At 47.0% G+C, this 115343-nt stretch carries 41 protein-coding genes (1 of these 41 running past the window's edge); 36 read left to right on the plus strand and 5 right to left on the minus strand.

The features are described 5' to 3' along the window. The 17 genes from FHS57_RS26305 to FHS57_RS26385 form a co-directional block, all read left to right on the plus strand. Positions 1 to 5325 (plus strand): Ig-like domain-containing protein (locus tag FHS57_RS26305; protein ID WP_183978946.1); only part of this gene is annotated, 5325 nt, incomplete at its 5' end. A gap of 363 nt (positions 5326 to 5688) precedes the next feature. Continuing rightward, on the plus strand, positions 5689 to 7368 hold the full coding sequence (locus FHS57_RS26310; protein WP_183978948.1) for a tetratricopeptide repeat protein: 1680 nt from the start codon (positions 5689 to 5691) through the stop codon (positions 7366 to 7368). Positions 7369 to 7558: 190 nt separating this feature from the next. Beyond that, on the plus strand, positions 7559 to 9298 hold the full coding sequence (locus FHS57_RS26315) for a tetratricopeptide repeat protein (protein ID WP_183978950.1): 1740 nt from the start codon (positions 7559 to 7561) through the stop codon (positions 9296 to 9298). Between the two features lie 231 nt (positions 9299 to 9529). After that, on the plus strand, positions 9530 to 16657 hold the full coding sequence (locus FHS57_RS26320) for a T9SS type A sorting domain-containing protein (RefSeq protein ID WP_183978952.1): 7128 nt from the start codon (positions 9530 to 9532) through the stop codon (positions 16655 to 16657). 715 nt (positions 16658 to 17372) lie between these two features. Further along, positions 17373 to 22151, plus strand: coding sequence for a T9SS type A sorting domain-containing protein (locus tag FHS57_RS26325; protein ID WP_183978954.1), 4779 nt, complete (start codon positions 17373 to 17375; stop codon positions 22149 to 22151). A 206-nt stretch (positions 22152 to 22357) separates the two neighbouring features. After that, complete coding sequence (locus tag FHS57_RS26330) at positions 22358 to 31090, plus strand: T9SS type A sorting domain-containing protein (RefSeq protein ID WP_183978956.1); 8733 nt, start codon at positions 22358 to 22360, stop codon at positions 31088 to 31090. Between the two features lie 98 nt (positions 31091 to 31188). Beyond that, positions 31189 to 35265, plus strand: coding sequence for a hybrid sensor histidine kinase/response regulator transcription factor (locus tag FHS57_RS26335; RefSeq protein ID WP_183978958.1), 4077 nt, complete (start codon positions 31189 to 31191; stop codon positions 35263 to 35265). Positions 35266 to 35693: 428 nt separating this feature from the next. Continuing rightward, positions 35694 to 36581 carry a hypothetical protein gene (locus FHS57_RS26340; protein WP_183978961.1) on the plus strand — a complete coding sequence of 296 codons (888 nt, stop codon included), beginning with the start codon at positions 35694 to 35696 and terminating at the stop codon, positions 36579 to 36581. A 39-nt stretch (positions 36582 to 36620) separates the two neighbouring features. Continuing rightward, entirely contained in the window at positions 36621 to 37124 is a 504-nt protein-coding gene (locus FHS57_RS26345; RefSeq protein ID WP_183978963.1) for a hypothetical protein, read from the plus strand. A gap of 165 nt (positions 37125 to 37289) precedes the next feature. Then, the gene (locus FHS57_RS26350; RefSeq protein WP_183978964.1) at positions 37290 to 53477 is read left to right on the plus strand and encodes a choice-of-anchor Q domain-containing protein; all 16188 of its coding nucleotides are present in this window, start codon (positions 37290 to 37292) and stop codon (positions 53475 to 53477) included. Positions 53478 to 53740: 263 nt separating this feature from the next. Next, a complete protein-coding gene (locus FHS57_RS26355; protein ID WP_183978965.1) occupies positions 53741 to 60037 on the plus strand; it encodes a choice-of-anchor Q domain-containing protein in 6297 nt (2098 codons plus the stop codon). Between the two features lie 115 nt (positions 60038 to 60152). Further along, complete coding sequence (locus FHS57_RS26360; RefSeq protein ID WP_183978966.1) at positions 60153 to 62912, plus strand: ATP-binding protein; 2760 nt, start codon at positions 60153 to 60155, stop codon at positions 62910 to 62912. Between the two features lie 149 nt (positions 62913 to 63061). Beyond that, complete coding sequence (locus FHS57_RS26365; RefSeq protein WP_183978967.1) at positions 63062 to 67144, plus strand: T9SS type A sorting domain-containing protein; 4083 nt, start codon at positions 63062 to 63064, stop codon at positions 67142 to 67144. A 307-nt stretch (positions 67145 to 67451) separates the two neighbouring features. Beyond that, complete coding sequence (locus FHS57_RS26370; protein WP_229601460.1) at positions 67452 to 73775, plus strand: M36 family metallopeptidase; 6324 nt, start codon at positions 67452 to 67454, stop codon at positions 73773 to 73775. 172 nt (positions 73776 to 73947) lie between these two features. After that, the gene (locus FHS57_RS26375) at positions 73948 to 75573 is read left to right on the plus strand and encodes a sensor histidine kinase (RefSeq protein WP_183978969.1); all 1626 of its coding nucleotides are present in this window, start codon (positions 73948 to 73950) and stop codon (positions 75571 to 75573) included. Then, complete coding sequence (locus FHS57_RS26380; RefSeq protein WP_183978970.1) at positions 75570 to 76316, plus strand: LytR/AlgR family response regulator transcription factor; 747 nt, start codon at positions 75570 to 75572, stop codon at positions 76314 to 76316. Before FHS57_RS26375 ends, FHS57_RS26380 begins: the two co-directional genes overlap by 4 nt. Positions 76317 to 76367: 51 nt before the next feature. Beyond that, the gene (locus tag FHS57_RS26385) at positions 76368 to 77783 is read left to right on the plus strand and encodes a DUF4932 domain-containing protein (RefSeq protein WP_183978972.1); all 1416 of its coding nucleotides are present in this window, start codon (positions 76368 to 76370) and stop codon (positions 77781 to 77783) included. A 12-nt stretch (positions 77784 to 77795) separates the two neighbouring features. Here FHS57_RS26385 and FHS57_RS26390 read toward each other — a convergent pair whose 3' ends face one another. Further along, complete coding sequence (locus FHS57_RS26390; RefSeq protein ID WP_183978974.1) at positions 77796 to 79313, minus strand: glycoside hydrolase family 30 protein; 1518 nt, start codon at positions 79311 to 79313, stop codon at positions 77796 to 77798. 98 nt (positions 79314 to 79411) lie between these two features. Next, positions 79412 to 79984, minus strand: coding sequence for a hypothetical protein (locus tag FHS57_RS26395; protein ID WP_183978976.1), 573 nt, complete (start codon positions 79982 to 79984; stop codon positions 79412 to 79414). 195 nt (positions 79985 to 80179) lie between these two features. On the opposite strand from FHS57_RS26395, the gene FHS57_RS26400 reads away from it, so the two are divergent. Then, the gene (locus tag FHS57_RS26400) at positions 80180 to 81913 is read left to right on the plus strand and encodes a PQQ-dependent sugar dehydrogenase (RefSeq protein ID WP_183978978.1); all 1734 of its coding nucleotides are present in this window, start codon (positions 80180 to 80182) and stop codon (positions 81911 to 81913) included. 67 nt (positions 81914 to 81980) lie between these two features. Here the strand turns inward: FHS57_RS26400 and FHS57_RS26405 are convergent, their stop codons facing one another. Next, positions 81981 to 82967 carry a metallophosphoesterase family protein gene (locus tag FHS57_RS26405; RefSeq protein ID WP_183978980.1) on the minus strand — a complete coding sequence of 329 codons (987 nt, stop codon included), beginning with the start codon at positions 82965 to 82967 and terminating at the stop codon, positions 81981 to 81983. 187 nt (positions 82968 to 83154) lie between these two features. Between FHS57_RS26405 and FHS57_RS26410 the strand changes: the two genes are divergently transcribed. Continuing rightward, a complete protein-coding gene (locus FHS57_RS26410; RefSeq protein ID WP_221225737.1) occupies positions 83155 to 83841 on the plus strand; it encodes an NUDIX hydrolase in 687 nt (228 codons plus the stop codon). A gap of 106 nt (positions 83842 to 83947) precedes the next feature. On the opposite strand, the gene FHS57_RS26415 is transcribed toward FHS57_RS26410, so the two are convergent. Beyond that, entirely contained in the window at positions 83948 to 84997 is a 1050-nt protein-coding gene (locus tag FHS57_RS26415; RefSeq protein ID WP_183978982.1) for a glycoside hydrolase family 43 protein, read from the minus strand. Between the two features lie 86 nt (positions 84998 to 85083). Beyond that, positions 85084 to 86550, minus strand: coding sequence for an MFS transporter (locus FHS57_RS26420; protein ID WP_183978984.1), 1467 nt, complete (start codon positions 86548 to 86550; stop codon positions 85084 to 85086). Between the two features lie 201 nt (positions 86551 to 86751). On the opposite strand from FHS57_RS26420, the gene FHS57_RS26425 reads away from it, so the two are divergent. From FHS57_RS26425 to FHS57_RS26505, 17 genes are all read left to right on the plus strand, one after another. Beyond that, complete coding sequence (locus FHS57_RS26425; RefSeq protein WP_183978987.1) at positions 86752 to 87336, plus strand: RNA polymerase sigma factor; 585 nt, start codon at positions 86752 to 86754, stop codon at positions 87334 to 87336. Positions 87337 to 87411: 75 nt separating this feature from the next. Next, positions 87412 to 88482: a FecR family protein gene (locus FHS57_RS26430; protein WP_183978989.1), complete on the plus strand. Its 1071-nt coding sequence runs from the start codon at positions 87412 to 87414 to the stop codon at positions 88480 to 88482. A 245-nt stretch (positions 88483 to 88727) separates the two neighbouring features. After that, on the plus strand, positions 88728 to 92159 hold the full coding sequence (locus FHS57_RS26435) for a TonB-dependent receptor (protein ID WP_229601461.1): 3432 nt from the start codon (positions 88728 to 88730) through the stop codon (positions 92157 to 92159). 6 nt (positions 92160 to 92165) lie between these two features. Beyond that, entirely contained in the window at positions 92166 to 93977 is a 1812-nt protein-coding gene (locus FHS57_RS26440; RefSeq protein ID WP_183978993.1) for a RagB/SusD family nutrient uptake outer membrane protein, read from the plus strand. A gap of 255 nt (positions 93978 to 94232) precedes the next feature. Next, positions 94233 to 96704, plus strand: a complete 2472-nt coding sequence (locus FHS57_RS26445) for a glycoside hydrolase family 95 protein (RefSeq protein WP_183978995.1) — start codon at positions 94233 to 94235, stop codon at positions 96702 to 96704. A gap of 30 nt (positions 96705 to 96734) precedes the next feature. Beyond that, positions 96735 to 98408, plus strand: a complete 1674-nt coding sequence (locus FHS57_RS26450) for a glycoside hydrolase family 43 protein (RefSeq protein WP_221225738.1) — start codon at positions 96735 to 96737, stop codon at positions 98406 to 98408. A 194-nt stretch (positions 98409 to 98602) separates the two neighbouring features. Further along, the gene (locus tag FHS57_RS26455; protein ID WP_183979038.1) at positions 98603 to 100822 is read left to right on the plus strand and encodes a glycoside hydrolase family 127 protein; all 2220 of its coding nucleotides are present in this window, start codon (positions 98603 to 98605) and stop codon (positions 100820 to 100822) included. Positions 100823 to 100855: 33 nt separating this feature from the next. Then, positions 100856 to 101395: a VOC family protein gene (locus tag FHS57_RS26460; protein WP_183978997.1), complete on the plus strand. Its 540-nt coding sequence runs from the start codon at positions 100856 to 100858 to the stop codon at positions 101393 to 101395. A gap of 21 nt (positions 101396 to 101416) precedes the next feature. Then, positions 101417 to 102991 (plus strand): glycoside hydrolase family 43 protein, encoded by a 1575-nt coding sequence (locus FHS57_RS26465; protein ID WP_183978999.1) that lies wholly within the window; start codon positions 101417 to 101419, stop codon positions 102989 to 102991. A 187-nt stretch (positions 102992 to 103178) separates the two neighbouring features. Continuing rightward, on the plus strand, positions 103179 to 105119 hold the full coding sequence (locus FHS57_RS26470) for a glycoside hydrolase family 97 protein (RefSeq protein ID WP_183979001.1): 1941 nt from the start codon (positions 103179 to 103181) through the stop codon (positions 105117 to 105119). Between the two features lie 26 nt (positions 105120 to 105145). Next, positions 105146 to 107515, plus strand: coding sequence for a carboxylesterase family protein (locus tag FHS57_RS31870; protein ID WP_183979003.1), 2370 nt, complete (start codon positions 105146 to 105148; stop codon positions 107513 to 107515). Between the two features lie 142 nt (positions 107516 to 107657). Continuing rightward, the gene (locus FHS57_RS26480; RefSeq protein ID WP_183979040.1) at positions 107658 to 109622 is read left to right on the plus strand and encodes an alpha-L-fucosidase; all 1965 of its coding nucleotides are present in this window, start codon (positions 107658 to 107660) and stop codon (positions 109620 to 109622) included. A gap of 19 nt (positions 109623 to 109641) precedes the next feature. Next, a complete protein-coding gene (locus tag FHS57_RS26485) occupies positions 109642 to 110760 on the plus strand; it encodes an esterase (protein WP_183979005.1) in 1119 nt (372 codons plus the stop codon). Between the two features lie 34 nt (positions 110761 to 110794). Continuing rightward, positions 110795 to 111958 (plus strand): esterase, encoded by a 1164-nt coding sequence (locus FHS57_RS26490; RefSeq protein ID WP_183979007.1) that lies wholly within the window; start codon positions 110795 to 110797, stop codon positions 111956 to 111958. Between the two features lie 13 nt (positions 111959 to 111971). Further along, on the plus strand, positions 111972 to 113051 hold the full coding sequence (locus FHS57_RS26495) for an esterase (RefSeq protein WP_183979009.1): 1080 nt from the start codon (positions 111972 to 111974) through the stop codon (positions 113049 to 113051). 17 nt (positions 113052 to 113068) lie between these two features. After that, entirely contained in the window at positions 113069 to 114172 is a 1104-nt protein-coding gene (locus FHS57_RS26500; protein WP_183979011.1) for an alpha/beta hydrolase-fold protein, read from the plus strand. 13 nt (positions 114173 to 114185) lie between these two features. After that, positions 114186 to 115343 carry the 5' portion of a glucuronyl esterase domain-containing protein gene (locus FHS57_RS26505; protein ID WP_183979013.1) on the plus strand. It continues 234 nt past the right edge of the window, so the window shows 1158 of its 1392 coding nt (coding positions 1-1158); the start codon lies at positions 114186 to 114188; its stop codon lies beyond the right edge, outside the window.

Genomic DNA, 115343 nt, shown 5'->3' on the forward strand with positions numbered 1-115343 from the left:
ACGAACAGTGTAACGGTCAATGCCAAACCAACAGTCAGCACACCATCAACAAGTGTGTGTGTTGGAAGTACCATCACGTTGAGTCCAACAAGCGGCGGTACATGGACAAGCAGCGACGATAGCAAAGCGACGATAACGAATGCAGGCGTAGTAACGGGTGTAGCTGCGGGTAGTGTGACGTTTACGTTCACGGAAACAGCGACAGGGTGCAGTGCGACAACGAACAGTGTAACGGTCAATGCCAAACCAACAGTCAGCACACCATCAACAAGTGTGTGCCTTGGAAGTACCATCACGTTGAGTCCAACAAGCGGCGGTACATGGACAAGCAGCGACGACAGCAAAGCGACGGTAACGAATGCGGGTGTAGTAACGGGAGTTTCCGCGGGCAGTGTGACGTTTACGTTCACGGAAACAGCGACAGGTTGCAGTGCGACAACGAGCAGCGTGACGGTCAATGCCAAACCAACAGTCAGCACACCATCAACAAGTGTGTGCATTGGAAGTACCATCACGTTGAGTCCAACAAGCGGCGGTACATGGACAAGCAGCGACGATAGCAAAGCGACGGTGACGAATGCGGGTGTAGTAACGGGAGTGTCCGCGGGTAGTGTAACGTTTACGTTCACGGAAACGGCGACAGGGTGCAGTTCGACAACGAGCAGCGTGACGGTGAAGGCATTGCCAACGGTCAGTGCGTCATCGACAAGTGTGTGCGTCGGTAGCACCATTACTTTAAGTCCAACGAGCGGTGGTACATGGACAAGCAGCAACAATAGTAAAGCGACGGTGACGAATGCGGGTGTAGTAACGGGAGTCTCTGCGGGCAGTGTGACATTTATGTTCACGGAAACGGCGACAGGGTGCAGTTCGACAACGAGCAGCGTGACGGTGAAGCCCTTGCCAACGGTCAGTGCGTCATCGACAAGTGTGTGCGTTGGAAGCACCATTACTTTAAGTCCAACAAGCGGCGGTACATGGACAAGTAGTAATGATAGCAAAGCAACGGTAACAAATGCGGGTGTAGTAACGGGTGTAGCTGCGGGTAGTGTGACGTTTACGTTCACGGAAACGGTGACGGGTTGCAGTGCGACGACGAACAGTCTAACGGTCAATGCCAAACCAACAGTCAGCACACCATCAACAAGTGTGTGCATTGGAAGTACCATCACATTGAGTCCAACGAGCGGCGGTACATGGACAAGCAGCGATGATAGCAAAGCGACGGTGACGAATGCAGGTGTAGTAACGGGAGTGTCCGCGGGTAGTGTGACGTTTACATTTACCGAAACCGCCACGGGTTGCAGTTCGACAACGAGCAGCGTAACGGTGAAGCCCTTGCCAACGGTCAGTGCGTCATCGACAAGTGTGTGCGTCGGTAGCACCATTACTTTAAGCCCAACGAGCGGTGGTACATGGACAAGCAGCGACGATAGCAAAGCGACGGTAACGAATGCGGGTGTAGTAACGGGAGTCTCGGCGGGCAGTGTGACGTTTACGTTCACGGAAACAGCGACAGGGTGCAGTGCGACGACGAATAGTGTAACGGTCAATGCCAAACCAACAGTCAGTGCGCCATCAACAAGTGTGTGCATTGGAAGTACCATCACTTTGAGTCCAACGAGCGGCGGTACATGGACAAGCAGCGATGATAGCAAAGCGACGGTAACGAATGCGGGTGTAGCAACGGGAGTGTCCGCGGGTAGTGTAACGTTTACGTTCACGGAAACAGCGACAGGGTGCAGTGCGACAACGAGCAGCGTAACGGTCAATGCCAAACCAACAGTCAGCACACCATCAACAAGTGTGTGCCTTGGAAGTACCATCACGTTGAGTCCAACGAGCGGCGGTACATGGACAAGCAGCGATGATAGCAAAGCGACGGTAACGAATGCGGGTGTCGTAACGGGTGTAGCTGCGGGTAGTGTAACGTTTACATTTACCGAAACCGCCACGGGTTGCAGTGCGACGACGAACAGTGTAACGGTCAATGCCAAACCAACAGTCAGCACACCATCAACAAGTGTGTGTGTTGGAAGTACCATCACGTTGAGTCCAACGAGCGGCGGTACATGGACAAGCAGCGATGATAGCAAAGCGACGGTGACGAATGCGGGTGTAGTAACGGGAGTCTCTGCGGGTAGTGTGACGTTTACATTTACCGAAACCGCCACGGGTTGCAGTGCGACGACGAACAGTGTAACGGTCAATGCCAAACCAACAGTCAGCACACCATCAACAAGTGTGTGTGTTGGAAGTACCATCACGTTGAGTCCAACGAGCGGCGGTACATGGACAAGCAGCGACGATAGCAAAGCGACGGTAACGAATGCGGGTGTAGTAACAGGAGTTTCTGCGGGTAGTGTGACGTTTACGTTCACGGAAACGGCGACAGGGTGCAGTTCGACAACGAGCAGTGTGACGGTGAAGGTATTGCCAACGGTCAGTGCGTCATCGACAAGTGTGTGCGTCGGTAGCACCATTACTTTAAGCCCAGCAAGCGGCGGGACATGGACAAGCAGCGATGATAGCAAAGCGATGGTAACGAATGCAGGCGTAGTAACGGGTGTAGCTGCGGGTAGTGTGACGTTTACGTTCACTGAAACGGCGACAGGGTGCAGTTCGACAACGAGCAGCGTGACGGTGAAGACACCTGTGGTTCCAACGTTTAATCAACTAGGGCCGTACTGCCCAATGGCTGCACCAGGGCTTCTTCCGTTAACCTCATTAAATGGAATAACGGGAACGTGGAATAGCGCAATTAGTACAGCGGCTGTCGGTACAACTACTTATACATTTACTCCTACAGTGGGGCAATGTGCTACGACAGCATCTATGATGGTTCAAGTAAGCTCTTCAGTAACTCCGACATTTACACAAATAGGCCCTTATTGTCAAGGAGTTACTCCTGTAGTTTTACCTACGACATCAGAAAATGGAATAACGGGAACGTGGAATGCTGCCATAAGTACGGCAAATGTAGGATTGACCAGCTATACGTTTACGCCAGCTGTTGCTCAATGTGCAGTCCCAACCACGATGAATGTCTTAGTCAATTCGCTTCCTACTGCTATGCTAACTGGTACAACAACCAGTTGCTCGAATGCCACTCCCGTTGAACTTCGATTTGTGGGAGCTAATGGAAGCTCGCCATACACGTTTGTTTACAAGATTAACAATGAAAACCAACAAAATATAGTGTCGTCTGGAAGTGTTGCTACGATTCAACATCCAACGGTAAATGCTGGTAGTTACGAATATACGCTGGTTAGTGTGATGGATGCCAATGGATGTAGCCAAGTTCAAAACGCAGTGCTGACAGTCATTGTACAGGGAAAACCAACCGTGACCCTCAATCTTAACGGTACTGTACTCAAAGAAGGAGATAAGTTAGAACTTTGTGACACGGATGCCAATCCAGTTAATGGTTTACAGTTTAATGTTTCGGGTTCGTGTGTAACAGGAGCACCCGTTTGGCGGGTTCAAGTTGGAAATGGTGCCTGGAGCAGTTGGTTAACCAATCCGCCAATTTCCCAATCGTCCAATAACCAGATTCACCGATACCAAGCTGCTTGCGATGCCAATTGTAATTCTACTTTTACCAATCCAATTGAGGTAATAGTAAATTACCGTGCTTCGGTTCCTCAAAATGTGTCATTGTTGGCTGATGGAGTAACGGTAAACCCAGGCGAGACCAAGGAGGTTTGTAATGCAGAAGGAAACACTTTGACGTTCAACGCGACTTGTGCATCGGGAGAAGTGCTACTTTACTCAGTAGATGGCGGTGATTACAGCAGTGTCGTTCCAACGCAATTGGTGGACGGTCAGTACCACAATTACCGCGTACGTTGCCGTAAATCTGACGGAACTACCTCGTGTGTAGAATCAGAATCAGGAGTGATGCGTTTGCGGATAACGATTGTACCAGCTCCTCCTGTAGCCAGCCTGAATGTTACCAGTGGTTGTGGTAGCCCCGTGGCATGGGTTGGCACGGCCAACTGCGGAGGGACTACTTCTATTTGGTACAATGCGACTACAAACATAGCCTTGTCTAATTTGCCCACAACAACGCCTGAAGCAACGACGTCGTATTATGTACGTTGTCAAGCTGACGGGGGATGTTTGAGTGAAAAGAGCAACGTTGTGACTTACACAGTTATAGCTGTAAGTACTGCTCCAATCGTTACAACAAGCGCGGAACTAGTGTGTACGGGAACGGAAGTGACTGTTTCGACAAATTGTCCAGCAGGAGCTACACCACTTTGGAATACGGGAGTGGTAACACCTTCGTTTAAAGTCTCATTTGCCAACGTAACCCGTCAGACTTACACCGTTCGTTGTATTTACGAAAATAGTTGCCAAACAGCTGTAAGTTTACCAAAATCGGTAGCTTGGAAAGCATTTGAATTGACATTTATCAACATTGGCCAAAGCAAATCAGTGGTAAAAACCAACGACCGCGCGGCGTGGGCAAGCCAGTTTGTTACAGCTGACGGTGGCCCTGAATTGGAACAAAGTACGCAGCAAAACCCGACGTTATATTACGTAGAAAATGCCAACAAAGTAGCCCCTCGTTATTGGACGATTAACGTGGATGCGTGCGCGCTGGGGACAAATGGCTCGTTAACGTTTGATATGTTGGCCACCCCCGAGACGGGTGTCATTCGTTCGTTCAATACGCACGAAAATAACGCCCCCTACTTTATGTACGCCAACCGTGAGGGCTGGACGGAATTGTACGCCCAAAATCATCCTGCTTACGGCTTCTATCAAGATAATGGCGCGGGTGGAAACGTCTATGACGAAGGCTTACCAAAGGGGCTTTACAAACTAAGCGTACGTTACTGGGACCAGAAGGGTTGGGGAAGCATTTATCCTTCGACGCGGAAGCCGCAAGGCAACGTGCTGGCGTATCAAGAATACTGGTTCCGAATCCAGTCGAAAGATGGGGTAGGTGTGGGCGCAGCGAGAACAGCGGAGAGTTGGGGGCAGGAAGGGGCAAGTGGCAACAAGCAAAGGGCAACAAGCAAAGGGCAAGGGTCGGATAACGGACAACAGCTAACCGATAACGGCGCCTTCGCCACGGTTCTCCCCAATCCCGTCACTAACGTCCTTCGCTTGAAAGTGCATGAGAGCAAGGGGCAAGTAGTCCAAACTTCGTTGATGGATGCTTCTGGTCGGGAGGTAGTACACCGTCAATTTATGCCAGAGACGAATACCCATCAAGAAGAGTTTGGCGTTAGCGAATTGCCGACGGGGATGTACTTCTTGAAAGTATCGACGGCTGAAAACCAAGCAACTTTAAAAGTTGTAAAGATACACTAAGGGTACTTGGCATTATTGCTAAATCTGAGCAGGGGGTAGGGGAGCGTTAAAAATCTCCATTATCCCCTGTTTTGTTATTTTAAGTAGGAGTGCAAAAGTTTTAGGGTATTTGTTTTGATATAATTCGTCGATTTTGAACGGATAACTTGTGTTTTAGCACTTATGAGGTAAAAGGGAGGTTTTGGGATAATTAGTATTCGGTTATGGCTTTGATTATCAGGAAGAAATAGGAGAGAAATAAGGGGTTGATGAGAAAAGCTCCTTGATAAATAGAAGAACTATTCCAAGGTAAATGTTATTTTTGGAATATAATTTATTTTGATACGTGTGACTGACTCAAAACTAAATCAAAAATTGTTGAGGATGTCCCGACTTGTGGTTGTAATAAGTTGGGTAATCATGTCGAGTACGCTGCAACTGAACGCACAGCAGGCTTTTTCAGTGAAACAGAAGCGAGTACGTTTTTTGATTGATTTATCGTACCAATTTGTCGGCAACGATTTGTCAAAACGCTACCAATCGCAGTTGGACAGCGTGCAAAAAGTTGCCGCCAACGAAAGTGATGAGCGCTCGCTGGCCTATCTTGAGGTTATTCAATTACGGATGAAAAAAGAAGAAGCAACCCAAGAAAAAGAAATAAAGAGGTATGCCGCGCAATTGGAGAAAATCACAAAAATAACTCCCTATGACGATTTAAAGGCATATTATTTCTTTTGGAGAGGTTCGGAAGCATTCGATAATAAAGACTATACGACGGGGTTGCCACTGCTGTTCAAAGCTCGAAAATTGTTGGAAGAAACCTACTATGGCAAGTACCCTCCAAGCATTTATTATTACATTGGCTTTTTTTCTATGTATTACTTTTTTGAGGACTATAAAATGGCCGCTCTACAGTGCCAAATTGCGCTCAAAGAACCCCCTAATGCGGTGTTTTCGCCTATGGGGATATACAATAACTTGGGGCTTTGTTACCTTAAAATGAAGCAATATGACGAAGCAGAAAAGGCATTTAAGCAGGGTATTGACGCAGCAAAAGTACAGAAACATTATAACTTTGAAGTATTGCTAAGAGGCAATTTGGGGAATTTACTTCGACTGCAAGGCAAGTACAAAGAAGCGCTTCCGTATTTATACGAAGAGGCGAGGGTCAACGAAAAGGCCATCCCTGAGAATGCGGTTATCAGCCGATTTTATATCGCTAATGCGCTAATCATGCTCGACTCACTTGAGAAAGCTAGGACATTTTTGAGGCCGCCTACGATGCCAATGCCAATTTGGACTTATCCAACGTATGATTTGATTCACTATGAGACTACGGCTTTGTATTATACCAAAATGGGCAATTTTAGCCTAGCCAGCCGTTTTAAAGATTCCTTATTGACGTTGAAAGACTCGTTAAAAATTAAGCTAGATTACAAAAAAGTGGTGGTGTTGGAAAGTAGCTTGCAAGCCGAAAAATACATCAATGAGCGCAGGACTTTGCAATCGGATGTGAAAAATGAACGTATAGTTAGAAACGTGATTATTGGTTTCCTATTCCTGTTGTTTTTGGGAATTGTTTATTGGCTCAATGAGCGAGGAAAGCAAGAAAAACGCCTTCAAATGGAAAAGCGCCAGCGGGCGGAAGAAATGTTGCGTCATGCGAATCAGCAATTAGAACAGTACTTGGTGTATATCAAAGAAAAAAATGTGTTGATTGAGCAAATTTCTGCCCAAATGAAGGAAGAAGAGGAACCGAAACTGGAGCCAGATGTGGCTGAAACGACCTTGAATAATCTTCAGAAAAGTATCTTACTGACGGAGAAAGATTGGACTGAATTTAAGTCGCTATTTGAGCAAGTTTTTCCGTATTTTTTTGAAAATTTAAGCAAAAAATATCCCGATTTAACAGCGGCTGAAGTGCGACTCACCGCGCTCGAAAAACTCAATTTAACGGATAGGGTGAAAGGAAATATGTTGGGGATTTCGGCAGATTCTGTCAAAAAGACCCGGTATCGCCTACGAAAAAAATATCCTACATTGATTGAAAACACCCCTTTATAGAAAAGCTTTACTGATTAAAGTGGGGGTATATTTTACTTTTGAAAACCAAGAATAGGGGATTGAAATTGCTGGTTTTGTTTGTAACATCTTGTTTGTGAGTAAATTGTAAATTGTCCACCCCTTTTGTCCACCCTTTAAAATAGCATATTTGACAAAGAGGTTTTTGATTTGTACTGAATCAAAAACGTCTATGTTGAACTCGCTTAAATGGTATTTATTTCCCTCTAAAGCCCTGAGTCTATTACTATGGATTGGAATAGTAGGTACTTCATTTCCTGCACGGGGGAAGAAACACATACCGTTGTATGTGAGGGAGATTGTCAATCAGCCCGTTGAAAATCGTCTTAATTATTTTTTCAATATGTATTATGATTGGCAAAAAGTACAGGAAGATTTTAAACGAATGGATAGCCTAAGTAAAATTGCAAGGGAGCTAGGTGATAAGCAATTATTAGCGTATTCTGAAACAGCAAGACATACTTTTACCTACTTATTAACTTCCGACTCAACAAAAAAAGAACGAGTTTTTGAAAGGGGAGAAAACTATGTACTATCTTCTAGTAATAAAGAACTAAGAGCGATGTATTACTATACAATTGGAATGTACTTTTTTTATTCAAATGAAACAAAAAAAAGCATTCAATTTATATACAGAGCTAAACAGATTTTAGAAGATATGAATTATTATTCGTTTCGACATGCAAGTTTTTACTATGAAGGTTTTTTTTCATTCTATTATTACTATCAAGATTATAACAAAGCCATGAGATATTGTCAATTGGCACTAAAGAGCCCGTACAAAACTTTATATCTTCCTGCTGATTATCACGATAATATGGGGTTGTGTTACCTCAAAATGAACCAATACGATAAAGCGGAGACTGAATTTAAAAAATCTATTGAACTGGCTAAGAAAACCAACGATACTGTGCTGGAAAGTGTTGCTATTGGAAATTTAGGAATTAACTACTGGTTTAAAAAGAAATATGCAGAAGCACTTCCTTTGCTTAAACTTGACGTAGAGATGACTAAAGAGTCAATTCCTTTGAATTCAGCACAATCCCGATTGTACGTCGCTTGCTGCTTGATAAAGCTTGATTCGCTTGAAGAAGCAAAAAAATACTTACCAACGTATAGAACCAAAGACGAATATTGGAGGAAGGGGTATAATCGGCTGGTTTATATGACATTAAGCCTATATTACGACAAAATAAAAAAATATGAACTTGCTTCAAGTTACAAAGATTCACTTTTAGCTGTGAATGATTCAATAAAAATAGAAAAGGATATTACTAAGATAAAAGCATTTGAAAGCCAACTGGAAGCTGAGAGATTTTTAAATGAAAAAAAAGAGATAGAGGTGAATTCTAATTATGAAAGACGTTTGAGAAATGTTATTATTATTGGGTTGATTTTGTGTTTTATATTGATTATTTTATGGTTTAATGACCATCGAATTCAAGATAAAAAGATTGCAGAGGTTGAAAATAATAAAATTCAAAGAAAACTTAAACAAGCGAATGAGTTGTTGGACAAATATGTAAACAATTTAAGAGAAAAAAATGAATTAATTGAAAAGATATATACGCAGATAAAGAAAGACGTAGTGCTTGATGTCGAGATAAACGAGGCTGAAATAACGTTAAAGTCACTTCAACAAAGTATGTTACTTACTGATAACGATTGGGTTTCTTTCAAGTCAGTTTTTGAGCAAGCATTTCCTGGCTTTTTTGACGAGTTAAAGAAAGAGTACCCTGAGTTGACAGCAGCTGAAATTCGACTCACTGCGCTGGAAAAACTTAATTTGACGGATAAAGTGAAAGGGAATATGTTGGGCATTTCCGCCGATTCGGTGAAGAAATCACGCTATCGAATTCGTAAAAAATACCCCACTTTAATCAAAGATATCTCCACTGCTTCGGCTGTCTAAACGTATTATTTGTGAAAGACGTATAGGCAAATGCGTAATTTTAATGCCCCTGCTTAGTATTTTGAGGAGGCTATTATAGAAGCTAATATAAAAAGAGGGCCTTTTTAGCGTACTGATAGTCAGTAGATTACAAGTTGTCCACCCCCATTGTCCACCCCCTAAAATAGCTTTTTTGAGGGCAGTATGTCTATTTTGTATAAGTACTTAACACATATACGTCCATCGAATTTTATGAAAACTTTTACTTTCCGTTTTTTGGTGCCCTTCCTATGCTTCATGCCCATGCTATTGCGTAGTCAAAGAGTGATGGTGACTTGGAATGCCAGTGTCAGCCGTGATTGGAATGTAGCGGCAAACTGGACGCCGAGTGGTGTTCCAACTGCGGACAAAGATGTGGTTATTGGTTATACGTCAGAAGTAAACTCTCCCATCATTAAGGTGGGAACAGCAGCGGTAGCCAATAGTGTGCAAGTGGAACTTGGGGCTCGATTAACAATTGAAAGTGGAGCAAGCCTTGCCATTGATGGAGGTAGGCCTTCTCCGTCTCCTTCCGCTTCATTTGTAAATTTAGGTATAGTCGAAAATAGCGGAGTTATTCGAATAGACCCATCGAGCAGTAGTGTTTCGTATGGTATCTATACACAAGACGCTGATGCCTTTCCTGGGAAATTTACCAATAAGTCAGGGGGTGAAATTTACATTGATGGAACTACCAGTGCGGGCTTTGATGCCTACGGTGCGCTGTTTGTCAATGAAGGTAAGGTATTTATTGGAAGCAATAAAACAGTGGGGACGTACGGTTTATTAAATACAAATGCAGTTGAGAATAAAAATGGGGGAGAAATTTATCTTTATAAGTTTTCAACTACTGGGCTTAACACAGATAGCTTTTCGAATTTTACCAATGCTGGAAAAATAGTTATTGATGCTGATAATTTAACTAACTCAACTGGGATTGATAATGATGGTAGTATGACAAACCAGTCAGGTGGAGAAATTTATATTGATGGAGTCGCTAGGTTTGCTTTTTCTCACAAGAAAGGTACTTTTACCAATGCTGGAAAGCTAGTTATAGGTGCCAATGACTTAACGGGTATCCGTGCTTTCTCAAATAGTGCTGATGCTGTTGTGAATAATACAGGGGGAGAAATTTATATTGATCGATTTACTAGTGGGGGCATTGGGTTGGAAAATTTTGGGAGTTTTACCAATGCTGGGAAGGTTGTGGTCGGGTCCAATAGTAGCACATCGGGCGGAATTGGCATAAGTAATCAAAGTAGTTTCCTCAATCAGTCAGGGGGGACAATTGCTATTGACCGAACTTTGAATAGTGGATTATCAAACGGCAAGGGTACGTTTACAAACGAGGGGAGCATAACAATTGGAGCCAATGCGTTAGTTGGATTCTATGCTATCTTAAACAGTGCGACGTTTAATGACAACGCAGGGGGGAAGATTTTTCTTGATCAAAGTAGTAGGGCTGGGTTAATGAATGGCTCTTCTGGTAATTTTACTAATGAGGGTAACCTAGTGATTGGAGCCAATGGTAATGTAGGAGTAGATGGTGTACAAAATGACGCAACTTTCGCTAATAAACCGTGCGGGGAATTGAGGGTAATGAGGGGTAAATTAGGAAATCTAGCTAATAAAACATTGACCAATACTGGATTGGTGTATGTGGTAAATGAACTAGATAATCAAGGAACATTTACTAACAACGGAGTGCTTCGTTATGGAACACTTTCGGGGTCAGTGACCAACACCTCCGCTTCGTCAGTCATTGTGAACAGCTACCCCACCACGCCCATTTTTAGCTTCGGAGGTTCTTACAATGGCTCTATCAACATTTATTCGGATGAAGCGGCGACTCAATCGGCTGGTACCTTTAGTTTACCCAATAATTTTACTCCCTTGACGTCGTTTCCGACGGGCACACGAACGCTTTATGCCAAAATTACCAACGGAGGGTGTAACTTTGTTGTACCTTTTAACTACTTAGTTTGTAACATTACACTTGTAGCAGGAAGTATCACAAATCCTACTACGTGCGGCGGAAATCAAGGAAGTATTGCTTTCACTACGACTAATTTGCCAAATGGCACTAATTATGCACTGAGTTTCACAACGACCTCGACAACCACAAGTCCCAAAAGTGTGAATGTCGCAGGAAACAATTTTACGTTGAGCGGACTTACAGCAGGTACCTACAGTAATTTTATGCTTACGGCACTGGGCTGTACTATTCCTCTTACTACCTCAAAGGAATTGACGGATCCTCCGTTGCCAACCGTAACGATCGTCGGTAACAACAGTCCCATTTGTTCAGGCAAGGACGCTATTTTCACAGTCAAAGGAACCAGCGGTGCTACGCTGACCTATATAATTACAGGACTTGAGGAGGACCAAACCCTACTTTTGAATGGAAACAATCAACAGCTGACACTTCCTAATGCTGTTGCCGATGTTAACTTAATCCCCATCGGTATAGCGAAAGATAACTGTACTGTGTTTATCGTAGATAATAGTACGGTGACAGTGAACCCTTTACCAACGGCCACGATTTCGGGCGGGACGGCGGTTTGTAAAAATGCTAGTTCACCCAAAATCACCTTTACAGGAGCGGTGGGGACAGCGCCATACACACTCACGTACAAAATCAACAACGGTTCTGAGCAGTCGATAACGACCACAAACGGTAGCAGCGTCAGCCTAGATGTACCGACGAATGAATCGGGCACATTTGAGTACATTTTGTTAAGTGTCAAAGATGGTTCATCGACGGCGTGTAGTCAAACGCAAAGTGGCAGTGCGACAGTGACGGTAAATGCGTTGCCGACAGCAACGATATCGGGAATGACGACGGTATGCCGAAATAGTACTTCACCCAAAATCACTTTTACGGGGGACAAAGGAACAGCGCCTTATACATTTACCTACAAATTGAACACGGGTTCCGAACAAACCGTAACGACGCAGAATGGAAGTAGCGTAAGCCTAGACGTACCGACTGATGCAGTAGGCGAGTTTGTTTATACGTTGATAAGTGTTAAAGATGCAACGACGACGGCGTGTAGCCAAACCCAAAGCGGCAGTGCGACGGTGACGGTAAATCCATTGCCGACTGTGACGATAACTGGCACAACGGCGTTATGCCAAAATAGTCAGTCGCCTAACGTTACATTTACGGGTTCAAATGCGACGGCACCTTACACGTTTACTTACAAAATCAACGACGGCACTCCCCAAACGGTGAAAACAACGAGTGGCAACAGTGTGACGGTGTCAGTCCCGACGGGTACGGCGGGCGAGTTTGTGTATAGTTTAGTGAGTGTATTGGAAAGTTCATCGACGGCGTGTAGTCAAACCCAAAGTGGCAGCGCGACAGTGACGGTAAATGCGTTGCCGACAGCAACGATATCGGGAATGACGACGGTATGCCGAAATAGTACTTCGCCCAAAATCACTTTTACGGGGGACAAAGGAGCAGCGCCTTACACATTTACCTACAAATTGAACACGGGTGCCGAACAAACCGTAACGACGCAGAATGGAAGTAGCGTAAGCCTAGACGTACCGACTGATGCAGTAGGCGAGTTTGTTTATACGTTGATAAGTGTTAAAGATGCAACGACGACGGCGTGTAGCCAAACCCAAAGCGGCAGTGCTACGGTAACGGTAAATCCATTGCCGACGGCGACGATAACTGGCACAACGGCGCTATGCCAAAATAGTCAGTCGCCTAACGTTACATTTACGGGTTCAAATGCGACGGCACCTTACACGTTTACTTACAAAATCAACGACGGCACTCCCCAAACGGTGAAAACAACGAGTGGGAACAGTGTGACGGTGTCAGTCCCGACGGGTACGGCGGGCGAGTTTGTGTATAGTTTAGTGAGTGTATTGGAAAGTTCATCGACGGCGTGTAGCCAAACGCAAAGTGGTAGTGCGACAGTGACGGTAAATGCGTTGCCGACAGCCACCATTTCGGGCACGACGACGGTATGCCAAAACGTACAGTCGCCAAGCGTTACATTTACGGGCTCAAATGCGACGGCTCCTTACACGTTTACCTACAAAATCAACGATGGATCCCCCCAAACGGTAAAAACAACGAGTGGCAACAGTGTGACGGTGTCAGTCCCTACGGGTACGGCGGGTGTGTTTGTATATAGTTTGGTCAATGTATCGGAAAGTTCATCGACAACTTGTAACCAAACCCAAAGCGGCAGTGCGACGGTAACGGTGAATCCGTTGCCAACTGCCACAATAACTGGCACAACGGCGCTATGCCAAAATAGTCAGTCGCCTAACGTTACATTTACGGGTTCAAATGCGACGGCACCTTATACGTTTACTTACAAAATCAACGACGGTACTCCCCAAACGGTGAAAACAACGAGTGGCAACAGTGCGACGGTATCAGTCCCGACGAGTACGGCGGGCGAGTTCGTGTATAGTTTAGTGAGCGTATCGGAAAGTTCATCGACGGCGTGTAGCCAAACCCAAAGTGGCAGCGCAACAGTGACGGTGAATCCGTTACCGACAGCGACGATTTCGGGCACGACGACGGTATGCCAAAACGTACAGTCGCCAAGCGTTACATTTACGGGCTCAAATGCGACGGCTCCTTACACGTTTACCTACAAAATCAACGATGGATCTCCCCAAACGGTGAAAACAACGAGTGGCAACAGTGTGACGGTGTCAGTCCCGACGGGTACGGCGGGTGTGTTTGTATATAGTTTGGTTAATGTATCGGAAAGTTCATCGACAACTTGTAACCAAACTCAAAGCGGCAGTGCGACGGTAACGGTCAATCCGTTGCCAACTGCCACAATAACTGGCACAACGGCGCTATGCCAAAATAGTCAGTCGCCTAACGTTACATTTACGGGTTCAAATGCGACGGCACCTTATACGTTTACTTACAAAATCAACGATGGCACTCCGCAAACGGTGAAAACAACGAGTGGCAACAGTGCGACGGTGTCAGTCTCGACGGGCACGGCGGGCGAGTTTGTGTATAGTTTAGTGAGTGTATCGGAAAGTTCATCGACAACTTGTAGTCAAATCCAAAGTGGCAGCGCAACAGTGACGGTGAATCCGTTACCGACAGCCACCATTTCGGGAACGACGACGGTGTGTCAAAATGGAGCATCGCCCTCCGTGACTTTCACGGGTGCAAATGCAACGGCTCCTTACACGTTTACCTATAAAATCAATGATGGCGCAGCCCAAACGGTGAAAACCGTTAGCGGAAATAGTGTAGCAGTAGCTATTCCAACCGATGTGTTTGGAGTGTTTAAGTATAGTTTAGTAAGTGTGTCGGAAAGCTCATCAACGAGTTGTAGCCAAGCCCAAGGTGGTAGTGTGGAAATAAAAATACAAAGCAAACCAACAATTACGTTAGCAACGCTCCAACAAACCTTGAACGAAGGCAACAGCCAGACGCTCTGCGATATAGATGCGAATCCAGTGAATAACCTACAGTTTACGGTTACAACGGGGTGCGTCGTAGGCGCTCCCGTCTGGCGAGTGCAAGTGGGAAATGGAGCATGGAGCGACTGGTCAACCAATCCACCAGTTTCTCAACCTTCCAATAACCAACTTCACCGCTACCAAGCGGCCTGCGATGCCAGTTGCCCTAGTACGTACACGAGTGCGATTGAAGTAAAGATTAATTACCGTGCCTCAACGCCCCAGCAAGTGTCTTTGATAGCGGATGGAATTACGGTAATTGAAGGCGAAAGCAAAGATATATGTAATGTGGAAGGCAATGCCTTGACGTTTAGTGCGACTTGTGCGTCGGGTGAGGTTGTGATTTACTCAGTGGACGGAGGAGATTACAGCAGCATTGTTCCTTTGCAATTAGTGGATGGTCAATTCCACAATTACCGCGTCCGCTGCCGTAAATCAGATGGTACGCTTTCGTGCATCGAAACGGAGTCAGGAGTAATGAGAATTCGAATAAACAGTGTTGGCCAGGCTCCCGTGGCAAGTTTAAACGTGACAAATGGGTGTGGAACGCCCGTGGCGTTTAGCGGTACGGCCAGTTGCGGTAGTTTGGCGATAGTCTGGTACAATGCGTCAACTAACGCGGCGCTACTTGCCTTTCCAAGTCAAACGCCCAACGAAACGACCTCGTATTACGCTCGTTGCCAAGCGGGTGGTGGTTGTTTGAGTGAAAAAAGCAATACAGTGACTTATACCGTGATACCCGTGAATGTAACGCCTGTGGTGAGTGTAAGTGCCGAAGTAGTTTGTACGGGCGTGGAAGTGACGGTCTCAACGACCTGTCCTGCGGGTGCTAAAGCAGTTTGGAATACGGGGGTGGAAGGGCCTAGTTTTACGATTGGTTACTCAAACGTAACTCGTCAGCGTTTCACGGCTTTTTGCAAGTATGAAAACGGTTGCCAGAGCGGAATAAGTGCGGCAAAAGAAGTGAGTTGGAAAGCCTTTGAATTAACGCTGATTAACATTGGCGAAAGCAAATCAGCCATAAAGTCTAACGACCGCGCGGCGTGGAGTAGCCAATTTATCACCCGAGACGGTGGCCCTGAATTGGAGCAAAGCACGCAGCAAAATCCGACCTTGTATTACGTAGAAAATGCCAACAAACTAGCTCCACGTTACTGGACAATCAACGTGGATGCTTGCGCCTTGGGGACGAATGGCTCGTTGACCTTCGACATGTTGGCGACGCCCGAAATGGGCGTACTTCGCTCATTTAATACCCACGAAAACAACGCACCCTACTTTATGTATGCCAACCGTGACGGCTGGACGGAATTGTACGCGCAAAACCATCCAGCCTACGGTTTTTACCAAGACAACGGAGTGGGGGGAAACGTATATGATTCTGGGTTACCGAAAGGTTTGTACAAATTGGGTATTCGTTATTGGGATATGAAAGGCTGGGGCAGTATCTATCCATCGACGCGGAAACCTCAGGGCAACGTGTTGGCCTATCAAGAATACTGGTTTAGAATCCAGTCGAAAGACGGAGTAGGAGTAGGTGCGGCGCGTGCAGCTGAGAGTGGGGAGCAAGTGGCAAAGGGCGAAGGGCAAGTTGTTTCGGATAACGGACAACTGATAACCGATAATAGCGCCATCGCTACCGTTCTGCCTAACCCAGTTTCAAATGTACTTCGCTTGAAACTGCAAGAGAGCAAAGGGCTAGTAGTGCAAACTTCGTTGACTGATGCCTCAGGACGGGCAATTTTACATCGTCAATTTGTGCCCGAAACCAACACGCACCAAGAGGATTTTGGGGTAAGTGAGCTGCCGAAGGGAATGTATTTCTTGCAGGTAAAATCAGAACGTACCCAAAGCACTTTAAAGATTATTAAGCTTTAAACAAGATTAGCTTCAGACAATTTTAGAGGTATTTATTCACGAAAAGGCACCGATAGAGATTTCGGTGCCTTTTCGTGTTATTGGGTTTTAGAAGGCTGAGGCACTCGTTCTTTTCAATACTGGTTAGATATTTAGTGTACGGTTAGATGGGTTTGGTGTACAAAAAAAGGTAGTTCATGGATTGTAACTTTTTCTTCTTGCATATCTGTTGTTAATAGACATATATTTGTTGGATATATTGCTTTAAAATGGTATATATTTTTTTCTTAAAAAATTGTTTTATTCTCATTTTTTAACTATGTCCAAATTTTACTTGCGTGTATTTTGGTATCTGGTATTTTGCTGCTTATTAGGCATGGCACAAGCTCAGACTACAACTCAACAATCATCCAATTCCTCGGCTAGAGCGGCTGCGACTTGTACGTTTACTCCCAAGAATATTACAGTAACCTCTGTAAAGTGTATTTCGGCAGGAGCATATGTTCCAAATGGACAAACAAATGGAACGTATACTTGGGTTAGTACGCCAATACCCTCTAAAGCGATTTATTGGAATAACACAGAGGCAAGATGGGAAATATCGTATTATGGCCTTCCTGTCGCATTCAATACAACTGGATCAATAACAAATCTCCCATGTTCAAACTGGCAAACAGAGGGGACTGAAGATGAAAACTGTGGTAGCATTTCTTTATCGGGCGGTTGTGGCTCATTAGTGGCTCAGACGGTTGCGCCAGCCGCAAGTATTGCTGCTAATCCTGGTACAACGATTAATGCAGGGACAAGCGTTACGTTTACAGCTACCCCTACCAATGGCGGTACAACTCCCTCCTACCAGTGGAAGAAGAATAATACAAATGTAGGAACCAATAGTGCGACCTACTCAGACGCTACTTTGGCAAACGGAGATAAAATTAAGGTGGTGATCACCAGTAGCGATGGCTGTGCCTCACCTTCGACAGCCACTAGTAATGAGCTTACGATGACGGTAAATGCGGTTCCAGCGGCTTTGTGTATTACAACGGAGTGTACGGGGGTAAGTGGAAATTATACCAAAGGAAGTGATTATAATGGTCGTCCTACCTATACTAGAGGCGGTTACTCCATTTTTCAAGCAGACCAAAGCTGGTTTTTAGTTTCTGGTGAAGTGGGCAATCGTACCGATATTGTGTACGAAGCACTTTCTACAGCTCAAGTACCCCCTACTGTGGGTTGGGGAAGCAATATTTGTGAAGACATTGACATTACAATCGACTTGGCGGCTTGCCCATGCGTGAATCCAACGGCGTTTACCGTATCAGGCGGTGGAAGTTATTGCGCTGGTGGAACGGGTAACTTTACGGTTTCTTTGAGTAATTCAGAAACGGGAATTAATTATCAATTGAAAAATGGTAGTAACAACGTTGGCCCTTCCAAAGCAGGAACGGGTGCTGGGCTTGCGTTTGAAAATGTCTCTGATGCAGGAACTTACACTGTGGTGGCTACCCGTGTAGTGGGTGGTTGTTCTGTTACCATGACAGGAAGTGCGACAGTGTCAGTTATTAGCCTTCCAAGTTCGTTTAACGTCACAGGCGGCGGTCCATATTGTGCAGGAAGTGCAGGTTCTGAAGTGGGGTTAGCGAGTTCACAAACGGGCGTAAATTATCAACTCAAGAAAGGCGGAAACAATGTAGGAAGTGCGGTAGAAGGAACGGGCAATGTTATTTCTTTTGGTAACCAAACAGAAGCAGGTACCTATACTGTAGTAGCGACCACAGCAACAGGAGGTTGTACTTCGACCATGGGAGGCAATGCAGTTGTGAGTGTGATAACCTTGCCGACAACTTTTACAGTTACAGGTGGTGGCAGCTTCTGTTCGGGCGGAACAGGTGTAGTAGTTGGCCTGAGTGGTTCGGAGTCTGGCGTAAGTTACCAACTAAAGAAAGGCGGAACAAATGTAGGAAGTGTCGTACCAGGTACAGGCAGTGCGCTTTCGTTTGGTTTGCAGATAGCCTCTGGAACTTACACAGTGGAAGCCTCGAAAGCAGGGGCAAGCCCAGCGCGCATTGGTGTGGGAGCAGGGGCTCCACCAACAGCTACCACGTGTACGCAAGCGATGACAGGGAGTGTGGCCGTAACGGTGATTAGTTTACCGACGGCGTACAACGTGACAGGCGGTGGTCCTTACTGTGCAGGAAATGGAGGTTCGGTAGTAGGTTTGGCGAGTTCGCAAACGGGGGTAAACTATCAATTGAAGAAAGATGGTAGCAATGTAGGCAGTGTCGTTGCAGGGACAGGTAGTGCGTTACCGTTTGGGAATCAAACGGGAGCAGGCATCTATACGGTAGAAGCCACCACAGCTACGGGCGGTTGTGTTGCCAGTATGAGCGGTAACGTGGCGGTGAGTGTAGTGACTCTACCCGTGACCTTTACTGTGACAGGTGGGGGCAGCTACTGTTCGGGTGGAACAGGGGTATTGGTTGGCTTGAGTGGTTCGGAATCTGGCGTAAGTTACCAATTGAAGAAAGGCGGTAATAATGTCGGCAGTTTGGTAGCAGGTACAGGTAGTTCGCTTTCGTTTGGGGTGCAGACGGGAGGAGGCACTTACACGGTGGAAGCCTCGAAGGTAGGCGGTAGTCCGACGCCAGTGCGTATAGGAGGTGCTGCCGCGCCTACGCCAAGTACGACCACGTGTACGCAAGCGATGACAGGGAGTGTGGACGTAACAGTGATTAGTTTACCAACGGCTTACAGCGTGATAGGTGGCGGTCCAATTTGCCCAGGCGACGCAGGGGTGCCTATCAGTTTGACTGGTTCACAGACAGGGGTCAATTACCAATTGAAGAAAGATGGTAGCAATGTAGGCAGTGTTGTAGCAGGGACGGGTAGCGCGATTTCGTTTGGGAATCAAACGGTAGCAGGAGTTTATACAGTCGGAGCTACTACTGCAACGGGTGGTTGCGAATCGATGATGATTAGCAATCAGATGGTTATTGTAAAATCAGCCCCCGCAGCTTTCAGCGTAACAGGGGGAGGTAATTTCTGTCAAGGTGGAGTGGGAGTATTAGTAGGTTTGAGCGGTTCAGAATCGGGGGTTACCTACCAATTAAAGAAAGACAATGAAGTCATTGGAAGTGCTGTAACAGGAACAGGAAGCACCATTTCGTTCGGTAGTCAAGTAAGTACGGGTACATATACGGTAATAGCGACAAAAACGGCCACTTCTTGTACGAGCAATATGACGAGTAGCGCAGTGGTAGCCTATTATACGTTGCCTTTGGCGACCCTAAGTGGCACGACGACCGCTTGTAAGGGCGGGGCATCATCGATACTAACGTTTACAGGAAGTAACGGGACATCCCCTTACACGTTCAGTTATCAGTTGAACGGAGGAACAGTACAAACCGTGACGACAACAGGCGGCAGCTCGACAGCGACGGTGAGTCAATCGAGTAGCGCAGAAGGCGTATATAATTATACGTTGGTAAGTGTGAGCGATGCGAACTGTTCACAAACTCAGAGTGGCAGTGCGGTGGTTAGGGTTCAGACTAAACCAGTAATCACGTTAACAACGCTCCAACAAACCTTGAATGAAGGCAACAGCCAGACGTTCTGCGATACGGATGCGAATCCAGTGAATGGATTGCAGTTTGCTGTTACGGGGTCGTGTGTAGTAGGAAATCCCGTTTGGCGAGTGCAAGTGGGAAGTGGGGCATGGAGCGATTGGTCAGCGACAGCACCAGTTACCCAATCCTCGAATAACCAACCTCATCGCTACCAAGCTGCGTGCGATGCGAGTTGTGCAGTAACTTATACGAGCCCGATTGAAGTGACCATCAACTACCGCGCATCTGTTCCACAAAATGTATCGTTGTTAGTCGATGGCGTGGTGGTGAATGCTGGTGAAACGAAGGATATATGTAACGTGGAAGGAAATGCGATTACGTTTAATGCTAGTTGCGGTGTGGGAGAGGTATTGGTTTATTCGGTTGATGGTGGGGATTACACGAGTGTGGTTCCGACGCAGATGGTGGATGGTCAGTACCACAATTACCGCGTACGTTGTCGCAAATCGGACAATGTACATTCTTGTATAGAAACGGAGTCGAATGTGCTTCGTTTTCGCTTAACGAGTATGTCGATGGTGCCAATGGCGAGTTTAAATGTGACTAGCGGATGTGGTTTGGCAACAAGTTTTATAGGTACATCAAATTGCGGTTCAATGAGTACAATTTGGTACAATGCGGTAACAAACGAAGCATTAGCAGGTTTACCAAGCCAAACACCGAGTGAAACGACCTCCTATTATGTTCGTTGTCAGGCGATTGGTGGTTGCATGAGTGAAAAGAGTAATGTGGTGACTTACACGGTGGCTTCGGTGAGCGAGGTGCCAGTAGTAGTAGTAAGTGCCGACGTGGTATGTACGGGAGTAGAAGTGACGGTATCGACGAGTTGTCCTGCGGGGTCGAGTGCTTTGTGGAACACTGGAGTTACGGAGAATAGCTTCAAGGTATCGTTTGCGAATGTGACCAAGCAGAGTTATTCGGTACGTTGTGTGTATGCGAATGGTTGTCAGAGTAGTGTAAGTGTTACAAAGGAAGTAATGTGGAAGGCGTTTGAGTTGACGCTCATTAACATTGGAGAGTCAAAGTCGGGCATAAAGACGAATAGCCGTAGCGCTTGGGCCAATCAATTTGTGACGCCAGACGGTGGTCCAAGTTTAGATCAAAGTACGCAAGAGAATCCGACGATGTATTTTTCAGAGAATTTGAACAAGACGGCTCCCCGTTATTGGACAATTCACGTGGATGCGTGTTCATTGGGCGAGAGTGGCTCATTGACGTATGATTTATTAGCCGTTCCCGAAACAGGCATTGTACGTTCGTACAACACCCACGAGAACAGTGCGCCGTATTTTATGTATGCCAACCGTTCAGGCTGGACGGAGTTGTACGCGCAAAATCATCCGCTATATGGTTTTTATGAATCGAACGGGGCAGGTGGAAACGTCTATGACGAAGGATTTCCGAAGGGCTTGTATAAGTTAGGGATACGTTATTGGGATATGAAAGGCTGGGGCAGTATCTATCCATCGACGCGTAAACCCCAAGGCAATGTCTTGGCTTACCAAGAATACTGGTTTAGAATCCAGTCGAAAGACGGAATTGGTGTGGGAGCTGCGAGGACGGAGAGAGGGGAGCAAGTGGCAAAGGGCGAAGGGCAAGTTGTTTCGGATAACGGACAACTGATAACCGATAACAGCGCCTTCGCCACCGTTCTGCCTAACCCAGTTACAAATGTACTTCGTTTGAAAGTGCAAGAGAGCAAAGGGCTAGTAGTGCAAACTACATTAACTGATGCTTCAGGACGGGCAATTCTACATCGCCAATTTGTGCCCGAAACCAACACACACCAAGAGGAGTTTGGGGTGAGTGAGCTGCCGAAGGGAATGTATTTCTTGCAGGTAAGTACGGCTAAACACCAAGCTACCCTGAAAGTAGTGAAGGTGGAGTAAGTAATGAGTAAAAAAAAGTAAAGGCTATCCCTAATCTTAGGGATAGCCTTTGTCGTGAATAATTATTAGTTGTTTAAAATGAAAAATAGTCTTTTTTGATTTTTTCGGTAGTATGTCTTATCCTTTAATTATTATATTAATTCAAGCATTCTAATTTTTTATTTTATCATTCCACTTATTTTTTAACCACTTATTCTCAACTTTTTATGAAGTATTTCTCTTTCAGCCAACCTTTTCATGCACTGAGTGCCTTTTTTAGGCGACTTACCTTGTCGTTATGGAAACACGCTATTCCCGTTCCGTTTCTTGTATGCTTATTGGTTATTGGGCTATTCAAAACTCAGGCGCAAGCACCCATTATTACAACTCAGCAGGGCTACCCGAATGGACAGTCGGTAAACGGTATTGCTTATGGTAATGGAACTTACATCGCAGGAGTGAATTCTACGACACTCTTTGGTAGTTTGTACACATCTACTGATGGGACTAATTGGAGTAAAATTGTAAGTCCAAGTATTCCAACCGACATGTATTTTTCTGGAGGTGGAGCCTATGGCAATGGTGTATTTGTATTTGCGGGTAATGCTGGTAAAATCATTACATCTTCGGATAATGGTGCCTCTTGGACCTCACAAACTAGCGGCACAACAATGGACTTTATCGATATTCAGTTTTTGAACGGGGCATTCTATGTCGTGGGGTTGCAAACCACTGGAACCGTTAATGTCCAGAACAACGTGGTTCTTTCTTCCCCCGATGGTGTTACTTGGACAAAGGTACTGGAAGTACTCAACAGCAACCAAAATTTCAACAGTATTGCGTATGGTAGCGGGGCATATGTGTTGGCGTATGGAATTGCTGGTACAGGTGGAATGTCCATCTATCGCTCTACCACGGGGGCTTCGGGGTCGTGGACTTCGCAGTCTATCAATCCGTCTGAATCTGGTACTAACGGGGTAGATTTTGTCAAAGACCGTTTTTTTATTTTTGGGGTAGGGAGTACAGTATTTACTTCCACAAATGGCTCTTCATGGACTAATATCACCTCCAACACAATCAATCTTCCCAACGGCAGTACCTCAACCTTTGCAGGGGGGGCCACTCAGTTCACACAGGCCGTAAGTGATGGCACGACATACTACCTTATCGGCACACATCAGTATTATAATAGTAACGGTACGGTACCTGCGCCTTCACCCAGTGGCGTAGTACTTACTTCAACCAATGCGACTACGTTCACCTTGCAATCTAAGAGTGTCAGTGCCACCGTTAATGAGGCTGTATACCTAAATGATAAATTTTTCATGTGTACTGGTACAGGGCCCCTTTATTCTGCAGATGGGATAAATTATGTGTATTCCAGTGGGGGCTTTTATGGCGTAGCTGGCAATGGTACGGGATATGCCCTGGTGGGGCAGGGGAGTAGCAGCGAGGGTGTTGTCTTCAGCTCCACCAACTTCTCGTCTTTTTCTCAAACAGCAGCGTTTCAAAATACTGTCAGAACTTTGCTTACCGCTGTTATTCATGATGGCAGCAAATATGTAGCCGTTGGACAAGGCGGTACGGTTGCTACCTCTGTAAACGGTACCACATGGACGGTGGGGAGTACAGGCTACACCGATGGTACGGATAACCTAAACAGTATTGCCTATGGTAACGGAGCCTATGTAGCGGTTGGTAACCAGGGAAGTATCTTACGGTCTACCAATGGCACCAATTGGTCTCAAATTTCCAAAGATGCCAGCACAGGCAGTAACTACTATTCTGTTCGCTACCTCAACGGGATGTTTATTGCGGTTGGAGGTTCTACAGCAACAACAGGAACAGCGCGTGTAGCCTACTCCACAGACGGTAGTTCATGGACCAACTCTAGCCCCAGCATCAGCATTACTGGCCATTTTCACGACATTGCGTACAATGGTACGAGTTATCTGCTTATCGGGCGGCTCAACTCCGCTGCGGCAACGTCTAGGATGTTTTTCTCCACTACTACCAGTGATATTACCAATTCAACTTTTTACATGGGCAATGTGACCACTATTGATGGTTACAGCAATAGTGCAAATCCGCTTGGGAATTCGGGTTTTGGCGCGCTCGTCTATACCAACGGAAAATTTGTGGCGGTGCAAAACCAAAGTGTTACGCCATTTAGTGCCTATGTTCTGGTCTCAAGCGACAGTGGCCTTTCGTGGACAGCCTATGATGCAGGTACTACAGGTCGTCTGCGCGGTGCTTTTGCAGAAAATAATAAAGTGCGTATTGTTGGCTTTAGTGACGTGAAAGTTACCGTCGAATTTGCTAGTACCCCTTCCAACCCCGCTGTCAATCTCTCAGTCAGTTCTAACACTGGCACAGAGGCAGACGCGACCTCAATCACCGTCACGGCCACGGCCTCTGCGGCGGTGTCGGGCGCACAAACTGTGACCCTCACCGTATCGGGTACCAATATCACTACGGGCGATTATACCCTCAACAATACAACCACCAACAACGTTACCATTACCATCCCCGATGGCGGTACAGCGGGTACGGCCACCTTCAAAGTAGTAAATGATGACGTAGAAGAATCTACCGAAACCGCAGTATTGACACTTAGTAGTCCATCCTCAGGAATTACATTAGGAAGTGCTCTTACACAGGATATTACGATTACAAACCTAAATAAACCAGACTATTGTAATTTACAATTTCCCACTTCTATTACAGTTAGTAGTGGAGCGACAACACCAGTCATTTATGGACGAATTTTTGAAACGGGAGTAACTTCAGTAGCAGGTGCTTCTTCCCAAGTTACTGCACAAGTTGGTTATGGGCCATCAAATACCGATCCAAGAAGTACCTCTGGCTGGGTATATACCAATGCATCCTTTAGCATGCAGGTCGGAAACGATGACGAATATCAAGCTACTTTCACTGCTCCCAGCGTTGCGGGGTCGTATAGTTATGTATATCGTTTTTCGCTTAATGGCGGAGCAAACTGGACTTACGCAGATACTGATGGGGCAGGAACAAACTCAGGTTTATCATTTAGTGTAAATAATATGGGGAGTATGACAGTTACTCCGTCTCCTAATAATATGGTAGCCAATGGCCCATTAGGTTCTCCTGAGGCTACTGGCCCCACAGATAATAATGATGATTTTTCCAATAAATCTTCCTTTGTTCCACCGGGTACATCACCAGCGAGTTCCATTGATCCACAATCTGTTGGCTTTACGAATACGGTAAAAAATACAAGTACGTCGTCAGTCAATATATCATTAAGGCCGTCTGCTCCTACCACACTGTCAGATTTGCCTACTAATACAATTGTAACTCTTTCTTACAGTAGCGCCTCTGCTACTTACACCTACAATGGTACAACCTTTGTATTTTTATCCGGCATTGGTTTTGTGGCTGGTAACCCAATTGACGGAACTAACCCCATCCAAATTAGTGGATTAGCCGCAAATGCAACGGCTACTTATGGTGTCGAAATTGATTTGCCCCCTGGAACACCTCTGTCAACTAATTCTAGCGTTGAGTGTGGGTTTCCCGTAACAATCACCGCATTCATTGATGCCAATGGTAATGGTTCGGCAGATGACGCAGTGCAAAATAAGACGATTGATCGTGTATATACGGGTTTCCTCCAACAATTGAAACAGTCGCGGATTTTACAGGGAACAGGACCCGCCGTTCAAGGTTCTGATGGCACGCTGTCAACAACATCAAAGAAACCTGCTTTTGGAAATATCATTGAATACCAAATACAGTTCAAAAATATTTCTGATCCCTCTGCTGGAGTTGGCAATATTACTTTGGACGCGGATAAAGTGGTAGTGACTGAAGACGGTAGTCAAGCTCCCAATAATTGGGCAGTAGAAAGCGCAGGAGATATATATACTAGCCACATTGTAGGGTCGGTTTTGGCCTCAAGTACAGGGACAACTCAATATTTTAGTGGAAACCCTGCTACAAATCTTTTGGGTGGAGAGCAAACAGGGACTACCGCTTCAACGGATGTGACTAAATATAGGCATGATTGGACAGGCAAGATTGCCTCAGGTACTTCCAGAACATTGTCATTTCAACGAAAAGTGAATCAGGCGGCGTCTGGGCAGGCAATTAGTAACACTGTCACTGCAACTTACGAAGACCCCAATAATCCCAATACACCAATCAACACAACCTCTAATCGAGTCGATGTAACTGTTTTACCTGCCGTCAATCTTTCGGTAAGTACAAACAATGCGTCGGAGGGGGCCGCTACTATGATAACTGTTACGGCCACGGCCTCTGTGGTGGTACCAGCTGATCAAACCGTAACCCTAGGCGTATCGGGTACGGGCATCACCACGGGTGATTACACCCTTAGTCTTACGACCATCACTATACCAGCTGGCTCAAACTCAGGCTCGGTTACTTTCACGGTAATAGACGATGCCTTAGCAGAAGGCACTGAAACGGCTACGCTGACTATCAGCAGCCCCTCTTCTGGGATTTCATTGGGCACTACGACCACGCAGAATATCGCCATTACGGATAATGATATTCCAGCGGCAGTGTGCATTACAACAGACTGCGCTGCCTACAATGGTAACTACACCCGAGGAACTGACTACAACGGTCGCCCAAGTTACACCAACGGAACGGCTCATATTTTTCAGGCGGGAGCAAGTTGGTATGTAGGCAAAGGCGCATTAGGAGCAACCCAACTAACAGATATTGTTTTTGAGGCACCTTCTATCGCAAGTTTGCCCCCTACAGCGGGCTGGGGAGCAAACGAAGATAACGAATGTGTTGACGCTACTTTTGCATTAGCCCAAAGTGCATGTCCATGCGTGAATCCAACGGCGTTTACCGTATCAGGCGGCGGAAGTTATTGTGCAGGTGGCACAGGTGTAGCGGTTGGTTTATCAAATTCAGAAACGGGAGTCAATTATCAATTGAAGAAAGACGGCAGCAACGTCGGCAGTGCGGTAGCGGGCACGGGCAGTGCGTTACCGTTTGGAAATCAAACGGGCGCAGGTACCTATACGGTAGAAGCCACGACTACGACAGGCGGTTGCACAGCGACCATGACGGGCAGTGTGACGGTGACGGTGATTAGCTTACCGACGGCGTACAACGTGACAGGCGGAGGCTCCTATTGTGCAGGTGGCACAGGTGTAGCGGTTGGTTTATCAAATTCGCAAACGGGAGTTAATTATCAATTGAAGAAAGACGGCAGCAACGTCGGCAGTGCGGTAGCGGGCACGGGAAGTGCGTTACCGTTTGGGAATCAAACGGGCGCAGGTACCTATACGGTAGAAGCCACGAAGGCCACGGGTAGTTGTGTGGCGACCATGACGGGCAGTGTGACGGTGACGGTGATTAGCTTACCAACGGTGTACAACGTGACAGGCGGAGGCTCCTATTGTGCAGGTGGCACAGGTGTAGCGGTTGGTTTATCAAATTCGCAAACGGGAGTTAATTATCAACTGAAGAAAGACGGCAGCAACGTCGGCGGTGCGGTAGCGGGCACGGGCAGTGCGTTACCGTTTGGGAGTCAAACGGGAGCGGGCACTTATACGGTAGAAGCCACCATAGCCACGGGCGGTTGTACGGCGACCATGACGGGCAGTGTGACGGTGACGGTGATTAGCTTACCGACGGCTTATTCTGTGACAGGCGGCGGAAGTTATTGTGCAGGCGGCACAGGTGTAGCGGTTGGTTTATCAAATTCGCAAACGGGAGTCAATTACCAATTGAAGAAAGACGGCAGCAACGTCGGCAGTGCGGTAGCGGGCACGGGTAGTGCGTTACCGTTTGGGAGTCAAACGGGCGCAGGTACCTATACGGTAGAAGCCACCACAGCCACGGGTGGTTGCACGGCGACCATGACGGGCAGTGTGACGGTAACGGTGATTAGCTTACCAACGGCGTACAACGTGACAGGCGGCGGAAGTTATTGTGCAGGCGGCACAGGTGTAGCGGTTGGTTTATCAAATTCGCAAACGGGAGTTAATTATCAATTGAAGAAAGACGGCAGCAACGTCGGCAGTGTGGTAGCAGGCACGGGAAGTGCGTTACCGTTTGGAAATCAAACGGGCGCAGGTACCTATACAGTAGAAGCCACCACAGCCACGGGCGGTTGCACGGCGACCATGACGGGCAGTATGACGGTAACGGTGATTAGTTTACCGACGGCGTACAACGTGACAGGTGGAGGCTCCTATTGTGCAGGCGGCACAGGTGTAGCGGTTGGTTTATCAAATTCACAAACGGGGGTCAATTATCAATTGAAGAAAGACGGCAGCAACGTTGGCAGTGTGGTAGCAGGTACGGGAAGTGCACTTTCGTTTGGTAATCAGACGGATGCGGGCATTTACACGGTTGAAGCCACGACAACGACGGGTGGTTGTGTGGCCACGATGAGTGGGTCGGCGACGGTAAGTATCAACGCATTACCTACTGCATTTTCTGTGACAGGGGGCGGCAGCTACTGTCAAGGGGGAACAGGGGTATTGGTTGGTTTAAGTAGCTCAGCGACAGGTATTAATTACCAACTCAAGTTGGGAGACGCCGTGGTGGGGAGTTCATTGCCAGGAACAGGTTCGGCGTTGTCATTTGGTTTACAAACGTCACTTGGAACGTATATGGTGGTAGCAACGAATGCGGCGACGAATTGTACCTTAGGCATGACGGGCACTGCACAAGTGGCGTCTTACCCGTTGCCCTTGGCGACTGTAAGTGGCACGACGACCGCTTGTAAGGGCGGTGCATCATCGATACTAACGTTTACAGGAAGCAACGGGACAGCTCCTTACACGTTCAGTTATCAGTTGAACGGAGGAACAGTACAAACCGTGACGACAACAGGCGGCAGTTCGACAACGACGGTGAGTCAATCGAGCAGCGTAGAAGGCGTATATAATTATACGTTGGTAAGTGTGAGCGATGCGAACTGTTCACAAACTCAGAGTGGCAGTGCGGTGGTTAGGGTTCAGACTAAACCAGTAATCACGTTAACAACGCTCCAACAAACCTTGAATGAAGGCAACAGCCAGACGTTCTGCGATACGGATGCGAATCCAGTGAATGGATTGCAGTTTGCTGTTACGGGGTCGTGTGTAGTAGGAAATCCCGTTTGGCGGGTACAAGTGGGTAGTGGGGCATGGAGTGACTGGTCAGCGACAGCACCAGTTACCCAGCCATCCAACAACCAACCTCATCGCTACCAAGCGGCGTGCGATGCGAGTTGTGCAGTAACTTATACGAATCCGATTGAAGTGACCATCAACTACCGCGCATCTGTTCCACAAAATGTATCGTTGTTAGTCGATGGCGTGGTGGTGAATGCTGGTGAAACGAAAGATATATGTAACGTGGAAGGAAATGCGATTACGTTTAATGCTAGTTGCGGTGTGGGAGAGGTATTGGTTTATTCGGTTGATGGTGGTGATTACACGAGTGTGGTTCCGACGCAGATGGTGGATGGTCAGTACCACAATTACCGCGTACGTTGTCGCAAATCGGACAATGTACTTTCTTGTATAGAAACGGAGTCGAATGTGCTTCGTTTTCGCTTAACGAGTATGTCGATGGTACCATTGGCGAGTTTAAATGTGACCAGCGGATGTGGTTTGGCAACAAGTTTTATAGGTACATCAAATTGCGGTTCAATGAGTACAATTTGGTACAATGCGGTAACAAACGAAGCATTAGCGGGTTTACCAAGCCAAACACCGAGTGAAACGACCTCCTATTATGTTCGTTGTCAGGCGATTGGTGGTTGTATGAGTGAAAAGAGTAATGTGGTGACTTACACGGTGGCTTCGGTGAGTGAAGTGCCAGTGGTAGTAGTAAGCGCCGACGTGGTATGTACGGGAGTAGAAGTGACGGTATCGACGAGTTGTCCTGCGGGGTCGAGTGCTTTGTGGAACACGGGAGTTACGGAGAATAGCTTTAAGGTATCATTTGCGAATGTGACCAAGCAGAGTTATTCGGTACGTTGTGTGTATGCGAATGGATGTCAGAGTAGTGTAAGTGCGAGCAAAGAAGTAATGTGGAAGGCGTTTGAGTTGACGCTCATCAACATCGGCGAATCGAAGTCTGGGACAAAGACCAACAGCCGCAGTGCGTGGTCGGGTCAATTTGTGACCCCAGATGCGGGGCCGAGCCTAGACCAGAGTACGCAGGCTAATCCGACGGTGTATTTTTCAGAGAACTTGAACAAGACGGCTCCCCGTTATTGGACAATTCACGTGGATGCGTGTGTATTGGGCGAGAGTGGCTCACTGACCTACGATTTGTTGGCGACGCCCGAAACAGGCATCGTTCGTTCGTACAACACCCACGAGAACAGTGCGCCGTATTTTATGTTTGCCAACCGTTCAGGCTGGACGGAGTTATACGCGCAAAATCATCCGTTGTACGGTTTTTATGCGGACAATGGCTCAGGTGGCAACGTCTATGACGAAGGGTTTCCCAAGGGCTTGTATAAGTTAGGTATTCGTTATTGGGATATGAAAGGCTGGGGCAGTATCTATCCATCGACGCGTAAACCCCAAGGGAACGTGTTGGCCTACCAAGAATACTGGTTTAGAATCCAGTCGAAAGACGGCATTGGTGTGGGAGCAGCGAGGACAGCGGAGAGTGGGGAGCAAGGGTCAAGAGGTGAAGGGCAAGTTGTTTCGGATAACGGACAACCGATAACCGATAACAGCGCCTTCGCTACCGTTCTGCCTAACCCAGTTTCAAATGTACTTCGTTTAAAGGTGCAAGAGAGCAAAGGGCAAGTGGTTCAAACTACATTGACTGATGTCTCAGGACGGGCAATTTTACATCGTCAATTTGTGCCCGAAACCAACACGCACCAAGAGGAGTTTGGGGTAAGTGAGTTGCCGAAGGGAATGTATTTCTTGCAGGTAACGACGTCCGAAAAACGGGATGTTTTGAAGGTGATAAAGTTGTAATTTAATAAATAGTCCCGCAGGAATTATATACCTTTAGTAACTGCGGGACTGTTTTGTCCAAAAAAAACGCTTAATTTGAGGATAAATATCCTTTGGAAATGCGTTTTTTTTGGATTTTTTATTTTTACTCGACCCTACTTTTTGCTCAACAAAGTCAATGGCGTTCTATTACAACAGCCGATGGACTTTCTCATGGTACTGTTTTTGACTTACTTCAAGACCAAGAAGGATACGTTTGGATGGCGACAAAAGCGGGTCTAAACCGCTACGATGGCTATAGTTTCAAAGTTTTTACTACCCATACTAGCCCTTCTTATGCCATTACTTCTAACCAAACTACGGCTCTCTACGAAGATCACCACCACCGCCTGTGGATTGGTACCGAAAGCGGTGAATTGAATTTGTTTGATGTCAAAACGCAACGATTTTATCATTGTTTTTTGACCGATAAAAAGAATAAATTTCCTGCGGTCAGGCAACATATTTATTGTATTGCTGAAGACAGTCGAGGAGATTTGTGGGTGGGTACATTAACGGGCGGAATTTATAAAATCACGCTCCCCGATGATTTAAAAAAAGGTAATTTTCCTACCAAAGAAGATTTTACCGACCGCATTACAGTAACCACACTGAAGACGAACCTCGTCTCTACGATGCGGGTGAATTTTATTAAACTTCTCAAAAACAAACAGCTAGTGGTGGGAACCCAAGCGGGTTTTGGTCGTATCGACTACCTCAACCACCAATACATTCCCATCAAAATTGAACCTGCGGGTACTGGGCGTTTCTTAAATATGTACGAAGCGCCCGATGGCACGCTTATCCTTACGCAGCCCACGCAGGTGTTGGCGTATAAAGACAACAAAATAGACGTGCTTTATTCTAAGAATAACCCGCAAGGGTTACCTCTACAAATACGGATTGACGATTTGGGAAACGTCTTTATTTTGGAAAACACGCGACTATTTAAGGCACATTATACCCAGCTATCTTCTGACATTACTACAACAACCCCTACTTATCAATCAGATAATTTTGTGTTATTTTCGGGATTAAAATCGGATCAGAGTGGTAGTTGTTGGGTTAACACAGGAGGATACGGACTTTTAAAAGAAGCGAATGATTCTCAGCGATTTAAACATTATTTTAAGGGGCGAAGCATTTGGGTTGGGTTTCAGGATACGTATGACCGTTGGGTAATTAATAATTTTAAAGCGTTTCATCTTATCACATCCACAGATGCGCAAAATCTGCCTCCAAAACCAATGTATATAGATACCCACGCCATGATTGAAGATGGCAGGGGGGGCTACTGGCAGTTACAAAACGATGCGACAGATTTTTCAAAAATGGTTCTCAAACGCCTCGAAAAAGGACTAAACGAGGTTGAAAAATACCCGCTGGAGGTTCAGGGAGTGGGAGAAAATTTGGGGAGACTGTACAAAGATAGACAAGGGAATTTACTCATTACGGGCCTAGGTTCTTATATTGTCAAATTTGATACGCTTCAAAAACGATTGGGCTATTATTCTTACGAAAAAATTGTTCCTGCCAACGTAAAGGTAGTTTTTGCTTACTGTGATGGACAAGGAACGTGGTGGTTGGGTACGCAAAACGGGCTGCTTCAAGCCGTTCCTCATGCCAAAGGCGGCTACCAATTTCGGCTTTTTAAGCACCACCCAAAATACGCTACCACCCTTTCTGAAAACCAAGTATCAATGATGGTGGACGACCCTCACGAGCCTATTACCTACTTGTGGGTGGGAACGCTCGGTGGCGGCCTCAATCGAATGAATAAAACAAAAGGCACTTTTGAGCACTTTACCGTCAATGACGGTTTGCCCGATGATTATATCGTTGGAATGCTGCCCGATGACAACAAAAACCTGTGGTTGAGTACCTATCATGGCTTGGTACAGTTTAATCCAAGAACGTTTGTGAGTGCCAATTTTACCTCCAAAGATGGGCTTCAAGCCGATGAGTTTGCAGTAGCTTCTTGTTTTAAAACAAAACATGGCGAATTGGCTTTTGGGGGAGTGAACGGCTTGACGGTGTTTTCGCCAGCGGCTTTACAACGGACGAAAGCGAGCCAACTGCCGAAAATCAATCAGTTGAAAATCAACAATCAAGAAGTGATGCCAGGCGACGAAACCGAGATTTTAGCCCAAAGCATAGAACAAACTTCGTCTATTCAATTGGCGCATGATCAGAACCAAGTGACGCTCAGTTTTTCGTTGATTGATTTAGAAAATGCTCCCAAAAATCGTTTTCGTTACCAACTGTTGGGCATTGACAAAAAGCGTATCGAAGCAGGGACAACCCATTCGGTGACGTATTCGCAATTGCCTTCTGGAAGCTATACGTTTCAGCTCACTGGCTCGGCCGATGGCAGCCAATGGAGTACGCCTGTGGAATTGAAAATTACCGTCAATCCTCCTCTCTATCGCACTTGGTGGGCCTATTTGTGTTATTTGAGTCTCGTTTCATGGATTGTGTATCGCTTGTATTTGGCGCAATTGAACCGAGTTCGTTTGCAAGAACAACTCCTTTATAAGAACAAAGAAGCCGAACGTTTGGCGGAATTAGACGCGATTAAAACCAACTTTTTTGCCAATATTTCACACGAGTTTCGTACGCCGTTGACCTTGATTTTGGGGCCAATGGAGCAAATTATTCAGGAATACGAGGCAGATGTTCGCTTTCCCGTCATTCAGCGGAACGCTAGTCGCTTGTTGACTTTGATTAATCAATTGTTGGACATCAGTAAGTTAGAAGCGGGACAAATGAAACCCGAAATGACTTCGACTGAATTGGTGCGTTATTTCCGAACGTTGACGGGTTCGTTTGTTTCTTTGGCCGAAAGTCGTCGGGTGCGTTTGGACGTGTCTCAAAATCAGGATGAAGTACATGGCTGTGTGGATGAAGACAAAGTCGAAAAAATCGTGACCAATTTGCTTTCTAATGCGTTGAAATTTACGGAAGCTGGCGGGAAAGTGACGGTCGATATACAGTACATTTCCCTCACTGGGAGTAGGGAGGTTATGATTGCCGTTTCGGATACGGGAATTGGGATAAAACCCGCGCAGCTCGATAAGATTTTTAACCGTTTTTACCAAGTCGAAGCTGACCGAAAACGAGGTTATGAAGGAACGGGCATCGGGCTGGCCTTGGTCAAGGAGTTGGTTGATGTACTGAAAGGAACGATTGTGGTTGAAAGTACAGAAAATGTAGGAACAACGTTTCGGGTACGATTGCCCATTGATGAAACAACTTGGAAAGACTATTTAACCGAACCGCCGAGCGAAAATCAGCAAAGATTACAAGCAAATGCGTTGAATTACAGCAGTTTGTTGCCATTGGTGGAAGAGTCGTCGGTCGATAAAAAACGCAATCAGTTGGCTGTCGAGGAAGAGGGAGAACTGTTACTCATTATTGATGACAATGCCGATATTCGGGCGTATGTACGCAGTATTTTTGAAAAAGAGTACCAAATAGTAGAGGCCGCCGACGGGCGAGAAGGGCTTGATTTAGCGATTCAGACCTCGCCCAATATCGTTATTTGTGACTTGATGATGCCTCGCATGGATGGATTTGAGTTTTGTCGCCACCTCAAGTCAGACGAACGTAGCAGCCACATTCCTGTGGTGATGCTGACGGCCAAGGCCACACTCGAAGACCGCATCGAAGGTTTTGAATTGGGAGCCGATGAGTATTTGACCAAACCCTTTCACAAAACCGAACTCCAGAGTCGGGTGAAAAACTTGCTCCAAAAACAGGAAAAACTACGTCACTATTTCAGCAGTAAAACCCTCGAAGCAAAACCGACCAAGCTAAAACCCACCGAAGTAAAAACAAGCACGGTGGACGAGTTATTTTTGCAAAAAGTAAAGGCGGTGTTGGAGGCAAATCTTTCAGACAGTGCGTTTGGTGTGATTGAATTTTCGACGGCGATGAACATGAGTAAATCGCAACTGAATCGAAAATTAAATGCGCTGTGCGATTGTTCTAGCAATGAGCTTATTCGAGCGTTTCGATTGCAACGCGCCGCCGATTTGCTCCGTGCCAAAGCAGGTACGGTTTCGGATATTGCCTATCAAGTTGGATTTGAGCACCTTTCGTATTTCTCCAAAAGCTTTCAGGAAAAATTTGGTACGCTGCCGTCGGAGTATTTTTAAGTAATAAAGAAAAAGTTCTAGAGTAATTTAAAGTAGCCTCGGTAGAGGCGCAACATTTGTAGTAACAGCAGGTGATTTTTAATTTTTTGCTTCGGAGAAGCATAACTTGTTGCTTTGTTATGCTTCCGCTCGGGCGGCCCCGTCCGAAGCAAAAGGGTTTTATGGATCTCTACTACTACTACAAAGGTTGCGCTTCGCCGAAGCGATATAAACTACTAATACACTAAAATTTTTGCCCAACTACTTAAATTATACTTTAACTAAAAACGAGCCTTCAATGCGAATTGAGGGCTTTTTTTATGCCCTGCGCCGAATGTGTTAAAGAATGCGCCGTTTGTGCTAACGGTGGCGTGTTTCAGTTACGCACTTTTGCAACGGCTTCTTTTATTTCTCACGTTAAATCAAAAACTCTTTAAACAACAAACATCATGTGTAGCGTATCATTTTTTTCAGGTACCAGTTACTCAGGTAATGGTAAAGCCTACAATGGCCAGCAAGGCCAAGCCGATTTGGGGACGCAATACTACAAAGCGAATGAAAAAGACGACCTCAAAAACGATATTCAGTCGGTGCAGACCGACGGTAACGGTTGGGTGATTGTGTTTGACGAATTAAACTACCAAGGGAACTCCCTACTTATACCTAACAATTCAACTATTACAGATTTGGAAGCATATCCTCGTGGAGACGGTGGGGATTGGAAAAAGCAAATCCAGAGCTTTCTGATGTACGATGCGCAGCCTGGCTTCTGGAATTTTAACCCACCCATGCCACAAATCAACGAAGCCGCTTTTAGTAAGTTATTTCCTGATTCGTACGAAGACGATAAACTAGCGGGGGCGGCCATTGCTTACAACATCGAAGACTCGGTGTATCGGATTTATATGCCGACGTTTTCGTGGAGAGATATTAATTCTACCTGCTATTATGTTCATTTAGACCACGAAAACTCCGCCGCTACCGACGACCACGCCGAATTTTATGCGGTTTTTGACAACAATGGAAACTTAACCGACATTCAAAATTTCAATTGGTCAGAAGGAGGGGCTTTTAACATAACCAGCAATGCCGTTGATGCCATCGAAGACATTGTGTCGCTGACGGGAGACCTTTTGGACGTGGTAACTGATGGGGTTTCGACGGAGGTAGCCGATGTGTTTAATGACGTGTTTAGTGTCGGTTGTAAGATTTTTAATTTTGCTTGTGGGCAAATTTACAAATACACCGACAACGGCGGGGTGTTCTACTTCCTTCCTGTTATTATCCACATCATCAACCGTCTAACCTGCTCTGTGAATGCAGGAACGGTAGATTAATGTGTCCAATTCATCTCTCACCCCCTTAATTTTAAAACAATGCAATTCAATAATACCACTTTCGAAAGCGCCTTAGATACCTATAATTCAACCGATTTGGTTCTACAGGGGCCTTGGATGCCTTGGCAAGGTTACACAGGGCAAAACAATGAGGTACTACAATATACATACAATACGCAATCTTACCGAACTTGGAACCAAGAGTCTTCGCAAACAAACGTTCCGATTACTTCCCTAAATTTGGGATTAATGGTGTCGTGCAAACTAGATTGTGTACGTTCAAAACAAGATGACCACATCATTATTTTGGTAGGTTTTATGTTGGACAACAATCTGCCTAAAATTTGTTTTGCCCAAGCCTTGGTAGAATTTACCGACGGTACTGCGCCTAACATCAACACGGGGCCAATTGCCTCGGGCGATATTTCGCAAGGTATTTATGACGCTATTAATACCCAAACCCAAGGCCAAGGAACGGGGCGTTCTGACTTTCCGTACATCGCTAAAGCCAACATCGACTGCATCGTTGCGTCGGTAAGTTAACATCCCAATCCTGTAAGCGTTTAATAAAAAAGCCCTTAAAAAGCCTCATTTTGAGGCTTTTTTTGTGTCCTGCGTCAAATGTGCTAAAGAATGCGCCGTTTGTGCTAACACTTGCTAGGCTGAAAACCACACATTTGCTTCTGTCTTATCCAACTCACTCTACTCATGAAAAAGCTCTTTTACCTCCTAGTTTTCCTTTGGTGTGTACAGCCCGTTTTGGGACAAAACTCTTTCTTTGGTAACCCGAAATCGGATGCTTCAAGTTCGGTTTTTCAACAGTCGCCGTCAGCGTTTCAATATACCAAAAAAGCAAGAATGAGCCAGCCAGTTTTGTTGGCCGCCAACCCACTTGAAGCAGGCACACGCGCGCACCAAACAACCATGACGTCCCCGAACGCCAGGGCGCTTAAACCTCTCAGTACAATTACTGTAACGACATTGTCAGACCAAGTGAGCGTCAATGGTCAATGTTCACTTCGGGAAGCAATTGCCAATGCCAACAACGACGCCGCCACCAATTCCGACTGTGCAGCAGGCTCGGGAGCGGATGTGATTGTGTTGAATGCAACAGGAACCTATACCTTGGGAGGAACAGAGCTTTCCATCACCAGTGCTATTACCATCCAAGAAGGTTCGGGGGTGACAGCAACTATCAGTGGCAACAACGCCTCGCGCGTTTTTAACGTTTCTACTACCAATGGGAATCTGAAGCTTAACGGGTTGACAGTGGAAAATGGGAGTACAACAACAGCGGGAGGATGCATTCAACTGGGGGCGAATACAAGACTTGAATTTTTAAGTGGGGTATTACAAAACTGTAGTTCAACCGTAAATGGTGGTGCCATTGGTACAATTGCGTCGCCACATGCTATTACCATTTACCAATCAACACTCCAAAATAATACTTCAGGTGGCTTTGGTGGGGCTATTTTTCAATCTGGTACAGCTGAATACCTATCGGTGTATCAAACAACCTTTAACAACAATCAGTCAGGTGGTGGTACACTCGGCGGCGGCGGTGCTCTTCATTGGTTGGATAGTGCCGGAGGTACTTTGGAAATCGGCGATAATTCTTTTACCAATAATAGAACACAGGCTACTGCTACGACTGATGCACTAGGAGGGGCTATTTATGTAAATGTTGGGAGTACTTCTACGACAGAAATCACTGGTTCAACGTTTACGGATAATCAAGCACTCAATGCGTCAAATTTGAACCGCGGGGGAGCATTTTACAAAACGGGAACAGGTTCACTAACGTTCAGTAATAACATTCTGACAGGCAACAGTGCCGCTTCTGATGGAGGGGGGATTTTTAATAACCAAGGCACGCTTTCGGTAAAAAATACAGAGATTGCTGGCAGCGCTACTTCGGCCAATGGCGGTGGGGTTGCGAACGTGAGTGGGGCGACGTTAAACTTGGTTGGTTCGGCTATTTCGGGTTACAGTGCCACAAACGGAGGGGGAGCGTGGAATGCAGGAACGTTGAGAATTGTCAATAGTACTATTTCGGGTAATACAGCTAGTAGCGGTGGAGGTATTTGGAATACAACGGGGACGATTACGCTCAGGAATGCCACTATATCGAATAACACCGCCACCACAGGCGGGGGAATAAATAGTAGTAGTGGAATTGTTAGCTTAGGAAACACGATAGTTGCAGGAAATACGGCCGCAACTGGTGCTGACATTTCAGGGACGATTAATTCGTCTGGGTATAATTTATTTAGTAACTCAAGTGGCATGACGGGCACTGGTCCAACCGATATTGTTAATGCTTCACCTGGATTATTGCCTTTGACCAATGATGGTGGACTAACCAAGACGCACGCATTATTGCTGGAGAGCCCCGCTTTAAATGCAGGAGTCAGTGTACTCGCAAAAGATGTTTCAAATAGCAATGCCGATTTGACTACTGACCAACGCGGAGGTGGGTTCGTAAGAAAGTTTGGTACCAGTGTTGATATTGGCGCTTATGAGCTTGCTTGTTCGGGTCCGTTGGTAGTAAATACGCTAAGTGATGGAGTCGATGCAGTTCCTGGGGATGGTGTTTGTGCCACATCGGGTGGAGTGTGTACTTTACGGGCAGCTATTCAGGAGGCCAATGCACTGACAAGTTGCAATAGTTCTATTACTATTAGCATTACTGCCACAGGTACAATAAACCTGACGAGCGCACTTCCAGCTATCGACCATGACCTGAGCATTACGGGGCCTGGGGCAAATGTATTGTCGGTAACTGGTGCAAACTTATACCGTCCATTTACCATCAATACTGGAAAAGTGGTTGCTATTTCGGCCTTGACCGTTACCAACGGTTACGATGCAAACCAAGCAGGAGCCATCCAAAATTATGGTACCTTGACAATGACCAATTGTACCGTGAAAAGCAGTTCCGCACCACAAGGGGGAGGAGTTCAGAACGATGGGGTACTCACCATGACGGGTTGTACCATCAACAGTAATACTTCAACGGGAGCGGGGGCAGCTTTTGCCATGTACGGAACCACCACCACCCTCGTTAATTGTACCGTTAGTGGGAATACTGCAAGTAGTACAGGGGGCGGTTTTTTGGTTGGATTGGGTACCTTAAATCTAACCAATTGCACCGTAACGAACAATACGGCTACTGATGGTGGGGCAATGAATTTGTCGGGTTCAGCCCATGTGCTCAAAAACTCAATCATTGCAGGAAATGTTGCTACCAATACGAGCAATGAAAATATTGCAGGTTCGGTGAGCGCTTCTAGCTCCTACAATCTAATTGGCGCAGGAGGTGTAGGAGGATTGACCAACGGAACAAATAATAATCAAGTGGGGATTGCGAATGTCTATCTTGCTGTATTGGCCGACAACGGTGGACCGACCCAAACCCACGCTTTGTTAGCCAATAGCCCAGCACTTGACAAAGGTGCGGCGATAGCAGGGCTTACCACCGACCAGCGCGGTCAAGTTCGTGCCTACGATATTTCTACCATTGCAGCGTCAAGCGGGGGGGATAATAGCGACATTGGAGCATACGAAGCAATTCCATCGTGTAATACCGTCGCCCTTAGCCCATCTTCATTACCTAGTGGAACGGTAGGTGTCAATTATTCCCAAAGTATTACTGCAACGGGCGGGACAGCCCCTTATACTTACTCCGTCACATCGGGTAGCGTACCAGCGGGGCTTACTTTACAAAGTGATGGAACATGGAGCGGTTCGCCAACGGAGGGAGGTACTTTCAACTTTACCGTTACTGCCATTTATGGCCTTGGCTGTTCAGGAAGCCAAGCATATACGCTAACTATTAATGGGTGCTCAAGTGCCCGTACTTTCACCGTCAATGATACAGGAGATGGCGCCGATACCAATCCTGGGGATAATACTTGCGCTACGGCAGGAGGGACTTGTACTCTTCGCGCCGCAATGCAAGAAATTATGGCTTCAGGGGGCTGTTCTAATACAATTAATTTTAGCGTAACGGGTACGATTAATATCGCGACCGCCTTGCCAGACATTACACTCCCCTTGACCATCAATGGAGGAACCAGTGGAATGACCATTAATCGTAGCAGTGGGGTTGCTTTTCGTATTTTTACGGTGAATAGCGGCGTCGTATCCTTCAACAAATTGACGATTAGCAACGGTAGTGGAGTGGAAGGAGGGGGTATCTATAACGCCGCTACCCTTACGCTCACGGAATGTGTGCTCAGTGGAAATACGACAACAGGAGCTCGGCCACTTACAGGAGGAGGAGCGGGAGTTTTCAACGCGGGTACGGGTGTGCTAACCCTCAACCGCTGTGCTGTGGTGAATAACATTGCTACGGGGCAAGCGGGCAACGGTGGCGCAGGGAGTGGCGGTGGCGGCGGTGGCCTTGGAGGAGGAATTTTAAACAACGGAGGAACGGTTAATAGTACCAATACAACCTTTTCTGGAAACCAAGCAGTTGGTGGAGCAGGTGGGGGAGGGACAAGCGGATGTTGCGTTGGAAGCGGTGGTTCAGGTGGTGGAAATGGTGGTGTAGGAGGTTCTGCCCTCAATCCTTCACTCCCCACGGCGGGCAACTTCGGCGGCGGTGGCGGCGGTGGTGGAAACGGTTACAATGGTGCTGCTGGTGGACGTTTCGGTGGTGGCGGCGGTGGTGGCCAAGCGGCAGGAGGTGGGACAAGTGGCGGTGCCGCGGGTTTCTTGGGAGGCAGTGGTGGGGCAGGAAGTTCTTCGGTTTCTCGCAACGGTGCAGGTGGCGGTGGCGGTGGTGCTGGGGGAGCTATTTTTCAAAATGGCGGGACTACCACCCTTTTAAACGTTACCATTGTAAATAACACTGTGACGGGAGGGGCTGGAGGAACTTCGTCCAACGGCCCAAGCAATGGAGGAGCAGGGAGTAGCCGTGGTGGAGGTATCTACAACGAATCAGGGACCGTTACGTTAAAAAACGCCATTGTGGCGGCCAATAACGCACAACAAAGTAGCTACGCTGATTTTGACAATAATAGTGCGGCTTTTACCACAAATGGCTACAATCTTTTTGGGAGTGGTTCGGGGGCGCCTACGGGTGGTTCGCAAGACCAAAGTATTGCTTCAAGCAGCGTATTTACGACGGTCGTAAGTGCTTTGGGGTATTTTGGAGGAGGGACGGTACCGTCACATAGGCTCTTATCGGGTAGTCCAGCAATCGACAAAGGAAGCGCGGCGGTCAGTGTTGACCAACGAAACCTTACTCGCCCCGTCGATCAGCCTGGGGTCAGTTCTGCCCCAGGAGGCGATGGAAGTGACATCGGAGCACTGGAAGCACAAATCTGCTCAGGGACAGTAGCAGTTTCTCCAAGCACCATACCCACCGTTGGTTCGGGTGCTCCTTATAATTTAACATTAAGCGGAAGTGGTGGAACTGCGCCTTACTTTTTTAACTTAATCTCGGGTAGTTTACCTACGGGACTAATCCTGTCGCCTACAGGAAGTTTATCGGGTACTCCGACCGTTAATGGTACTTACAATTTTACGATTCAAGTTGCTGACAATCTTGGTTGTGTCTCCGACCAAGCTTATACGGTGGTTGTATTTTGTCCAACCATTACCACCCACCCGACCAGTCAGGTGATTTGTGGAGGGACAACGGCGACCCTGTCTGTGGCAGTTGATAACTCAGCTGGGGTAAGCTACCAATGGCGAAAAGGTGGAGTAACTATCGACGGAGAAACGAATAGTACGCTTACAATCTCTTCTTTTTCGTCGGCCAATGAGGGTAGTTATGACGTGGTGGTAAGTACGGCTGCTTGTGCCATGATTCCTTCCAATGCCGCCACTTTGACCCTTGCTGGAACGACAACCATGACCAATGCCATGCCGTATTGGGGAGGGCAGTTGAACGGAAATCAGTTTCAAGTGGGTACTGTCAATAGTAGCGGTTCAAATACGTGGCCATCAACGGAGCCACCTGGTAATGTTTTTGACGGGACATTTGCCAAATCGCTCATTCGGGTAACAACCAACGCAGGGTATATTTTTACCCCCGCAAGTTGCAGTCAATCAGGGCGAGTTATCAATTCTTTTAGAATTTATACTGCCAACGACACACCTGACCGCGACCCCTCAAGTTACTCCCTTTATGGTACTAACTCGGCGATTTCAGGAAATGGCCCCTTTGATGCTACTCAGTTTACTCTTATTGCTTCGGGCGCTCTTGCATTGCCTTCTGGAAGGAATACGAGTACGTTAGACAACGCCAATTCGCAGTTGGTGAGCTTTACAAATACGACTCCCTATACCTCGTTTATGTTGGTTTTTCCAACCATTAAGAACGCTGGGGCCACAATAAGCACACAAATTGGGGAGATTAAATTGTATCCCGAAAATAACCAACCTACCTTAAATACGACGACCGTAAGCATCGCCCAAGGAGTAACTACCACAGGTACGTCAATGGGGAGTGCTACGTCGGGGACTACACAAGCGCCCAATACCCTTACGACGGCTGTCAGTAGCGATGGAACAAACTTTGGCTCGTCGGCTACGTTGAATGGAGTCACGCTCAATAACGTCGTTGTGGCAGCCGATGGAAATGTAACGGCGAATGTGAGTGCTTCCTGTACGGCTACTAATGGTAGCTTTACCGTTAAAATTACAAATAATCAAAGTCAGAGTGTTTTGGCTACGGTGGCAATTAACGTCGCTGCCAATTCCGCCCCAACATTGACGTATGGCAATGCTTCTGTCAATACGGGTACCGCTACCACGGTCAATCCTGCTACTGGCGCTTCTGACAATGGAAGTATTTCGACCATTGTGTTACAAAGCGTTTCGCCAGCTACTTCACCTGCTACCTTGACGGTGGACAACGTAACGGGGGGAGTGACAGTACCCAACAATGTACCAGCAGGCGTTTATACGGTCACCGTTCGTGCCACGGACAATTGTAGCAGCTTTACCGATGCTACCTTTACGTTGACCGTCCAGTCGGCCGACTACGCCATTTCTATTGCAAGTAACGTGCTTACCATCAACGATGTATCGGGCAATGGCGAAGCGCTGAATATCTCCGAAAGCGGTAGCAATATTCGTTTTAACGTAACAGGCCGTACGTATTCAATAAACGGTGGGGCAATTACCCCATTTACTACTCCTGCGGATGTGGCACTTGCGGGAATTACCAGCATTGTAGTAAACACTAGCACAGGCAATGACATCATCAATGTGGGAGGCTTTGCCTCCAACCCCCTTCCTAGCCTAAGCATCAATGGCGGCACGGGAGACGATCAGGTGAACTTTAATGGTGACATCAACTTTGTGGCTAATGCTAACTTGGATGTGGATTTGCAAAACGATGATGCCAATCCTGGCACGGATCAGGTTTCTTTTACGAACAATGCTAATCTATTACTCACGGGCACTGGTGCCGCTGTCCTAAAAGTCAGTCGTAACATTGTCTTTAGCAATGGCACCGCTTCTCTCGAAACCACCGACGGGAACCTGACTTTGGAAGCTAATCAGCAGACTACAGCCAGTACAGGCAACTTTGTCGGCGTATCGGTCAATGGCGCTACCGTAAGGGTCAATGGTACAGGTTCACTCAGCGTTAAAGGCAAAAGTGGCGACGACTCAGCCATTAATCAATTTGGAATAGTTGTACAAAATGGCGGATTGATTAGTGGTGGTACCAGTGGTACTGCTACGATAGAGGGTTCGGTAGGTGCTGGATCTGCCAATGGTAATATTGGCGTGTATGTCACGGGAACTAATGCCCGCATTAGTTCTTTGGGTGGGAATGTATCGGTAGTGGGTTCGGGAGGAAGTACGGGGGCAAGTTCAACCTGTAGTGGTGTAGTGGTAATCACAAATGGAACCATCACTGCGGGTGGCAGTGGCACTGTAACGGTAAGTGGTACGGGTGGCGCTGGCAGTGGTAACTTTAATGCAGGGGTTTACGTCGCAGGAACGGTCAATACATTGATTACTTCTTCGGGGGGAAATGTGAGCGTAACTGGCATTGGCGGAGGTACTGGTTCAGGGAATAACAATCACGGCATTTGGCAGGAGTTAGGAGGCACCATTACGGCAGGGGGGAGTGGCTTAGTAACTGTGCAAGGTACGGGAGGAGCTACTACTGGAAACAATAATAATGGCGTTTACATGAAAGATGCCAATACCAAAATCACTTCTGGGGGAGGTAATGTCAGTGTAACAGGTATCGAAGGGGGAGGAGCAGGTAGTTTGGGTATTAGCCAAGCTAGTTCATTAGGTATTACTACCGCCACCAACGGCGGTAACATCGCCCTCATTGCCAATAGCATGGATTTAGCGAGTACCATCAGCACTCAAGTCGCAGGCAGCACTACTTTACGGCCATATACCAACAACGTAGCCATCAACCTCGGCACATCTACGAACAGCATCGGTGGGCCGTTGGGGCTTAGCGATACCGAACTAGACAACATTACCACAGGTACGCTCATCATTGGTAATGCCAACAGTGGAAATCTTACTGTTTCTGGGGAAATCTCTCGCCCTGCGAGTACCAATGTACAGCTTGTCAGTGGGGGAGATGTTCTCATCAGTGGCGGTGGGTTTAATACGAGTGGAGGTACTTTATTGCTCGACCCAGGTACGTCAACAGCAGCTGTAAAACCTACGTTCAACGGCACGGATGCAACGGCGAGTACACTATCGTTGGGGGGCGACTTAAATATTGCTATCAACGGTATGACGGTCGGAGATGGAACAGGTAGTACATATTCCCAGCTCAATGTGGTGGGTGGGGTGAATTTGTTGGGGGTTAACTTGGTGTTGAGTGGTACGACTACGCTGGTGGGAGGAGAGACGTTTGTAATTGTGGACAACGATGGTACGGAAGCTATTAGTGGCACCTTTACTAATTTTGCTCAAGGCGCAACGTTGTCAAACTTTTTAAATTCAGGGTTGAATGCGACGATTAGTTATACGGGCGGAACTAATAACAATGATGTAGTGATAACGGTGGAGCAAGTATGCCCAACGGTATCCAATGCGGGTCCTGACCAAACTCCAGCCTGCGGTACAACGCAGGTGACTCTAGCAGGTAATGCACCGACGATCGGTACGGGTGTTTGGAGTGTGGTAAGTGGCACGGGTGGAACGTTTGGAAATACTTCGAGCCCGACATCAACTTTTAACGGGACCGCAGGTATTGCTTATACATTGCGTTGGACGACCACGAATGGAAGTTGTACTTCGAGCGATGATGTAACGATTACATTCAACCAAAACCCGACGGTATCTAATGCGGGTCTTGACCAAACTCCAGCTTGTGGAACAACGCAGGTGACTTTAGCAGGTAACACGCCAACGGTAGGGACGGGTGTCTGGAGTGTGGTAAGTGGCACGGGAGGGACATTTGGTAATGCGAATAGCCCGACATCAATGTTTAGCGGAACGGCAGGAAGTACTTACACATTGCGTTGGACGATTACGAATGGAAGTTGTACTTCTACCGATGATGTGATTATTACTTTCAACCAAAACCCGACAACCTCTAACGCTGGCCCCGACCAAACGGGAGCGACTACTTGCGGTTTAACGCAGGTTACTTTGTCGGGCAATACGCCGACAGTAGGTACGGGTTCCTGGAGTGTGGTAAGCGGTACAGGAGGGGCCTTTGGTACTGTTTCGAGCCCGACGTCAACGTTTAGCGGGACGGCAGGAAGCACTTACACATTGCGTTGGACGATTACGAATGGAAGTTGTACTTCTACTGATGATGTGATTATTACTTTCAACCAAAACCCGACGGTATCTAATGCAGGTCCTGACCAAACTCCAGCCTGCGGTACAACCCAGGTAACTTTAGCGGGTAACACGCCAACGGTCGGAACGGGTGTCTGGACAGTGGTAAGTGGTACGGGAGGAACCTTTGGCGATGCTTCGAGTCCGACATCAACTTTTAACGGGATAGCAGGTAATAGTTATACATTGCGCTGGACGATTACAAATGGAAGTTGTACTTCTACCGATGATGTAACGATTAGTTTCAACCAAAACCCGACGACGGCGAATGCGGGTCTTGACCAAATTCCAGCGTGTGGTACAACGCAGGTGACTTTAGCGGGTAACACGCCAACGGTCGGAACGGGTGTCTGGACAGTGGTAAGTGGGACAGGAGGAACGTTTGGCGATGCTTCGAGTCCGACGTCAACGTTTAACGGGACCGCAGGAAGTACTTACACATTGCGTTGGACGACCACGAATGGAAGTTGTACTTCTACCGATGATGTAACGATTAGTTTCAACCAAAACCCGACGGTATCCAATGCGGGTCCTGACCAAACTCCAGCCTGTGGTACAACGCAGGTGACTTTAGCAGGTAACACGCCAACGGTCGGAACGGGTGTTTGGAGTGTGTTAAGTGGGACAGGAGGAACGTTTGGCGATGCTTCGAGCTCAATGTCAACTTTTAACGGGACCTCAGGAAGTACTTACACATTGCGTTGGACGACCACGAATGGAAGTTGTACTTCCAGCGATGATGTAACGATTAGTTTCAACCAAAACCCGACGACGGCGAATGCGGGTCCTGACCAAACTCCAGCCTGTGGAACAACGCAGGTGACTTTAGCAGGTAATGCACCGACGATCGGTACGGGTATTTGGAGTGTGGTAAGTGGCACGGGTGGAACGTTTGGTACTGTTTCGAGCCCGACGTCAACTTTTAACGGGACAGCAGGTAATAGTTATACATTGCGCTGGACGATTACAAATGGAAGTTGTACTTCTACCGATGATGTAACGATTAGTTTCAACCAAAACCCGACGACGGCGAATGCGGGTCTTGACCAAATTCCAGCGTGTGGTACAACGCAGGTGACTTTAGCGGGTAACACGCCAACGGTCGGAACGGGTGTCTGGACAGTGGTAAGTGGGACAGGAGGAACGTTTGGCGATGCTTCGAGTCCGACGTCAACGTTTAACGGGACCGCAGGAAGTACTTACACATTGCGTTGGACGACCACGAATGGAAGTTGTACTTCTACCGATGATGTAACGATTAGTTTCAACCAAAACCCGACGGTATCCAATGCGGGTCCTGACCAAACTCCAGCCTGTGGTACAACGCAGGTGACTTTAGCAGGTAACACGCCAACGGTCGGAACGGGTGTTTGGAGTGTGTTAAGTGGGACAGGAGGAACGTTTGGCGATGCTTCGAGCTCAATGTCAACTTTTAACGGGACCGCAGGAAGTACTTACACATTGCGTTGGACGACCACGAATGGAAGTTGTACTTCCAGCGATGATGTAACGATTAGTTTCAACCAAAACCCGACGACTTCCAATGCGGGTCCTGACCAAACCCCAGCCTGTGGAACAACGCAGGTGACTTTAGCAGGTAATGAACCGATGGTAGGGACGGGTGTTTGGAGTGTGTTAAGTGGGACAGGAGGAACGTTTGGCGATGCTTCGAGCTCAATGTCAACTTTTAACGGGACCGCAGGAAGTACTTACACATTGCGTTGGACGACCACGAATGGAAGTTGTACTTCCAGCGATGATGTAACGATTAGTTTCAACCAAAACCCGACGACTTCCAATGCGGGTCCTGACCAAACCCCAGCCTGTGGAACAACGCAGGTGACTTTAGCAGGTAATGAACCGATGGTAGGGACGGGTGTTTGGAGTGTGGTTAGTGGTACGGGAGGGATATTTGGTAATGCGAATAGCCCGACGTCAACTTTTAACGGGACAGCAGGTAGCGCTTATACATTGCGTTGGACGATTACGAATGGAAGTTGTACTTCCAGCGATGATGTAACGATTAGTTTCAACCAAAACCCGACGGTATCCAATGCGGGTCCTGACCAAACTCCAGCTTGTGGTACAACGCAGGTGACTTTAGCAGGTAATGCACCGACGGTGGGGACGGGTGTTTGGAGTGTGGTAAGTGGTACGGGCGGGACGTTTGGCGATGCTTCGAGCCCGACGTCAACTTTTAACGGGACAGCAGGTAGCGCTTATACATTGCGTTGGACGATTACGAATGGAAGTTGTACTTCTACCGATGATGTAACGATTACATTCAACCAAAACCCGACCGTATCCAATGCGGGTCCTGACCAAACCCCAGCTTGTGGTACAACGCAGGTAACTTTAGCGGGTAACACGCCGACGATCGGTACGGGTATTTGGAGTGTGGTAAGTGGCACAGGAGGGACATTTGGTAATACTTCGAGCCCGACGTCAACTTTTAACGGGACAGCAGGTAGCGTTTACACATTGCGTTGGACGATCACGAATGGAAGTTGTACTTCTAGCGATGATGTAACGATTAGTTTTAGCCAAAACCCGACGGTATCCAATGCGGGTCCTGACCAAGCTCCAGCTTGCGGTACAACGCAGGTAACTTTAGCAGGTAATGCACCAACGGTGGGAACGGGTGTATGGAGTGTGGTAAGTGGCACGGGTGGAACTTTTGGGGATGCGAATAGTGCTACATCAAGTTTTACAGGCGTAGCGGGCAATAGTTATGTACTTCGCTGGACGATAAGTAATGGGCAATGCAGCGCCTCAACGGACGATGTGAGTGTGGCGTTCACGCAAACCCCAACGACTTCCAATGCAGGTCCTGACCAAACTCCAGCTTGTGGTACAACGCAGGTAACTTTAGCAGGTAACACGCCGACGGTCGGGACGGGTATTTGGAGTGTGGTAAGTGGTACAGGAGGGACATTTGGCGATGCTTCGAGTCCGATGTCAACTTTTAACGGGACAGCAGGTAGCAGCTATACATTGCGTTGGACGATTACAAATGGAAGTTGTACTTCCACGGATGATGTAACGATTAGTTTCAACCAAAACCCGACGGTATCCAATGCTGGTCCTGACCAAACTCCAGCCTGTGGAACAACGCAGGTGACTTTGGCAGGTAATACACCAACGGTAGGGACGGGTGTCTGGAGTGTGGTAAGTGGTACGGGAGGGACATTTGGTAATGCGAATAGCCCGACGTCAACTTTTAACGGGACAGTAGGTAATAGTTATACGCTTCGTTGGACGACCACGAATGGAAGTTGTACTTCTGCCGATGATGTAACGATTACATTCAACCAAAACCCGACGGTATCCAATGCAGGTCCTGACCAAACTCCAGCTTGTGGTACAACGCAGGTAACTTTAGCAGGGAACACGCCGACGGTCGGGACGGGTATTTGGAGTGTGGTAAGTGGTACAGGAGGGACATTTGGCGATGCTTCGAGTCCGATGTCAACTTTTAACGGGACAGCAGGTAGCAGCTATACATTGCGTTGGACGATTACAAATGGAAGTTGTACTTCCACGGATGATGTAACGATTAGTTTCAACCAAAACCCGACGGTATCCAATGCTGGTCCTGACCAAACTCCATCTTGCGGTACAACGCAGGTGACTTTGGCAGGTAATACACCAACGGTAGGGACGGGTGTTTGGAGTGTGGTAAGTGGTACGGGCGGGACGTTTGGCGATGCTTCGAGCCCGACGTCAACTTTTAACGGGACTGCAGGAAATAGTTATACACTTCGCTGGACACTCACGAATGGAAGTTGTACTTCGAGCGATGATGTAACGATTACATTCAACCAAAACCCAACGGTATCCAATGCAGGTCCTGACCAAACTCCATCTTGCGGTACAACGCATGTGACTCTAGCAGGTAACACGCCGACGGTCGGAACGGGTGTCTGGACTGTGGTAAGTGGTACAGGAGGGACATTTGGTAATGCTTCGAGCCCGACGTCAACTTTTAACGGGACTGCAGGTAGCGTTTACACATTGCGTTGGACGATTACGAATGGAAGTTGCACTTCTAGCGATGATGTAACGATTACATTCAACCAAAACCCGACCGTATCCAATGCGGGTCCTGACCAAACTCCAGCCTGTGGAACAACGCAGGTGACTTTAGCAGGCAATGCACCGACGGTGGGGACGGGTTTATGGAGTGTGGTGAATGGTACAGGAGGGACATTTGGGAATGCTTCGAGCCCGACGTCAACTTTTAACGGGACAGCAGGTAGCAGTTATACATTACGTTGGACGATTACGAATGGAAGTTGCACTTCTAGCGATGATGTAACGATTACATTCAACCAAAACCCGACCGTATCCAATGCGGGTCCTGACCAAACTCCAGCCTGTGGAACAACGCAGGTGACTTTAGCAGGCAATGCACCGACGGTGGGGACGGGTGTTTGGAGTGTGGTAAGTGGCACGGGTGGAGCATTTGGCGATGCGAATAGTGCTATTTCAAGTTTCACAGGCATTGCGGGAAGTAGTTATGTATTGCGCTGGACAATTAGCAATGGTCAATGCAGTGCCTCAACGGACGATGTGAGTGTGACGTTCACGCAAAACCCAACTCCCCCAACAATTGGCACGATTACGCAACCGACCTGTGCATTGGCTACGGGAAGCGTCGAATTGAGCGGTTTACCATCGAGTGGTACTTGGACATTGACGCGTAACCCTGGTTCTGTCACTAGTACAGGAACAGGAGGGACGACGACGGTTTCAGGCTTAGTTTCAGGAATATACACTTTTACGGTGACCAATGATGCAGGTTGTACATCGTTGGCGAGTGGGGATGTAGTGATTACTGTGCCCCCTAGCAATGTAAGTATTACAACGGCAGCAAGCGCGCCTATTTGTGCAGGAGCGACTTCCTTCACAATACCTTACACGGCCACGACGGGTAGCCCACTAACTTATTCGATTACGGGAGTAGGAATTACATCGGTTAGCAACGGAACACTACCTTCAACGCCGATTGTGGTGAATTTGAGTGGGCCAGCGGCGGGTAATTCAATTTCGTATAGCCTTGTTGTGAGCAACGCTGGCGGCTGTGTTTCGCCAAATGTTACAGGTAGTGTGGCCGTTCAAAACAAACCAACGATCACGCTAACGACGCTTCAACAAACCCTAAACGAAGGCAATAATCCCGTTCTTTGCGATACCGATGCGAATTCAGTTAACAGTTTACAGTTTAACGTCTTGATTTCGTGCGTTTCGGGTTCACCCGTTTGGCGCGTACAAGTGGGCAGTGGTGCATGGAGCAACTGGTCAGCGACAGCCCCAGTTTCCCAACCGTCCAATAACCAACCCCACCGCTACCAAGCGGCTTGCGACGCCAATTGCGCTTCGACTTATTCGGGAGTCATTGAATTGACAATTAATAACCGTGCCTCTGTTCCGCAAAATGTGTCATTGCTCGTGGATGGCGTAACAGTTTCTGTGGGTGAGACGAAGGAAGTGTGTAGTTTGGTGAATATGCCTCTTACATTTAATGCCAATTGCGCCACGGGTGAAGTAATTCTTTACTCAGTGGATGGTGGAGAATACAGTGTAGGCGTACCCGTAGGCTTGGTGGATAACCAGTATCACAATTACCGCGTACGTTGTCGGCAATCAGACGGAACGCCATCGTGTGTGGAATCTGAGTCGGGGGTAATGCGGTTAAAATTGGTGGTCATACCAGCAGCGCCGACGGTATCATTGTCATCAACAAGCAGTTGTAACCCATCGGCGAGTTTCAGTGGCCAATCAACTTGCGGAAGTTTGCGAACAGTTTGGTACAATGCGACGACGAACGTGGCTTTGCCAAGCTTACCCGCCACTGTTCCTACAGAAACGACGTCGTACTATGCGCGTTGTCAAACGGAAAATGGTTGCGTGAGCGAGAAGAGTAATGTCGTAACGTTTACGTTAACGCCAACCCAAGTTGCTCCCGTGATTACGGCAAGCCAAGAGATTGTGTGTACGGGTACAACGGTCACTATTTCGGCCAATTGCCCCGCAGGTAGCCAAACGTTCTGGAACACGGGGGTCACTGCGCCAAGTTTTGAGGTAGCGTTTAGCAACGTAACCAAACAAACCTACTGGGCAAAATGCCTTTTTGAAGGTGGTTGCCAGAGTTCAGAAAGTGTCCGCAAGGATATTTATTGGAATGCGTTTGTGGTGACGTTAATCAACATCGGTGAAAGCAAGTCGGCGGTGAAGCCAACGAATGACAAGTCATTGTGGACAAGCCAATTCATCACCCGCGACGGTGGTCCAGAATTGGATCAAAGCACGCAAGTGAATCCGACGTTATTTTACGTCGAAAACGCCAACAAAATGGCCCCTCGCTACTGGACCATCAACGTAGAAGCGTGCGGATTAAGCACTGACGGTTCATTGACCTTTGATATGTTGGCGACGCCAGAAATGGGCGTGATACGTTCGTTCAACACGCACGAGAACAACGCACCGTATTTCATGTACGCCAACCGTGAAGGCTGGACGGAATTGTATGCTCAAAACCACCCTGCCTACGGTTTTTACCAAGACAATGGGGCGGGTGGTAACGTATATGATTCGGGGTTACCAAAAGGTTTATACAAATTAGGCATTCGTTATTGGGACCAAAAGGGCTGGGGCAGCATTTATCCCTCAACGCGCAAGCCGCAAGGCAACGTGCTGGCGTACCAAGAATACTGGTTCCGCATTCAATCGCGAGATGGGGTAGGTGTAGGAGCAGCGAGGACAGCGGATAGTGAAGATGCAAAAGGCAAAGGGCAAGGAGCAAGGGGCGAAGGGCAAGGTTCGGATAACGGAAAACAGCTAACGGAGAACGGCGCCTTTGCCACCGTTCTCCCCAACCCCGTCACCAGCATTCTGCGTCTGAAGGTGCAAGATAGCAAAGGGCAAACAGTGCAAGCTGCGTTGACGGATGCTTCTGGTCGCCAAGTGATGGGTCGTAAATTTGTGCCCGAAACCAATACCCACCAAGAAGAGTTTGGGGTGAGTGAGTTGCCGACGGGGATGTATTTCTTGAAGGTGACGACGGCTGAACAACAGGCTACTTTGAAGGTGGTGAAGGTGGAGTAGGAGTGGAGTTGCCAACAAAGAAAAAGAGCGGGTCGGAGCAGGGGAAGCCTTGTCTTTGACCCGCTTTTTTGGGGAATAAAACCGTAGAAAATTCACTTCACGAAGACTCGTTATTTTTGGGGGATTAAAAGCTGTTTATTGTTTTTTTTGGGGGGTACTTTTTATTTGCTATTAACTCTCTAAAAATAAAGGAGTTGTAAATTGCAACGTTTTTGCAACGCTTGAAATTTGGCGTTTAGGGAGCGCATTAGGTAGTTTTAACTATGCCAATTCCTAAACTATATCGCCAACCTAAGTTTGTGTTATTACTGCTAGTACTTCTTTTTGGAGTGTTGGTGGCGGGGTGTTGGTATGGTTACCAAAAACAATTGAAAAACTTGGAAAAACAACTCTACGAATTACAACACCAACTGCAAACCCAACGCTGTATGATTCATTCTACTTTATTCACTACGATTCCCAAACGAGCCTTTCAAAATCTGTTAGCGCTACTATTTCTAGCTTGTCTTAGCCAAGCCCAAACGATTCGCTATGTGAAACCAAACGGTACGGGAGATGGCTCTTCGTGGGCCAACGCCTCGGGGGATTTACAGGCCATGATCAATGCTTCGGGTACCCAACAGGTGTGGGTCGCCAAAGGTACCTATAAGCCTGCCACTGATGTTTCGGGAAACGCCAGCCCCGCCGACCCTAGAATGAAGACTTTCCAGATGAAAGCAGGGGTGAAGATTTACGGCGGTTTTAAGGGTGACGAAACTGACCTTTTACAACGTACTTTCACGGTGATGGCGAACAATAAAAGTATCTTGAGTGGAGATTTGAACGGGGATGACGCCACCACAGGCAACGGTGAAAATAGCTACCATGTTGTTTTTAATGATGATAATGGCTTAACAACCACTAATGCCCTTTTGGATGGCTTTACCATTAAAGAGGGAAATGCGAATAGGAGTTATCCTTACAATAGTGGCGGCGGGATGTATAACGACTCCTCCTCACCGAGCTTAGTGAATTGTAGCTTCTCGGGCAATCAGACCAGCGCTGCCGGCGGCGGGATGTATAACAACAACTCCTCCTCACCGAGCCTTGTGAATTGCAGCTTCTCGGGTAATCAGGCTGGACGCGGCGGCGGGATGTTTAACGACAACTCCTCACCAAGCTTAGTGAATTGTAGTTTCTCGGGCAATCAGGCCGGCGTTAACGGCGGCGGGATGTGTAACTCCTCCTCCTCACCGAGCCTGGTGAATTGTAGCTTCTCGGGCAATCAGGCCAGCGTTAACGGCGGCGGGATGTGTAACACCGCCTCCTCCTCACCGAGCTTAGTGAATTGCAGCTTCTCGGGCAATCAGGCCAGCTTTGACGGCGGCGGGATGTATAATTTCTTCAACTCCTCACCAAGCCTTAAGAACTGTATCCTGTGGGGCAACAGCAGTGAAGTGTATAATACTAGTGGGAGCAACCCTACCTACACCAGTACCCTCGTCAGAGGTTTGAAAAAAGGGGGCTTTCAAGGCACCGAAAACCCGCTTTTTGTCAATCAACCCTCCGCAGGACTTGGCACCGCCGGCGATTTGCGCCTGCAGCCTTGCTCGCCCGTTATCAATGCTGGCAATAATGCGGATAATTCGTCTTCTACTGATTTAGACGGTAATACCCGTATTTTCGGTACAATCATCGATTTGGGAGCCTACGAGTACCAATCTGATTTGCGGCCTGCGGCTATTACCCCTTCTGTAACCGGTAGTAGCAACCCTACCACCTGTGGGGGCACTGAGGGCAGTATTACCTTGAGCGGACTTCTGAATAGTGCCCCGTATTCAGTTACTTACAAAAAAAATACCACCGCAGTGGCCGCGACCAACTTTACCTCCAACGGCAGCGGTGTCCTTACTCTGACGGGCTTAGGAGCAGGGAGCTATACCGATATTGTGGCTACCTATGGTACTTGTGTGAATAATGCCGCCACCGCCACCACTATGCCCACTCTGACTGATCCCACAAAACCAAGCCTTATCCTAAGTACGATTCCGGCCATTTGTGCGGGGACGATGTCGTTTGCGGTACCTTATACCAACCCCACGCAATCGCCCAACAACTATTCGATTTCGGGAACGGGGATAACCCCCATCACCAACGGGAATTTGAGTAGTCCCATCACGGTTAACTTAAGCACTGCGGCTGTGGGGAGTTTGATTCCTTTTACCCTCACGGTCAAAAACACCACGACCAACTGCGTTTCGAACGGCATTATGGGGAGTGTGGTGGTCAATCCCCAACCCGTGGGTCCGAGTTTGAACGTCAAAACGCCAAATGTATCAGCGGTATGTTTCGGCACGTCGGTCAGTGCCACTTTCAACGCGGGCAGCGAGGGGGTAGGTTGTTCGGACGACTATGTGGTGATTATTGACGGCGGCAGTCCCGTGGCCTATAGTTCGGGAAGTTTGGTAGGGGCTACGGCCAACAGTTCGGTAGAGATTAAAGGCCGTGGTGCCAACTGTAGTTCGGGCTGCGTTACGGATTACGTAACGTTGGCTAGTTGGACGGTAAACCCTCTTCCCACAGCTACGATTTCGGGGACAACGACGGTGTGTAGAAACAATCCATCACCTAGCATCACTTTCACGGGCGCGAATGCAACTGCACCTTACACGTTTACCTATAAAATCAACGACGGAGCACCCCAAACGGTGACAACTACGGGTGGCAACAGCGTGACGGTAGCAGCGCCAACGGGGACAGCGGGCACGTTTGTTTATAGTTTGATAAGTGTCTCAGAAAGTTCATCAACGGCTTGTAGCCAAACCCAAACGGGCAGCGCAACGGTGACGGTAAACCCTCTTCCCACAGCTACGATTTCGGGGACAACGATGGTGTGTAGAAACAATCCATCACCTAGCATCACTTTCACGGGCGCGAATGCAACTGCACCTTACACGTTTACTTACAAAATCAACGATGGCCCAGCCCAAACGGTGACAACCACGAGTGGCAACAGCGTGACGGTAGCAGCGCCGACGGGAACGACGGGGTCGTTTGTGTATAGTTTGGTGAGTGTATCGGAAAGTTCGTCAACGGCTTGTAGTCAAACGCAAACGGGCAGCGCAACGGTGACGGTAAACCCTCTTCCCACAGCTACGATTTCGGGCACGACGACGGTGTGTAGAAACAATCCATCGCCTAGCATCACCTTCACAGGCACAAATGCGACGGCACCCTACACGTTTACTTATAAAATCAACGATGGAACGCCCCAAACGGTGACAACTACGAGTGGAAACAGCGTGACGGTGGCAGCGCCGACGGGCACAGTGGGAGCGTTTGTGTATAGTTTGGTAAGTGTATCGGAAAGTTCGTCAACGGCTTGTAGTCAAACCCAAACGGGCAGCGCGACGGTAACGGTAAATCCTTTACCAACGGCCACGATTTCAGGCACAACGACGGTATGTCAAAACAGTCCATCGCCGAGCATCACCTTCACGGGAGCAAATGCAGCGGCACCCTATACGTTTACCTACAAAATCAACGACGGAGCACCCCAAACGGTAACGACCACAAGTGGCAACAGCGTGACAGTGGCAGTGCCGACGGGAACAGCGGGGGCGTTTGTGTATAGTTTGGTAAGTGTCTCGGAAGGTTCATCAACGGCTTGTAGTCAGACGCAAACGGGTAGCGTGACGGTAACGGTAAATCCTTTGCCAACGGCCACGATTTCAGGCACGACGACGGTGTGTAGAAATAGTTCTTCGCCCAATATCACCTTCACGGGAGCAAATGCAACGGCGCCATACACCTTCACCTACAAAATCAACGATGGAGCGCCCCAAACGGTGACAACCACGAGTGGAAACAGCGTGACGGTGGCAGTTCCGACGGGTACAGTGGGAGCGTTTGTGTATAGTTTGGTGAGTGTCTCAGAAAGTTCGTCAACGGCTTGTAGTCAAACGCAAACGGGCAGCGCAACGGTGACGGTAAACCCTCTTCCCACAGCTACGATTTCAGGCACGACGACGGTGTGTAGAAACAATCCATCACCTAGCATCACTTTCACGGGCGCGAATGCAACGGCACCTTACACGTTTACTTACAAAATCAACGATGGCCCAGCCAAAACGGTGACAACCACGAGTGGCAACAGCACGACGGTAGCAGCGCCGACGGGCACGGCAGGCACGTTTGTGTATAGTTTGATAAGTGTCTCGGAAAGCTCTTCAACGGCTTGTAGTCAGACGCAAACGGGTAGCGTGACGGTAACGGTAAATCCTTTACCAACGGCCACGATTTCAGGCACAACGACGGTATGTCAAAACAGTGCTTCACCTATGATAACGTTCACGGGAGCAAATGCGACAGCACCCTACACGTTTACTTATAAAATCAACGATGGTTCAACACAAACGGTGACAACCACGAGTGGCAACAGCGTGACGGTGGCAGCGCCGACGGGAACAGTGGGAGCGTTTGTGTATAGTTTGGTGAGTGTCTCAGAAAGTTCGTCAACGGCTTGTAGTCAAACCCAAAGCGGCAACGCAACGGTGATGGTGCAAGGCAAACCCACGATTACGCTGACTACACTGCAACAAACCTTGAACGAAGGTAATTCACAAACTTTCTGTGATACGGATGCCAATTCTGAAAATGGTTTACAGTTTACGGTTACGGGTTCTTGCGTAGTGGGCAGTCCCGTTTGGCGTAGCCAAGTTGGCAACAGCGCATGGAGTAACTGGTCACCCAGTCCACCAGTTTCCCAATTCTCCAATAACCAACCCCACCGCTACCAAGCAGCTTGCGATGGGAGTTGTCCCGTGACTTATACGTCACCGATTGAATTGACAATCAATTACCGTGCTTCGATTCCTCAGAACGTATCAATGATTGCCGACGGAGCAGTGGTAAATGCAGGTGAAACCAAAGAAGTGTGCAATATCGAAGGAAATACGATAACATTTAATGTGACTTGTGCTTCGGGAGAAATGCTGCTTTATTCAGTAGATGGGGGCGATTACAGCAGTGTTGTTCCAGCGCAGTTAGTGGATGGACAGTACCATAATTATCGTGTACGTTGTCGCAAGTCGGACGGAACGTCTTCGTGCGTGGAGACGGAATCGGGGGTGATGAGGTTGCGAATTACGGGTTCGTTGGCGGCTCCCTTAGCGAGCCTGAACGTAACGAGTGGTTGCGGTAGCCCCGTGGCGTTTAGCGGCACGGCCAATTGCGGAGCGCTGACAACAATATGGTACAATGCGAGTACGAATGTGGCTTTACCTACCTTGCCAAGCCAAACGCCGACGGAGACTAGTTCGTATTATGCACGTTGCCAAGCGGGTGGAGGTTGTTTGAGTGAGAAGAGTAATGTGGTTACCTACACGGTGCTCTCCGTTGGTGTGGCTCCCGCGATTACTGTTTCCCAAGAAATTGTTTGCACAGGTACAACGGTGAGAATATCAGCCAACTGCCCCGCAGGCAGTACCACGTTCTGGAACACGGGTGTCACTGCGCCAAGTTTTGAGGTCGCTTTCAACAACGTGACGAAGCAAACGTATTGGGCGAAATGCCTCTTTGAAGGCGGTTGTCAGAGCTCGGAAAGTATTCGCAAGGATATTTATTGGAATGCGTTTGTGGTGAGTTTGATAAACATTGGTCAAAGCAAATCAGCGGTGAAGACCAACGACCCAAGTCTATGGAGGAGTCAATTCATCACGCGAGACGGTGGTGCTGATTTGGAGCAAAGCACACAGACGAATCCGACGTTGTATTACGTGGAAAATGCGAACAAGACGGCCCCTCGTTATTGGACGATTAACGTGGATGCGTGTGCATTGGGGACGAATGGTTCGTTGACGTTTGACCTACTGGCGACGCCCGAGACGGGCGTACCACAGTCGTTCAACACCCACGAAAACAATGCCCCCTACTTTATGTATGCCAACCGCGAAGGTTGGACAGAATTGTACGCTCAGAATCATCCCGCGTACGGTTTTTACCAAGACAACGGCTTGGGCGGTAATGTATATGACGCAGGATTACCAAAAGGTTTGTATAAGTTAGGTATTCGCTACTGGGATCAAAAGGGCTGGGGTAGTGTTTATCCCTCAACGCGCAAGCCGCAAGGCAACGTGTTGGCTTATCAAGAGTATTGGTTCAGAATCCAATCGCGAGATGGGGTAGGTGTAGGAGCAGCGAGGACAGCGGATAGCGGTCAGCAGTCAGGAGTCAGCGAAGGGGTAAATGACAAAGAGCAAGGAGAAAACAAAGGGCAAGGGGCAAGGGGCGAAGGGGCGGATAACGGAAAACAGCTAACGGATAACGGCGCTTTCGCCACGGTTCTCCCGAACCCCGTCACCAGCATTCTTCGCTTGCAAGTACAAGACAGCAAAGGGCAAGAGGTACAAGCGGAACTTTTGGACGCTACGGGGCGGCGGGTATTGCGTCGGACGTTTGTAGCGGAAACCCCAAGCCATTTGGAAGAATACGAAATAAGCGATTTGCCCAATGGCGCTTATTTCCTCCATGTGCGTTCTGAGTTAAAACAACAGGTACTTAAAGTAGTGAAAATAAAGTAAGTACAATTTCTGTATTTTTGAAAAGGGCAAGACGGCATCGTTCTTGCCCTTTTTTGTTGTATTTTTAGGGGATTTTTGAGCAAATACAACTGGGGTCAGAGGTTAAAATTACGGAATGAAAGGCTTATTTTTTTGTTATTTATTCTTGATTGGGGTGTGGGCAAATGCCCAAGAAGTGTTTCTTGACCCCAAAAAAGACGAAATAGATGCCAGTTCTCGTGTCGGGATTGTAGAAGATAAGTTGTCGAGCTGGTCGTTTGAACAAATCCAAGAACGTTTATTTGTCCAAAATAAGAGTAAGCATATTTTAATTCCTTTTTCTAATCATACTTTTTGGATAAAATGTAAGTTGAAAAATGCGACGGCTGAACCGCAAAAGTGGGTTGTACGATGGGAAAACCCGTTGACTGAACGCATTGATTTTTACGTTCAAGCAACCCCGAATGGCAGGTTTGCCCGTTTTGAAAAAGGAAGTTTTCGAGAAAAACATCACAGTTATATCTTTGAAAATACGCCTTCGCTCACGCTTTCTTTTGCACCGCATCAAACCCAGACACTTTACCTCAAAGTAGTTAATAAACGGGGTATTTTTTCACGCCTTGTGCTTTTGCCCACCGATGCCCTCGAACGCACCAAATACAGTTCCATTCAACGCTGGAGCATACTCGATGGAAGCCTGTTAATTCGGCTTATTTACACCTTTATTTTGGCCTTGTTTGTCATTAAAGACCTGTCGTTTAAGCGTTATTCGGCTTTTATTTTTATTCGTACGTTTTCTTTTTGGGGCATGATAGGCGTGCTTGGTGGGTGGCTGACAACCCAGCCTTACTGGGCCACCATTGCCAACAACGTTGTCATATTTCTGTCTCCCATTGGCTACACGTTTGCCATTCGCTCGGTGGTCGATATTCGTTCGTTTCCGTCGTACGTGGTCTATCTTCTTCGCGTTGTTTTGGGCTTAACGGTGCTGTTTGCTTTGTTGATTTTACTTGATTATCAGTGGTATTGGCTAAAAGGAGCGGTGTTTTTAAACCTGGGCACCCAGTATGTGTTGTTGGGCATTATTGCCGTGGCGTGTTATCGCCGTTTCCGAATCAATTGGTCGTACGGAGTGCCACTTTTACTCGGCGTGGCGAGCTATTCGCTCGTTCTGACGCGTTTATTGGGGGGATTACAATGGGCGGGACTTTTTGAGGTAGCATTGTTATTTTTTGTCCTAGAATTGTTGTTTTTTGGGCTTTATCTTGGACGAATTATTCGGACGTACGAAGAAGAACAGCTTACCATTAAAAAAGAGTTGTACTTCAAAAAAATCCAAACCAATCAGCTCCAAGAACTTGATGAGCTTAAAACCAATTTTTTTGTCAATATCTCGCATGAACTTCGTACCCCATTGACCCTCATTGGTGGATATATGGAAGACTTGCGGCGTCAAAGCCCTCAAAATCAGGTGTATGAAATTGTGAGTCGCAATGCTCAGCGCCTTCTTGTGCTTATCAATCAACTGCTCGATTTGAGCAAACTTGAAGCGGGACAGCTACAGGTTACGCTCAGGCCACTACGGTTAGATACGTACCTAAAAACGCTCTTCAGTGCTTACCAGTCGTTGGCCGAAAGCAAGAAAATTAGATTTACATTTCACCAAAGTCAGGAGGAGGTTGTGGGGGAAGTGGACCAAGATAAACTGGAGAAAATTGTCACAAACCTGCTTTCCAATGCCTTTAAATTTACCGATGCTGGGAAAAAAGTAGAAGTAAGTGTGGATTATGCGGTGTCGAATAATCGCTTGATTGTTAGTGTGAAAGACGAAGGTGTGGGGATTCCCAATGATAAATTAGCGCAAATTTTTAATCGCTTTTACCAAGTGGAGCGCCCAAATCACGCCAAATACGAAGGGACGGGCGTTGGGCTGGCGTTGGTAAAAGAGTTGGTCAATGCCCTCAACGGAACCATACAAGTGCAAAGTAAAGAAGGAGAAGGCTCTACGTTTAGGATTGAACTTCCCGTTACGTATAGGGATGATGTTTCTATCGAGGGAGAGTATCCACCATCGCCGTTGGAGTGGCCTAGTGTTGAAAATAAAATAGAAAAAACAAGCCTCAAGCATGACGTAGATTTGCGGCTGTTGGTGGTGGATGACAACGCCGATATTCGTCAGTACATTCGGTCGATTTTTGCGAAAGATTATTGGGTTGTGGAGGCTGAAAACGGAAAAATTGGCATCGAAAAAGCCCTTGAAATGACCCCAGACATCATTATCAGCGATTTGATGATGCCCGAAATGGACGGCTTTGAATTTTGTAAACGACTTAAATCAGACGAAAAAACGAGCCATATTCCCATCATTATGCTATCGGCCAAGGCCAATCCCGAAAGTAGAATTGAAAGCTGGGAATTAGGCGCCGACGATTACTTGTTGAAGCCCTTTCAATCGGAAGAAGTGCGGGTGCGGGTTCAAACGTTATTGGAAAAACAAGCCCGCCTGAGAACGTATTTTAGCGCGGCGGTTGGCACAGAGAAGCCTGTAACGGAAACCGAAGAAGCCTCAAAGGAACGAGGTTTTTTACGTAAACTCTACGCGCTTGTAGAACAACGGATGAGCGATTCCGAGTTTACGGCCGAGCTTTGTGCCAAAGAAATGGGAATGAGTCAAAGTCAGTTGCTCAGAAAATTGAAGGCGCTCACCAACCAGACCATCAACGAATACATTCGAGATTTTCGTTTGCAGCGGGCAGCAGATTTATTATCTCAAAATGAGGCAACAATTTCGGAAATAGTCTATGAAGTAGGGTTTACGAATCTGTCTTATTTTACCAAAATGTTTAAAGAAAAATACGGAAAACTTCCCAGTGAGTTTTCGACGCAGGAAGAGTAAATTAGAGGGCCATTTTAGGGGCTTTATGAAGAAAAAAAAACATTTTTAGCCCCTTTAAAGCCAAATGCTGAATATGTGTTAATAAATGCTGAATATATGTTAAGCCTGTTTTGAGATAGTCATTTATCTTTACTGGCAAATTAAAACACATGAAAAACTTTATATACAAAAGCACCATTTTTGGATGGATAGTGCCCTTCATTTTGGGATTAGGAAGCGTGGTTGCGTCTCCTGTAAAAGCATCAAAAGTTAATACGCCGCCTACCATTACGGCCAAAACCATTTCGGTACCTGGAGGAAGTGGGGGAATTGAAAAAGAGATTGCCACGGCACTCGATGGCGAATCGGACAATTTGGAAATAACGGCTTCTAACCTACCTGCTAATATAACCCTGACCAACATTGAGAATTCGGATGGAACGGTCACGGCACTCGTGAGTGTGGGCTGTTATGTGTCTGCGGGGTCGTATAGCGTAACGCTTACCGTCAAAGACCCCGAAGGTGCATCGGCTACCGATGTGTTGACCATCAATGTCACCGCCAACACCATGCCCGTATTAGCCTACGCCGCCACGGCATCGGTCAATGGCGGAGGAAGCCTCACGATTAATCCAACCGCTGGCCCGTCTGACAACTCAAATGATTTTACGGTAGGAGTTGATAACCAAGGGACGTTCACGGGCGATATTGCTGTGGACCCAGTTACGGGCGTGATTACCATTACGAATGCAGCTCCCGTAGGTACGCACCAAATCACGATGAAAATTTCTGAAGCCTGCGAATTTGAAGAAACCGCTACGTTTGAATTGACCGTTACCAATACCAAACCCACCATTTTAGGGGCAACAATTAGCCGCCAACAGGGGACTTTGACGGGACTCAATGCGACCATTGCAACTGTTAATGACGTTGAAACAGCAGCGGGAAGCCTCAGCGTGACCGCAACAACACCGCTTCCTTCTGGGATAAGTATTTCAGGGATTACCAATGTGAATGGGACGATCAATGCCAATGTGCGGGCAAGTTGTTTTGCGGCAATTGGGAATAATACGGTCGAATTAAAGGTGACAGATGAAAATGGAGGAACCGCAACGGCCAATTTGATCGTGAATGTGACTGCAAATTCGCTTCCCACCATTACTTATGGTAATCAAACGGTCAATATGATGGGTGGACTGACTGTTAATCCTGCATCAGGCCCTTCGGACAATGGGGAGTTTGGTGCTATTACAATCACGGATGTAGATGGCTATACGGGCGATATCGACGTTGATTCAAATACAGGAGAAATATCCATCAGCAATGCTGCTCCTTTGGGAACGCATACCATTACGGTAAGAATTATGGATAACTGTGAAGTAACCAATACAACGACGTTTACCTTGACCGTTACCAACACCAATCCGACCATTAAAGGGACAGTAATCAGCCGCCAACAAGGTAGTGCGGAAACGGTATCGACGATTGCCAACGTAGATGATACAGAGACGGCAAAAGGAAGCTTGACCGTAACGGCTACGACCGTTCCAACGGGTATTTCGGTGTCGAATATTACCAATACCAATGGCGTTATGAGTGCGATGGTGTCGGCGGGGTGTTATACCAATAGTGGAGAAAATACGGTGGTTTTGACCGTAAAAGATGGGAATGGAGGAACCGCAACGGCCAATTTGATTGTGAATGTGACGGCAAATTCGCTTCCAACCCTGAGTTACGCTAACAGCACAGTCAGTGTCGCAGGTGCAACAACGATTAACCCCGCTACTGGCCCTGCCGACAATGGCAGCTACGGAGGGCTAACGATTGAAGACAAAGGTACTTTTACGGGAGACATCTCCATTGACCCTACTACTGCGGTGCTTTCAGTGAGTAATGCCGCTCCTCTGGGCGTACACACCATTACGGTGAAAATATACGACAACTGCGAAGAATATACTGAAACAAGTTTTACTTTGACGGTCGAAGGCTGTACGTCCACCCTAACGGCAGGGGCGGTAACCAATCCAACGACCTGCACAAGTCCAGTGGGAAGCATTGCTTTTACGACCAATTTGGCCAATGGTGATTATACGTTAAACTTTACGTCAAGTGCGGGAGCAACCACAAGTCCCCAACCTGTGAAAGTGGCGGGCGGCGCTTTTTCACTAGGAGGATTATTGGCGGGTACGTACAGTAACTTTTCGATTACCTCATTGGGGTGTACAGCTTCGGCTATGTCATCTAAGGTCATTACGGCCAAAATCCCTCCTACGGCTACCTTAGCGGGTGGGAGTGAAGTTTGCCAACAAAGTTCGGCGCCCGTACTGACCTTTACCGCCAGCAATGGTAGCGCACCTTATCGTTTTGGTTATCGCATCAATGGTGGAAGTGTGTTGTATCTTGAGAGCACGAGTGCCGTAGCCACACTCGCTCCTTCTACGCAGGTGGCAGGAGTCTTTACATACACATTAGAATCGGTCTCGGACGGAAACGGATGCAGTCAATCGCAAAGTGGTAGTGCAAAACTGACGGTCAATTACCGCGCTTCTGTTCCCCAAAATGTGTCTTTGTCAGTAGATGGCGTCAATGTGGCGGTGGGTGAAATCAAAGAAGTATGTAGCCTGTCGAGTGGAACTCCGTTGACATTTAATGCAACCTGTGCCGTGGGAGAAATAGTGCTTCATTCGGTGGATGGGGGGGAATATAGTGCGGGTATTCCCGTAGCCCTGGTTGACAATCAGTTTCACAATTACCGCGTGCGTTGCCGAAAATCCGACGGAACACCTTCCTGTATAGAGAGCGAATCGGGTGTTATGCGTCTAAAATTAGTAGCCATCCCTTCGGCTCCTACGGTCAGCTTGTCGCCAGAACGGAGCTGTAATCCTGCTGCAAGTTTTAGCGGTCAATCGACCTGTGGAAGTTTAAGAACGATTTGGTACAATGCCACCACCAATGTGGCATTGCCGAGTTTACCAAGCACCGTTCCTACTGCAACGACGTCTTACTACGCCCGTTGTCAGACGGATAATGGTTGCGTGAGCGAAAAGAGCAACGTCGTGACGTTTACGCTCATTCCCACGCACATAGTCCCCGTGATTAGTGCGAGTCAGGAGATTGTATGTACAGGAACGACGGTGAAAGTGTCGGCCAACTGCCCCGCAGGAAGCACCACATTTTGGAACACAGGCGTAACCACGCCAAGCTTTGAGGTGTCGTTCAACAACATCACCAAACAAACCTACTGGGCGAAGTGCCTTTTTGAGGGCGGTTGCCAAAGTTTAGAGAGTATTCACAAAAATGTATATTGGGATGCATTTGTGGTAACCTTAATCAACGTAGGTCAAAGCAAGTCGGCAACAAAGTCAACAAACAACCGCAGCGAGTGGGAATTGCAGTTTTTAACCCGCGACGGTGGCCCCGACTTGGTAGCAAGTGCGCAGCAAAACCCAACTTTATATTTTGTCGAAAATCCTAACAAAACGGCGCCACGTTATTGGACAGTCAACGCCGATGCTTGTGCATTAGGTACGGAAGGTTCTTTGACTTTTGACCTGTCAACGACACCCGAAACAGGCGTGATTCAGTCGTATAACACCCACGAAAATACAGCACCATTTTTTATGTATGCCAACCGCGAGGGCTGGACGGAATTGTATTCCCCCAACCACCCTGCTTTCGGTTTTTACCTAGATAATGGGGCAGGAGGCAATGTCTATGATGCAGGTTTGCCTAAAGGACTGTATAAATTGAGCGTTCGCTACTGGGATCAAAAAGGGCTTGGCCTTTACCCCGCAACGCGCAAACCGCAAGGCAACGTGCTTGCCTACCACGAATACTGGTTTAGAATCCAGTCGAAAGATGGGGTAGGAGTAGGAGCAGCGAGAACAGCGGAGAGCAGTGGGCAAGGGGCAAATGGCAAAGGGCAAGAGGCAATAGGTAAATGGCAAGAGGCAAATGGCAAAGGGCAGGGGTCGGATAACGAACAACAGCTAACCGATAACGGGTCTTTTGCTTCGGTCATGCCCAACCCTGTCACCAATGTTCTTCGCCTGAAGGTGCAAAACAGAAAGGGGCAAGTGGTGCAAACTACGTTGACGGATGCAACAGGTCGGGAAGTTTTACGCCGCCAATTTGTGCCTGAAACCAACACGCATCAAGAAGAGTTTGGCGTCAGCGAATTGCCAACGGGTATGTATTTCATGAAGGTGACCACGCCTGAAAAAAGTGCATTGTTGAAAGTAGTGAAATTGTAGTGCACTTAGCGTATAACAAGGCCCTCGACTAACTTGTCGAGGGCTTTTTTTTGCCTTGTGGATTAATGGCTAAGTAACCAATTTAAGTAGTATTTTATTGAAAAAGTAGAATAAGGTACCAAAATGATAAATAATTTTGTAGTAATGGTATTTGATTTTGTTTTCTTAGACTAAAATGTTGTTATTGTTCTTGGTTTCATGAAAAACTATACATAAACAACTTAACCAGTCTTGTATGAAGCATATTTCCTTCCAAAAAATGCAAGCTTTCTTGCCTAAACTGTTTTTTTTAGCCCTTTTTACTTGTATGTCTTGGGCTACACAAGCTCAAAATGAAATACAAACGGCTACTCAGTATCTCACTGAAAATGCTACAAAACACAAGCTATTAAAGCAAGATATTGACAGAATGACCGTGTCGAGTGCCTATTTATCGCCTACGACTGGTTGGTATCATATCTATTTTAACCAAACCTTTGAATCGGTTGAGGTTTATAATAGTTTGTTGAGTTTGGTTGTTAAGGATGGACAAGTCCAACACACGACGGGCAGTTTTGTTCCTAACATAGAAGCATTGGTTAACCAAGCTCCAATTTCAGTATCTCCGATACAAGCGTTGCAAAAGGCTGCCCTAGAGGCCAATTTACCCATAAATACCCCAATCCAAATCAGAGAAATTAGTAATACGCCACTTGCTGATGGTACGTCAGGGAAAATAGTCTATCAAGCTGCAAGTATTTCAGATGAGAACATTGTCGTAAAAAAATACTGGTTTCCTTACGAAGTACTTGAAGATGGAAAGCCACATGTAAAGGTAGCGTTAACGTGGAATGTGCAGTTTTTGACCAAAGACCAGCAAAATGGTTGGAGCATGCACATTGATGCGCACACGGGCGAAACCATACGTAAAGTAGATGAAGTGATTCACTGTAGTTTTGGGATGGTACATCGGTCGGGTGCTCCTCACGATTGTTCTTTAGAACACGGATCCTCTGTAGGAACTAATGCTGTTCTTACTCCCAAAGCAACACTGGCACCTGATAATACCTATAATGTTTTTGATTACCCATTAGAGGCTCCTACTTTTGGAAGCCGTAGCCTTGTAGCTTCTCCATACGACAAGTTTGTGCCCTTAGGAACTGGCCCTGGCGCAACCAATGGGTGGCATTTTGATGGAACTACAAGTTATACAACAACCAGAGGGAATAACGTTTGGGCGCAAGAGGATGCTAACAATAATAACGGTACTGGATATAGCCCCACATCATCTACATTAGATTTTAACTATCCTTATACACAAGGACTAAGTACAGCAGCCGCTAACAGAGATGCCGCTATCACCAATTTATTTTATTGGAATAACCTTATTCACGATGTTCTGTGGAAATATGGTTTTGACGAACCTAGTGGTAACTTTCAAAATACCAACCAAGGGCGAGGTGGGAACGGAAATGATTATGTTTTTGCCGATGCGCAAGATGGAGGTGGAACCAATAATGCCAATTTCTTTACGCCAATCGATGGACTTAATGGCCGAATGCAGATGTACCTGTGGACTAATTCGGGAAGTTATCAGCCAGATGGCGATTTTGATAACGGAATCATTGCTCACGAGTATGGGCACGGTTGGTCAACTCGTCTTACAGGAGGACCCAATAATTCGTCCTGCCTTCGAAATGCAGAGCAAGGAGGAGAAGGTTGGAGCGATTATTTAATGTTGATGCTGACGACCGACTGGGCATCACTAACACCGACTGAAGCAAGCGGAAACATTCCTCGGGGTGTTGGTACCTACGCTATTAAACAAGCTACAAACGGAGGAGGTATTCGCCCTTATCGATATGCTTATTTTAACCAAAATACCAATACAGTCAACAGTGCTGTGACCTACGCAGGCGTGGGTAATACCGCCACATTTTCTTTGCCTCACGGTATTGGTTCGATTTGGGCCACCATGCTTTGGGATATGACGTGGGAGATTATCCTCCAAGATGCTCAAATAGTGAACAATATTTACTCGACGCCATCCAATGTAATGGATATGAAAGGGAATATTGCTGCGCTTAAATTGGTAAATGAAGGGTTGCGTTTACAGCCTTGTAGTCCTAGTTTTGTACAAGCGCGTGATGCTATTTTGGCTGCCGATGGGCTATTGTTTGGCGGGCGTTACCGCTGTGCGATCGGAAGAGCATTTGCACGCCGTGGCTTAGGTGCCTTGGCTTCTACGGGGGTATCGACCAACGACCGAATTGTAACTGAAGATTTTACTCCAATCTCTGGAGCATCACTAAACTCCCCCGTTGCACTTACTGTTTGTTCTAATCAGCCTTTTAATTATACAGCAACTACACCTACAAGTGGAACAACTTTTAGCTGGACGCGTGATGCCGTATCTGGTATTAGTAATACCGCAGGGTCGGGGAACTCTGCAGCTGTAAGTGAAACTTTGGTCAATACCTCTTCTTTGCCTGTAACCGTCAAATACCGTTTTACATTAAACCCAGCTACCTGCCCAGGCAATGTTATTACCCAAGATGTAAATGTGATAGTGACTCCTACTGTGGCAGCAACGGTACCAGCTTACAGTGTTTGTCAAAATACCGCTGTTCCATCAGGGGAGGGACTGGTTTCTCCTGCTGTATTGGTTAATTCTGTTAGTGGACTTCTTTCTATAACTGATACCTATGTAAGAGGAAGGAATGACAATACCACCGTATATACTGCTGAGCCTGGGTCGCAGTCTCACTATAAAACAATCACTTTTGTAGCACCCAATACTGAGGCTGTTACTTTTGAGGTTACCTATGCTGGGGTTTATAATAGTGATACGTATCTTTCATTATACGAAAGCTCCTTTAATCCAGCAGCACCCGCTACCAATTTTTTACGTGGAGATGATGATATCGACTATTCTGGAGGAAATTATCGGTCACAATTTACGCATACCCTCACTGCTGGAACCACCTACGTTTTAGTAGTTGCCTCATATTACAATTTAGATCCAGGACTATTTATATTACAGTCCACTCCTGCTGTATTTTCAACAGGGCCTACGCAATGGTACTTAAACGCCTCAGGGGGAGCGCCATTGGCAACAGGAAATGTTTTTAATCCAGTAGGTGTGTCGGGTTCTGGAATTGCCAACACAGCGAGCGCGGGCGTCACAACTTTTTATGCGGCGAGTCCATTGTTGTCAGAATGTCGAACACCAGTAACGTTTACGATTACTCCAACGCACAGCATAACGCTCACGTCAGTCGCTTCAACAGAAACCCAAACGGTATGTACCAATACAGCTATTACTCCCATTACGTATTCGTTGGGAGGTGGTGCGACAAATGCCACCGTAACTGGTTTACCTAACGGCGTCACATATTCAGTAAATGCGGGTGTATTGACTATAAGTGGCTCACCTACCACGGTAGTAGGCAGTCCATTTAATTATAATATTACTACCACGGGCAATGCGTGTACGGTAGCTACTGAGTCGGGGACTATTGCAGTGAACACAACGCATAGCATAACGCTCACGTCAGTAGCTTCAACAGAAACCCAAACAGTCTGTACCAATACGGCTATTACTTCCATTACATATTCGTTGGGAGGTGGCGCGACAAATGCCACGGTCACTGGTTTACCTAGCGGCGTCACATATTCAGTAAATGCGGGTGTATTGACCATAAGTGGCTCGCCTACCACGGCAGCAGGTAGCCCATTTAATTATAACATCACCACTTCAGGTAGTTCCTGTACAGCAGCCACAGAGTCGGGAACTATCACAGTTAACTTAGTGCACAGCATAACGTTAACATCAGTCGCTTCAACAAAAACCCAAGCAGTTTGTGTTAATACAGCTATTACTCCCATTACGTATTCGTTGGGAGGTGGCGCGACAAACGCCACGGTCACTGGTTTACCTAGCGGCGTCACATATTTAGTAAATGCGGGTGTATTGACGATAAGTGGCTCACCTACCACGGCAGTAGGCAGTCCATTAAACTATAATATTACTACCACAGGCAATACGTGTACGGTAGCTACTGAGTCGGGGACGATTACGGTTGGAAACGCTCAAACAATTACCCTTACCTCTCCTAGCGCGACGGAGGCTCAGACGCTATGCGTCAATACGGCCATTACCTCAATCGTATATACACTCGGGGGGGGAGCTACGGGGGCGACAGTTGTCGGCTTGCCGTCAGGTGTGACAAGCACTGTCAATGCGGGAGTACTTACAATTAGTGGTTCGCCTACTACGGCTACTGGTAGCCCATTTGGCTACACTATTACAACTACTGGTAGTGTTTGTACACCTACGACCAAAACGGGTACATTGACAGTAAATGCGGCCCATAGCATCGTATTAACTTCTTCTCCAACGACAGAAACGCAGATTGCTTGTATCAATTCTGCCATTGTTCCGATAACGTATGTCTTGAGTGGAGGTGCAACAGGCGCTACAGTGACAGGACTGCCAACAGGTGTTACGAGTGCAATCAACGGAGGGATTCTTACAATTTCGGGTGCGCCTACGACAATTGCAGGTAACCCATTTAGCTATTCTATCACTACCACGGGGAATGCTTGCGCAACGGCTAATGAATCGGGCACTATTACTGTTCAGACTAAGCCAGTATTAACGCTCTCAGTACTTCAACAAACCTTAAACGAAGGCAATAGCCAAATACTCTGTGACATAGATGCGAATCCTGTGAATAGTTTACAGTTTAACGTTTCGGGTACTTGTGGTTCGGGGTCGCCTGTTTGGCGTGTTCAAGTAGGTAGTGGCGCATGGAGTGCTTGGTCGGCGACAGTACCAGTTTCCCAATCATCCAATAACCAACCCCACCGCTACCAAGCAGCATGTGATGCTAATTGCCCAACGACTTATACTGGTGCAATTGAGTTGCAGATTAATTACCGTTCGTCGGTACCACAGGCCGTATCTATGGCGGCGGATGGTGTGACCGTTGCTGTTGGTGAGACAAAAGATATCTGTAATGTAGAAGGAAATGAACTGACATTTAATGCCACATGCGCCGCAGGGGAGGTTTTAATTTACTCAGTCGATGGGGGTGAGTATGGTACAACTGTACCAACCCAATTGGTGGATGGCCAATACCACAATTACCGTGTACGTTGCCGCAAATCAGATGGAACAAGTTCGTGCGTAGAAACGGAGTCGGGAGTAATGAGACTACGGTTAATTATGAATTCAATGACCCCTGTAGTTAGTTTGAATGTGACGAGTGGTTGTGGGAACTCAGTAGCATTTACAGGTACTACAAACTGCGGAGCAATGACCTCTATCTGGTACAATGCAACGACGAATACAGCATTACCTAACCTTCCTTCCCAAACGCCAAGTGAAACAGCATCCTACTATGTTCGCTGCCAAGCTGAAGGTGGTTGTTTGAGCGGGAAAAGTAATGTAGTAACTTATACGGTATCGCCTGTCAATACTCCGCCAGTAGTCATGGTGAGCTCGGATGTAGCATGTACAGGAACAGAAGTGACGATATCAACTAACTGCCCTGCAGGAACCAGTGCACTTTGGAATACGGGTGTTACAGAGCCGAGCTTTAAAGTAGCGTTTGCCAATATAACCAAACAAAGTTATTCTGTTCGATGTGTAGCATCGAATGGTTGCCAAAGTGGTGTGAGTGCGACCAAAGATGTTTATTGGAAAGCTTATGTTGTGACGTTAATTAATATCGGGGAATCAAAATCATCGGTGAAAACCAACGACCGTGCTGCTTGGGTTAACCAGTTTATCACACGAGATGGTGGCCCTGAGTTGGAACAAAGCACCCAACAAAATCCGACGCTATTTTTTACAGAAAATGTTAACAAGATAGCTCCCCGTTATTGGACAATCAATGTAGATGCTTGTGCCTTGGGAACAGATGGTTCGTTAACGTTTGATATGCTGGCTACCCCTGAGACGGGCCTTCCACGCTCCTTCAATACGCATGAGAACAATGCTCCGTACTTTATGTACGCTAACCGCGAGGGTTGGACAGAATTATACGCGCAAAACCACCCAGCCTACGGTTTCTACGAAAGCAATGGCGCAGGAGGTAACGTGTACGATGCAGGGTTGCCCAAAGGTTTATATAAATTGGGTGTTCGCTACTGGGATCAAAAAGGTTGGGGTAGTATTTATCCATCGACTCGTAAACCTCAAGGCAATGTTCTTGCCTACCAAGAGTACTGGTTTAGAATCCAGTCGAAAGATGGGGTAGGAGTAGGAGCAGCGAGAACAGCGGAGAGCGGTGGGCAAGGGGCAAATGGCAAAGGGCAAGAGGCAATAGGTAAATGGCAAGAGGCAAACGGCAAAGGGCAAGGGTCGAATAACGAACAACAGATAACCGATAACGGGTCTTTTGCTTCGGTCATGCCCAACCCCGTCACCAATGTTCTTCGCCTGAACGTGCAAAACAGCAAGGGGCAAGTGGTACAAACTACGTTGTTGGATGCTGCGGGCCGTCAGGTGTTAGGTCGGAGGTTTGAACCCGATACCAACACGCATCAAGAAGAGTTTGGCGTCAGCGAATTGCCAACGGGTATGTATTTCATGAAGGTGACCACGCCTGAAAAAAGTGCATTGTTGAAAGTAGTGAAATTGTAGTGCTCTTAGCGTATAACAAGGCCCTCGACTAACTTGTCGAGGGCTTTTTTTTGCCTTGTGGATTGACTTCTAGCTCCTTATTCACAGTCAATCGTGCCAAATTCACATTGAGCCATTGTTTGTTGAAAAATCGACAGATATTTGACCTATCAAAGGTCTTGCTATGAAAACAATGCGCTTATTTTGGTTTATTTTTCTTCTTGTTTCTCCGAGTCTTATTGCCCAAATCAATTGGGGAGAGTATTCACAAAGCTTTCCGCAGGGAGCGTTGGACAAACCAGAAACGGTGGCATTGATACTAACGATTCCTAAAACCAACAATTCGTTTTGGGTAACTCAGGAAAATAGTCCGCATTTTCTGTCCCTAGAAAAAGATTCTTCGTTCCGAAAAATTCGTGCTTCCAATGTCGTCGCTCGTACGACGTTTGACGATTCAAAGGCTCATTTTTTCTTGCATGGCGTCAATAAAAACAACGTCCAAGAGTTCGAGTTTCGCGTCATGGAATACCCCAGTCAACAGTTACTTGTTTCGTGGCAAAATATCGCTCAGTTGACGGACGAGGCATTGATAAAAAGCTCTGCGCTTCCACAAATGGCCTATTTGGGTGGCTATAAGACATCGTTGGGCAATGCCCTAATCGTGGATGTTCGCAAGAAGGGGGCAAAGAAAATAGCAGCCACTAGCATCGTGGCGTGGGAGACGATACGGCCTGCGGCAACGGGTATTTTTACGTCCGAGAATCTGGATGTTTTTCTGCAAAAACTCCAATATCCATGGGCTCGCCCTACTTCAAAACATATAGTGAATTACTCGTTAGATAATCTTCAGTTACCTGCCAACAATGCTCATTTGATTTTTACCCTAAATGCGGAGATTTATACCAAAAATCAAGTCCAATACCAGCTCATGCACAACGACAGAATTGTTCGGCCGTGGCGCGACAACGAATACGACAACAGTTTTATCTGGCTCAAAGATTTTTCGTCAGGGCGGTATAAAATTCAGATTCGCTACGCCGTTCAACCCCAACACGTTACTGAATACGCTTTTGAAGTAGCTCCTCATTGGTACCAAACATGGTGGTTTAAAACCGTCATTGCAGGCATCGGCATGGTGGTGGTTGGATTGGGCGTTTTTATCTATTTGTTGATTCGTCAGCGGCGACGGACTCAACAAGAGATGGCCCACAAACAAAAACTCCAGTTGGAACTCAAGGCATTATATGCACAACTCAATCCTCATTTTATTTTCAATGCCCTCAGCTCCATTCAAGGACTTATCAACCACCAAAATTTAAAGGGGGCTAATGATTATTTGGCGGATTTTGCCCAACTACTGCGCGAAACGCTGACCCAAAGTAGCCAAGAAGAAACCTCACTTTTTCAAGAACTACAAACCATGGAAACCTACTTAAAATTGGAACAGCTACGGTTTGGGTTTCGCTATTCTATGGAAGTCGATACACAACTGGATGTATATGCAACCAGCTTACCTTCCTTACTTTGGCAACCCTTGGTCGAAAATGCCATCAAACACGGGATTTCGGTTTTGCAGGGAAAAGGGGTCATAAGCGTTCTATTTCAACAAAAAGGAGAGGCGTTGTGCTTAATAATTAGGGATAACGGGCAAGGTTTTGACACAAAAATACCAACAACGGGTTTTGGGTTAAAACTCACCAAAGAGCGAATCGCCCTGCTGAATCAACTCAACCATGCACAACCCATTTCGCTCACAATCGAAACTCCCGCCGATTTGGGCACGCAAGTGACCCTCACTTTTAACCACTGGTTTGTATGAAAGCAGTACTCATCGACGACGAGCCTCACAACTTGAGCAATTTAAAGTCGCTTCTGGCGACGTACTGCCCACAAATTGAGGTATGTGCAGTAGCCAAAAATGCCGAAGAGGGCAAAAAAGCCCTTTATAAATACCAACCTGATCTTCTTTTTCTGGATATTCAAATGCCCCAACAGGATGGTTTTGAACTGCTTCGTAGCCTTACCGAATACGATTTTGAGGTAATTTTTGTGACTGCTTACGACCAATATGCCATCAAAGCGATGCGTTTTTCGGCGGTGGATTACCTACTCAAACCCGTCGCGATTAGTGAATTACAGGTCGCCGTTGAACGAGCGATTAAACAACGTGAGTTAAAAATTCAGAACCAACAAATCGGGTATTTGATGAAATGGCTCACCTCTCAAGCCCAAAAAGAAGAGCTACAAATTGCACTTTCGACCTTGCAAGAAACCCGTTTTGTCAAAACCAGTGAAATCATTCGTTGCGAATCGTCCAACAATTACACCACGTTTTTTTTGAATGAAGGCACCACGTTGGTCGTTAGCAAACCCATTTACGAATACGACGACCTTCTGAGCAGTCATGGTTTTTTGCGCTGCCATCAGTCGCATTTGGTCAATAAATCCTTCATTAAAAGTTGGAAAAAAGAATACGGCGATTTTTTGCAACTCGCCGATGGTTCGCAAGTACCCGTGTCGCGTGGCAAAAAAGACACCATCAAGAGGGCGTTGAACCTCTGAGCATTCAAAAAAAATAGTTTCCCTTTTCTATCAAAAATTCCATTTACACTGATGAAAAACGTATCAGCTACCCTTGTCATGCTCTTTTGGAGCTATTTAACGCTTTTGGGACAAGCCGCTTCTCCTGTTCGGCTGTCGGAAACGTACGAGTTGGCAAACATTATTTTGGCCCTGACCGATTATGGAAAAACAGATCCTTGGGAGGTATCGCAGCAATCGGCCTATTACCAAGAAGTGCGCACGTATTTCGATGCCTATCGTCATCATCCTTTGTTGTCAAAAGTCAATTATTCGCGCCAACAATGGCAAAGCTACCTCAGTTTTCGCACTGATTCGTACGCTTTTACTTTCGATGAATCCAACCATCTTGTTCGCAAAATCGCCTTTTCGGCCAATTCGGGATTTAATCCTTTTGAAGAAAATTTGGCGCTGATTGAAGATTTTGTACAAACCACTCGTTTTCGTCAATTTTATACCAACCATATTCCTTATTACGAAGGGCTTGCTTCGGCTTATTTGGTTTCGCAGCGGTATCCCGAAATGCTTCAATTTTTAGAAAAAGAATTGGGAAAACAATCCACACTCAGCTCGTACGCGATTGTCATGTCGCCGTTGGTCGGACGGATGAACTGCCACCGAGTCGTCGAAGGTGTTGGCACCGATTTTATTACCCTTCCATCGTTTATTCTGACGGGCAAAACCCTCCAAACGGCGAGTCAGGAAGAAATTGCTTCGGGTACTCACATGTTGTTTACTGAGCTAGACCACGCGTTTGTCAATCCAATGACCGAATTGCACCAATCGTTGGTCAAAACCCACTTTTCAAACCAACGTTGGGATACAGGCAGCGGGTATGAAAAAGATAGCCTGGCTACGTTCAATGAATACATGACATGGGCAGTGTATAATTTGTACGTTCAGCACTATTTTCCGAGCGTTGCTAAGAAAGTCAGCCTCGACTGGGCTATGCAAAACGAGACGCGAGGGTTTTATGCTAGTAATTTGTTTAACAAAGAGTTAGAGGTAATGTATCAAAAGCGAAAAGCAGGACAAACCCTTCAAGATTTGTATCCTAATTTCATCAAACGTCTTGGGAAACTTCAAAATCATGTCCAAAAACCAGTCATCCAAAGCTCTAATTTATCCGACAAAAATCTTGCAGATACGGTTGCGAATTTTGTGGTGTATTTTTCTGAACCCATGATAAAAGCAGACTCATTCGACGTCATTATCGCGACCGAAAAAGACGGAAAAATATCCAAAGAGCGACAAGTAGAAGTGTCTAAAAAACAAGGGCTATCGTGGTCTAAAGACGGAAAAAGCGCCCAATTTACCCTTCATTTGGTTCATGGCTTGAATTATGTTTTCTTCAACGTTCCTTGGCAAACCAAGACCCCGCTTTGTGCCCAAACGAGAGTTCATTTGACTCCTTACAGTCAGCTAAAAACAACCGTAGCACCCCAATAATTAGCAAATCGACTACTTTTCTACCAGCGTAACAATGCTTTTTTCTTTGATTATCAATGAGTTTGAAGAAAGAGGTGTTGGGCTTAAGTCTTCGCTTTCGGAAGTCGTAAATGCCTCCCAACGGCTTCGTTTTTTGGAAGTTACGTTAGGTTGTATAGCGACTGGATTATCACTTGCATTGACAAGTACCGTTACCAATCGCCCATCGGTATTTTTGTAAGACGATGCGTACAACGCTTGGTTGGTTTGGCTTAACGTCACAGCCACGCGAACCGCTCCTGGACGGATAAATCGGCTGTAATTACCCAACGCCCACAGCATTTTGGAGGGCTGAAAATGGCCGTCAGTTTTGTTTTTTTCGATGTAAATCAAGCCATCTTTGTAATTGTAGGGCGAAATGGCCAGCCACCAGTGCCAGGCCGTCGCGTTGGCATGGGTCAGGTCGTTGTGAATCAATGTTGCTACGTACACCGCAGGACTGATGCCAAGGTCTTTTCCTGAGCCATTGATTTCGCCGCCGTTGTCTCCCAAAATGCAATATTCCGACATCCAGTAGCGTACCTTCTGCTGCTTGTTCAGTTCGGTAAGTACTTGTTTACGAACGTTGACCGCCTTGTCATAGGGCGAAGACGTAAAGTAACTATGCCCCGAAATAGCCCGCGTCAGTTGGGACAAATCGCCAAGATAATCGGGAGAGTTTTTGTCAAAAAATGCTTGAATTTGAGTGCCTTTGCCCGCCCGACCGTGCTCAGAATACAAAAACTCCAATTGACCTGCTTCCGCTACGTTGATTTGGGTTGATAATTTAGCATTTACCAAGGCTTTGTTTAAGGCACGACAAATACCCGCTATTTGCTGGTTATAAAAGGGTGTTCCTTCTTGGCCTCCATCGCTCCAATCCCACTGTGGTTCGTTGACAGGACTGATGTAGTTGAAACTTACGCCCGTTTTTGCTTGAATTCCTTTTAAGCTTTGGGCCATAAAATCGGCAAAATCGTTGTATCGTTCGGGGCTAAGGTTGGGGTTTTTATTGGTAGCGAAGCCTTTGCCATTGGTTGTAAATGAAACGGGAGGACTGTTGGGGAAAGCTAAAAAATAGGGCACGCCTCGTTGTTTGGCTGCTTCTAAAAACCAGCGTTGCCCCGCCTGTTTGTCCCAATCATAAGTACCGTCGGGCCGTAAAAAAGACTCCGCCCGCCGCCATTCGTCTTTAATTCCGCTGTTGGCGCCTTGTTCGGTCGTTCCAGCCCCAAGGTTGAAGCGCCAAAGCGAAAGCCCAATGCCTTTTGGCTGTCCGTTTGGTGACAATTCACGGCTAAATAGCAAATCGGCGATGGCATTGCGTTTGGCATTGGGCCACTGTCCCACAAACTGACACGACCACGCATCGGAGGCGCCAAAATGCTCGATGGTTTGGTACGTAACACTAGGATTTATGACGATTTGAACAGCCGAACCCAAGGGTTTTTCTTTTTGGCCATAACTTGTTAGCCAGCAAAACAGAGCAAGTACACACAGAATAGGTTTCATATCCCTATAAGTAGAAAGGGGTAAGTTTTTACCGCCAACCAGCGTTTGCAATCAAGTACTTCTCGCCATGCGTCTTTTTGAAGACGAAAAGAAAAACGTTACAACTTAAACTTGAAACGTCCTTTCTTAAAATGGAGTTGTTTGCCTTGCTTATTGACAAGATGAAGTTCAAACTTTCCTTTTAACGCCCCTGTTTCCGAGTCGTATTTTGTAATGTGTATCCAACTTTTGCCCACCGCAATAAAATCATCTACCACACTGACACTTTCTCCCTTGAGGATATGAGCTCCGTCGGGGTTGGTTTGGAAATGAAATAGCCTCGCTTTGGTGTCGAGAGAAGGCAAGCACGGATCTGGATTACCCAGGTCGTATTTGCCTTCTGCCAAAGGAATAACGAAAAAATCTAAATGTTGCTTTGCGTGACAATTTTTGGGGCATCCCGTTGGTTTAGGTGCGCGAGTCAAGTCAAACGGAATGTCGGTTGTGGCTCCAAATCCAAACCTTGGAAGTGAGCAATTCTTTATTTTTTCTTCGTTGACAACGCTCCCTTGTCCCATACCGTACCAACGTTTATTGTCTAATTTCCCCGAAATTGTGAATGAACGGTAGCAACCTGAACATACGAGGGCTAACAAAAGGCAGCAGTAGCTGACAAAGGAATTGAGTTTCATGTCTTATTGAAGCGTTAAATGGTTGGATTTGGCTAGAAAAGTACCAAAAACGCTTCATTATTGCTAGTAATATCCCTAAAAGTCAAAAAATTGAGTTTTGGTTTTTCATGGAAAGAAATAAGCGAAGTGAGCGTTTTCAATCTAGTTGAGTATGCACCTGCTTTTGCTTCCTTTTTAAGGAAATCTGTTCACAATATGTTTCAAAAACCCCTCACACCCTTTTTTAAAAAGAGTTTTTATTGGCTATTTTTTGCCATTTCCTTGAGTCAATGGAATGTTTTTGCCCAAACATCCTACACTACTGATGCCAAAACACTGGCCAAAGGGCAGCAGCTTTTTCAGGCCAATTGCTCCACTTGTCATAATTTCCTTCAAAAAGGAATAGGGCCAAGTTTGGAACGAGCCACGACCGAATTACCCGCCGATTGGCTGAAAAAAGTCATCCACAATGCCCCCGAGGTACTTGCCAGCGGGGATGCTCGCCTAACCAAACTTTTTGAAGATTACAAGCAAGTCATGCCTCCCTTCACGCAACTCAAAGGTGCTGAAATTGAGGCTATTTTGGCTTTTATTCACAAAAATCAAAAGGAATTAGCCCGCGACAAAGAAGCAGTGGGGGCGGTGTTGGACCCATTGCCCGAAAAGATTAAAAAGGAAGGTTGGCAAATGCAACTTCGGTACCTCTCAACCGCTCCTGTAACAGGCCCCAAAGCGCCATTGGCACGTATCAATAAAATGCTTGTGCTGAAAGGCCAGAAAGACCGCGTTTTTGTTTCGGACTTACAAGGGATTTTATACGAACTGATTAATAATCAGTGGAATGTGGCCTTAGATATTCGTAAAGAACGGCCTCAATTTATTTCGTCTCCTGGGTTAGCTACGGGCTTGGGGAGCTTTGCTTTTCACCCTGATTTTTCCAAAAATGGCTTGTTATACACCACGCACACCGAAAAAGCAAACAGTGCTTTGGCCGATTTTCGTTATGCTGATTCCATCAAAGTCACTCTGCAATGGGTGGTTACGGAATGGAAAATCGCCAATTCGGGCACGATTCCTTTTGCGGTAAAAGGGCGTGAGTTGTTTCGTATAAACATGGTTTCGCCCATTCACGGAATGCAGGAAATTACTTTTAACCCACTTGCCAAAGCAGGGGATAAAGAATACGGGTTGATGTACATCGGCATTGGTGACGGCGGCGCTTCCGAAAATGGTTTTCCTCACATTTGTAATAGCACCAACGGAGCGTGGAGTTCGGTGTTGCGCATCGACCCTCTCGGGAAAAATAGCCGAAATGGTCGTTATGGCATTCCTGAAAGTAATCCTTATGCCAATGCCACTTCGCCCTCGACCGTCAAAGAAGTATTTTGCCGAGGGTTTCGCAATCCCAACCGTATCACGTGGAGTCCTGATGGAAAAATGCTCATTACTGACATCGGACAAACCAACATCGAAGAGTTGAACCTTGGAAAAGCAGGGGCAGATTACGGCTGGCCCGACCGCGAAGGAACGTTCGTGATTAATCCGCGCGGACGAATGGATAAAGTGTTTCCACTGCCTGCCAACGAACCTCCGCAAAAATATACCTATCCCATTATGCAGTACGACCACGACGAAGGGAAAGCCATTGGGGGAGGGTTTGTGTATCAAGGCAAAGCCAATCCTGATTTACAAGGGAAATACGTGTTTACGGACATTAACAACGGGCGGGTGTTTTTGGCAGAAAATGCGCAGTTTGTTCAAGGTAGGAGTGCTCATATTCAAGAGATTGAGTTGGTAATTGACAACCAACCTGCCGACTTTTTTCAATTGCATTCTCCCGCCAAACCCGATCCACACATTGGCGTTGGGTTAGACAACGAAATGTACGTTTTTACCAAAGCCGACGGGAAGCTTTATCAAGTAGTAGGGTTTTCACGCAAGGCTAAATAATAAGAATGGGATGTTGGGAGCAGTTTTGGCTCCAACATCCCATTCAATATTCGTCTTTCAGTTTTCTCTATTTTTTGGTCGCAAATGGAAACGTGACGGGGTACAAAATGGCTCCGTCAAACTCCCGAATAAAGGTCGAAAACTGCTTTTTACCTTCTTTTAATTCAATGATGCGAGCGCCATTTTTGGTACGCAAATAGGTATTTTCACTTCCCGAAAAACATCCGTACGTCAACGCGATTCCGTAATATTCTACCAAATAGTCGTTTACGTGGTCGTGCCCTACAAACGTCCCTAATACGTCTCCTGATTCTACCATCGCGGCAAACATCCCCGAATTGATACTTGGCGGACACTCGTTTTCGTAACGGACGCCACGGCGGCGATTTTTGATGTTATCAAACGCCATTCGGTACTCAGGCAACGGAATATGAAAAAAAGCCAAAGCGGGTAAGGTATCTTTCTGGGTTTCTTTGAACTTGGCACTGGTTTTCTGAAACCAATCAACTTGATTATGATTAAACCAGCCGTAGCCATCGACCCGATGTTTTATTTTTGAATAAGCGTGCGAATCCATCGCGTAGAGAATCGCCGCGTTGGCGCCCGATTTTCCCTTCACGGTAATCGCGGCATTTAAGTAACCATCTACCCCTGGAATCGACGGAATTTTATTCAAAAGATAAGGTTTTGTGGTTACGTATGCAGCTACTTCAGCCCGCTTCATTTCGCTTTCGTCATCGTGATTTCCCAACGTGACGATGTACGGAATTTTACGCGAAATCACCACTTCCAGCACTTCGTCCCAACCTTGTTTGGTAGGAGCGCTGACCACCACATCGCCCGTAAAGACCACCAAATCAGGTTTTTGTTCGTCGAGCGTGGTGCGCATCATCGAAATGGATTTTTTGGATGGTTCCGCTCCTGCTTTGTAGTGCAAATCGGTAAACTGAACAATGCGAAAAGTGCTGTCGGAGCGGAATTTTAATTCTTGGGCCTGAACGGCAGAAACAATCAATAACAGGAACGCAAAAAAGGAAATAAATCTGTTTTTCATATAAATGGTTAAGTTAGACAAGAAATTACGGTTGTGGATTTAATACGTTTGAAAAGTAAAAGTGTCCTATTGAGCGCGTTTTTATTTGTGCCAAAAATAAAACAAGGGAAATTAAGGGAATGTTATCAATTAGCCGTACTATCTTTACTCTCATTAATGAAGTTGTTTCATCAAACCGTCATTCCTCTTGAATTTCACCGACGAGATTATAGACGCCCTGTCTATTGATTGCCTTATTTTTGGATTTAAGGATGCCCAACTTTCCATTCTTTTGGTCAAACACGGAATCGGTCCGACTTTGGGTCAATGGGCTTTGCCAGGAAGTTGGATAAAATACAATGAAAGTATCGACGAAGCTGCGGGGAGAATCTTATCGTCGCAGACTTCCGTGGAGAATATCTATTTAGAGCAGTTCAAAACCTTTGGGGAAGTTCGTCGATTTTCTCCTCGGAGGGTCATCACGATTGCCTATTATGCCTTGGTCAACATCGAAAAATTTGAGCTGCATCCAGGGCCTACCGAAGCCGATGTGTCTTGGTTTAACATCCAAGAAGTACCAACTATGCCTTTTGACCACAACAAAATTTTTGAAGATTGCCTCAGTTTTTTGAAACATAAAATCCAGCACGAACCCATCGGATTCAATTTGCTTCCTGCAAAATTCACGCTTTTACAATTGCTCGAACTCTACGAAGCGATTCTAGGACAAAAACTCGACAAATCGAATTTTAGAAAGAAGTTTCTGAAAATGAACCTATTGGTGGATACCCAAGAACGCCAACAAGACGTATCGCACCGTGCTGCGACCTTGTATCGGTTCGACGAAAGTGTGTATAATAAACTCCTAGAAAAAGGGTTTACGTTTGAAGTATAGCCCTTGGTCTGACGATTGCCTGACCAAGGGCTACGGTCAGACGACAGTCAGACCGAAAACGGCTACAGGTCAGACGATAGTGATTATCGTCTGACCGAGTGTGCTATTACAATTGCCCTTCGGTCTGACTATCGTCTGACCGAGTGTATGGCACAATCGGTTGAATTTTTCCTGCGGCATCGTAAAAAATCTCCGTCATTTTGATGCTTCGGAGGTGCGTAACCCCTTCTGAGAGGCTCGAATCATGGTAAAAAAGATACCATTTCCCTGCTACTTCACAGATTGAGTGGTGGGTTGTCCAGCCTACTACAGGTTGAAGAATTTGGCCTTGGTACGTAAAAGGCCCGTAGGGCGAATCACCCGTGGCATAGCAAATGTAGTGCGTATCGCCCGTCGAATACGAGAAATAGTACTTGCCATTGTAGCGGTGCAGCCAAGGAGCTTCAAAAAAACGACGCTCATTGTCGCCAGCCAACAACAAATTTCCTGCTTCATCCAAAATCTGTACGTCTAGCGGGCTTTCGGCCAGCTCCAACAGATTGTCGGTTAACTTGGCAATTTTTGGACAAAGTGCCGTTTCGTGGGCTAATGGTTCTTGATTTTCAGCGTCATAGACGTTGTCGCGGTACTTTTGTAATTGACCTCCCCAAATTCCCCCAAAGTACAAATAATAGCTTCCATCGGAGTCTTCAAATACCGCAGGGTCAATGCTGTAACTGCCTTTAATCGGCGATTTTTCAGCCACAAACGGCCCAGTTGGCGATGCTGAAACGGCTACCCCGATTTGAAAAATTCCTTCGTGGTTTTTGGCAGGAAAATAAAGGTAATAGTTGCCGTCTTTGTGCGCGGCATCGGGCGCCCACAACTGCCGTTCGGCCCACGGAACATCGTTTACGTGCAGCGCCACCCCGTGGTCGACCACTTCACTATTCACGGATTCCATCGAAAAAACGTGGTAGTCTTCCATGCCAAAATGGTCGCCGTTGTCATTAAACGGAATGCCTGCGTCAATGTCGTGGGAAGGATAAATATAAATTTTTCCGTCAAAAACGTGCGCCGATGGGTCGGCTGTAAACAAATGTGAAACCAACGGTTGAGAAATTGCTCGTTCGTTAAGTTTCTCAAAATCAATGTGCTCGATGCTATCTTCTGGCATTGTTTTATTTTTTATTAATTGCTGTAATCAACTTTGGTCGGATGTAAGAAACGTTTATCACTTCGACGAAGGAAGAAGCCCAACACCTACCGCTGACGTTTTTCCTTCAAGTCAGCTTCAATTTGTACTTCCATCGTTTTGTTGATTTCGTACCAAAACAACAAAGCGACGCTTACGAGAAAAATCAAGCCTGGGTAAATACTTACGGCCATTTTGATGCCGTTGACAGCCCCTGCCGTTTGTTCGGTTTGTTCGGCCACATACCCATAATTTGATAAAATTCCTGCCCCGAGCGACCCACCAATGCTTAGCCCTGCTTTCAGACCAAAAATCATGGCAGAAAAGATAATGGCCGTAGCGCGGCGGTTGTTTTTCCACTCCGAATAATCGGCGACGTCAGCAATCATGGCCCAAAGCAACGGAATCGTTACGCCGTAGGTAAAGCCGTGGAGAATTTGAGTGAAAAAAACGAGGCCAATACTGTCTTTGGAATAAAAATTAAACATCAATAAACACAGGGCCGACAGCGCCAAGAAGATTCCGAAGATGTTTCGTTTGCCAAAACGGTCGGCCAGCGGTTTAGAGAACATGATTCCGACAATCATAAAAATAATTCCACCCGCATTAAAAACGCTGTTGGCCGAAGTGGGGGCATCTTCGGGCCACTCAAACTTTCCTAAGCCTAAACCCGTAATGGTGGCGTTTAAGCCCCGAATAAAGTCGTTAAAACCAATGGAATCGAGGTAAGCTGCTTCGGCAGCGTGGTCGAGGTAGTAGTTGAAATAATAAATGTACATACCGCCTTTGAGGGCTAAGGTGACAAAAATGAGAATGGTCACCAACAGCATAATAACCCAAGGCTTGTTCTTAATAAGGTCAGTCAAATCTTGTTTAACGGAGTTTTTCTCTTCAACGGGCGGTACTATACGCTCTTTGGTGGTTAAAAAAGTAATCCAAAAACAAATCACGCCTACAATGGCAAAAAAGAGCATCACTTTTTCAAATCCAACGGCTTTGTTTCCGTGGCCCAACGACAATGCCAAAGGAAGAAGTAACGATTGGATGATAAATTGGGCAACCATCACGGCCACAAAACGATAGGAGGAAAGGCTGTTTCGCTCTTTCATGTCGCCCGTAATGACGCCACTGAGTGCCGAATACGGCAAGTTGTTGGCCGAATACACAATCACGAGCAACAGATAGGTGGTGAGGGCGTAGATAACTTTGCCCGTGTCACCAAAATTGGGCGTAGAGAAAGCCAGCAAAGAAATGACTCCAAAAGGTAAGGAAGTCCAGATAATCCACGGACGAAATTTTCCCCAGCGCGTGTTGGTGCGGTCGGCAATGAGGCCCATTAAGACATTAAAGAAGGCTCCCAACAAACCTCCCACAAAAATGATGATACTGGCCGTACCCGCGGGGATTTTGTAAACGTCGGTGTAGAAATACGCCAAAAAGGTCATTAACGTCTGAAAAATGAGGTTGGCAGCCAAATCTCCGAGACTGTAACCGATTTTTTCAATGACCGAAAGTTGCTGATTACTGGAATTCATTGGTAGTGTCCGTTAAAGGTTAATTGGAAGCATAAGTGGGGTTATGGTAATTTTTACTATAATATATTGGTAATTTTTTTTAGCCGCAAAAAAATAAATCACAACTTATTGTAAATAATACCATAAGATAATAAAACTTTATTACTTTTGTTAGACTATTCACAAAAAATCTTTGTTTGATTATATTAGCTCGATTTCACTATGGCTTCTTCAGTTCAAGACCATGTTCTATGGAAATCATATCGAGAAGGCGATAAGCAGGCGCTTGGCATGATTGTCGAGCGTTATTATCGTACGTTGCGGCGTTATGGTCTAAAGTTTATGATTGATGAAGCGGCGGTGGAGGATTGCATTCAGGATTTGTTTTTGCAACTGTGGCAAAATCGGCTTCAAATCAATGACACTTGTTCGGTCAAACATTATCTACTGAAATCGTTGCGGAGCCATATCATTCAGTTTTTACGGATTGAAAAACATTTTACCCACCAAGAACCCGATTGGGACACGGCTTTGCCGAAAGAAATAGATGTTGAAACGCTTCTCATTCAGGAAGAAGTGGCTTTGTTCCAAATCAATGAACTCAAACGACAACTAGATACGCTCCCTGCCCGCGAACGCGAAGCGCTCTATTTAAAGTACTACGAAAACTTATCGGTGGCAGAAATTGCCGAAACGATGAATGTCAACCGTCAATCGGTTTCTAATTTTCTACAAAAAGCACTGACCAAATTGCGTAGCCGTTGGTTGGTTGCTCCCCTTTATTGGTTCATTTGTCTTTTCCTCTAAAAAAAATTAACCTTCGTTAGGGTATCTCGTTTGGGTATCTTCATACTATCATTAAAAATAGTAGAAAAGTACCAAATGAAACCATTTTCCAATCCCCATTCTGTTACCGAACTGCTCGAAGATGAAGCTTTCCAGCGATGGATGAAGGAGCGACGTCGGGAAGACCGTTGGTTTTGGGAAGAATGGCTTCAAGTGTATCCCGAAAAAAGAGATTTGTACGAGCAGGCCGTTGCGGCTTTCTTATTGATTGAAGGTAAAGAGGATAATCTCACGGACGATGAAGTAGCCCTAAAAACAGACCAAATTTTGGCCTCAATTCCCGATGATTCTGCCAATAATATCAAACCGCTCCTGGGTTGGACATGGGTGCGCTGGGTAGCGGCGGCGATTGTGATTGGTCTTGCCACGTGGTACCAATTTTTACCTAAGCCCCAAGATGCCACCTTAACGTCCAGAAATGAAGAAAAGGCATTGGAGGAAGGAAAATGGACACGGGTAAGTAATACGGGTCAGCAGCCAATGGTGGTGCTGTTGCCCGATAATTCGTCGGTCGTCTTGTCGCAGGGGAGCAGTGTGCGTTTTCGGAAAGAAATAAGTAAAATCAAACGAGAAGTGTTTTTGCAAGGCGAAGGCTTTTTTGAAGTAGCCAAAGATGCCCAAAAACCATTTTTTGTTTATACCAATAGTCTCACTACCAAAGTGTTGGGGACAAGTTTTCAAGTGCGTTCTTTTGAAGGAGAAACCGTGGCGTTGGTAAAAGTAAAATCGGGGAAAGTGGCGGTTACGTCGGTGGCAGCCCCCAACAAACCGACTTTTCTGACCGAACATCAGCAACTCAGTATTGTTACCAAAACAAACGAAGTAATTCAAAAAACGAGCGACAATGTAGCCGAGAACCCCACTGCCATCGTCAATCAACAGTTTACGTATGAGTTTGCGCCCGTTTCGGAAATTTTTGGCCAATTGCAAGAAGCATATCACCTCCCGATTCAGTACGACCACGAAAAACTACAATCTTGCACGTTTACGGGCCAACTTAATGATGTACCATTTCTTGAAAAAATCCGATTGATCTGTCTTACCATTGAAGCAACCTATGAAGTCGTTGATGATAAAGTGATTATTCACAGCCAAGGCTGTAATTAGTTGTTGTTCATTCTTTCTTTAACCTATCTATTAAAAAGTATGAGTTAGATTCTATCACTTTCCTTTCCCCAAAAAGAAAAGCGATAGTGCTCCAACACTATCGCTAGTACTACTCTGAAATGTGTTTACCAGACACATTTAGCCGTTACGGCGAGCAATTGTTTTTGTCATTTCTACCAAAAAACAACAAAACGAACAAATGTATGGATTCCCATTTATTTAAACACAACGTTTGGATTAGGATTATGAAAATTTCAGGTCTGCAGTTCTTGCTTGTGCTCTTATTTTTCAAAATAAGTTTTGCCCACGATAGCAAAGCGCAAGAGTTTTTGAACCGCCGCATTAGTTTTTCGGCCCAGAATCAAGATGCTGAAGTGATTATCAAACGCATTGAGAAACTAGCAAAAGTGCAATTTCTGTTTAGTCGAGAAGTTGTACAATCAAAGCGTAAAATCACGTATCAAGCCAACAATGAAGAACTTTTTGGCGTATTGGAGCACATTTTGACCCCGCTAAACCTTACTTACGAAGTAGTGGGGCAACAAATTTTAATCAAACGGCTGCCTGCACCGCCCACACCCGCCCAAGAAAAATCTGCGGAAGCAGCGAGTGTCTCCGACATCAAGCTCATTGACATCACAGGCCGTGTCACAGGAGACGACGGTCAAGGATTACCAGGCGTAAGTATTCAGGTCAAAGGGACGGTGAAAGGAACCAGCACCGATGCCAACGGCGACTACAAACTGTCACTTACTGATGCCAACGGCGTTGTGTTGGTTTTTTCGTACGTCGGCTATGTTAGCAAAGAGGTAGCAGTAGGTGCGCAAAAAATCATTAATATTCGTTTAGAGGCAGACAACAAGACCCTCAACGAAGTGGTGGTAGTAGGCTACGGTACGCAGCGCAAAAGAGACATTACGGGTTCGGTGGTGTCAGTGAACGAGGCAACCTTGAAAGAAGTACCTGCCCCCAACCTTTTGAACCAACTTAAAGGCCGTGCCGCAGGGGTTTCTATTGTGAGCAACGGTTCTACACCTGGTAGTCAAGCAACCATCCGTATTCGCGGAAACCGCTCCCTTACAACAGGTAACGGTGACGGGCTTGATGGCCCGCTGGTAGTAGTAGATGGAATTCCGTTTGGGGGATTGAATGACATTAACCCTGATGATATTGCTAATCTTGAAATCTTGAAAGACGCATCGGCAACGGCCATTTATGGTTCAAGAGGAGCTGGTGGTGTTATCTTGATTACGACAAAAAGAGGAAAAACGGGCAAGCCAGTGTTGACGTATGATGGTTACCACGGGGTGACAAACATCATGGGCAAATACAACGTCATGAACGGCGAGCAGTACGCCAAATTCAAAGAGCAATCGGCGGCACTGAACACCCAAGGCGCAGGTACAACGGCCTATCCACTCACGGAAGAAGAAAAAGCAAACCTTGCCGCAGGCGTTTCTACCAATTGGCAAGATTTATTGTACAAACAGGGCTTTAACACAAGTCACCAGCTTGGCTTGCAGGGTGGTGTAGAAAATACCCAATACGGTTTGGGGCTTGGTTATTTCAATGAAACGGGTATTATGCCGAATCAAAATTTTCAGCGTATGAATATCCGTGCTACCATAGATCAAAAAATTGGCAAGCGAGTAAAAATAGGTTTAAATACCCTCAATACCCTTACTTACCGAAATGATCCTGCAGGGGGAGGCGTTCCGACGGAGTTGGTGCGTCTATCGCCACTGATCAAACCCTACAATGAGGATGGAACCGTACTTTTGAACCCTAAACGCGGAACCATTGAGGCGCAGGCAGTAAGCCCGCTTACCCTCATTTCTCGCGGCAACGATATTCTTTCGAGAGAGCGTGCTATCAGAACATTCAATAGTTTGTACGCCGAAGTCAACATTTTGGATGGCCTCAAGTATCGGTTCAACGTTGGATTGAACTATAGCCAGACTGGTTTTAATGGCTACGGTCCGCCAAATACATTTGTCAATACAGGAGTGGATCAAAGTGTATCAAGCGCCGAAATTAGAAATACGGAGTATTGGGACGTCAATATGCAGCACTTGCTGTATTATGATAAAACCATTGGAAAACATCGAATAGGCTTTACGGGGCTCTATGAATATACAAAAAATCACTCGCTTGGTAGCCGATTTACGGTAAGGGGAGTTCCCGCTGATTACATTAAAACAGCCAATTTTGCGCTGGCTTCTGGAACGCCCGTTGCACCTACCGACTTCGGCAATTCCTTTTCAGAAACGGGGCTGCTTTCCTACATGGCCCGCTTGAACTATACGTTCAATGATAAATACACCTTGACGGCAACGTTCCGTAGAGATGGTTCATCTACCTTGTCTCCCGCTAATCAATACTTCAATTATCCCGCCATTGGTTTGAGTTGGAATGTCATCGATGAGCCATTTATGAAGGATTTAGCCGTTTTCTCTAACCTAAAATTGAGAGGTGGTTGGGGGATTTCGGGTAACCGTAACGTAGGTGCTTATGCGACGTTAGGGGCACTTTCGACGGGTTATTACAACTTTGGAACAACGACTGGGGGGCAGGTACTTGCCTACACTGTTACGAGCCTTCCAGCGGCTAATTTGGGTTGGCAATCGACGGCTCAGACAGATGTTGGTTTAGAAATTGGTTTGTTTAACAACCGTATTACGGGAACATTTGATGTGTATTTCCAGAAAACGAAAGACATTTTGCTTTCGGTCAACCTTCCAGAAAGTAATGGGGCCAATTCTACCCTGAAAAACTTAGGAAGAACCGAAGGAAAAGGGTTTGAGTCTTCGTTAACGTTTGATATTTTCAGAAATAAGGATGGTTTTAATTGGAGTACCGATGTGACCTATTTCTTTAACCGTGAAAAAATCACGCAGCTTACCACCCCGACCGAGTTGGATAACAAAGGAAACTTCTGGTTTGTTGGACAACCGTTGACCGTTATTTATGACTACAATAAGATTGGTATCTGGCAACAAGCGGATTTGGATAATGGCACGTTGAAAAAACAAACGTCGCCAGTGCAGATTCCTGGTGAAATCAGAGTGGAAGATGTTGATAACAATGGGGTGATTGATGCCAATGACCGCAAGATTATCGGTAATTTTCAACCAAAATGGGAAGGTGGTCTAACCAACAGATTCAACTACAAAGGCTTTGACTTATCTATCGTTACTTTCGCCCGCATGGGAATGAAAGTAGTAGTGCCTTATTTGTCGGGTACGTCGGGTGGTGGTTCTGGTTTTGGCTTCTTAAATCAAGGACGTTCCAACCAATTGGTGATGGATTACTGGACCCCAGAAAACCCAACCAATGCGTTCCCTCGACCAGATGCAGGTGGTGGTGTGCGTAACTTTACTTCTACTACTTCGTATCAAGACGGTTCTTTCATCAAAATGAGAAGTATCAACTTAGGTTATACTGTCAGTGGAAAAACCCTAACCAAATTGGGGATTTCTTCTGCCCGCATTTACCTAAACGCTACGAACCCTTTCATCATTTACTCGCCACTGGTGAAAGCCAAATTGGCGGTTGATCCTGAAGGAAACGGTTATGGTAATACCATTCAAGGAGGCAATTTCAACCGTTTCGTAACGGTCAACCTAAACAATCCTCCAGTGCGTCAATATACGATGGGTGTAAATCTTAAATTTTAATTCAAGATGAAAAAAATACATAGTTTAATCCTTGCTTTTACTTTGCTATTCTGCTTGAGTTGCGGGAAAATATTGGAAGAGCATCCGCAATCACAAATTGTCCCCGCTTACTTTAATAGTTCTGCTGGGGTATTGGGCGGGATTGCTGGCGTATATAATTTGATCCGAAACCAATGGGGAACCGAAGGGTTTTCTTCCGAAATGCAAGCTGGTACCGACGAATTTATTCAGGGAGCCAGCAGCGGCGGAGGCCCGATACATACCTACAATGGTCTCAATAGTTCCAATTTCGGCTCGGCTTGGGGGACGTCTTTTGTGGCAATCAATACCATCAACGGTGTATTGAAATATGGACAGAGTATTGACCTGCCAGAAGCAACAAAAAAACAATATTTAGCCCAGGCCAAGTTTTTGAGAGCTTTCTGGTATTTTTATTTGGTGCAAACATGGGGAGATGTTCCATTGAGTACGGAGTTTATTACGGTTCCCTCACAAAGTGCCAAAAGAGACCCCGCAGCCGAGGTATATAAGTTGATTATTCAAGACTTAACGGAGGCCGCTGCTGCTTTGCCCGATAAACCAACTGCTCCATTCTTAGGAAAGGCAGCGACCAAGCCTGTGGCTTTATTTTTCTTGGCAAAAGCTTATCTGACCCGTGGTTGGCTGACAAATTCGCAGGCAGATTTTGCGGAGGCAGCTAAAATTTCAAACGATCTTATTGCGGCGAAAGGAACCTATGGTTTAGACCTTTGGCAGGATTTTGGCGATGCTTTTGTTCCTGCCAACGACTATGGGAAAGAAACCATGTTTGTTAGCGATCACTCAAATGATGCTAAGTTTGGTTATTATACCGTAGGAGGTGGAGCCAGTGGTGGTGATGCGCAAAACCTTACGCCTTGGTTTACCAACTGGAACTATCCGAACAACAGCGGACTCAATTCTTTTATAAATGCGTCGGGGGTATTGGTGAACTCAGGCACTTCAGGGATGATTCGTGATTCGTACTATGGTCGCCCATACGCCCGTATTCGCCCGAACAGTGTGAAGCAAACCTCAGGCGAAAGCACAGGTAAAAATTATTTTCTTGATCAGGCGTTTGTAAAAAGAGATGTTGACTCAAGATTTGCCAATACATTCTACACGACGTATATTTCTAATACTGCGGTAACAAATACAGCGACAGCCGCCAATAACAAACGCGGTATTGGCTATACCATGCAAGTTGGCATTGATACCGCCGTGTGGATTACAGATTATGAAGTGGTAGGTGCTCCGCAATTTAACGGAACAAGACCCTTTAAGGGAATCATCGCGCCGCCAAGCACGTGGAATGCCAATTTATATCCTGCTATTAAGAAACACATGGATCCGAGCCGTGGCACTAATTTCAATGACCCTTCTACTCGTCCAGTTGTTATTACTCGATTTTCTGAAGTATATCTGATTGGTGCTGAAGCGTATTTGATGTCGGGTAACAAAGCCAAAGCGGCTGAACTTCTCAACGTCATTCGCCAACGAGCGGCTTATCGAAAAACCAATACTGCGGCGCAAAATGCTGCGGCAGCAACTGCCATGACGATTACGGCCGATGATGTCACAATTGACTTTATCTTGGATGAAAGAAGCAGAGAGTTTTTTGGTGAATGGATGAGATACCACGATTTGGTTCGGACCAAAACCTTGGTAAGACGTATAAAAGCTTGGAATAGTGAGGCGGGGCCGTATATAAAAGATTTTCATGTTTTACGGCCAATCCCTCAGTCGCAAATAGACCGCACGGTGGAAGGTCCTAAATTTCCGCAAAATCCTGGCTATTAGAGCAATAGCCGTTGTGTTTATAGATAGATAAAGAGAGCGTTAGAGATGTAAGTGGCATTTGTCACTTACATCTTTTTTTAATCTTTCAATTATTGTATTTGTATATTTTATGAAATAAATATAACTTTTTATCTTTGCTAAATCAGTTATCTCTTTCTGAATAAATAAAATCGGTAGTGGGAACAGCACTATCTTTTTTGTAACTATAAATGTGTCATATTTACACATTCCTTTTGTGTTGTAAACGTATTATCAATGAAACAGTTACTGTTATTTTTCTTATTGGTTTTATCATCATTGGGTTTTGCCCAACCATCCAAAAACCTCAGACTCTGGTACAACAAACCTGCGGGAACCGTCTGGGAAAATGCCCTGCCGATTGGGAACGGGCGGTTGGGTGGAATGGTCTATGGCAATGTTGGCAAAGAAACGATTCAGCTGAATGAACACACCGTTTGGTCGGGTAGCCCCAACCGCAACGATAACCTCGACGCGTGGGCGTCGTTGCCCCAAATCCGCCAGCTGATTTTTGACGGGAAACAAAAAGACGCCGAGAAACTGGCTAATAAAACCATTATCACCAAAAAATCGCACGGGCAGATGTTCCAGCCCGTCGGTAGTTTGCAACTGACCTTTGACGGCCACGATAACTACACCGATTACTACCGTGACCTCGACATTGAGCGGGCAGTTGCCAAAACGAGCTATACCGCCAACGGCGTAACCTATACCCGCGAAATCTTTGCGTCGTTGCCTGAGCGCGTGTTGGTCGTGCAGCTTACGGCGAGCAAACCGAGTGCGCTGTCGTTCCGCGCTTCCTATACTACCCCTCAGTTAAAACCAGTCATCAGCGCCAATGCCAACGAACTTACCATTGCGGGCACTACCTCCGACCACGAAGGAGTGAAAGGCATGGTGAAATACATGGGTATTGCGAAAATAAAAACCAACGGTGGTACGGTCGCCGCCAACGATACCAGCCTGACCGTAAAAGAAGCAACGTCGGCTACGATTTATATTTCGATTGCGACCAATTTCGTCAATTATAAAGACGTTTCGGGGGATGAAAAAGCCCGCGTTTACGACTACCTGAACAAGGCATTTCCTAAGCCGTATGCGGCTTTACTGACTCAACACATTGCCGCTTACCAACGCTATTTTAATCGGGTGAAACTGGACCTTGGCATTACCGACGCTGCCAGACTCCCAACCGATGAACGGCTTAAAAACTTCCGCTCGGTCAATGACCCTCAGTTGGTTACGCTCTATTACCAATACGGTCGTTATCTGTTGATTTCGTCTTCGCAGCCGAGCAATAAAGGGGAGTCGGGGCAACCTGCCAACTTACAGGGCATCTGGAACCACCGTATGCGTCCGCCGTGGGACAGCAAATACACCATCAACATCAATGCCCAGATGAACTATTGGCCTGCCGAAAAAACCAACCTGTCGGAGCTGCACGAACCGTTCTTGAAAATGGTAACGGAGCTGTCGGAAACAGGTCAGGAAACGGCGCGGGAGATGTACCACACCCGTGGCTGGATGGCGCACCACAATACCGACATCTGGCGGGCAACGGGGGCCATCGACGGGGCTTTCTGGGGTATGTGGCTCGGCGGCGGTGGCTGGACAGCCCAACACTTGTGGGAGCATTATCTGTACAGCGGCGACAAAGCGTATCTGACAAAAATTTACCCCATTCTGAAAGGAGCGGCTCTTTTCTACGCCGATTTTCTGATTGAACACCCTAAATACAAATGGCTGGTGATCAACCCTGGGAGCTCCCCCGAAAACGCCCCGCAAGCCCACGACGGTTCGTCGCTGGACGCGGGCACGACGATGGACAACCAGATTGTGTTCGATGCCTTCAGTACGGTGATTCGGGCAACGGAAATTCTGAAAAAAGACGTTGCATTTGCTGATACACTCAAACAATTACGGAATAAACTGGCTCCCATGCACGTGGGGCAATACGGTCAATTGCAGGAATGGCTCGATGACGTGGACGACCCCAACGACCACCACCGCCACGTGTCGCACCTATACGGCCTGTTCCCTTCTAACCAGATTTCCCCGTACCGCACGCCCGAATTATTCAATGCGTCGCGGACTACCCTCATCCACCGTGGCGACGTTTCGACGGGCTGGAGCATGGGCTGGAAAGTAAACTGGTGGGCCAAGTTGCAGGACGGCAATCACGCCTATGCGTTGATTCAGAATCAGTTAACGCCCCTTGGTGTCATTAAGGAAGGCGGTGGAACATACAACAACCTGTTTGACGCACACCCACCGTTCCAGATTGACGGCAATTTTGGCTGTACGTCGGGCATTACCGAAATGCTGATGCAAAGTGCTGACGGAGCCGTACACCTGCTGCCTGCGCTGCCCGATGTGTGGCCTGCTGGCAACGTGGGCGGCTTGCGCGCCATCGGCGGTTTTGAGGTGACAGACATGCAGTGGAAAGACGGCAAACTAACCAAACTGACCGTAAAGTCCACTTTGGGAGGCAACCTGCGGGTGCGCACGCCCAATGCCCTCAAACTTACTAGTGGCGGCGGCTTAAAACCAGCGACAGGCGAGAACCCAAATGCGTTTTATGTGACCCAAAAAACGGCCCCTGCGGTCATTTCTGCCAAAGCCAGCGTGGCACCTCTTTCGTTGAAAGAAACGGTGCTATACGATGTGCCAACGCAGGCTGGGAAGTCGTATGTCTTTGTTGCCCAATAAACTAACGAACAGAATACTTAAATCATAACCATGTTGAAAACTGCACTTACCGCCTTTTATCTTGCTTGCTTAATGGCATTGAGTCCACTTGCGCAGGCCCAGAAAGTTACCTTAACCAACCCGATTTTGACGGGTTTTTATCCTGACCCGAGCATCGTTAAAGTCGGGGCTGATTATTACAGCGTGCATTCTACGTTTTCGTACTTTCCGGGTCTGCCCATCATGCACAGCCGCGACCTGAAAAACTGGAAACAAATCGGCAACGTCATCAGCCGTCCATCGCAAATGGATTTCATGGGCGAGCGCATGAGCCGTGGGCTTTTTGCTCCTGCCATTACGTATTACAAAGGCGTCTATTATGTTACTTGTACGGATATTGACCATGACGGGAACTTTGTCGTGACCGCTACCAACCCAGCGGGACCGTACAGCAACCCTGTAAAACTTCCACAAGTCAGGGGTATCGACCCATCCATTTATTTTGACGAAGCCACCGATAAAGCTTATGTGGTTTATAACAGCGATGCTCCTGATAATAAACCACTTTATCCGGGTCATCGCACCGTTCAGATGTATGAGTTTGATTACAAAAACTTAAAAACGATCGGAGAAAAAAAGCAATTGATAAACGGTGGGGTGGACATTAGCAAAAAACCAGTTTGGATTGAAGGTCCACACATTTTGAAACGCAACGATTGGTATATACTGTATTGTGCCGAGGGAGGAACTTCGGTTAATCACTCACAAGTGGCCTTGCGTAGCAAAGATATTTGGGGACCGTATGTACCGTTTGAAGGCAACCCAGTCTTGACCCAAAGAGGCTTACCCGCCGACCGCCCCAACCCGATTACGTCGGCAGGGCACGCGCAGTTTATTGAAGGCCCCGACGGCAATTGGTACTCGATTTTCTTGGCTGTTCGCCCTTACGAAGGTGATTTTTACAACACAGGTCGCGAAATGTTCATTGCTCCGCTCACGTGGGTAAACGATTGGCCAATGATTGAACACGGCGAAAAAGCCATTGAATACAAGTATGCTACCAACATCAAAGAAGTAAAACAGAAAGGGGCTTTGCCGCAAAACGGCAATTTTGCTTATACCATGACCTTCGACAAAGGACTCGACCTTTCGCTCATGCACTTGCGAACGGTTGATAGTAGTTCATTTAAAACGTCTAAAAATGGTCTAACGCTTAAACTCAAGCCTGAAACAATCTCAGAGTTGGGCAATCCATCTTTTGTGGCCAAACGCCAGCAACACATGTATTCAGTAGCTGAAACAGAGTTGAATTTTACGCCAAAAACTGAAAAAGAAAAGGCGGGTTTGGTGATTTATCAGGACGAAAGCCATTTTTACTTTTTGGCAAAATCTATCAAAGATGGTAAAACACAAGTGGAATTATACAAAAGTGTGCATCGCAAAAAAGACGTAGAATTGATCAATACGTTACCCGTAGGAAATGGCAAATTGAGTTTAAAAATAACGTCAAAAGCCGATAAAGTTGATTTTGAGATTTCTGAAAACGGTAAAACGTACAAAATCGTTGCCGAAAACTTAGATGGGAAGCACTTATCTACCAAAGTATCAGGTGGATTTATTGGCAATGTGTATGCTATGTATGCTACTTCAAATGGTGAAAAAAGCGATAATACAGCAACATTTAAGTATTTGAAATACAGCGGCAATGATCCTGTATTGAAATAATGTACCCTTGGAAAGGTTTTGAACCTTTCCAAGGATGAAATGAAATACAGTGGCAATGATCCTGTATTGAAATAAAAAACGTCTAACCTTGGAAAGGTTTTGAACCTTTCCAAGGATTAAAAAATAATGCCTTGCGAACCTTACTAATACATACCATAACCGCCTTCCTGCTCAGCTTTTCGGCGTTGGGGCAGATGCAACCGTTTACCCTTCAGGAGGTGAAGGTGACGAATGGTGCTTTCAAGAACGCGCAGGACGTGGACATGCGGTACATCCTGTCGCTGAACCCTGATAAGCTGCTGGCGCCCTACCTTATCGACGCGGGGTTACCCTTGAAAGCCGAACGCTATGGAAACTGGGAAAGCTCGGGACTGGACGGCCACATCGGCGGACATTACCTGTCGGCACTGGCTATGATGTACGCCTCGACGGGCAATGCCGAACTGAAAAAACGGCTCGACTATATGGTGGACCAACTGGCTCAGTGTCAGGCTAAAAACAGCAACGGCTACGTGGGCGGTATTCCGCAGGGAAAGGTCTTTTGGGAGCGGATTCACAAAGGCGACATCGACGGCAGCAGCTTTGGGCTGAACAACACGTGGGTGCCGCTCTACAACATTCATAAGTTGTTTGCAGGCTTGCGGGATGCCTACGAATTTACGGGTAATCAGCAAGCCAAACAGGTATTGGTCGGTTTGGGGGATTGGTTTGTCGAACTCATTCAGCCGCTTTCGGACGACCAAATCCAGCAAATCCTTCGTACCGAGCACGGGGGCATGAACGAGGTGTTTGCCGACCTGTACCTGTTGACCAAAAACCAAAAGTATTTGACCACCGCCCAGCGTATTTCTCACCGCGCTATTCTGAATCCGTTACTGCAAAAACAGGACAAACTGACTGGTTTACATGCCAATACGCAGATTCCGAAGGTGATTGGGTTTGAAAAAATTGCGCAGTTAACAGGCAATGCCGACTGGTCGGAAGCGGCGCGTTTTTTCTGGCAAAATGTAGCCCAAACCCGTAGCGTGGCTTTCGGCGGAAACAGCGTGCGTGAGCATTTTAACCCGACGAATGATTTCAGTTCGATGCTTAAATCGAATCAGGGCCCTGAAACCTGCAACTCGTTTAACATGCTGCGGTTGAGCAAAGCGCTGTTTCTGGACAAAAACGACCCGACGTATCTCGACTTTTACGAACGGGTTTTGTACAACCACATCCTGTCGAGTCAGCATCCGCAAAAGGGTGGTTTTGTGTATTTTACGCCCATTCGCCCCAACCATTATCGGGTGTATTCGCAACCTGAAACCAGCATGTGGTGCTGCGTTGGTTCGGGCATCGAAAACCATACCAAATACGGTGAACTGATTTACAGTCATTTGGCCAATGACCTGTTTGTCAACCTGTTTATCCCTTCCACCTTAGACTGGAAGGAGAAAAATATTCAACTTACCCAAAGCACGGAGTTTCCGTACAAAAACCAGACAGAACTGGTACTAAAACTGGCTAAATCACAGACGTTTGCTTTGCAAATCCGTTCCCCGAAATGGGCGGAAAATGTTGAGATTTTGGTCAATGGAAAAAAGTATCCTGTCAGCGCCCAGCCCGCACAGTACATGGGCATTGAGAAAAAATGGAAATCGGGCGATAAAGTGACGGTGCGTTTTTCGACCTCAACCAAACTGGAATACCTACCCGACAATTCCAACTGGGCGGCGTTTGTGCACGGGCCGATTGTGTTGGCGGCGCAAACCGCTAAAACCGATTTGGTCGGGCTGTTTGCCGACGACAGCCGCATGGGTCACGAAACTAAAGGAAAACTGTACCCCATCGACAAAGCGTACGCGTTGATTGGCGATACGGACTCCTATCTTTCAACGATAAAACCAGCTGGTAATCTGACTTTTACGCTCGACTCGCTGACGCTGCAACCGTTCTACGAAATCCACGATGCGCGTTACCAAATGTATTTCCAGACCTTTACGCAGGCCGATTTTGATGCTCAGAAAGCAACCCGACGTCAGCAGGAAGCCGAGGCATTGGCACTGGAAGCCCGAACAGTTGATAAGGTGAATTGCGGCGAACAACAACCCGAGGTAGATCATGCGTACAAGGGCGAAAAAAGCGACTCGGGCTACGACGACGACGGCCGTTTCTGGCGAAATACCCGCTCGTACATCTCGTATCAGTTGCAAAACAAAGAGCTGGCGGGTAAAACGCTTGAGATTCATTTTTCGGGAAATCTGAAAACGGAGGATGTGGGCATTTTTATCAATGATCGGGCTGCGGAATTACTCGCCGTAAAAGACAAAGTGATTACAGTAAAAACCGATGATAAAGAACTTGTTAAGCTAAAAATTTCCTCCGAAAATGGCAGGCCGACGCCACGGTTTTTTCAGATAAGATTGGTGAAATAAATATCTATCTTTTAGCAATTAACGATAACAAAAATGACGTACAAACGAAATTGTGTCAAAGTAACACGGTCTATTCTCCTGCTTGTTGCAGGCTGGCTCTTCAGCCTTTCAGCAGGTGCTCAATCTAATTTTTCCAGCAAACTTATTGGTGTAGGTGTTGTGGTCGCCGATATTGACCGAGCGCTCGATTTTTACGTCAACGGCATTGGCATGGTAAAAACTGGAAGCTTTACTATCAATGAAGAATTTGGCAAACGTTCTGGACTTACAAACGGTGTTTCGACAAACGTAACCGTCCTTAAACTAGAAAACAGTCCCGAAGCCAACGAATGGAAACTCATGAGTTTCGGCAAAAAAGCGGCTCATCCCATGCCCAAAGTCATTCAGGATGATACGGGTATGCAGTACATTACAATCAATGTAAAGTCCTTAAAACCAATCATTGAGCGATTAACTAAACAAAATGTTGCCTTTTTGGGGACTACGCCCACGCCACTAAATAAGAACGCTCATTTTGTACTTGTTCAGGACCCCGACGGCAACTTTGTTGAGCTTATCGGGCCGCTTGAATAATGCAAAAATCAAATCAGGAATATGACAAAACGTTTCTTTTTTACTCTTTATATTACCCTTCTGGGATTAGTGATTTCAAGTACGGCCACGGCACAAACCGCCCGCAATCCCATCATTTATGCCGACGTGCCCGATTTGTCGATGATTCGCGTCGGGAAAACGTACTACATGAGCAGCACTACCATGCACATGAGCCCCGGCGTGCCCCTGATGAAATCGATGGATTTGGTGAATTGGCAACTCTTTGGCTACGTCTATGACACGCTGGCCAATGTGCCTGCCCTCAACCTCACCGACGGCAAAGGTACTTACGGGCGGGGTTCGTGGGCGAGCTGCATTAAGTACCACAACGGACTGTTTTACGTCACGACATTTGCCCAGACAACGGGTAAAACCCACGTTTATTCCACCAAAAACATCGAAAAAGGCCCTTGGAAATCGGTTTCGTTCGCGCCAAGCCTCCACGACCACAGTTTGTATTTCGACGACGACGGCAGGGTGTATATGATTTATGGCAACGGAAAAATCAAAATCATTGAACTGACAAGCGACGTGTCGGGCATCAAAAAAGGAGGACTCGACCAAACCATCATCGAAAACGGCAGCGCACCAGCGGGGAATAACATCATGCTCGGAGCAGAAGGCTCGCAGTTGTTTAAGGTCAACGGAAAATACTATTTGTTCAATATTTGCTGGCCAAGAGGCGGCATGCGGACGGTAATTATCCACCGCGCCGACAAGCTCACGGGACCGTGGGAAGGCCGCGTGGCGTTGCAGGATTTGGGCGTGGCGCAGGGCGGATTGATTGATACGCCCGACGGTCGCTGGTTCTCGTACCTGTTCCGCGATTACGGCGGGGTTGGCCGCATTCCGTATTTGGTGCCTGTGACGTGGGAGAACGGCTGGCCTGTGCTGGGCGTTAACGGCAAAGTTCCCGAAACGCTGGATTTGCCTGCCAACAAGCCGCTCATTCCCAGCATTGTAGCCTCGGACGAATTTGCCCGCAAAAAAGGCGACGCGGCTTTGCCGTTGGTGTGGCAATGGAATCACAACCCCGATAATTCGCTCTGGTCAGTATCCGAACGAAAAGGATTTTTACGCTTAAAAACGGGACGAATCGATACATCGTTTGTTCTCGCCCGCAACACCCTCACCCAGCGCACCATCGGCCCCGAATCGACGGGTTCGACCTTGTTGGATGCCTCGAACATGAAAGAAGGCGACTTCGCGGGGCTAGGTTTGTTACAAAAGAATTTTGGTTTGGTTGGGGTAAAGGTGGGCAAAGGGCGAAAATCAATCGTCATGGTTAGTGCCAATACGGGCAAACCCGTTGAGATTGAGAACATCCCGCTTACCCAAAATACGCTGTACGTCAAGGCGGAATGTAATTTCAACAAACGCGCCGACATCGCCCATTTCTTTTACAGCCTCGACGGCAAGGTTTGGACAAAAATCGGTGAGCCGTTGAAAATGCCTTACACCATCCCGCATTTTATGGGCTACCGTTTTGGGTTGTTCAACTACGCCACCCAAACCACGGGCGGTTTTGCCGACTTTGATTATTTCCGAATAGATGACAAGATTTCAGAGAAGTAATAAAAACACGCTGTATGCAAAAGAACCATAGCATACGGCGGATATATAAACCACATAGTCACATAGGGCACAAAAGGTAAAAAAATCTATGTTTTCTAAGTGCCTATGTGGTAAGAAACTTTTGTTCTGGCGAGAAACCCAAATAAGCATTTTTAGGGTGAAAGAATTAATAAAAACATTAGCGCAAATGAAGTACCTTTTTTATTGGCTGATATTGAGTTCTCTGGCTGTTAATGCCCAAACCATCAGCAGTCCTGACGGCAAACTGGTGGTTAATCTTGCCTTAGACAACGGAAAGCCCTCGTATAGTATTTCTTTAAATGGCAAGACGTTCCTGACAAAATCGCCGCTCGGACTGAAAACCAACGTGGGTGATTTTTCGGAGAATTTGGCACTGGTAGAGGCTAAAACGAGTGTTCAGAAAATTGACAATACCTATGAATTGCCCAATATAAAGCAACGAAAGGTACATTATGTGGCCAATGAAGGCGGATTTGTATTCTCAAAAAACAACGTAGATGCTTTTCAGGTGACGTTCAGGGTGAGCAACAATGATGTGGCGTTTCGCTACAAGGTGTATCCCCAAAAACAATCCCGTAGCTGTGTTGTCAACGAAGAAGCATCAGGCTTTGTCTTTCCGAAAGGAACCACCACGTTTTTGTCGGCACAAAGCAAAGCCATGGTCGGTTTTGCCCGAACCATGCCAAGCTACGAAATCCCTTATACGGTCGATGATACGTTGGGGAAAAACGGCAGAGGCAACGGATACACCTTCCCGTGTTTATTCAAGGTCAATACCAACGGCTGGGTGTTAATTTCTGAAACAGGCGTGGACAGCCGATACTGTGGCAGCCGACTGATTGGTCATTCAGATGGGTTATACACCATCGGGTTTCCAATGCCCGACGAAAACAACGGCAACGGAACTTCCGCGCCGGGGCTCCCGCTACCCGGCGAAACGCCGTGGCGCACCATTACCGTAGGTGAAACATTAGCACCGATTATCGAAACAACCGTACCATTCGACGTAGTAGAACCCCGTTATGCGGCTTCGCAGTCCTATAAATATACCAAAGGCTCATGGAGCTGGATCATCGGCATGGACGGAAAAACAGTCTATGACGAACAGAAACGATACATTGATTTCAGTGCGGCGATGGGTTACGAAACCATTCTCGTGGATGCCCTCTGGGACACGCAGATTGGACGGGAGAAAATAGCAGAATTAGCAAAATACGGCGCGAGTAAAGGGGTTAGCTTGTATTTATGGTACAACTCCAACGGCTATTGGAACGACGCCCCGCAAGGCCCGAGAGGGATTATGGACAACACCATTGCCCGTCGGAAAGAAATGGCGTGGATGAAAAGTATTGGCGTGAAAGGTATTAAAGTGGACTTTTTCGGCGGCGATAAACAGGAAACCATGAAGGTCTATGAAGACATCCTCTACGACGCCAACGACTACGGTATCCTGTGCATTTTTCACGGCTGTACCCTGCCGCGTGGCTGGGAACGGATGTATCCAAACTATGCGGCAAGTGAGGCCGTTCTGGCCAGCGAAAACCTCGCCTTTTCGCAGCGGAGCTGTGATTATGAGGCGTTTAACGCCACACTGCACCCCTTTATCCGAAACACCGTTGGCAGCATGGATTTTGGCGGGAGTGCCCTGAACAAATTTTACAACGCCAATAATACACCCAACCGAGGCTCAAAGCGGGTAACGTCGGATGTCTATGCACTGGCAACGGCGGTATTGTTTCAGAGTGCCGTGCAGCACTTTGCGTTGGCTCCCAACAATTTAACAGACGCACCAGATTGGGCCATTAATTTTATGAAAACGGTCCCAACCACTTGGGACGAGGTTCGCTATATTGACGGTTACCCTGGGAAGTATGTGGTACTGGCCCGTCGTCATGGCAATAACTGGTATGTAACAGGTATAAACGCGCAAAAAGAAACCCTGAAACTAACCATAAAACTGCCCATGATTGCGGCGGGGGCAGACTTGCGGCAATATACGGACGACGAACAACTGAACGGCAAAGTCAGTACCTCAAAACTGCCGAAGAATCAGGAAGTTAACCTGACGATTCCGACGAATGGCGGCGTACTGATTGTGCAGCAATAACAAGGAAAAACCCCTTAACCAAAATCATGAAAAAATTTCAATCAACCCTGTTTTTAGCGCTGACGCTTTTGCTTTTAGGATATAGCGCCCACGCTCAGGACCCCAACTTCCACATATACCTCTGCATCGGGCAGTCGAACATGGAAGGGCCTGCCCGCATTGAGCCGCAGGATACGACCGTTGACAGCCGACTTCGGTTGCTGGCCGCCGTGGACTGTCCTGAACTGGGACGCACAAAAGGTAACTGGTACACGGCCAAACCACCGCTTTGCCGCTGCAATACCCGCCTTTCGCCCGCCGATTATTTCGGTCGGACGTTGGTGGCGAATCTGCCGCAAAACGTCAAAGTAGGCTTTGTGCACGTGGCCGTGGCGGGGAGTAAAATTGAGATTTTTGACAAAAAAGACTATAAAATGTACCTCGACACCTCGGCCAAAGAAAGGCCGTGGATGATTAATATGGCCAATCAATACGGCGGGAATCCGTACGAACGATTGGTAGAAATGGCGCGTTTGGCGCAAAAAGCGGGGGTTATCAAAGGTATTTTGCTGCATCAGGGTGAATCCAACACGGGCGATAAAGGTTGGCCGATGAAGGTCAAAAAAATCTACGATGATTTGCTGACCGACCTGAACTTACCCGCCAACTCATTGCCTTTGCTGGCGGGCGAGCTGGTCAATGCCGATCAGGGTGGCAAATGTGCCAGCATGAACCCCATCATCGCTACCTTGCCGCAAGTGATTCCCCAAGCCATTGTGGTTTCGTCCAAAGGGCTGCCCGCTGTTCCCGATAAACTCCATTTCAGCAGCGAAGGCATCCGCATTTTTGGGAAGCGCTACGCGGCGGCCCTGTTGGCCTCACAAGGCAAAAAAATCGACATCGACGAAAGCAGCATTGCGCCGCCCGCTCCCGTAAAAGTACAAGAGGGTTTGCTCCAAGGCAGCACCGAAAACGGCTTGTCGGTTTATAAAGGCATTCCGTTTGCCGCCCCGCCTGTGGGAGCCCTTCGCTGGAAAGCACCGCAACCCGCCGCCAAGTGGGAAGGCGTTAAACAAGCGACCCAATTTGCTCCCGCTCCCTATCAGGGAGGGAATCCTCCTTCGGGCAAGAGCGAAGATTGTTTGTACCTGAATATCTGGTCGCCTGCCAAATCGGCCAATGAAAACCTGCCTGTGATGGTCTGGATTTACGGCGGCGGATTTAGCTTTGGGGCTACCTCCGAACCCGTAACGAACGGCGAAAAACTGGCAAAAAAAGGCGTAATCCTCGTTAGTATCGCCTATCGGGTCAATCAAATGGGCTTTTTGGCGCATCCCGAACTGAGTGCCGAAACACCCCAAAAAACGTCGGGAAACTATGGCTTGCTCGACATGATTGCGGGCCTGCAATGGGTGCAGAAAAACATCAAAGCCTTTGGAGGAAACCCCGATAAAGTGACCATTTTTGGGGAATCGGCGGGAGGAATTGCCGTGAGTATGTTGTGCGCATCGCCATTGGCGAAAGGGCTTTTTCACGGCGCAATTTCGCAAAGCGGTGGCTCGTTTGGCCCCCACCGACTCACCACCTATCCGGGCGAAAACATGAAGCTGTTGGCGTTGGCCGAAAAACAGGGCCTTGAATTTATGCAAAAAGCAGGGGCTACGTCATTGGCCGAACTTCGCGCCTTGCCCGCCGACAAGCTCCCGTCAGGTTTTGGCAACCCCGGAGGCTGGCCTATCGTCGATGGCTACGTTATTCCCGACGACCAACATGTTTTATACCAAAAGGGCAAGTTTAACCATACGCCTGTGCTGATTGGCTACAACTCCGACGAAGGCGCGAGTTTTATGCCGCCAAAAACGCCAAAAGACTACATCGAAAGCACCACCAAACGCTACGGGCCTTTTGCCGAAAAACTAATCAAAGCCTATCCCGTGGACGAAAACAGCGTTCCCAAAACGGCGCGGGATTTGGCGCGTGATGCGGCCTTTGGCTGGCAAACGTGGGCGTGGGCAAACCTCCAGTCCCAAAAATCCAAGGACAAGGTTTATTACTATTATTTAGACCAGCACCCTGAGTACCCCGCAGGTTCGGCCAAGTTTGGCTACGGCTCACCCCACGCGCAGGACGTTGCCTTTGTGTTTGGTAACCTCAATCCCGCTGACCAGAACCGTACGTCAACGGACGAAGCATTGTCTGAAACCATCATGACCTACTGGACAAATTTTGCCAAAAACGGCAATCCGAATGGTGGAAATGTGCCGCAATGGGAGGCATTTTCTACTAAAAAACCTGCGGTCATGTATTTCCAGCAAAAGGCGTTTATGGGGTCTGTTCCGAGCGAAGATGCCATGAAAGTACTCGATAAATATTTTGAATGGAGAAGAACGCCCGAAGGTAAAGAATGGGCTAAATAGTGAATTAAATACGGCGTAAACGATGAAAAATAGACTTTTTATACTATTCTTTTTGGGGCTTTCATGCTACACAGGTTATACGCAGAATGAACCCAAACCCGTTGGCCCGCTTCCTTCGCAAAATCAGTTGCGGTGGCAAAAAATGGAATACTATGCCTTTGTGCATTTTTCCGTGAATACCTACACGGATATGGCGTGGGGATTTGGGAACGAAGACCCGAAGATATTTAATCCCGAAAAACTGGATTGCCGACAATGGGCCAGAATCTGCAAGGAAGCAGGCATGAAGGGAATTATTATTACCGCAAAACACCATAGCGGTTTTTGCCTGTGGCCGTCGAAATACACCGAATATTCCGTCAAAAATTCGCCGTGGAAAAACGGTAAAGGGGATATGGTGCGCGAAATGGCCGATGCCTGTAAAGAATTCGGGCTAAAATTCGGGGTGTATTTGTCGCCCTGGGACCGAAACCACCCCGATTATGGCAAACCCGAATACATCACTTATTTCAGAAATCAGCTTACGGAATTACTCACCAACTACGGCGAAGTTTTCGAGGTATGGTTCGACGGAGCAAACGGGGGTTCGGGCTACTATGGAGGCGCCAACGAAACCCGTAAAATTGACGCAAAAACGTATTACGACTGGCCAACAACCTACCAGCTTGTTCGCAAGTTGCAACCCAACATGGTGATTTGGAACGACGGCGGCGACCGCGCTGATTTGCGCTGGGTAGGTACCGAATCGGGTTACGTGGGCGAAACCAACTGGAGTTTGTTAAATGCCACGGGCGATGTACCCGAGCAAATGCTGCGTCACGGCGTTGAAAATGGCAATGCGTGGGTACCCGGAGAAGTGAATACCTCCATTCGACCAGAATGGTTTTACCACGAACGCGAAGACAGAAAAGTAAAAACGTTGCCTCAGTTGCTGGATATTTATTATCACTCGATTGGGCGGAACGGTACGCTTCTGCTCAATTTTCCGATTATGCCCAACGGCTTGATTCACGAAAAAGACGAAAAAGCAATTCAGGAATTGACCAAAACAATCAAAGAAACCTTTGCCCAAAATCTGGCTAAAAACGCGGTCGCTTCTTCGGAGCAGGTACGCGGCAAAAACGCTCGCTATGGAGCCAATAAGGTGATTGACGGCGATGTTGATTCTTATTGGGCTACCGACGACAACGCAACCTCAGGCTCAATTACGCTGGATTTTAGAAAACCCACCACTTTCAACCGCTTTCTGGTGCAGGAACCCATCCGATTGGGGCAACGGGTAAAATCGTTTAGTGTGGACGCATTTGTGGACGGGAAATGGGTACCAATCGCCAAAGAAACCACCATTGGCTATAAGCGTATTCTGAGATTTCCGACCGTCGAGGCTACCAAGCTGCGGCTCAATGTGTTAGACGCCAAAGGCTGTCCGCTTATTTCAAACATTGAAGTGTATAAAGCCCCCATCGTTCTGACTCCCCCCACCATCCTTCGGGATAAAGAAGGGCTGGTTCAGTTTGTGTCGGGAGATAAAGAGTCGGTGATTTATTATACAACCGATGGCAGCACGCCGACCTCTTCGTCGGCCAAATACACGTCCCCTGTCAAAACGGATGAGGGCAAAGCAGACATCAAGGCCATTACGTTTAATCCGTTTACCAATCAGGCCAGCATTGCGAGTGAAGAGAAGTTTGACATTTCCCGCAAAAACTGGAAAATTCTGAGTACCGAAGATGCAAATGCCAACAAGCTGCTCGATGGCAATCCGAGTACGTCGTGGCATCAAAAAAGAAACCAACCGATGCCAGCAGAATTGGTCATCGACTTGGGAAAGGTAGAACGTCTTGAAGGTTTCCGCTATTTACCTGCCCAAAACTGGTGGGAGGAAGGAAGCATCATTACCCATTATCAATTTGACGTTTCGCAGGACAATACGGACTGGAAAACCGTCAGTGAGGGCGAATTTTCCAACATTAAAAACAGCCCTTTTTGGCAAATCAAACCCTTTGCTGCCGTTTCGGCGCGGTACATCAGGTTTCGGGCGTTGAAAAACACACAGGAAAAAACAGCCTCAGGGTATGCCGAACTGGACGTAATTACGGCTAATTAACTCAATACCAAACATTACTATGTACCCCAAAACCACCTTCTTAACCCTTGTTTTACTTGGTATATGGCAGCTTTGTACTGCCCAGCCAACGTCAAGACCCGTCATTGTTTCGCCCGAAGTCCATGCTGACAATTCGGTGACGTTTCGGTTTTATGCGCCTGCGGCCAAAGAAGTGAAACTCAGTGCGCAGTTTGAAAAATCGCCTTTGGCCATGACCAAGGATGACAAAGGGGTTTGGAGCGTTACCACTGCGCCCGTGAAGCCCGATATGTATCCCTACGCGTTCAATGTCGATGGGATTTCGGTGGCCGATCCCACCAATTCAGCGCTTTTTCCCAATGAAGGTTTTCAGAATAGTGTGGTCGAAATTACGGGAAACACGCCTTTGGTACATACCCTGCAAAATGTCCCTCACGGCACGGTGTCGTACCGATATTACCAGTCGGCTGAGTTAGGAACGCGGCCCGTGGTGGTTTATACGCCTGCTGGCTACGAAGCAAACCCAAAGGCTTCTTATCCAGTGCTTTATTTATTGCACGGTACCACCGATACCGAAGAAACGTGGACAAAAGTAGGCCGCGCCAATGTCATTCTTGACAACCTGATTGCGCAGGGCAAGGCCAAATCCATGATTATTGTAATGCCCTACGGACGGGCTTATCCTGTCATCAGCAAGTCGTCGGGAAGTTTGCGAAACTGGGACAATTTGCAGGAGTTCAAAAAGGACTTTTTCGGCAATCTGATGCCGTTTATTGAGAAAAATTACCGCACCCTCAACGACAAAAACAACCGCGCTATTGCAGGTTTTTCAGGTGGCGGAGGCACCACGCTGTACTTTGGCCTGAACAACACCGACCAATTTGCCTATGTCTGTGGGTTTGCCCCGGGTATGCTCAAAAATGAGTTTGACCGCAACAATGAGGTGTTTTTTAAGAATGCCGCACAGGCCAATAAGAACCTGAAATTATTTTGGATCGGTGTAGGTAAAGAAGACGGATTATATGCTGTCAATCAGGAATATATGCAGGTACTTGACCAGAAGAAGATTAAGTACGAAAGCCTCATCACCGACGGCGGGCATACGTGGATGAATGTAAAACACTACCTGAGTGTCATTGCGCCTAAGCTTTTTAAATAGTACCCCAATACACCCTTAACCAATCAGTAAACCAATGAAAATCGTTACATTCTTGAAAAAAATCAGCTTGCTGTTGCTGATTCTCGTTCCCTTTGCAGGATTGGCCCAGCCCCCACGCGGCCCGTTTGTGATTTCGCCCAAAGTCAATTCCGACAAAACCGTCACGTTTTCGTATTTAGCGCCAAATGCCAAAACGGTATTGTTGGGCGGGAGTCAGTTTGGGCAAGCCGATGTGCCGTTGACTAAAAACGCGGAAGGTGTTTGGTCGGTCACCGTTGGCCCCGTCAAACCCGATATTTACCCGTATAGTTTTAAAGTCGATGGCGTGACGGTGATGGATCCTGCCAACGTCGCCTTCTTTCCTAACGAGCGATTCAAGGCCAGTCTGGTCGAAATCCCGTCGGACGAACCTGCCATTTACGCGTTGAAAAACGTCCCGCACGGCTCCATTACCTACGAATATTATCCGTCGGTCGAAGGTTCAACGGGAACGGTTGTTGTCTATACACCAGCGGGTTATACCAAAGAAACCGCCAAAAAATACCCTGTCTATTACCTCATCAGCGGCACGACTGATACCGAAGAAACCTTCTGGAAAGTGGGGAAAGTGAACCTGATGCTCGACAACATGATTGCGGCGGGGACGGCTAAGCCTATGATTGTGGTGATGCCTTACGGGAATCCGCTGGCGAAAATTGCCGAGCAAACGGGCAAAGACAAACCTGCCGATGTGATGAGCCGCGACGGCGACGATGCCCTGCGCCGCATGAAGTTGTTTGAAACCGACCTTGTGTCCCACGTCATTCCGTACATCGAAAAGAACTACCGAACGATCAACAACCGCGACAACCGCGCCATTGGCGGCTTCTCGCGCGGGGGTGGACAAACGCTGCGCACGGCCTTCAACAACGTCGATAAGTTTGCCTACGTGTGCAGCTATGCGTCCTACATTGCGCCCGCCGAAATGGATAAAAGCTTTACCAACATTACCTCCAATCCTGCCAAAACCAACAAAGATTTTAAACTGCTTTGGTCGGGCATCGGAACCGATGATTTTCTGTACAAAGGCACCGTCGAGTTTGAAGACTACCTGAAAGCCAAGAAGATAAATTACAAAAGCTACGTCATCGACGGCGGCCACACGTGGATGAACGTGAAGAAGTACCTCAATGAGACGTTGCCTGTTTTGTTCAAATAAAGCCCCAAAAACCATGAGCAAAGCCGCATTTTTCTCCCTTATTCTCGGGTTCATTTCCATGAGCGCATTGGCCCAGCAGCGTCCGCCCGCCATCAGTTCGCCCAACGTCCATGCCGACAACAGCATCACGTTTACCTATTTTTCCAGAACGGCGCGTGAGGTAAAACTGTCGGGTGAATTTTTGAAAGAACCCGTTTTACTCACCAAAGACACCTCGGGTATCTGGCGGGTGACGGTGCCTCCCGTCACGCCCGATATTTACCCGTATAATTTTACCGTGGATGGAGTAGGCGTCGCTGACCCCAACAACACGCAGATTTTTGCCAATGAGCGATTTAAGCGGAGCATCGTAGAAGTAAAAGGTGATAAACCGTTGGTTCACAGCCTCCAAAACATCCCGCATGGTAAAGTGACGTACCATACGTATTCCTCAAAAACGCTGAATACAACCCGCCAATTGTTGGTTTACACCCCACCCAATTTTGACGCCAGCGGCAAGACAAAATACCCTGTTTTGTACCTGATTCACGGCGGGTCGGATACCGAAGAAACGTGGACCAAAGTAGGCAGGGCCAACTTCATTGCCGATAACCTCATCGCGCAGGGCAAGGCCAAACCGATGATTATTGTGATGCCCTACGGCAACGTTCGCCCCGCTCCGATGGCCGATTTTACCAAAGACGTGGTGAACGACATCATTCCGTTTGTGCAGGCCAATTACCCCACCCAAACCGACAGCAAAGGCCGCGCCGTAGCTGGGTTTTCGGTAGGTGGCGGGCAAACGCTGAACATTGGGTTTACTAACACCGACACGTTTGCCTACATCTGCTCGTACGCGCCCTACACTGCTACCGACGAGTTCAAAAAGAACTTCACCGACTGGACGCCCGACGCCGATAAAGTCAATAAGCAGCTTAAACTGTTCACCATCAGCGTAGGAACGGAGGATTTTCTTTACGAAAGTGTGAAACAAAACATCGCTATGTTTCAGGAAAAGAAAATCAAGGTCGAACCGCTCATTGTTTCGGGCGGGCATACGTGGATGAACTGTAAGTTGTTTTTAGCCAATTCATTACAGCAGATTTTCAAATAATATAAACCCTTATGATGATGAAAAACCGCATTTTATCAACTTTTATGGCTTCGGCACTGTCCATCGGACTTTGTCAGGCCCAAGTCGCCGAGGACTTCAAACCGTCCAGCCTCAACCAGCCGGGTCAGGAATACCCGATGGTTAATTCTCAGGGTTACGCCCGCTTCAAAATCGTAGCGCCTGCCGCCGACAGCGTGCGGGTAAGTTTGGGGCTGGGGGGCAAAGGTGGCACAAAACTCGCCAAAGCTGAAGACGGCACGTGGATGGGCACCACCGATGGCCCGATGGACGAAGGCTTTCACTACTACAACGTCAAAATTGACGGGGGGAAATTCAACGACCCGGGCACGCTCAATTATTACGGCTCGGTGCGCTGGGAAAGCGGCATTGAGATTCCTGCCAAAGATCAGGATTTTTATGCCCTCAAAAACGTACCGCACGGCCATGTGCAGCAAGTACTTTTCCCGTCGCCAAGCACGGGCACTTCGCGTCGGGCGTTTGTCTATACACCCGCAGGCTACGAAAAAGGGAAAGACAAATACCCTGTGTTGTATTTGCAGCACGGCTGGGGCGAAGACGAAACGGCATGGATGAATCAGGGACGCGCCAATTTAATCATGGATAACCTGATTGCCGAAGGAAAAATCAAGCCATTTATCATCGTCAATACTTACGGTATGACCAACGAGGTGAAGTTTGGCAAAATCCGTGAATTCAAGATTGAGCCGTTCCAGACGGTGTTAATCAACGAGTTGATTCCGTACATCGACGCCAATTTCCGTACGCTGGCCAACAAAGACAACCGCGCCATGGCGGGCTTGTCGATGGGGGGCATGGAAACCAAAATGATTACGCTCAATAATCCTGACGTGTTTGCGTACTACGGACTGCTCAGCGGCGGCGTTTATGCCCCAACCGACATCACCGACAAATCGAAAGTAAAGCTGGTGTTCCTGAGTTGCGGCAGCAAAGAACGCCCCGACGGCGTCAAAAAAGCGACGGAAGAACTGAAAGCGGCGGGCTTCAACGCGGTGTCGTACGTTTCAGAAGGCACTGCCCACGAGTTCCAGACGTGGCGTCGGAGTTTGTACCAATTGGCCCCGATGTTGTTCAAGAAATAACACCAAAAATCAGATGAGAAAAACGGTTCTGCTGTGTCTGCATGGTTTACTTGCCCTGACAGCTGCCCTTGCGCAGCAACCACGCCGCACGCCCGAACAGGATAGCCTGATGGCACGGATGCAGCGAAAAACAGCGGCCGACCATCGGCAAATGCTGAACCAGCTAGGCATCCAATCGCTTCGTTCGGGGCCATCGGGCAACCCTTCGGCACCCAATGCCGCCAATCGGGACGAAGCGAAGGTGCCGCCCTATACATTACCCGATCCGTTGGTACTCAAAAACGGGAAAAAAGTAAAGTCGGCCAAAGACTGGGTGGCTACCAAGCGGCCTGAATTAGTGGAAGATTTTGAACGGGAAGTTTATGGTCGATTACCCGCTGTCATTCCGAACGTAAACTGGCAGGTGGTTTCGGTCAAAGACACGGTTGTTGGGAATCAACCCATTAAAGAAAAAACGCTGCGGGGCGTGGTGGACAATTCGGCGTACCCATCCATCAGTGTCAACATGGAACTGGTACTCGCAACCCCTAAAACTGCGTCGGGTCCCGTGCCTGTGGTCATGGAATTTGGCTTTATCCGTTCACCGTTTGGAAATTATGCACCCGTTCAGCCCATTGGGTTAGGGTCGGCGGGCGAACCGACGTGGAAAGAACAACTGATTTCCCGAGGTTGGGGCTATGCCATCCTTGTGCCCTCCAGCATTCAGGCCGACAATGGCGCAGGGTTGACCGAAGGCATCATCGGCCTGTGCAACAAGGGGCAATTCCGAAAGCCAGACGATTGGGGTGCATTGCGGGCATGGGCGTGGGGTGCCAGCCGTGCCGTTGACTATTTTGAAACGGACAAGAACGTTGATACCAAGCGCATTGCCATCGAAGGGCTTTCGCGCTATGGAAAAGCCACCGCCGTTGCTATGGCCTTTGAGCCTCGTTTCTCGCTGGCTTTCATCGGGTCATCAGGGGCTGGCGGTGCCAAGATTCTACGCCGAATCTTTGGCGAGCAGGTCGAAAATCTGGCAGGTTCGGGCGAATACCATTGGTTTTGCGGTAATTTTTTGAAGTACGCAGGGCCGCTCACGCCGCAGGATATGCCCGTCGATGGCCATTCGCTGGTGGCGTTGTCGGCTCCCCGTCCCGTTTTTATCAGCTCGGGTTCGCCGCAGGTAGAAGGG

Source organism: Runella defluvii (genome assembly GCF_014195535.1).
GTDB classification, from domain to species: Bacteria; Bacteroidota; Bacteroidia; order Cytophagales; family Spirosomataceae; genus Runella; species Runella defluvii.

Coding starts and splice junctions, on each gene's coding strand:
- FHS57_RS26310 (WP_183978948.1), top strand. CDS start 5,689: ATGTCCCGACTTGTGGTTGTAATAAGTTGGGTAATCATGTCGAGTACG.
- FHS57_RS26315 (WP_183978950.1), top strand. CDS start 7,559: ATGTTGAACTCGCTTAAATGGTATTTATTTCCCTCTAAAGCCCTGAGT.
- FHS57_RS26320 (WP_183978952.1), top strand. CDS start 9,530: ATGAAAACTTTTACTTTCCGTTTTTTGGTGCCCTTCCTATGCTTCATG.
- FHS57_RS26330 (WP_183978956.1), top strand. CDS start 22,358: ATGAAGTATTTCTCTTTCAGCCAACCTTTTCATGCACTGAGTGCCTTT.
- FHS57_RS26335 (WP_183978958.1), top strand. CDS start 31,189: ATGCGTTTTTTTTGGATTTTTTATTTTTACTCGACCCTACTTTTTGCT.
- FHS57_RS26340 (WP_183978961.1), top strand. CDS start 35,694: ATGTGTAGCGTATCATTTTTTTCAGGTACCAGTTACTCAGGTAATGGT.
- FHS57_RS26345 (WP_183978963.1), top strand. CDS start 36,621: ATGCAATTCAATAATACCACTTTCGAAAGCGCCTTAGATACCTATAAT.
- FHS57_RS26350 (WP_183978964.1), top strand. CDS start 37,290: ATGAAAAAGCTCTTTTACCTCCTAGTTTTCCTTTGGTGTGTACAGCCC.
- FHS57_RS26355 (WP_183978965.1), top strand. CDS start 53,741: ATGCCAATTCCTAAACTATATCGCCAACCTAAGTTTGTGTTATTACTG.
- FHS57_RS26360 (WP_183978966.1), top strand. CDS start 60,153: ATGAAAGGCTTATTTTTTTGTTATTTATTCTTGATTGGGGTGTGGGCA.
- FHS57_RS26365 (WP_183978967.1), top strand. CDS start 63,062: ATGAAAAACTTTATATACAAAAGCACCATTTTTGGATGGATAGTGCCC.
- FHS57_RS26370 (WP_229601460.1), top strand. CDS start 67,452: ATGTCTTGGGCTACACAAGCTCAAAATGAAATACAAACGGCTACTCAG.
- FHS57_RS26375 (WP_183978969.1), top strand. CDS start 73,948: ATGCGCTTATTTTGGTTTATTTTTCTTCTTGTTTCTCCGAGTCTTATT.
- FHS57_RS26380 (WP_183978970.1), top strand. CDS start 75,570: ATGAAAGCAGTACTCATCGACGACGAGCCTCACAACTTGAGCAATTTA.
- FHS57_RS26385 (WP_183978972.1), top strand. CDS start 76,368: ATGAAAAACGTATCAGCTACCCTTGTCATGCTCTTTTGGAGCTATTTA.
- FHS57_RS26390 (WP_183978974.1), bottom strand. CDS start 79,313: ATGAAACCTATTCTGTGTGTACTTGCTCTGTTTTGCTGGCTAACAAGT.
- FHS57_RS26395 (WP_183978976.1), bottom strand. CDS start 79,984: ATGAAACTCAATTCCTTTGTCAGCTACTGCTGCCTTTTGTTAGCCCTC.
- FHS57_RS26400 (WP_183978978.1), top strand. CDS start 80,180: ATGTTTCAAAAACCCCTCACACCCTTTTTTAAAAAGAGTTTTTATTGG.
- FHS57_RS26405 (WP_183978980.1), bottom strand. CDS start 82,967: ATGAAAAACAGATTTATTTCCTTTTTTGCGTTCCTGTTATTGATTGTT.
- FHS57_RS26415 (WP_183978982.1), bottom strand. CDS start 84,997: ATGCCAGAAGATAGCATCGAGCACATTGATTTTGAGAAACTTAACGAA.
- FHS57_RS26420 (WP_183978984.1), bottom strand. CDS start 86,550: ATGAATTCCAGTAATCAGCAACTTTCGGTCATTGAAAAAATCGGTTAC.
- FHS57_RS26425 (WP_183978987.1), top strand. CDS start 86,752: ATGGCTTCTTCAGTTCAAGACCATGTTCTATGGAAATCATATCGAGAA.
- FHS57_RS26430 (WP_183978989.1), top strand. CDS start 87,412: ATGAAACCATTTTCCAATCCCCATTCTGTTACCGAACTGCTCGAAGAT.
- FHS57_RS26435 (WP_229601461.1), top strand. CDS start 88,728: ATGAAAATTTCAGGTCTGCAGTTCTTGCTTGTGCTCTTATTTTTCAAA.
- FHS57_RS26440 (WP_183978993.1), top strand. CDS start 92,166: ATGAAAAAAATACATAGTTTAATCCTTGCTTTTACTTTGCTATTCTGC.
- FHS57_RS26445 (WP_183978995.1), top strand. CDS start 94,233: ATGAAACAGTTACTGTTATTTTTCTTATTGGTTTTATCATCATTGGGT.
- FHS57_RS26450 (WP_221225738.1), top strand. CDS start 96,735: ATGTTGAAAACTGCACTTACCGCCTTTTATCTTGCTTGCTTAATGGCA.
- FHS57_RS26455 (WP_183979038.1), top strand. CDS start 98,603: ATGCAACCGTTTACCCTTCAGGAGGTGAAGGTGACGAATGGTGCTTTC.
- FHS57_RS26460 (WP_183978997.1), top strand. CDS start 100,856: ATGACGTACAAACGAAATTGTGTCAAAGTAACACGGTCTATTCTCCTG.
- FHS57_RS26465 (WP_183978999.1), top strand. CDS start 101,417: ATGACAAAACGTTTCTTTTTTACTCTTTATATTACCCTTCTGGGATTA.
- FHS57_RS26470 (WP_183979001.1), top strand. CDS start 103,179: ATGAAGTACCTTTTTTATTGGCTGATATTGAGTTCTCTGGCTGTTAAT.
- FHS57_RS31870 (WP_183979003.1), top strand. CDS start 105,146: ATGAAAAAATTTCAATCAACCCTGTTTTTAGCGCTGACGCTTTTGCTT.
- FHS57_RS26480 (WP_183979040.1), top strand. CDS start 107,658: ATGGAATACTATGCCTTTGTGCATTTTTCCGTGAATACCTACACGGAT.
- FHS57_RS26485 (WP_183979005.1), top strand. CDS start 109,642: ATGTACCCCAAAACCACCTTCTTAACCCTTGTTTTACTTGGTATATGG.
- FHS57_RS26490 (WP_183979007.1), top strand. CDS start 110,795: ATGAAAATCGTTACATTCTTGAAAAAAATCAGCTTGCTGTTGCTGATT.
- FHS57_RS26495 (WP_183979009.1), top strand. CDS start 111,972: ATGAGCAAAGCCGCATTTTTCTCCCTTATTCTCGGGTTCATTTCCATG.
- FHS57_RS26500 (WP_183979011.1), top strand. CDS start 113,069: ATGAAAAACCGCATTTTATCAACTTTTATGGCTTCGGCACTGTCCATC.